We start from the raw sequence: 111,983 nt of genomic DNA, 5'->3' as shown, positions 1-111,983 counted from the left end.
GGAAGCCCGGTCGCGGCTATCAACCCGGAGAGCCGAATTTTGCGGTCATACAGCAATGGAATGCGGCCTCGGTCTACCAGCAATCCATTGCAATCATGGCGGCGCGAATCGACAACTAGGGCGGTCATAGGCTTGACGTCAGAGCACCTGAATTCGGCCACATTGTTGCCACATAGATTTAAGGAAACCCCGATTTTCTTGGTTTCCAAAGCGTAATCAATCTTGGAATATTTCGACTTTTTTCCATTTTGGTCAAAATTTGCGCCATTTCGCCTGTTAATTTGTTGTGAAGATTATGACAGCAAAGGAACATGCTGTGACTGCAAAGCATAGTTACCACGGTGGGCTCCAGTTTGACGGGTCGGCAGATGGCGCGCTTGAGCGTATGTGCGAGGTCGTCTCGACGACGCTGGGTGACTATGGCCATCTGGTCGAGCGCAAGACGCTTCTTAGCGCATCGGAGGCCAGTATCGTCAGCAGCCAATATCTCGTGCGTCTGACATTGGACTCGGAACCAACCCAAGTAGATCACAATCACCATGAGCGGATGGATCGAACCGCTGGTCTCAAAACTATGCCGCGTGCTGCGGTTACGCTGCCGGGAAACCGGCTGACGATCTTGATTTGTCCGGTGTCAAAACTGCTCGATGACAGTGAAATATCCGAGTTGATGCTTGTGGTGATCCTGTACCGAATGGTCGACATCTGCACGACCCGTCGTGTCGAATGGTTGTCGCCCAAAACGGTTCTGACCATCGAACAATTCATGAGTGCCTTTGATTCAATTGCACCGCGCAACGCCCGGAACCGAAAGCAGATATTCGAAGCAGTCAGCGGCCCATTTGCGGGGCTCGATCTGCCCGATCCTGATGCGGAAGATACACAGACCAAACACGCCAAGCCGCGTCCGATCAAGCTAAGTGACGACCAACTGCTCAGTATCGCCTTCCGGACCGAGGCTGATGCTCCCCTGCCCGCCGGCAACATTCACCAGTCCGAGGACGAAACGGAACGCCCAAGCGATATTCTGCGACTGACCAGCTGGGGCATGACTGGTGCTGTGGCAAGCATATCGACACCGATTGCCATATCCCTGGCAGCAGTCAATCTGATCCGGGGTGAGGATTTCCGCCTCAACACTCAGGTTCTGGCTTTTACCACAGCGATTTTTGGTCTGAACGCTACGAATGTTTTTGCCGAGGTCGCCAGCGCGATTGGCATGTAATCAAATTACCCAAGACCCTCCTTGGAGGCCCCGCCGTGAGGCGGGGTTTTCCATTTTAAGGACCTGATCAGCGGCCATTACATAAGTGTGGATCGCGAACACCACTGCGTTTGTCTCAGGTAAACGCAAGAGAGTCTGACGTTCACTACGCAGATATCGGGCCGAATTTTCATCCCGCGGTGTGCGTCGCTGCATGAGACTACGCGGTTGGAACAATTCGGCATCATTGTACCAAAGCGCATTGAACCGCCAGAGTGGCCGGTTGGGCTGAATGCCGTCAAACAATCGTTGAACTCTGCGGGCAATATTGGCGTCGTAGGCATCAACCGGTTCATGGATCCCAATCAACGGGCGCATGAACTTTTCCGACAGCATCCAGCTTGCAGGAAAGCACAGGATCGCGCCAGTCAAAACATGCTCGTCATCGTGTTTCTGCAGAATGCAGAAATCCTCTTGCACCAAATGGCATAGCGTTTCCAACGGGCATTCCCGGTCAACCTCAACCCGTACACCGTCGGGCCGCACAACGTGATCGGAGACATTCGGATAAACTTGCTGAATGACCAGTTCCAGCAACTCCTGCGCGGGTGCCAACGCCTCGGGGCTTTGCGCCAAGACGTCCGGCTTTTGCTGCGCCAACAGCGCGGCGCGTCGTTGCATCTGGGCAGAAAACGCATCGTCGCGATGCAACCAGGCCCTGGGGTCCGCAGGCTTAATGCCAGGCAGCGGGTTTTGGGCGAGTGGATCATAGGGAATGGCTTGCTGTAGTATCACGGTCATAGTCGAGGCATAGCACCCTGCTCTGGCGCTGTCGGTCAAAAAGCGACCAGAAGACGGTCGCAAACCTAGAAGACGCAGCGCATCTGGATTTGCAGGTTGGTCAGGCAAGCAGAAAGGTCCAACCGTGAACACACCATATCGTGACACCCGTAAGATTGACCCGACCCGGGGCGCCACACTCGGGGACGGGACACCGAACGACAATGACAGGATCGAGATCGGACCGACACAGCTTGCCTTTGACGAATGGGCCGCTGCCGGGCTTAGCCTGCCCAATCTAGAACAGATGCGTAAATACCGCTGGAAACGCCTCACTCAGGCCATCGTGCAGCGCGATTGGGGCGGGATCCTGCTGTTTGACCCCCTGAATATCCGCTATGCGACTGACAGCACCAACATGCAGCTCTGGAATACCCATAACCCGTTCCGGGCCGTTTTGGTTTGCGCTGACGGGTATTTGGTGATCTGGGACTACAAGAACTCTCCGTTCTTGTCGAAATTCAACCCGCTGGTGCGCGAGCAGCGCTCGGGCGCCGATCTGTTCTATTTCGACCGGGGCGACAAGATTGACGTTGCCGCAGATGTGTTCTCAAACGAGGTGCGCGCCCTGATCGAAGAACACGGCGGCGGCAACATGCGGCTGGGTGTCGACAAGATCATGCTGCACGGCCTGCGCGCGCTTGAGGCTCAGGGGTTCGAGGTGATGGAGGGCGAAGAGCTTACCGAGAAAACCCGTGCCATCAAAGGCCCAGACGAAATCCTCGCCATGCGCTGCGCCAGCCACGCCTGCGAGACCGCAGTGGCCGAAATGGAGCGCTTCGCACGTGTCAATGTCGGAGACGGGAAGACATCCGAGGATGACATTTGGGCAGTGCTACATGCTGAAAACATCCGGCGCGGTGGTGAATGGATCGAGACCCGCTTGCTTGCCTCGGGCCAGCGCACCAATCCCTGGTTTCAGGAATGCGGCCCGCGCATCACGCGGCAAAATGAAATCATCGCGTTCGATACCGACCTGATCGGGTCTTACGGCATTTGCGTCGACATCTCACGAACCTGGTGGATCGGCGATCAAAAACCGCGCCCCGACATGATCTATGCCATGCAGCACGCGCATGAGCATATCATGACCAATATGGAAATGCTGAAGCCCGGCGTCATGATCCCGGAACTAACTGCGAATGCCCATCGGCTGGATGACAAGTTTCAGGCACAGAAATACGGCTGCCTGATGCATGGAGTTGGATTGTGCGATGAATGGCCCTTGGTAGCCTATCCCGACAAGGCGGTCGAGGGATCCTATGATTATCCACTTGAACCCGGAATGGTGTTGTGCGTCGAAGCGGCAGTTGGCGAGGTTGGCGGCGATTTCTCGATCAAGCTGGAAGATCAGGTGCTGATCACCGAAGACGGCTATGAAAACCTCACGAAGTATCCGTTCGACGCACAGTTGATGGGGTCTGGCTAAGCGCTATCGCCTAGTTTGACCAGTGGGACCGTCTGACATTACCGTGCCAATCCTCAGGCGCTGTGAGAGTTGGCGTGTCCTCAGACGTATTCGTCAGCGGCCAGCTTTGTCCCAGTGCAAAACCAATTGCGCCAGTCACGAGAATTGCCAACAGAACTCCGGCGTGGAGTGTCGGGCTTAGCGGTGCAGATGTTGTATGTGCCATTTTGACCTCTGCTTTGGATAAGAAGGATGATTGCAAGTTGGGGTCCAAGTATAAATAAGTAAAATGAATGTTTATCCGAATTATCATCACATTTTTTGATTGTTCAGATACCAACCCCAACAATGCATTGATGCGACGCGCCAAGGGCTACGTGGTCCCACCCCCTCACCTTCCTGTTACGCCACTGACACAGGGGTTGAGAGAACCGCACACAGCACACAGTATTGTCGAAACCTGGACCACCAAGGATTCATCATGCCCACCGAACGCATTACTTTCGCCGGTCACGACGGCAGCCAATTGGCCGCGCGCCTTGATCTGCCGGACGGGCCGGTACTGGCAACGGCTTTGTTTGCGCATTGCTTTACCTGCTCTAAGGACATACCTGCCGCACGGCGCATTTCGGCGCGTTTGGCGGCGATGGGCATCGCCGTGCTCAGGTTTGATTTTACAGGCCTTGGCCACTCGGATGGAGAGTTTGCGAATACGACATTCACCTCAAATGTCGAAGATCTGATCGCTGCAGCGCACTACCTGTCCGGCCGCAACATGGCCCCCGCCCTGCTTATTGGCCATTCACTTGGCGGCGCTGCGGTACTGCGCGCACGCGCTGGCATACCGTCGATCAAGGCGGTCGTCACATTGGGTGCGCCTGCTGACCCGGGCCACGTATCACACCATTTCGAGGCCGCCCTGCCCGAGATTCAGGCGCAAGGCAGCGCAGAGGTTTCGCTTGGCGGTCGCCCGTTCCGCATTGGCAAAGCTTTTGTCGATGACATTTCAGAGGCCGCGCTTAGCCCTGCCGTTTCAGATTTGAAAGCAGCGCTTCTGATCCTGCACGCACCGCGCGATGACACGGTCAGCATTGACAACGCCAGCACCATCTTTCTGGCTGCGAAGCATCCAAAAAGTTTTGTCACGCTGGACGATGCCGACCATCTGATCACACGCGCCGCTGATGCGGATTACGCGGCGGATGTCATTGCGGCTTGGGTGTCGCGATACGTCAAACTGTGCCCGCCCGCCCCACCACCCGGCGCCCCGGAAGGTGTTGTTCGCGTGACCGAGGCAGACCCGGCAGGGTTCCTGCAAGACATCCAGTCCGGCCCGCGCCACCATGCGGTCGCTGACGAGCCCGCTTCGTACGGAGGAACGGACCGAGGCATGTCCCCTTATGGATTTGTGTCCTCGGGATTGGGCGCCTGTACCTCGATGACCATTCGCATGTATGCGCGGCGCAAGAAATGGCCGCTGACAGGTATCACCGTCGATGTCTGCCACGACAAGGTACACGCCCAGGACGCCGGACTGGCCAGCGATGGCAAGGTCGATCAGTTCCGCCGCAAGATACGGCTACAAGGGCCGCTGGATGCCGCGCAACGTGCTAAGCTATTGGAGATCGCAGATAAATGTCCCGTGCACCGAACCCTTGAAGGCTCGGCCCATATCACGACTGAGCTGCTGGACTGAAAACCACCTTTGTCAGCTTATGATAATGATTGAAGGGGGCTTTTGCCCCCTTTTTCTAACGGCGCCTCGGTGAGGGTCGGTGAATTGGTGGCCGTGCCGTCGGAGGACGCGCCACCGGGGGATGCGGACGCGACGGCGGTTTGGCGATCGGTGGCTTTGGCCGCGGTGGAGGGTTCGGACGAACCGGTCGATCGGGGCGGTCGGGCCGGTCTGGGCGGTTTATGTCAACATCTACATTCACGTTACGGTCGTGGTAGTAATCATTCCACAGCATCGAGTCGTAGAACGGGTCATACCCAACGCCATACCCTACCCCGACGGACACGCCATCGCAGGCGGACAATGTAAACGTTGCAGTACCCAACCCCAGCGCCAGAACAGACCGTTTTAACAGTTTGCGAGTCATCCGAGCCTCCTTACTGCAAAGACCGGAACGACGCGAAAACGGCGTTCAAGGCATCAACATAAGACGGGTCGGCCCCGTCACGCAGGATCGCAACCCCAATCGCAACACGGTCTCGCGGCAGGTCGATCACAGTGGCGGTAAAGTTTACGCCTCGCCCATCCCGATTGCCGGTGCCGCGGATAACATGCGCAGGCCGCCCACCAATCCTTGTATCACTGGTGCTGGTCACCGTCGGGTCCTTGACGAGGAATTTGTCGATATCCTCAAGATAGCGCACCCCGCCCTGAATGCTGGAAACCCGTGATGGTGAGACGAAGCCCATCCAGACATTATCGTCGGTCACCGGTCTGATCCCCATGACGCGCGAAACCGCACGGGCATCGCCCAGATTGGTATCCTCGATTTCACGCGGGCCACCGGTACGCAATGCCCAAAAGTCGGGAACCTCAAAGCGGAACAGGGCGCGCCCTTCATCGGTGTAGGTCACCGGTGTGTCAGCTTGCACAGGCGTTACAGCCAACCAAGTCACGGCACTTGCAGCAAGCGCCAAGCTTAACAAAATACGCATATCTCAATAACCTGATCAGTTTTCTGATGTCAGGTTGCCCATGCAGTTTGACTTTGTCCAGTATCCTGTTCTGAAGACAATAAAAAACCCGCGTCCGGAAAGCTCCGAACGCGGGTGTGTCTTGCGCAAGAGCGCGCTATCAGGTGCGTGCGTCGCCCAGCAGCTTCCACAGGCCAGGGATCAGCAGAGCGGCCAGCGCCAGCTTGATCGCGTCACCCAGCAGGAACGGTGTCAGACCCCATTCCAGGATCGGCTTGTCCCAGCCATACAGCTGACCCAGCCACAGCAGGCCCGGCACGTAGATCAGCACGTTGGCCAGTACCAGCGCCAGCGCCAGCTTGCCGACCGAACGATCCCAGCCGCGCGCGGCCAGTGCGCCCAGCAGAATGGTCGCCATCAGGTAACCGACCAGATAGCCGCCGGTGCCACCCATCATGTAGGTCAGGCCGTATTTTTCGGCCGAGGAACCTGCAAACACGTCAAAGCCCAGAGCACCAACCAGCAGGTAACCCAGCATCGTGATCAGGCCAAGGCGCGCGCCATAAGCGGTGCCGATGGTCAGAACGGCGAATGTGCCCATGGTGATCGGAACCGGCCACATCGGCACTTTGATTTTGGCAGCAACAGCCAGAGCAACGATACCCAGGGCAACCAGAGCCACCTGCTTGACGCGCAGCGCCGTCCCCTCACGCGGGCCAAAAGCATTGGCCAGTACGTTTGCGTTCATCTCATTTCTCCACATTCGGACTTATTTGCACATGCAGCAATGCCCGTTCCGGGCCGTTGCTGCAAGATGATTACGCTATCGCAGCGCGTATTTGGTCTCCATTTCATAGGATTTTCGCGGCCCTGATACGGTCCAGCGGACTGTCCAGCGCGGCCATCCCGAGAAATCATAGTGTGCATCATAGCTGTCCGGCGGGCAATCGTGATGATCCTCGACCCGGGTTTGGCCAAGTTTGAGTGCGTGAAAAAACCGATCATCATCAAAATGGATAGCGATCCGATCACCGGCGTCGCGCCAAAGGTATCGACGCATTCCCGTCATTGCAGGCTGCCCCGGAACACGCAGCGTGACCGTCTCATCATAGACCAACCCTTGGGTATCTTGCCGAAGCTCTGCCTTACCCTCGGCCTGAATGATCTGGCCTGCACGCTCGTCCCGGATGAGGCGGCTCAGGTCCCAAACCCCCTGGAAATCATAAATATTTCTGGGCAGGCTCACTTCAAATAGATTCCGTCAGTTGTATTACCTGAATCATCCACAAACCGGATGGTTTCACCGCTTTGCTCAACATCATAACAAGCCCAGAAATCCGAACGCGGCCAGACCGAGCAATAGCGATCATCACGAACGGCCCATCGTCCCGAACTTGGGCGGCCTGAAAAGTACTGCGTTTGCATATTGCTATCGAAGGTCTGGGTGATCCCCTCGCCATAGTCGAGCTTCTTGCCAGCAAGCGCCATCAGAATCTCATCACCCGTCAGTTGCTGAAACTCGTCGGCGGCCACAAATCCCGGCCAAAGCAATAAAATCAGGGCAAACCGTCTCATCCCAGCACTCGCGCCTTGTTCCTTGGTCAATGCGCGGCTAAACCCCGCGCCAACGCCTCATCCCAATCATAAAAAGGTGCTGCCGCCAATGATTCCCCGCTATTCACGCCCCGATATGGTCGCCATCTGGTCACCCGAGAGCAAGTTCCGCATTTGGTACGAGATCGAGGCGCACGCCTGCGACGCCATGGCCGATCTAGGCGTGATCCCGCGTGAAAACGCCGAGGCCGTGTGGAAAGCCAAGGATGTGGATTTTGATGTCGCCCGTATCGACGAGATCGAAGCCGTCACCAAACACGACGTCATCGCCTTCCTGACCCATCTGGCCGAACATGTGGGCAGCGAGGAAGCCCGTTTCGTGCATCAGGGCATGACCTCCTCGGACGTGCTGGACACTTGCTTCAATGTGCAACTGACCCGCGCCGCCGACCTGCTGATTGCAGACCTCGAAGGTCTGTTGGCTGCCCTGAAACGCCGCGCGATAGAGCATAAAGACACCGTTCGCATCGGTCGCAGCCACGGTATCCATGCCGAACCCACCACGATGGGCCTGACCTTTGCCCGCTTCTATGCCGAGATGGACCGCAACTTGTCCCGGATGCGCGATGCCCGCGCGGAAATCGCCACCGGAGCGATCAGCGGCGCGGTCGGGACGTTTGCGAATATCGACCCGCAGGTTGAAGAGCATGTCTGCGACAAGCTGGGTCTGGTGCCTGAACCGATCAGCACGCAGGTCATTCCCCGCGACCGTCACGCCGCATTCTTCGCCACACTGGGTGTTATCGCCAGCAGCATCGAAAACATCGCTATCGAAATCCGCCATATGCAGCGGACAGAGGTGTTGGAAGGTGCCGAGTTCTTCTCGATGGGACAGAAAGGTTCCTCGGCGATGCCGCACAAGAAGAACCCGGTCCTGACCGAGAACCTGACCGGTCTTGCGCGCATGGTGCGTGCGGCCGTGATCCCGGCGATGGAGAACGTGGCGCTGTGGCACGAGCGCGATATCTCGCATTCCTCGGTCGAACGCATGATCGGGCCGGATGCCACTATCACGCTGGACTTTGCACTCGCGCGATTGACCGGTGTAATCGACAAGATGCTGATCTTCCCCGAGAACATGATCGAGAACATGAACAAGTTCCCCGGTCTTGTCATGAGCCAACGAGTGCTGTTGGCGTTGACCCAAGCAGGTGTAAGCCGCGAGGATGCCTATGCCATGGTTCAGCGCAACGCGCTGAAAGTCTGGGAGCATCGCACCGACTTCAAAGAGGAACTGTTGGCCGACGCCGATGTCACCGCCGCGCTGAGCCCGAAAGAAATCGAAGAGAAATTCGATCTCGGCTACCATACCAAACATGTAGATACGATTTTCGCCCGCGTATTCGGCGAATAATTCAAACTCAAACAGTGCTAAAAACTTGGCCCGGTTTGCTCAATGCAGCCGGGCCTTGTGTCTTTGCCAGATTGGCAAAAATCGGTTAATCTGTTGGCACAGTTTCCGCGAAAGGAAAACTCGATGCTACGAACTGCTCTATGCGCAATTGCTCTTATCTGTGCGGGCACCGCCGGATTTGCCTGTAACGGTAACACCAAGCAAACCCAGTCCTGTGCTGAAGGCACAATTTGGGACAGCGAAAGCCAAAGCTGCATGAAAATCGTCAATAGCTGACATTTTTATTTCCTGCTTGTGAATAAAAGCGATCAGTCAATCGTTAGCTTTTTTGAAGATCAAGCTATGATTGTAACAAGTCTCTTTGACAACGGAGTAGGAAAATGCGTCTTGTACTAGCCTCGGCCATCGCTCTTCAGGCCTTTACCTTCGCGCCCATGGCCATTGCTGCGGGTGGTGGGGACAGCAGCCCGCCCAAGCCCACCAACACCACCAAGAAATGCCTGTTTGGCCGCGTCTATGACGAGGCAGCCGGGCGCTGCGTCAAACCCAACAAGACGAATTTCACCGAAGACCAACTGTATGATGCCGTGCGCGAGTTGGCTTACGACGGGCAGTACGAAAATGCTCAGGGCATTCTGCGTATCATGGATCAAGATGATGATCGGGTGCAGACCTATTGGGGGTTCACCTATCGCAAGATGGGTGAGCTGAAACTGGCTGACGCGTTTTACCAAAAAGCAATTGAATCCAACCCCGACAACATCCTCGCCCGCAGCTACATGGGTCAGGGATTTGTTACCCAGGGCAAGACCGAGTTGGCCATCGCACAATGGCGCGAGATCAAGGCGCGTGGTGGCGAAGGCACATGGGCTGAGACATCGCTGCGCGAAGCGATCAGAACAGGGCTGACATATAGCTACTGAGTTTCAGGGTTTCTTTACCCGACTCTCTATATTCTGCCTGCAACGCGAATGAGGCATTGCAGGCAGATGCAGGACACGAAACTAATGGTGCAGATGACGCCGGGCGCGCAACCCCCGGTCGTTGAACAAGACGATGATGCGCCACGTGTTGTGCCGCGCGCCCTCAGCAACCGAGAGAAAGCCGCAGTTGTGGTTCGGCTGCTGCTGAACGAGGGGGCGGATATCCCGCTGGAAGAGCTTCCCGATTCACTGCAGGAACAACTTACCCACCAACTTGGACAGATGGGGTTGGTTGACCGGGTAACGCTGGCCGCCGTCGCGCAGGAATTTGCCGATGCGCTGGATGGCGTAGGGCTTGCATTTCCCCATGGGCTTGCTGGTGCTCTGGACGCGGTGAACGGCAAGATCGCCCCAGCCACCGCCGCCCGGCTGCGCAAGGTAGCTGGCGTGAGGCAGATCGGTGACCCATGGCAGCGTTTGCGCGAAGTACCCTCAGAAGATCTGGCCGAGATGGCCAAAGCTGAAAGCACCGAAGTCGCCGCCGTTATGCTGTCGAAACTCGAAACCGCCAAGGCTGCCCAGTTGTTGGGCCACCTACCCGGCCCCACAGCGCGACGGATAACTTATGCAGTCTCGAAAACGGCCAACGTGACGCCCGAGGCGGTTGAGCGGATCGGATGGTCCTTGGCCGCTCAGCTGGATCAACGCCCCGAGCCCGCCTTTCGGGATGGGCCGGGTGAGCGTGTGGGCGCGATCCTCAACCAGTCGGCCGCGGCAACGCGTGATGGTTTGCTGACCGCGCTGGACGAAGAAGACGCCGATTTTGCGGATACCGTCCGGCAATCGATCTTCATCTTTTCGCATGTGCCCTCGCGCATCCAACCCCGCGATGTTCCAGCGATTCTGCGCGTTGTGGATCAACCCGTTCTCATCACGGCGTTGGCCGGAGCCAATAGCGACGAAGACCTCGCCACGGTCGAGTTCTTCCTAGCCAACATGTCCTCTCGCATGGCGGAAAACTTACGGGAAGAAATGGCCGAACGTGTCAAGGTCAAACAATCCGACAGTGAAGAAGCGATGTCTCAGATCGTTGCAGCCATCCGCGCGCTTTTGGACGAGGGCGCGATCGTACTGGTCGAGGCTGAGGAGAATGCAGAATAGTCCGGCAAGGCGCGACCACTTGTGATCGCACGATGGGGCCTGTATGTCTCGTCGCGCAGTTCACAACGCTCAGGTGTCTCTCCCCATGCCCGTCGAAAAGTCGGAACTAAGCCGATTTGAGCTTGGAAAATACTACGTCGCCAACCTGTTTCTGACCGGCGTAATCCGCGGCATGCGCCTGCTGCCATATGAGCGCCGCATCGGAGCGATGGGCGCGATTGTGCGCTGGCTTGCCCCCATTGTCGGGTTTCGAACCCGCGTGCGCCGCAACCTGAAACTCACCTGCCCAGATCTGCCCGAGGCCGAGGTCAAGCGCATCTGCCGCGCCGTGCCTGACAATGCCGGGCGCGCGATCATGGAGCATTTTTCAGCCGACGGTTTCATCGAGCGACAAAGCAAGGCCAAAGTATCGGGCTCGGGTGTCGAAGCATTTGATGCCGCCGTGGCGGAAGGGCGTCCAGTGATGATGATCACTGCGCATTTCGGGCACTATCTGGCCGCGCGGGTCGCGCTGCAGGCGCGTAGCGGTAAACCCATCGGCAGCCTCTATCGCCGCATGGCAAATCCATATTTCAACGACATGTATGTCGAGGCATTCTATCAGACCGGGTCGCCCATGTTCGAACAGGGCCGCCGAGGTATGGTCGAAATGGTCCGTTCACTGAAAAGCGGAGGCATCATTGCCATTGTATCCGACCTGCATGCGCATGGTGGTGAGGAGCTGACCTTTTTCGGCAAACCCGCCGTCACCTCGGTGCTGAACGCGGAACTTGCGATCAAATACAAGGCTGTGCTGATCCCCTGCTATGCAGTGCGCCAACCCAACGGGATCGATTTTGAGATCGTCCTACACGACCCGGTCCCGCATACTGATGCCAAAACCATGACCCAGTTCACCAATGACGACCTGGAAGCGATGGTGCGTCAGCACATGGGACAATGGTTCTGGATTCATCGGCGCTGGAAGTCCTGGAGGGGACTGGGGGTCCAGCCAAAGGATATGCCCTGATCACTTAACCCGCGCTGCGGCCACGATCGGACCATGGCCACTGCGCTGGATCAGAACAACGGCAGGCAATTCCGATGACAATGTTGCGGTGAAACTCTGCGGTGTTTGGCCATCCCAGCGACCGGCAATCTGCCAATTCTCGACCACGTTTGCATAATCCAGATCATGTCCGGCCAATTCGCCACGCCGGATCGAGGTGCGACGCATCGGCGAATACTGCACAATCCGAACATCATAGGTTTCGTCGTCTGGTAACTCGATCGGAACGACATTCATGGATACTTCGTTCGCAGTACGCGTGGCACTGACCTCGGCCTCCGGCGGCGCAGCCAGGTGTGCATCGATTAGCCGGTTCAGTTCAATTGACTTGGCCCCAACCACATCCTGCTGCCCATTCACAACCATCTGCGGCGTGTAGATCATCGTCCGCCCGCCTTCACGTGCATAGGCGCGCTGACGATCGGTGTGGTCGGGATTGGCGTATTCATCTTTCCAGCCAATGTAGTCCCAATAATCCACATGCAACGCCAGACCGATTACATCATCCCGCTTGGCCAATTCATGCATGATCCGGTCTGCTGGCGGGCAGGACGAGCACCCCTGCGAGGTGAACAGTTCGACCACCACCGGATCATCCTGCGCCTGAGCCGGGGCAGCAAGAAAGAGTGAAACAAACGCGGTCGCAGCGACTGATCTGAGCATGTTTTCTCTCGATAGAGGATGATTGCCTGAAAGGTTTAAGTCGGAACCGAATAAACTGCCAATCAAGGTTTCTTGAGACCTCAGACACAAGCTTTCGACAAAATGTGTGCAATGGTATACTAAAAACCACCCAAACTGCCCGTTGCACCTTGAAACAACTGGTGTGGTAATGCAGATAACCCTTAGCGAAGCCCGTATTCCAAGTCATTTGAGAGGGAGGCCACAGATGCCCATCAAGGTCGGACAGGACACCGCCAAGACACGCCGCAGCCTGAACGTGAATGGCAAATCCATTTCCTATTATTCGATTCCAGCCGCGCAAGAAGCAGGCTTAGGCGATTTTTCGAATCTGCCTGCCGCGTTGAAAGTGGTTCTGGAAAACATGCTGCGGTTCGAAGATGACGGGTTCTCGGTTTCCGTCGATGACATCAAAGCCTTTGCCGAATGGGGTGCCAACGGTGGCAAGAACCCACGTGAGATTGCCTATCGCCCTGCCCGGGTTCTGATGCAAGACTTTACCGGAGTTCCGGCCGTGGTGGATCTGGCAGCGATGCGCGACGGCATCAAGGGCCTTGGTGGGGACGCGCAAAAGATCAACCCGCTGAACCCGGTCGATCTGGTCATCGACCACTCGGTCATGATTGATGAGTTCGGCAACCCACGCGCGTTTCAGATGAACGTGGACCGCGAATATGAGCGCAACATGGAACGCTATCAGTTCCTGAAATGGGGTCAGAACGCGTTCAACAATTTCCGCGTCGTGCCTCCCGGCACCGGAATCTGCCACCAAGTAAACCTGGAATACCTGGCGCAGACCGTCTGGACAGACACGGACCAAAGCGGCGAAGAAGTCGCTTATCCCGATACACTTGTTGGTACTGACAGCCACACCACCATGGTCAACGGCATGGCCGTTCTGGGTTGGGGCGTTGGCGGAATCGAGGCCGAAGCCGCGATGCTGGGTCAACCGATCTCGATGCTGATCCCCGAGGTTGTGGGTTTTGAACTGACCGGTTCGATGGTCGAAGGCACAACGGGAACTGACCTTGTCCTGAAAGTCGTCGAGATGCTGCGCGAGAAAGGCGTGGTTGGTAAATTCGTTGAGTTCTTCGGCGAAGGTCTGGACCGCTTGCCCTTGGCCGATCGCGCAACCATCGCCAACATGGCCCCCGAATACGGCGCGACCTGTGGTTTCTTCCCGATTGACGGCGAGACCTTGCGCTATATGCGCAATACTGGACGCGACGAAGACCGCATCGCATTGGTCGAGGCCTACGCCAAGGAAAACGGCTTCTGGCGCGATGCCGATTACGCGCCGATCTACACCGACACTCTGTCGCTGGATATGGGCACAATTGTTCCTGCGATCTCGGGCCCGAAACGGCCGCAGGATTATGTCGCACTAACCGACGCCAAGGCCGCATTCACCAAGGAAATGGCCGAGACCTTCAAACGCCCGATGGGCAAACAAATAGAGGTCAAAGGCGAAAACTACGGCATGGAATCGGGCAAAGTCGTGATCGCCTCGATCACCTCCTGCACCAACACGTCGAACCCGTATGTGATGATCGGCGCGGGCCTCGTTGCACGTAAAGCCGCCGCGCTGGGATTGGATCGCAAACCGTGGGTAAAGACCTCATTGGCGCCCGGCTCGCAGGTTGTGTCCGCCTACTTGGAGGCTGCGGGTCTGCAGGAAGATCTGGACAAGATCGGCTTCAACCTTGTTGGTTATGGCTGCACCACCTGCATTGGCAACTCGGGTCCGATCCAAAGGGAAATCAGCGAAGCGATTGCCGAAGGCGATCTTGTTGCCACTTCGGTGCTGTCAGGCAACCGCAACTTTGAAGGCCGCATCTCGCCCGACGTGCGCGCCAACTATCTGGCCTCGCCTCCACTGGTCGTGGTCTACGCGCTGGCCGGTACGCTGGACATCGACCTGACTTCGGAACCAATTGGACAGGATCAGGCCGGCAACGATGTCTACATGAAAGACATCTGGCCGACCCAAAGCGAAATCGCCGAATTGGTTGAGGCAACTGTGACCCGCGAGGCGTTCCAGTCGAAATATGCCGATGTCTTCAAAGGCGACGAGAAATGGCAGGAGGTCGAGGTTCCGCAACAGGAAACCTATGATTGGCCACCGACGTCAACGTACATTCAAAACCCTCCCTATTTCCAAGGCATGGGGCCTGAGCCGGGCACGATCTCGAATATCGATGGTGCAAAGGTTCTGCTGATCCTGGGCGACATGATCACCACCGACCATATCTCGCCCGCCGGTTCGTTTGCGACAACGACACCTGCCGGGAAGTATCTGACCGATCGTCAGGTTCAGCCGCGCGAATTCAACTCGTATGGCTCACGCCGTGGCAACCACGAGATCATGATGCGCGGCACCTTCGCCAATATCCGCGTCAAGAACGAGATGCTGGATGGCGTCGAAGGCGGTTATACAAAAGGCCCGGATGGTGAACAAACCTCGGTCTACGAAGCATCAATGGCCTATCAGGAGCAAGGCACCCCGCTGGTCGTCTTTGGCGGCGAACAGTACGGTGCAGGTTCGTCACGCGACTGGGCGGCCAAGGGCACAGCTCTGCTTGGCGTCAAGGCAGTGATCGCCGAAAGCTTTGAGCGCATCCACCGTTCAAACCTGGTAGGTATGGGCGTCATACCATTCGAATTCACCGATGGTGATACCCGCAAGACACTGGGTCTGAAGGGTGATGAGACCGTTTCGATCCACGGGTTGGATTCGGTTGAGCCCCTGCAGGAAGTGCCCTGCACCATCATTTACGGAGATGGTACCGAAAAGACGATCACCCTGAAGTGCCGCATCGATACCGCGCCCGAGATCGAATACATCGAAAACGGCGGTGTGCTGCAATACGTGCTGCGCAATCTCGCAAAAGCGTCATAAATCAGCAGGTTGATATCCAACCTCAGCCCCCGGCCCTGCGCCGGGGGTTTTGTTTTCTGGCCATTTATTCAAAAATCTGAAACTGTTGGGCAAGACAGTCTTCGGAATTCCATCACCATGAAAAAGCCCAACGCCCTACTGGTTTGCTCGCTTAGCGTCATCGCCGTGATCGGGATCTGGGGCGTCGTCGATATCGAAAGCTTGGTGACTTGGGCCAACAGCATCGTGCAACAAACCTTCCACAGTCGCGGTTGGTTCGTGATGCTCGCGGCCTCAGGCATGTTGATCGGGTGTTTGGTTCTGGCCTTTTCACCCTATGGCAAAATCCGTCTGGGCCGGGATGATGAAGAGCCCGAGTTCTCGACCGCCACCTGGATCTCAATGCTGTTCTCCGCAGGAATGGGCGTTGGACTGCTGTTCTGGGCGGTCGCCGAGCCCCTGACCCATTTCAACTTCATCTCGGGCATGGCACCCGACTATGTCGCCGCGCAGCAGGCCATGCTGGCAACAAACTTCCATTGGGGCCTGCACGCATGGGCGATTTACGGTTCGACCGCGCTGACCATCGCTTATTTCAGCTTTCGGCGCGGGACAGGCATGATGGTCAGTGCACCGATCAAAAGCCTGTTCCCAGGAGAACGCTGGGCCGAGCGGGTCGGGTGGCTGTCGGATTTCATGGCCATTGTTGCAATCTCTATCGGTGTTGGCGGTTCAATGGCCATGGGTGTGTTCCAGGTTGCGGACGGGATTGCGGTTCTGGGTGGGCGGGAAACGGTTGGTGCCCTTCTGATCGGAGTTGTTTTCCTGGCGATGGTCGCAGCCTACATCCCTGCTCTGTTAATCGACCTTGGCCAAGGCATGGCGCGCTTGTCGAATGCGGCAATGCTGATCGCGATCTGCCTTGTGGCCTACACAGTGGTCCTCGGGCCTACAGAGTATCTGTTGAACACTGTGGTTCAAGGGTTCGGCGATTACGTCACCAATGTCATCCCTCGGGGCTTTCAGACCTTCACCTTCTTCGGCGATGACGTCACCAAATGGTTCAGCGACTGGACCCTCACCTATATGGTCTGGTGGATCGCCTGGGGACCTTTTGTTGGTGTGTTCGTCGCGCGTATCTCTCGCGGTCGCACGATCCGGGAATTCGTGATCGGAGTACTCTTTGCGCCCACGCTGTTCTCGATCCTTTGGTTCGGTGCCTTCGGCGGCATCGGTCTGTTCGAGGCGCTCAACGGTGCCGGAGAACTGCTGGCCTATACGCAAACAAACATCGAGCGTGTGACCTTCGCCCTGCTCGACCGTTTGCCCTTATCGCAGATCACAATACTTGCAACCGTAGCAGCGGCGTTTCTGTTCATCGTAACCAGCGTTGTAAGCGCGGCCTTTGTGCTGGGTACATTCTCGTCCCAGGGGGACGAAAACCCGCCCCCGCGCGTGCGGCTGATCTGGGGTGCATTGCTGGGCTTGTTGAGTGTCGCGATGATCCTGTCGGGCTCGGTGGAATCGGTCAAAGTCCTGATCTCACTCGGAGCGCTGCCCTTTGTGTTCATCTCGGTTCTGCTGATGGTCTGCCTGTTCCGAGGGCTACGAGAAGAGGGGCTGAGCCATGCTGATCGGTGATCTGACGGATACGCTTATGAATCTAACCACCTTTGCATTCATCGGCGCGATGATCTGGATTTTGGTCCGTAAGTAACGGCTTGAATCCCGACCATTTTACCGATTTCCTACGATTATGGACAAAGTCGCATTGATAACCGGCGGTGCACGCGGAATTGGGCGTGCAATCGTCGAAGACCTCAGCCGTGATCACCGCGTCGCGTTTACTTGGTTGTCGAGTAAACCCATGCCCGAGCTACTGGGTGGGGATGTTCTGGCCATACGCTCTGATCTATCCGCGCCCGACCAGCCGGCTATCGTGATTTCGCAGGTGATCGAGAGGTTTGGAAGGCTGGATGTGATCGTCAACAATGCCGGCCTTGTGAAATCTACCCCCAAAGAGGAATTTAGGGCCGAGGACCACCGCGCCATTCTGGATTTGAACCTGCTGGCCCCCGCCGCATTGTTGGCTGCTGCGCTACCACATCTGAAACGCGACGCCTCAATCGTCAGTATCTCATCTATGAACGCGGTCTTACCGCCTCGGGATGCGGTGACCTATGGGGCAAGCAAGGCCGCCCTGAATCTATGGACCCATGCCATGGCAAAGGAGCTTGGGCCAAAGGGGATACGCGTTAATGCAGTCGCACCGGGTGCGATCAACATCCCCGAAGCGCCCCGGTCCGAGGAGTTGACCGCGCTGTTTGTCAAAGAAACCGCTTTAGGTCGCGCGGGAAAGCCCGAGGATATCGCCAAAGTCGTCAGGTTTCTGGCGTCCGATGCCGCATCCTTCATCACTGGTGAGGTTCTGGGCGTCACCGGTGGCTATCGCTTATGAGCCACCTGCGGCTTTCTCAAGCGCTGGGCGGATCGCGCTTTCGATCACCCGCTGAGTGACCGGACCAGCCCAGCGCAGGATGATCGTGCCCTCACCGTCGATCACATAGGTTTCGGGCACACCGTAGACGCCCCAGTCCAGCCCCATGCGGCCCTGTTCATCCCGACCGATACCGGCATAGGGATCGCCCAGTTCGGCAAGGAATCCTTCGGCGTTGTCCAGTTGATCTTTGTAGTTGATACCATAGACCGGGATACCCTCGTCAGACAGAGCCTGCAGATTGGGGTGTTCGACGCGGCATGGTGCACACCAACTGGCCCAGTAGTTGACCAGCTTGACCTCGCCATCACGCAGTGTGGCATCATCGAAGCCCGGTTTGCCCGCGAACTCGGTCAGTACAACCGGCGGTGCTGGTTGACCCTCGCGCGCCGAGGGCAAGGCGTTAGGATCGTCGCGGAACATGCCGATGCCCGCGAGTACAGCGAAGGCGCCGAAAATCAGCGGAGGCGCGATCATCAGGGGCGAAATCTTAGCCATTGCGTGACATCCTTTGTTCAACCTTCTCCATCTCGGCCCGTACCTTACGGCCCCGGATCACGCTGAAACCCACCAATGCGATCAGAAGTCCGATTGATACGACGTAGGACCACAAGACGGTATCGGCATATTTTCCAAGATCAGGGATCATCCGCTCACCCTTTCACGCGCTAGTAGCGCCTTGGTCCGGCGGGCGCGAATTTCTGTGCCCGTACGATAGAAGACCAGCGCAATGAACAGCAGTACAAAGCCGATGATGCAAAGCAGCAGTGGATAGAAGTAGATATTGCTTACCTTCTCTTCAGTATCCGTGCCTGTGATCGCCCCGGCGCGCATCACCGAAGCCCCCTGATGCAGCCCCTGATTCCAAAAATTCACGGCATACCGGCTGAGGAACGCAAAGACCGAGCCCACGAGGCAAAGGACCGAGGTCAGGTCCGCCGCTGTATCCGGATCTTCTATCGCTTCCCAAAGCGCGACATAACCTAGATAGAACAGGAACAGGATCAGGAACGATGTCAGGCGCGGGTCCCAGGCCCACCATGTCCCCCACATAGGCTGCCCCCAGATCGCTCCGGTGGCCAATGCGATCAGCGTCATCACGATGCCAATGGGCGCAGCGGCGCGGGCAGCCAGCGCACTGACATGGTGGCGACGCACCAACCAGACCAGCGAAGTTGCCAGCATCATCAGCCAGCAATTGATCGCCATCAACGCGGCAGGTACATGCAGGTAGATGATCTTTACGGTCGAGCCTTGCTTGTAGTCATCCGGGGTGAAGAAAAAGCCCCAGATCAATCCGACGACCAGACAAAGACCTGAGCTGATCCAGAAGAACGGAAGGACCCGTTCGCTGGTCGCGAGGAACTTACGCGGGTTGGCGTATTCCCAAAGGGCATTGGCTTTGGCTGCGATTGTCATGGGCTCTATCTAGTCCGAGTCGGCGTGGTTCTCAATTGACCTCAGTCAAGCTTTGTGGCCATCACCTAAGATTGATGCGCAGTACCGCTGCGCTGGCAAAGGGTAAAAGTGCGACCGTTGCGGCGGTAATCCCTGCCAGCATTAGCAGGGGCGTTTGCGTCTCCATGCCTGTCGCACCGCGTCGGGCGACCTCGGCTCCGAAAATCAAAGTCGGCACGTAGAGCGGCAAAACCAGAAGCGACAGTAGCAGACCGCCCCGTTTTAGACCAACAGTAAGGGCCGCGCCAAAGGTGCCGATAACGCTCATCGCCGGAGTACCGAGGAGCAGTGAGATCACTAGCCACGAAAACCCGGGTACAGGCAGGTTTAGCAACACGCCTAGGAACGGCGCGGCCAGAACCAGCGGCAATCCGGTGGTTAGCCAATGGGCTAGCGCTTTGACGGTAACAACTGATTCCAACGGAAGCGGCGCGGTCGCGAGCAGATCAAGCGAGCCGTCTTCCCAATCCAGCGCCAGAAGGCGATCAAGTGACAGCAGACACGCCAAAAGCGCGCCCAGCCAAAGAACGCCCGGTGCGATGGTCGAAAGCAGCGAAGATTGCGGGCCAACCGAGAATGGCACCAAAACGGTGACGATCAGGAAGAAAGCAAGACCGAGGCCAAAGCCACCCCCCGCACGGAAGGCCAATTTCAGATCACGCAGCAATAAGGCGATCACAAGAAACCTCCGTCGAAATCGTCGATAGGTTTGGGCTTGGCCTTGTTGGGGCCAACGTCCAGAACCTCTCCGTCCAGTCCAAGATCAATATGGGTCGCAATCAGGGCCGAACCACCCTGCCCCAGATGCGCGCGCACCGCATCCGCAAACATCTGCACGGCGTGACGATCCAGCGAGACCGTCGGCTCGTCCAGCATCCAGATCGGGCGGCCAGTAACCAACATACGCGCCAATCCCAGACGCCGTTTCTGCCCCGCCGAAAGGTTGCCCGCATGGCGGTCAGCCAACTCGTTCAGCTCAAACGCATCAAGGGCGTGCTGGATATCACGGGTGCCAAAGACCGACGCCCAGAAGTTGAGGTTTTCGACAACGGTCAGGGTCGGTTTTAACCCGTCGGAATGAGACGCGTATGCGATCTGGTCTTCTGCCCCGACGATTTGCCCTGCCAGCGGCGGTTGCAGGCCCGCAAGCGTACGCAGTAATGTTGTCTTTCCGATCCCATTCGGTCCCCGCAGGATCAGCGCCCTTCCTGCCTCAAGCGAGAAGCTCAGCCCTTCGAGCACGGGAACTCCGCCGCGTGCGATGGCCAGATCGGTTACCTTTAAAGTCATGAAGCCCGCTTAGCGGATTGTGCGTGTGGGCAAAAGGTCGGAATTGCCGCAGAGCGGCCGGTTGGGTCGCAGTGAGGGGCCAGCCCCTCACACTCCCCGGGATATTTTTAGCCAGTGGAAGAACAGATCCTCAGACCGGGATCAGCGCAAGCGCAACGCGGCGACCTTCGGAAAGCAGCACGTTGTAGGTGCGGCAGGCCGCCGGAGAGTTCATGATTTCGACACCCAGACCTGCCTCTTCCAATGTGGTGCGCAAGTCGGCTGGGATGTGGGTCAGTTCTTTGCCCGTACCGATGAACAGAACATCGACATGTTCGGACAAGGCCAGCAGGGTCTGGGCGTCGGAGTAACCCGCCCAAGCCGATGTACCAGTGGGGCCGGTCAGGACTGCCCCATCATGAACTTCCCCGCCTATCCGAAAGAACCCGGGGCCATAGCCATCAACCGGCTGAGCGTTTGTATATGTGATCTCGTTCAGGCGCATGTGCAGGGTTCTAGCCCCAAAACGGCAGGCCGGACAAGGCCGCTGTTGCAATCACCAGATAGGCTGCGGCGCGGTAGAGGTTCTCATACTCGGGTCGGAACATCCAGCCCCCCAGCCAGTTGCCCGCGATGTTGGGAACCGCAAGCGCAAGGCCCAATCCGATGCTCGCGATCGAAAGACGCCCCATCCCGCCAAGATATCCGAGGATCAGCAAATCGAAAGCAAACAGGAACAATAGGATCGTCGCGCGGATGATCTCAACCGGTAAGGGCCGTGACATATAAAACAGGATGACAGCAGGCCCCGGTATCCCGGCTACCCCGCCAAGTAGCCCTGCAGCCCCGCCGATCGCAGCAACCATGCCACGCGATACCGCTCCCCGGTAGCGCAGACCAAAAACCAGAACGGCCAGCATCGACAAGGAAATCAGGCTGACGATATAGCGAAACACTTCGGGATCGGTCCGGGTCAGCAGCCATAAGCCAACCGGTAGAAGTAGCGCGCACCCGACCAAAAGGCGCATCAGATCTGCCTTGTCAACAACCGTCCATGCGCGGCGCAGGTTCGGGATCGGGCCAAATATGTCCATGACCGTCAGCGCGATGATGGCACCGAAGGGGCCAAGATACGGGCTGGCGATGGGCAGGAAGATCAGGGCCGTCCCAAAGCCGGAGAACCCACGCACGATGCCCCCAACAAAGGCGGCGAAAATAATAACGGCCAGACCGGTTGGGGTCTGGCCGAAATACTCAGGCATCAATGTTGGCAAACTGGTTGCCCGCCGTATTCGACGGCTTCGACCAGTCGCGCTTGACCCCCAGCCACAGCAGGATGGTCGAGGCCACGAAGACCGACGAATAGGTCCCGACGATCACGCCCCAGATCATCGCGAAGACAAAGCCTCGGATCACGTCTCCGCCCAGTACATAGAGCGAGATCAGCGCCAGCAGCGTGGTCACAGAGGTCATCACCGTCCGGCTGAGCGTTTCGTTGATCGAGATGTTCAGCACCTCTTTGAGGTTTTTCTTCTTATACTTCCGCAGGTTTTCGCGAACCCGGTCGAAGACGACCACGGTGTCGTTCAGCGAATAGCCGACGATAGTCAGTAGAGCGGCGATGATCGCCAGGTCAAAACGGATTTGTAGTTCCGAGAAGATGCCGATGGTCAGGATCACGTCATGCACCAACGCGGCGACCGCCCCGAGTGCGAACTGCCATTCGAACCTAAGCCAGATATAGACAAGCACTGCGCCAATCGCCAAGGCGACCGCAATGACCGCGGTCTGGATCAACTCACCCGAAACCTTGGGGCCAACCGATTCTACCGAGACGAACTGGATATCCGGCGCGGCAACGGTCAGCGCTTCTTCGACGGCTGTGACGGTTGCGGCCGCCACAGCTTCGGCCCCGTCCTGTGCCTGAATGCGGATCATCGCGACGTTTTCATCCTCGCCAAAGGTGGGATCAAAAATCTCGGTGATAGTCACATCGCCAAGCTCAAGCGGCGCGATGGCGTCGCGATAGGCGCCGACGTCGATCTCTTGCGCGCTTTGGGTCCGGATCGTGGTGCCGCCGCGAAAGTCGATGCCGAAGTTCAGCCCTTGCAGCAGGAATGACGTGAATGCGATCACCATCATCAAACCCGAGATGCCCAGCCAGACCTTCCAACGGCTAAAGAAATCGAACGAGGTGTTTTGGGGTACGAGTTTCAGTCTCATGTCAAACCTCGATCGTTTTCGGACGGCGGCGTTCGAACCACATCACGATCATCAGACGCGTCACAAAGATCGCGGTGAAGACCGAGGTCAGAATACCCAGACCAAGCGTAATGGAGAAGCCGCGCACGGGACCACTGCCCATGGCAAACAGGATGGTTGCGGTAATGAATGTGGTCACGTTTGCGTCCAGAATGGCCGAAAGCGCTTTTTCGTATCCCAGTTCGATGGCACGCGCCGGACCTTTGGCAGATTTCAGTTCCTCGCGGATACGCTCGAAGATCAGCACGTTGGCGTCAACTGCCATGCCCACCGTCAGCACGATACCCGCGATCCCGGGCAAGGTCAGCGTGGCGCCGATCAGTGAGAGCAGGCCAAACAAAAGCCCCACGTTCAGGATCAGCGCAATATTGGCGAAGATGCCGAACAGGCCGTAGCTGAGAGCCATGAATACCAACACGGCGACAAAGGCCACGATTGTCGCGACTTTGCCTGCGTCGATACTGTCCTGACCCAGCTCAGGGCCGATGGTGCGCTCTTCCAGGAAATCCAGACCTGCAGGCAAGGCACCTGCGCGCAGCAGAACGGCCAAATTGGTGCTTTCTTCAACTGTGAAGTTGCCAGTGATGATGCCCGAACCACCTGGGATATGGCTTTGGATTACAGGGGCCGAGATCACCTCGTCATCCAGGACGATAGCAAAGGGTGCGCCAATGTTTTCCAGCGTGTAATCGCCGAATTTGCGCGCGCCAGAGGTGTTGAACCGGAAGCTGACCGCAGGGCGGCCGTTCTGGTCGAAAGATGGCTGCGCGTCGACCAATTCTTCACCGGTCACGACGGGTGCGGCGTCCAGAGTGTAATACACACCATCTTCATCGATCGATGGCACAAGCTTCTCGCCAACTCCCGGAATGGCATCCGGGTCAGTCCCGCGTCCAACGACAGGATTGAACGTCAACTGTGCCGTCGTGCCGATAATCTCTTTGAGCTCCCCGGCGCTGCCGATGCCGGGCACCTGAATCAGGATACGATCAGCGCCCTGACGCTGGATCGTTGGTTCGCGTGTACCAACCTCGTCGATCCGACGGCGGATGATCTCAAGGGACTGGCGCACGGTGCGGTCATCCGAAGCAAGCTTTTCGGCCTCGGACAGTTGGACAACGATAGTGTCCCCCTCGGCGCGAGCCTCTATATCTGTTGCCCCTGCCCCGGTCAGCGTCTGCACCTGTCGGGCCAGACCGCGCACAACCTCTAATGCGCGGGACATGCCCTCGGGTTGGCTGATGCGCACGCGAATCTCGTCAGGCGCCGAATCCTGACGACGGATCGTGCCGACCGTCGCGCGTTCATCACGCAGCGCGTCGCGGATTTCGGGCCACATCGCCTCCATCCGGGATTCGTAGACATCATCAACCTTGACCTCGGCCAGCAAATGCGCGCCGCCGCGCAAGTCGAGCCCGAGATTGACCAGAGACGACGGCAGCCAATTCGGCCATTGCGCGGCCTCGGCCTGCATTTCAGGTGTATCAATGCCAAGCTCAATCGCAGCCTTGGCATCGTTAGATTGTTCGACGCGCGTATAAAACGCATTCGGCAGGGCAAGGAATAGACCGATCACACAGACCGACCAGATCAGAACCCGCTTCCAGGAATCAATTTGCAGCATTACCCTGCCTTTTCAAGGAATTGTCGCGCGAAGTTACTTCGCAGGTTCGGTCTTGTTCAGAACCTGAGCGATGGTCGATTTGACCACGCGAACCTTAACGCCCTCGGCGATCTCGACTTCGATCTCGTTATCGCCTTCCTTGACCTTCGACACCTTGCCGATCAGCCCGCCTTGGGTGACAACCTGATCGCCCCGGCGCACGGCTTCGACCATGGCCTGATGTTCCTTCATCTTTTTCTGCTGCGGACGGATCAGCAGAAAATACATAATCGCGAAGATCAGGATCAACGGGAGAAACTGGGCGATTGCGCCACCTTCCATGGGATATTCCTTTGTTCTGATGATGCAGAGAGCTCTCTGCAAAGTTTGCGGGAACCTATGCTTTGAAACATGGGTTTGCAAGCAAACCTGGCCCCATTTCGACCATCGGGTTCAAAGGTTTGCTGCCGGACGTTGCAGATATGTTCTAGGCAGACCCTTCCAGTCAGATATAGTCCTGTGGCAGGAGGCCTAATGATTCAATCAATCCAGACCCTTGGCGCGTTTGTTCGCCTGATGCTCGTGACAACCTGTATAGGTCTTCTGGCGTCGCCCGTATGGGCACAGAACGCCACTAGCGAAGAGCCTGCGATAGAAGACACTGAATCAGAGATTTTTCAGGCTCCGGTTATCGTTGACGGCGACACCTTGTTTCACCTGCGCGGCTCCAGCGCGCTGCCCGCTCCGGAACGGGCCGCGAGTGTACAGAACAAGATCATCGAAATCGCCGAGGCCTCAGACGCCGAGCAGGTCTCCATAACCTTCGAGGACTCAGAGTTCGGCATTCGAATCTTTGCCGATGGTGTTCAAGTTTCGATCGTGACCGATGCCGATTCCGAGCTTGAGCAGATGGACTTGAACGTTCTCAGTTTGTTGCACGGCGACGCTATTAAACAATCCATTGAAAGCTATCGCGCAAACCGCACCGAACAGGCGCGTGTTTCGGGTGCCATCGAAGCCTTAGCATGGACAGCTGGATTCGCGCTTTTTGTCGTCGTTATCCTGTGGCTGCACCGGCGCATTCGCCGCCGTACGCTGAAACTGGTCAAGCGTTACCTCAAGGATGTCGAAACCGCGACCGCCAAAAGTGTTCAGGCCGAGGCCATCGCCGCGTTGATCCGGTATGCTCTGAATTTTGTCCTGCTGGTGATCTTTTTCCTCGGCTTCTACTACTACCTCTCCTTCGTTCTGCTTGCCTTTGCCGAGACGCGCTATTTCGCGCAACTCCTGCTGACCTACTTGACCGAGCCGGTCCTGCTGATCTTCAAAGGCATCCTCAGCTACATCCCAAACCTGATCATGTTGATACTGATCGCATGGATAACGCTGTATATTATCCGGGGCATGCGTGTGTTCTTTGACGCCGTCGAGGCGGGAACCTTTGACATGGGCGATTTTGAAAGCCACTGGGTGAACCCGACCTTCAACATCGCCCGCGTCGTCGTTATCCTGATCGCTCTGGTCTTTGCTGTCCCTTACATCCCCGGATCAGATTCGGCGGCGTTTCAGGGGCTGACGATTCTGGTTGGTGCCATGCTGTCGCTGGGCGCAAACTCGGTCGTCTCGAACATGCTGGCGGGGCTCTTCGTGATCTATCGCCGCTCGACCTCTATCGGGGATCGGATCCAGATCGGGGACCATATCGGCGATGTGGTACAGATCAAGTTGATGGAGACGCATCTGAAGTCCATCAAGAATGAACTGATCTCGATCCCGAACGCCCAATTGATGAATTCGGACGTGGTGAATTTCTCGAAGAGAACCGACGGTAGCGGGTTGCTGCTGCACACGACCGTAGGCATCGGGTACGAAGAGCCACCCGAGAAAGTTGAGGCAATGCTGATAGAAGCCGCCCATCGCACCAGGGGGATCAAGGCAAAGCCCGAACCCTTTGTTTTATGGACCGCATTGGCCGATTACGCGATAAACTATCAGATCAACGGTTATACCACGCGGGGCAGTATCATCCCGAAAATCCGCTCGGACCTGCATCGCAACATCGTGGCCGTGTTCAATGAGAATAACGTGCAGATCATGACACCTTCGTACATGGCCGACCCGCCCGAGCCGAAAATCCCAACCGAAGAGTGGGATGGCCATCTGGCGCATGAATCCCACGAGGAATCGGATAAGTCGTAACCGGTGCTACACCCTGCCATTCAGATGGTGCATAAGCGGATTCAGTGATTCACGCAGTTAAGGATCTGAACCATGCACGACATCCGCGCCATACGCGAAAACCCAGCCGCCTTCGACGCCGCCCTTGCGCGCCGTGGGGACGCGCCGGTGTCGTCAGACCTGCTGAGGCTGGACGAAAGCCGCCGCGCCAAGATTCTGGCTGCTGAGACAGCTCAGGCCGAGCAGAACAAGGCCTCCAAAGAGGTTGGCGCTGCCAAAGGGCGCGGGGATGAAGCTGAATTCGAACGCCTGCGCGCTCTGGTCGCCGAGAAAAAGGCCGAAGTGGCCCGGATGCAGACCGAGGCCAAGGATCTGGACGCTCTGCTGGCCGACCAGCTGATCCGCATCGCGAACCTGCCCGCCGAGGATGTGCCCGAAGGCGCGGATGAGAACGACAATGTCGAAATCAACCGCTGGGGCACACCACGCGAATTGGATTTCGCGCCGAAAGAGCATTTTGAAATCGCTGCCGTTCAGAATGGCATGGATTTTGAGACGGCTGCCAAACTCTCCGGCTCGCGCTTTGTGCTGCTGTCGGGCGGCGTCGCGCGTATCCACCGCGCTTTGGCGCAGTTCATGCTGGACACCCATATCAACGAGAATGATCTGACCGAGGTCAACGGCCCGGTTCTGGTTCTCTCGGAAATGATGCAGGGCACCGGCCAGTTGCCGAAGTTTGGAGAAGACAGCTATCAGACCCGCGAAGGCTGGTGGTTGATTCCAACCTCCGAAGTGTCGCTGACCAACATCGTCAACGACACGATGATCGAGGAGAGTTACCTGCCTCGCCGCTATACCGCGCATTCGCTGTGCTTCCGGTCCGAGGCTGGTAGTGCGGGCAAGGACACACGCGGGATGCTGCGGCAGCACCAGTTCGAAAAGGTCGAGATGGTCTCGGTCACCCATCCGGACAAGTCGGATGATGAACAGAAACGTATGCTGCGCTGCGCCGAAGGCATTCTCGAAAAGCTGGGCATCCCCTATCGCACCGTGATCTTGTGCACCGGCGACATGGGCTTTGGTGCACGACGCACTTACGACATCGAGGCGTGGCTGCCGGGCCAGAACACTTATCGCGAGATCAGCTCGGTCTCGACATGCGGGGATTTTCAGGCGCGCCGCATGAATGCGCGCTTCCGGCCCGAGGCCGGGGGAAAGCCAGAATATGTCCATACCCTGAATGGTTCGGGCCTGGCCGTGGGGCGCTGCCTGATAGCTGTGTTGGAAAATGGTCAGAACACGGATGGGACGGTCACCCTGCCCGAGGTTCTGGCACCCTATCTGGGCGGCAAGCTAACCCTTCAGACCAACGGCACGCTGACATAAAAAAAACCGGCGCATTCAAGCGCCGGTTCCCGATCAGACAAGGCGGAGAAGTATCACTTCTTCGCCTTTTTCTTATCTTTCTTCTTTCCGGGCTTCTTGTCGGACTTCTTCTTGTCAGACTTCTTATCGTCCTTCTTTTTCTTAACGTCTTTTTTGGGCTTCTTGTTTTTCTTACCCTTCTTGGACTTTTCCTTGACCTTTTCCTTAGCTTTGGAAAACACCGCCTCCATTTCAGACTTCTTCTTGGCCGCCTTTTCAGCCTTGGCCTTGGCTTTCGCCTTTTTCTTTGCCTTGGCCTCGGCAGCGGCCTGCTCTGCCGCCGCGCGCTCCTTTGCCGCCTTACGCTCGGCCTCGGCCTTGATCGCAGCCGCATTGCTTTTGGCTGTCGCGCGCTGCACAGCCGATTTCCGCTCGGCAGGCTTGCGGGTGGCAGCGCGGCGCGCGGGCTTGGGCTTGGCATCAACGACTTCTTTCGCAGCCGCGATCAGCTTAGCTGCGCGAGTGGAACCGACGCGCGGGGTGCCGGACAGATCTTCCGGTTTGGCCTTAGCAATGGCTTCTGCTGTTTTGTAGCCCTTTGCATTCAAGGCCTTTGCCAGCGCTGGCCCTACGCCACGCACCTCAGTAACTGCGGTCATTTCGTTTCCTTTCGTTAACTCCCCCAGATTGTAAACGCACAGCACATACGTTCCTGCGAGAGCGCTAATTCAAGAATTAGATAGAAGGTTACCCGCTTTCGGCCAGGCGATGGCCTGCAGTTCGGCTGGGAAATGGGACAAGTCTTTTGGCGTCTTCATCCCATAGTTTCAGATTCAGCGCCGCCACTGCCTCGGGAAACTTGATCCGTCGCGGTGTGTATTCTGGCGGCAGGTTATAGTGGCACGCGCGCAGCCGGTAAGATGGGATGCGCGCATTGAAATGGTGGATGTCATGCAATGTGATGCAGGCCACCGCATTATCGAACCACCAGCCGAAATCCAGCGCCGAGGACCCCTCCAACGCAGCCAGCTTTGGATCCAGCTCGGGGCGGCGATCCCAGTAGGTGTCTTCGAAATTGTGCTGCAAATACACCAGGAACACCCCAAGCATCCCGCCCAGCAGCGAAAACACCAGCCAGACCAGAATGCCGGTGGCACCGGCGATCAAATACAGCAGTCCCAAAAACACAACAATCGAGAGGTTGTGCAGCACCACGCCCATCACACCGAACCGCACGGTGTTCTTTGGCCAGCGATAGCGGATGAAGTATGTGAATAGCGCGCCAACCGGCACCAGAATGAAGGGATTCCGATACAGTCGGTAAAACAAACGCTTTTTCCAATCCGCCTCGTTCCATTCGCGCAGCGTCATGGTGTGGATTTCACCAGTCTCGCGATGCTCGAGGTTGCCGATTCCGGCGTGATGCAGATTGTGGTTCTGCTTCATCACCTCGAACGGGGCAAATGTGAAGGGCGATAACCCATGGCCAGCCCATTCGTTCTGCTCGCGCGTCTCGAACAACGAATGGTGCCCGCAATCATGCTGCAGGACATAGAGACGCACGGCAGAGAAGGCAAAAACGATCCCGGCCGGGATCATGATGTACCAGCGGTCGACATAGGTGATCGCCAGTGTAAGCGATGCGAAATACACCACGAATGTTCCGAAATAACTGAGCGCGGCAAGCTTGTTGTCCTGCACCGCGTATTGTCTTGTATATTCTCTCAGATCCATCACGCCCGCTCCCCACGGAGGTCCGACCAATCACAAATTCAAAATTAAGTGCGGAGATCCCGCAAACAAGCAGCACGTGCAAAACAAATGCACGTGCTTGAATGCTAACGCGCAGAAACGGGGCTGTCACGCCCCCTCTCTGAAAATGCTGGAAATTAGCGCAGTTACGCCCGTCCCTTGAGATGCTTGGCCAGTGCGCCTGCGTTTTTCTTGCGCCGCCCTTTGTAGGGGTTCTTGTCCCCTTGCCCGCGCAAAGTCAGGCGGATAGGGGTGCCCGGCATATCAAAATCCTCGCGCAGGCCGTTGACCAGATAACGCGAATAGCTGTCAGGCATCTTGTCAGGGTGCGAGCACATGACCACAAACCCGGGCGGGCGGGTCTTGGCCTGCGTCATATACCGCAGCTTGATCCGGCGCCCCTGCGGGGCTGGCGGCGGGTGCTGTTCCAGCATGGCGGTCAGCCAACGGTTCAGCGCTGCGGTCGGCACCCGGCGGTTCCAAACATCATGGGCACGCAGGATCGCGGCGCGCAGACGTTCCAGACCGCGGCCTGTTTTTGCCGACACGGTGATCAAAGGAGCACCACGCAACTGCGGCAGCAGACGTTCGAAGGATTCTTTTAGGTCGCGCAGCTTTTCCTGTTTGTCTTCTTCGATGTCCCATTTGTTGACGGCGACGACCACAGCACGACCCTCACGTTCGGCCAGATCGGCAATGCGCAGGTCCTGTTGCTCGAATGGGATAGCCGCATCCAGCAACACGACGACGACCTCGGCAAACTTGACTGCGCGGAGCCCGTCGGAAACCGAGAGTTTCTCAAGCTTCTCCTGCACCTTGGCCTTCTTCCGCATCCCGGCGGTATCAAAAATCCGCATCGGGGTGCTGTCCCCGTCAGGGTCGGCCCAGTCGATCCGCAAGCTGATCGCGTCGCGCGTGATCCCGGCCTCGGGGCCGGTCAGCAATCGATCCTCACCGATGATCTTGTTGATCAGGGTGGATTTACCGGCATTCGGACGGCCAACTACAGCGACTTGCAGGGGTTTGTCAGCGGTGATCAGCGGGGCTTCGCCTTCCCCGTCTTCGTCCAGCTCGATATCGGTTTGCGGTGTCTCTTCTACGCGCGCCTCTTCAGCCGCGTCAGCCAGTGGCATCAACTGCGCATAGAGGTCCGTCATCCCCTCGCCATGTTCGCCCGACAGACGCACCGGCTCGCCAAGGCCAAGGTTGTATGCTTCAAGCACGCCCGCATCAGCCGCGTTCCCTTCGGCCTTGTTCGCTGCCAGGATCACGTGTTTGGAGCGCTTACGCAGAATCTCGGCGAACATTTCGTCCGTGGGCGTCAAGCCCACCCGCGCGTCAATCATGAACAGGCAGACATCGGCCATGTCCACTGCACGCTCGGTCAGGCGGCGCATCCGACCTTGCAAGCTGTCATCGGTTGCGTCCTCAAGACCCGCCGTGTCGATCACGGTAAAACGCAGATCGCCCAGCCGCCCTTCACCTTCGCGCAGGTCACGCGTCACGCCGGGCTGGTCGTCGACCAAAGCCAGGCGTTTGCCCACAAGGCGATTGAACAGAGTGGATTTGCCCACATTCGGGCGCCCCACGATGGCGAGGGTCAGCGACATGATACTCAACTTTCAAGACTCAAGATGCGCCCTTTAACGCATCTTGTCGTCAACGGAAAGCGTGCAGTTCGCCCTTGGTCGACACAACATACAGCGTCTGGCCCGCCACAACCGGTGCCGTGGTCGCGCCACCCGGCACTTCGACCTGATGCACCAGCGCTCCGTCGACGGGATTGAAGAAGCGCAGATAGCCGTCGTTCGAAGCCACGACAAGGCGTCCACCGGCCATGATCGGGCCGTAATGGGCAAAGATCGGACCCCGGCGGCCCGGCTTATTCTTGACGAAGCCCGGCAGATCGATGGCCCAGACAGTCGAGCCATCGGCTGCATCCAACCGTACCAATTGACTGCGATCACTGATCAGAAAAACACTGTTCCCCGCCGGCCAGACTGTATCAACGGCCCCCTCCGGTGCAGTCCAGTTCCGCTCACCCGAATTCCCGTCGAAGGAAACCGTGCGCCCCGAGTGGTTGCCGATTATGACCGAACTACCCGACACCATGGGCCCGGCGGTCACATCCACGATCTGAGCTGCCGCTCGGCCCCGACGCCCGCCTGCAACGGACGCGTTCCAGCGTAAAATACCGCCCCGGCGGAATGTTGCCGCGACATCACCCGATCCAAAGGCAAAGACTGACAAGTCCGAGGCAATCACGGGCGCAGGTGCACCCAGAACGTTGCCGACGCTCGGCGTGCCTTCGATTTGCCAGATGATCCGCCCATCCTTGGTATTCACCGCCCAACCGGTTTCGTCCCCGGCCACCAGATAGAGTATGCCGCCGCTAACCAAAGGAGCACCGCTGCCAGTTGCATTCAGACGTTTCTGCCACCTTTGCGCCCCGGATTTCGCATCGAGCGCGGTCAGCCTACCGAAACCCGACGAGACATAAAGCACACCGTCGGCATAGGCGAGCCCTCCGCCTGTGGCATCCCCGTCCTTTTCATTCGGCGGGATAAGGTTTGTGCTCCAGACGACCTGCCCTTGGGGCGTAACAGCCGAGACATTTGCCCCGGAATCGAGCGTATATATCAGGCCACCAGCAACAACAGGGTCTGCGGTGATCCGCTGTTTTCGGCTATCGCCGGACCCAATGTTAGCAGACCAAATACGTTGCGGTGTGGCACTCAGCGCTGCGTTGGTAGTGCGGAAGGCGGGTGTACCCGCGCTTTGCGACCAGTTGGCGTTGCGGCTTTGAGCCGGAATACTGATCGGTTTGGCGCCACGGGTTTCAACGGTTTCGTTGTCGATGGAGGCACGAATATCCTCACGCTCACCCGGCAGAATGACTTCGGGTTCCTGACAGGCGCTGAGAACGGTGAGCGCGGCTGCCGCAACGGGCAATCCGAAGCCTGAGAAATAACGTGATAGCATAATCTACAAACTCGCCTGTGATGTTCCGTTTCGCTGCCGGTTAACCCTGCTGGTTCGCCACGGGCTCGGGTTCGCCCCCAAGCGCGACGATCAGTTGAGCCGCGCGCTGTTGCAGATCGACGCTGGCCTCGGCGTCCTGGCGCAACGCCTGCAAACGGTCCAAAGCGGCTTGCGTATTGCCCTCGGCCACATCGATCAGGGCCAATTGTTCTTCGGCGAGCAGACGCAACGGAGCACCAGGTATGGCCAGCGCTTCGAACTGTTGACGACGATCCGCCACTGGCATCGTGTCAGTTTGCAGTAGCAATGCCTTGAAACTTGCAATCGCGCGATAGATTTCGGGCAAATCCCCCTGCGTGGCGATCGCGTTCAGACTGTTCACCGCATCTTGCGCCGATCCGGCCTCGGCCTGAGAGGCGGACAGCAACATGTTCAAAACCGCGTCACCGCCGACAGATGCAGCATCGATCGCCTGCAGGCTTTGTGCCCGCTCGGCCGATCCGTTTTCAGCCAGCGCCGACAGAATCGCATCACCTAGAGCCTCGGCCTGGTTGGTATCACGTGCTTTTCGGTATTCGTTGAACGCAGCGCCCCCGACAATGGCCACGACAGCCAGCACACCGACCCAGCCCCAACGGCGCAAAAGAAGGTACATGCGATCGCGGCGCACCTCTTCGGTGACCTCTTCAATAAAACTGTCGGCGTCGCTCATCCCTGCCCCCAGGCTTAAGTGTCCGGTTTTCTAGCGCCATGTCATACCCCGGCGATCAGGCCAAGCCAAGTGCCCGAATTCATACATTTGCCACCATGTGGGTGACCCTTGCGTAAAAAACTAAACCGAACTATTCAGTTCAGTATGGAAAAGACATGGCCACAGCCCCATTTTAAGGGATAGCGGCTAAAGCCGACCGCGCGAACAGATCTGGAGATTCTACCGCATGCGATTGATTTCATTCGTTAACGCCATTTTGGTTATTGTTGCGTTGTATTTTCTTGTTTTCGAGCGCGACGCGCTGTTTGCGTTTGCAGGTCGCGGAGACGAGCCATCCGAGACCGCGACCGAGGCCTCGGAATCGGTGCAATCACCGGACTCGATCGGCGTTGTCGTGCTGCGCTCGACTGCGCGCGAGATCGGCAGCGCCGTTCAATTACGGGGTCAGACCAAGGCAAACCGCCAGGTCGAGGTCCTTGCCGAAACCATTTCGACAGTCCTGTCCGAGCCCAAGCGCAAAGGAGCTTTTGTCGAAGCAGGAGATCTGCTGTGCGAGCTTGACCCCGGAACCCGGCCCGCGAGCCTGGCCGAAGCCATGGCAGCCAAGCTTGAGGCCGAAAGCCGCGTTCCCGAGGCCGAAGCGCGCCTGGAAGAAGCTCACGCCCGTTTGGCTGAAGCCGAAATCAATCTGAAAGCAGCCCGCAAGCTGTCGGAAACCGGGTTTGGATCAGAAACGCGCCGTATCTCAAGCGAAGCCGAAATGAGCACTGCCGAGGCCGGAATCAAATCCGCCGAGGCCGGTCTGGAAGCTACGCAAGCCGGGATTGAAGCCGCCACCGCAGCAGTAGCAGCCGCCCAGCGCGAGATTGATCGCCTGACCATCAGCGCACCGTTCAAGGGTCTGCTTGAAAGTGATACTGCGGAATTGGGCAGCCTGATGCAGCCCGGCTCGCTCTGCGCAACCGTCATCCAGCTCGACCCGATCAAGCTGGTGGGTTTTGTGCCTGAATCAGAAGTGAATCGGATCATTGTCGGATCGATGGCAACTGCGCAGTTGGTTACGGGGCTGCAGGTCGAGGGGCGCGTGACCTTCCTCAGCCGTTCGGCTGATGAGACCACGCGGACATTCGAGGTCGAGATCACAGTGCCAAACCCGGAACTGCTGATCCGTGACGGCCAAACCGCCAACATTCAGATCGCGGCCGAAGGGGTCAAGGCACATCTGCTGCCCCAATCCGCACTGACCTTGAACAATGAAGGTGAGCTTGGTGTTCGCACCGTGGTAGCCGACAATGTCGTTGATTTTGTTCCGATCCGCCTTCTGCGTGACACCGCTGATGGTGTATGGGTTGGTGGCCTGCCGGAAACTGCTGATATCATCGTGATCGGGCAGGAATTCGTCACACGTGGTGTGACGGTCGCGCCGACATACAGGGAAGTATCGCAATGACGGGTATCGTCAGTTGGGCCGCAAGCCGTGCCAGAATGGTGCTGGCTTTCATCGCGATTTCGCTGGTTATCGGCGGGTATGCTTATGTCGGGCTCCCAAAAGAGGGTGAACCCGACATCGATATCCCGATGCTCTTTGTGTCGGTGCAGTTTCCAGGGATTTCAGCCGAGGACAGCGAAAGCCTGCTGATCAGGCCGATGGAAACCGAGATGGCCGATCTCGACGGGTTGGACACGATGACCGCCACCGCCGCCGAGGGCTACGCAGGCATTCTGCTGGAGTTCGAGTTCGGTTGGGACAAATCCGCCACCATCGCGGATGTTCGCGATGCCATGAACACCGCGCAAGCTGATTTCCCTGATGGGGCTGAGCAATACACGATTACCGAGGTCAACTTCTCCGAGTTTCCCATCGTCATCGTCAACCTGACCGGCCCGGTACCAGAGCGTACAATGGCGCGCGTTGCCAAAGATCTGCAGGACGAACTTGAGGCGTTGGACGCAGTGCTGGAAGCTGGCATTGCCGGAAACCGCGATGAAATGCTTGAGGTCGTGATCGACCCGCTGCGGCTTGAGGCCTACAACGTCACGGCCGCCGAACTGATCAACGTTGTGCAAAACAACAACCAATTGATCGCTGCAGGTGAGGTCGAGACCGAACAGGGCACGTTCTCGGTCAAGATCCCGTCGTCATTTAAGACTGCTCAGGACGTCTATGGCCTGCCCGTAAAGGTCAACGGAGACCGCGTGGTCACCTTAGGCGAACTGGCCGAAATCAACTATACGTTTGAAGACCGCGCGGGCACGGCCCGGTTCAACGGCGAACCCACCGTCGCGCTGCAGGTGGTCAAGCGCAAGGGCTTCAATCTGATCGACACCGTTGCGCTGATCAAAGCCACTGTCGCCGAAGAACAGATCAAGTGGCCAGCCGAGCTGCAGGCCGCTGTTGATGTGGGCACCTCGAACGACCAAAGCCGCATCGTCGATTCAATGGTGCGCCAGCTTGAAGGATCGGTTCTGACCGCCGTCGCGCTCGTGATGATCGTGGTGCTGGCTTCGTTGGGAACACGCGCCGCGTTGTTGGTGGGTTTTGCCATTCCTACCTCGTTTCTGTTGTGCTTCGCCTTCCTCGCGATGATCGGGGTCACCATCTCGAATATGGTGATGTTTGGCCTGATCCTTGCCGTAGGCATGCTGGTCGATGGCGCCATCGTTGTTGTGGAATATGCCGACAAGCGCATTAAAGAAGGCGTTGGTCCGATGCACGCCTATGTCGAGGCGGCGCAACGGATGTTCTGGCCGATTGTTTCGTCGACGGCCACGACCCTGTGTGCATTTCTGCCGATGTTGTTCTGGCCCGGTATTCCGGGTGAGTTCATGAAGATGCTACCCATCACGCTGATCTTCGTTCTGTCGGCCTCGCTGATTGTGGCACTGATCTACCTGCCGGTCGTGGGCGGTGTCTCGGGCCGTATGAGCCGCAGTTTCGAGCGCAGCTCGAACTGGCTGCGGGCCCGCACGCCTTGGTGGCTGCGAGTGCTTCTGGTACCGCCTTCACTGTATATGATCTTCCTCGGCGCAATGCAGGTCTTGAACCCCAGCTATCTGCTGCCCGGCGGTTCACTTTCTGGCGTGCTACTGTTTCTGTTCGGCGCCTTTGCTGGGTCGGTCACGCTGAGTGCTGCCAAGATCGAACGCGCCCCGGATGAACATGTTCATACCGCTAAAGAGCACACGCCCTTCGGTTATGTGATCAAGTTCCTAGTCGGCAATCCGGTCATGCCGGTGGTGTCCATCGCAGTCGTCTTTGCGGCGGTGTTCTGGGTCGCATTCATCATATTCCCGCAAAACTCTCGCGGCGTTGAATTCTTCGTGGAAAGCGAACCGGAACAGGCCACGGCCTATGTCCGGGCGCGCGGCAACCTGTCTCTGGCTGAAAAGGACGAAATGGTTCTTGAGGCCGAGCGCGTAATCAGCGAACACCCGGCGGTGATCAACGTATTTGCCTTTGCGGGCGAAGGCGGGCTCAATCAGAACAATGGCGGTGCAGAAGCCCCCGCCGACACAATTGGTCGCGTACAGTTCGAGCTCATTCCTTGGGAAGATCGCCCAATCAGCTCTGAACAGATTACCGGTTGGTTCTGGGGACCGATTGCAGGTCTACTTGGCTTTGCAAAGGAAGAGGTCGCGGCGGAATATGACGGCAATTTTGTTCTGGACGAACTAACCGCAGAGCTGGCAACCCTTCCTGGCTTTATCGTTGATATTCAGGCGCTGGAACAAGGTCCCGCTTCCGCCAAGCCCGTTCATCTGCGCATCAAAGGCGATAGCTGGGAGGATCTGACGGCCGCGACCTTCACAGCACGAGAAGCCTTTGACACCACACCCGGCCTGATCAAGATCGAGGACACCCTGCCCCTGCCCGGCATCGACTGGCAGATCGACGTGGACGTGGCCAAGGCGGGTCGATTCGGCGCGGACGTCGCAACCGTTGGCGCGATGGTACAGCTTGTGACGCGTGGCATCTTGCTGGGTGAAATGCGACCGGATTCAACCGATGAAGAGGTAGAAATCCGCGTCCGCCTACCTGATCAGGATCGCGTCCTGTCAACGCTGGATACGCTGAAAGTTCGCACACCGGACGGGTTGGTCCCCCTGTCGAACTTCGTCACCCGCAAACCCGTGGCCAAGCTCGCCGAGATCAATCGCGCGGATCAACAGCGCTACTATGACGTTAAAGCGGATGTCGAGCCTGGGCTGAGCAAGATCGTGACCACCGGTCCTGACGGTGCAGAGCTGCGTTTGGCAACCGTGCGCGCGATTGGCGAAGGTGCCACACCAACTGGCACCACGATTACCAGCGCGGACGGAGCAGAGTTCGAACTCGTTCAACTAACGGGTGCCGAGAACGTGGGTGAAGTGCGGTCCGCCATCGAAAGTGGTGACGCTCGGTTTGCCCTGATAAATCCGAACGAACGGATTGCCGTGCTGACCGAGTGGCTGGAAACCGATCCTTTTGGTCGCACCATCACTTGGGAATGGACCGGCGATCAGGAGGATCAGGCTGAAAGCCAGGCGTTCCTGTCCAGCGCATTCCTGGCAGCACTGGGTCTGATGTTCGTGATCCTGCTGGCGCAGTTCAACTCGTTCTACAACTCGGTGCTGGTGCTGCTGGCCGTGGTTCTGTCTACGACCGGCGTGTTGCTGGGCATGATGGTAATGCAACAACCGTTCTCGATCATCATGACCGGGACCGGGATCGTGGCGTTGGCCGGTATCGTGGTGAACAACAACATTGTTCTGATCGACACCTATCAGGAATATAGCGGCTACATGTCTCGCATTGATGCAATTGTCCGCACGGCTGAGGCGCGCATCCGTCCGGTTCTGCTGACTACGCTGACAACAATGGCGGGTCTGACCCCGATGATGTTCGGCCTGTCGCTGGATTTCATCGGCGGAGGGTATTCGATCGACAGCCCCACGGCACTGTGGTGGAAACAGTTGGCCACGGCGGTGGTCTTTGGCTTGGGTACAGCCACGGTGTTGACACTGATCGTGACGCCGTCATTCCTGGCGCTGCGAGTGTGGGTCACAACCTACGCGGTATGGCTGGGTAAGGCGCTGGCACGCGCCACGGCGGGTCGATCCAGCCAAATCGCGCAGGACATGGCAATCGGCCAAAGCGCGCGAGATGTGCAAGCAGCCGAAATGATCTGGACCGATGAACAGGACAAAGCTGTCCCTGATCAGAGCGCTCAGGACGACCGCCCCGATCATCCCCCGACAACACCGCTGAAGGCGGCGGAATAAAAAAAGGCGAGCCTTCGGGCTCGCCTTTTCAATTCTGGCAGACGCGTTACTCGACGAACGCGTATTCGCCCAGATCACACAGGTTCATACCATAGTCTTCAATCGATTCTCCGTCGCTGAAAACACCGCGGATGTCATAGACACACGTGGTCAGCCCGTCCGCGATGAGGACGCCCACTTCGTAATCCGCGCCCAAATATCCACCCTCAAGAAGGTTGCCTTCCCAGCTGCCGGATGAGGCCGGAGACACGTTGAACTCGACCAGATCATAGCTGGTTTCATTGATAATCAAGAATTCCAGATCCTCGGCTGCCGCCGAAGTCGCCATCAACAGTGTTGCAGTCAACGCTGCTGCTGCTCGCATTTTCATGAAGTTTCTTCCTTGTCTGTGTTTCGGCCCGCACAGTGTCGCGGCGGCGGGTCCGCGTCAAACGGAAAACCGTATCGCAGCGGCCGATTTTTATCGAACCGATCCACGCAATCATCAGTTGTAAGGACCGTTGGGCTCACGCCGCTTCACTGTCGGCCTGTTGACGGTTCCACAGCTGGGCATATCGCCCTTCGCGGCGGAGCAGCTCATCATGCGTGCCCTGCTCAATGATCTCACCACGTTCCAGCACGACGATCCGGTCGGCCTCGGCAATGGTGCTAAGGCGGTGTGCGATGGTGATCACCGTCCGCCCCTCACCCGCTCGGGCCAAAGCATCTTTGATGTCCTGCTCGGTATCCGTATCCAAGGCTGACGTCGCTTCGTCCAACAACAGGATCGGCGGGTTTTTTAGCAAGGTTCGGGCGATGCCGACGCGTTGCTTTTCACCGCCTGATAGTTTCAGGCCGCGTTCGCCGACCTTGGTATCGTACCCTTCTGGCAGGCTGACGATGAAATCATGAATCTGCGCGGATTTGGCGGCGGTCTCTACATCCTGCTGGGTCGCGCCTTCACGCCCATAAGCGATATTGTATCGGATCGTGTCATTGAACAGGACCGTATCCTGCGGAACGACACCGATCGAGGCATGCAGGCTTGACTGGCTAACATCGCGCACATCCTGCCCGTCGATTTTCAGCGACCCGCCGGTGACATCGTAAAACCTAAATAGCAGCCGCCCGATTGTGGACTTCCCAGACCCGGTGGCGCCGACAATCGCAACGGTCTGACCGGCTGGTACGGTCAAAGAAACGCCCTTGAGGATTTCGCGATCAGGCTCGTACCCAAAGCGGACATCTTCAAGCGTGACCTCCCCACCATTTACCTTCAGGTTCGGGGCGCAGGGTTTATCCATCACTTCCGCTGGCTGCTCCAACAGATCAAACATCTGCCCCATATCCACCAGTGATTGACGAATTTCGCGGTAAACCGTGCCAAGAAAATTCAGCGGTACGGTTATCTGGATCATGTAAGCATTAACCATCACGAAATCGCCGACGGTCAGCGCCCCCTTCTGCACGCCCATTGCAGCCAGAACCATCACGCCAATCAGGCCACATGTGATCAGGAACGACTGACCAAAATTCAGGAATGCCAGCGAATAGGCCGTCTTCAGCGCGGCCTTCGCGTAACCTTTCATCGAAACATCATACCGTTCGGCTTCGCGGGTTTCGGCATTGAAATACTTGACTGTTTCGAAGTTCAGCAGGCTGTCGATGGCGCGCTGGTTGGCCTCGGTATCCTGATCGTTCATCTCGCGCCGCAGCTTCACGCGCCACTCGGTCACCGCAAAGGTGAACCATATGTAAAGCGCAATCGTCACCGCAACGACGACCAGATACCAGACGTCGAATAACCATAGCAGGATGATCGACACCAGAAGCAATTCCAGGATCAGCGGCCCGATTGAAAACAGCAGAAACCGCAACAGAAACTCTACGCCTTTCACGCCCCGCTCGATTATCCGGCTGAGACCACCCGTGCGCCGGGTCACGTGATAGCGCATCGAGAGCTGGTGAATGTGCTGGAACGTCTCAAGCGCCAGCGCGCGCAGCGCGCGTTGCCCAACCGGCGCAAAGAACGCATCCCGCAATTGCTGGAAGCCAACAGTCATCATGCGGGCCACACCATAGGCAACGGTCAATCCGATTGCACCCAACGCAAGCGGCGGTACACCTTCGCCCGCCAAACCATCCACGGCACCTTTGTACAGGATGGGAGTATACACAGCGATGAGTTTGGCCAGCACCAGCATCGCCATCGCCAAAATGACCCGCCGTTTCACCCATGGCTCGTCCTCGGGCCAAAGATAGGGCGAAACCTTGCGGATGGTTCGCCAGCCCGAACGATGCTCGTCCGTGTCGGTTTTGATCGCGGATGGTTGTCTCATCACGTACCTTAACTGCGGTCAGAGAATTGCCCTGGCCCGGGTTGGGCCAGTGGTCATGTTTATTCAGGAATGGTGAAAATCTGCCCTGGATAGATCAGGTCAGGATCACGGATCGAATCTTTGTTAGCCTCGAAAAGTTTGACATACAGCACACCGTCACCAAACCGGTCGCGCGAGATCGCCCAAAGCGTATCACCCTTTTGAACCGTGACCGAGCGGATCGCCGGAGCGTCGGTTGAGGCCTCACCCGGATTGGTGGTTTCGGTCGCGCGCAGGACCTCGACGGGTTCGCGTTTGAACGGCGTCTCAAGCCTGCTGACCACAGTGCCATCAGGGGCAACCTCATCCACTCTCAGAGTGTAAACTCCGGGGTCAATGCCCTCGACCTCGCCGCGCCATTGCCCGTCAGTCGCTGGTGCAATGTCGGCCACAAGCTGGTTGTCCAGATACAAGCGTACGGCCGATCCATCCTGTGCCCGCCCGGTCAATTCCACATCACCCGCGTCCGAATAGCCAATCGTGTCCAGGGCAATCTGCTCTGGCGGCGTATCCTGAACAGTGGGTGCTTGCAAAAGTTCAACCCCTTCTTCGCCCGAGCGCAGGATCGCAACCTGCTGGTCAGGCGCGTCGCCTGATTCCGGCTGAGTTTCAGTCGCGGGCGCGGTCTCATTCACAGGTGGCGTTGCGGCACCTGCAACTTCTGGTTCATTCTCTTCGGTTTCAGCTTGGTTGGCTGCTTGCTGATCGGTTGTTTCCGTATCCGTCGTCTGTGCCTCGGCAACCTCTTCGACCGGCTCATCGGCAGCGGGCTCTGACACGGTCGGCAGGACCGGTTCGGGCAGCGCCGCGATCAAATAATCATCTGAACGGCTGGTGTCTTCGCCTTTCCGGGTCTCAAGAACAAGCCCGCGAGCGTCGACTGCAAACGGGATCGATACAAACTCGGCGAACTGGCCGCTGTCATCGACGGTAAAGCTGTGAACAGTCTCACCGTCCAGCAAAACACTGACCTCGGACCCCGGCTCGGCATTGCCGGATAGTACCGCGTTTCCATCGGTTTCAACGAATATCTGATCCAGAACCGGCGCGGCCAAAACCGGAACATCCGCTTCTTCGCTATCCGGAGTTTGATCGGAAATCTCGGGCGGTGTGTATTCAGCAACAGATTCGCTGGCTTCCGCCGCCTGGCTTTCGGGCTGCGCCTCCGCTGGCTGGGTTTCCGGCTCGGCGACCTCCGCAATCGGCTCGGATGTTTCGGTTGCTTCCTGCTCAGCCTGCTGTTCCGGCTCGCCGAACAGACCGGACAGGTACAACCCGCCCGCGACGAGCACCACAACGATCCCGGCAACCAGCCCCCATATGAAGGTACCAGAACCTCCGCTTCCCGATTTGGCGTTCATTCTTTTCCTTTCACTCCGCCCAGGAAATGCCCAGTTTGGCGCGCATTTCATGGAGCGGTTGAGCCAACCTATCAATCCCGCTATCAGGGGTCAAAACCCCTAACACAAGAGCAGAAAGCCCTACCTATGTCCCAGAAATCCGTCTGTGTGTATTGCGGGTCACGCAATGGTGTGAATCCTGCCTACTCCGCCGCTGCCCACAGCTTTGGAACCTTGTTGGCCAACGAAGGCTGGCGGCTGGTCTACGGGGCCGGAGATGTGGGTCTTATGGGCGAGGTCGCGCGTGCAGCACAATCGTCCGGCGGCGATACATTTGGGGTGATCCCGGTGCACTTGCTTCAGCGCGAGGTCGGCAAGACCGACCTTACCCGGTTCATCGTGACCGAGACGATGCACGAGCGTAAAAAAGTGATGATCATGAACGCGGATGCCGTAGTTGTCCTGCCCGGCGGCCCCGGATCATTGGACGAACTTTTCGAAGCACTGACATGGCGGCAACTGGGGCTTCATGACAAACCCATTCTGGTGATGAATGTTGACGCGTACTGGGACACGCTGCACACGCTGCTGAATCAACTGATCGGTCAGGGGTTTGCAGATGGTTCTCTGGCAGAATTCATCACCTGGGTCGACACACCGGATGCGACCATGTCCGCGCTTCGCAAATTACTGAACTAAGAAAAACTGGCAATCGGGCGGCGCAAACCGCCCGAGTCTCAGTATTCGTTTAGGCAGGTTTCGCCAACCGAGTCTTCAGTATCCGTTCGACCTTGTGCAACGGGTGGTTTGTGAGTGTTTTGTCGACTTCGGCCACAACCTTTGCCAGCACTTCACTGTGCAGCCGACGGCGCAACAGGCCCAGAACATGCGGACTGGCAACCAACACCAATCGTTTATAGGCCCCTTTCAGCCCCTTGCGATTCAGAAGGTTCGCCACATCCTGAACGAACAGAGATTTTGCGTGGGACTTCCATGTCTCCTCTTCAACTGCAGATTTCTGGTTCGGTCCCGTATCGGGTCGCCGCCCTGCCCTGTCACTTGGCTTGGTCGGTGCTGCGTCCTGTTCTTCGACCGACACGACGACCAAGTTGGGGTCCTGTGCGTCCGTGATATTCTCCATCACCAGCGCTTTTTCCCCATCGGCGATGATAACCCATGTTCCCTGTTCAAGTGCAGCCATTCGTGATCTCCTGTATCGCTTAGGTTGGCCTTCGCCTGTCCCTTAGACACACCTGTTTAACGATGCGGCGTTGGTGTTTCGCTCGCATTTTGATAGGTTTTTGGTTGATTGGCGGTACTCTCCCTCCGCCTACTTTACGTAGGTGCTGAAAGGCCGTGCACAATAGGTGGAATAATGAAAGTTGACGTACCGGCAGGTTTTTACCGGCCACCCATCAATTCATAACAAAAAGCCCGCCAGCATCACTGCCAGCGGGCCATTCATTAAGTTCTACCAAGTGGAAATCACATCCGCGAGGCGACGTTTTCCCAATTTACAAGATTGTCGAGGAAGTTCGACAGATACGCCGGACGCTTGTTGCGGAAATCGATGTAATACGAGTGCTCCCACACATCACAGCCAAGCAGTGCGGTTTGACCGAAGCACAGCGGGTTCACGCCGTTTTCAGTTTTCGTCACTGCCAACGAACCGTCGGCATTCTTGACCAGCCACGCCCAGCCGGAACCGAACTGACCGGCACCGGCAGCGCTGAACTGCGACTTGAATTCGTCAACCGAACCGAAGCTTTCGGTCAGAGCCTTCTCCAGCTCACCGGGCATCGCGTTGCCACCGGGGCCCATCATCTCCCAGAACTGGTTGTGGTTCCACAGCTGGCTGATGTTGTTGAAGATACCGTTCTGCGCGACGGCATTTGCGTCGTATGTGCCAACGATGATCTCTTCCAGTGACTTGCCGTCCCACTCGGTGCTGGCGATCAGCTTGTTGCCGTTGTCGACATAGGCCTTGTGGTGCAGGTCATGGTGATATTCCAGCGTTTCCGCGGACATACCCTTGGCTGCCAGCGCGTCATGTGCATAAGGAAGATCAGGAAGTTCAAAAGCCATCTCGGCCCCCTGTTGAAAATGAATGTTGCGGTTCCAAAGGTTAAATGCTTTGACAGCCGCCGCAGGTCAAGGGCCGCAACACAAAAACCCGGAGGTCCGCGATGCTGACACAGGCGCGCAAAATGTTCTATCGCGCCCGCGGATACTATGCGGGCAACTTGAACGGTGAACCCTTTCGCCTGGACCCCTATCACTCGAAATTCTGGCGCAAGGTATCAGCCGGGGAGTGGGAACCTGAGACATTTTCGGTGCTGGACCACTATCTGTCGCCCGAAAAGGACTATCTTGATATCGGTGCATGGATCGGCCCCACGGTCCTCTATGCCGCGCGCCGCGCTCGCCATGTGTGGTGTTTTGAGCCTGACCCAGTGGCTTACCGCCATTTGGTCTGGAACCTAGAGCTGAACGACATCCGAAACGTATCAGCCTTCAGCATCGCCTTGTCAGATGGGTTTGGAGTGACACGAATGGCTTCAGCGCACGGAGAGGCAGGCGATTCAACGTCATCATTGCTCCACGAAGGAAGCCATGGCACCGACGCACTTACCATCGGTTGGGATCAATTTTCTGAATCCGTCGACCTGACTGATGTCTCTTTGGTCAAAATGGATATCGAAGGCGCTGAATTTTCGGTCCTGCCTTCTATGCTGCCTTGGTTAGAAAAAGATAACCCTGCGCTGTTTCTCTCAACGCACGCACCTTATCTGAGCGCAGACAACCGCAGCGCGGCCATGAAAAAACTATCAGAAGACCTGGCTTTCTATCGCCAATGCCACGACCCACACACAGGCGAAACCGGCAAGTCAGCCCTCACGGGCCAGCGTGCACTCACTCAGTTCCCGACATTCCTGTTCAGCACGACCCCCTGAGACCCGAACCAGAGATCCGGCCTTCATCTAAACAGAAATACCCTGGGAGTGAGGCCGCAGGCCGAGGGGGCAAAGCCCCCACACCCACATATCATCAGGCGATCAGGGCTTAATAAACCCCGACCTCGCTGCCGGGCTGCGCCGCAACCTTCAGCAATTTGAACGCATAGTCCGCCGCAGAGCGGAAGCAGACGATGCGGAAAGTTTCAGCGTCGTCCATCCAGAAGGCACCTGCCACCTGCGCCAAACGCGAACGGCGGATCTGGCCGGGTTGGAATGCCTCGGCCGACAGCTCGACCGGAGCGAGCTTGCCCAATACCTCGCGCGCATTCGCGCCCGAAACACGGAACACAGCGCGCGCGTCGGAGACGTTGACCGCCAGCGCGTGCGTACCGCTTAGCGCGTTGGTCATCGCGGCCAGTTTGGCCTCGACCTCGGCATAAGGCACAAGCACCAGCAATTCGTCGGTGGACATCCAGCAAACACCGGTGTCGCCATTCACAAACGCTTCACGCTGAAGGGGCACTTTCTGCCCGGTGGCGTCTTTGACAGCCTTAGCCAGTACCTTATCCGACAGATCACCGCGCAGTGTGATCATGCCCTGCAGGCCACATTCCTCGATCTTGGCGATGCCATCATATGAGGCGTGGTTCAGTGCGCTGATGGGTTCAGACATTCTGCTTCTCCCCGTCCTTGTCATAGAAGATCGGGTCCACGATCTTGGCCTTGTAGGTTTTGCCGTCAGTGCCCGGGAACTCGACCACTTCGCCCATCCGGTCGGGGCCGTGTTTGATCAGGCCCATGGCGATGCCTTTGCCCAGATTGGCCGAGTAGTAGGTCGAAGTTACGCGACCGATCATGTTGCGCTGACCGTTCGCATTCACGCCCTCGCCCACCGCATAGGCACCGTCCGGCAGAACCGATCCATCCACAGTCTCAAGACCAACCAGTTTCCAACGCTCAGGATCGGCCATATGGGTCCGCGAATGGGCGCGTTTTCCGAGGTAATCCTCTTTCTTTTTGGACAGCGCCCAGTGCAGCCCCAGATCCTGCGGGATCACGGTGCCGTCGGTCTCATCGCCGATCATGATAAAGCCTTTCTCGGCACGCAGAATATGCAGACATTCGGTGCCGTATGGCATCACTCCGAACTCCTGCCCTGCCTCGATCAGAGCGTCCCAGAACGCCTGACCTTGGCTTGCAGGGACCGCGATCTCATAGGACAGCTCACCCGAGAACGAGATACGGTAGGCCCGCGCGTCGAACGCGCCGATCTTGCCATCGCGCCATTCCATGAAGGGCAGCGCCTCTTTCGACAGATCCATGCCGCCCAGCTTCTCAAGTACCTTGCGGGCGTTCGGACCTACCACGGCGACCTGCGCATATTGCTCGGTGACGTTCGCGACGTAGACTTTCCAGTCCCACCACTCGGTCTGCAGCCATTCTTCCATGTGGCCATGGATACGCTCGGCCCCGCCGGTGGTGGTGTGGCACAGCCACGTGTCCTCATCGATGCGGGCAACAACGCCGTCGTCGATCAGGAAGCCATTCTCGGAACACATCAGGCCATAGCGGCATTTGCCGACCTTCAGCGTGGACATCATGTTGGTGTACATCATGTCCAGGAACTTGCCTGCGTCGGGGCCTTTGACGATCAGCTTGCCGAGGGTCGAAGCGTCCAACAGCCCGAGGTTTTCGCGGGTGTTTTTAACCTCGCGATTCACCGCATCATGCACGGATTCTCCGGGTCGCACATAGGCATAGGTTCGACGCCAATGGCCGACCGGCTCCCAATCGGCCCCGTTCTTATCGTGCCAGTTATGCATCGGCGTTTGACGGATCGGCTGGAACACCTCACCACGCGCTTCACCACCAATCGAAGCCATCGAGATTGGAGTATATGGCGGGCGGAAGGTGGTGGTACCGACCTTCGGGATCTCTGAATCCAGCGCATCAGCAAGGATTGCCAGACCGTTGATATTACTCAACTTACCCTGATCCGTTGCCATGCCCAGCGTGGTGTAACGCTTGGTGTGCTCGACACTTTCATAGCCCTCGCGCGCAGCCAGTTGCACGTCCGAGACCTTGACGTCGTTCTGGAAGTCCAGCCACGATTTCATGCGCAGATCAATCTCGGCATTAGAAGGCATGAGCCAGACAGCGGCCATTGGGGCCTCGGCCGTAGTCTCACCAACTGGCGCTTTGGTGCGCTTCGCGGAGAACCCGGCCGCCTTCGCTGCCGCTTTGCCGGCAGTATCTGCATCCTTCAGGACATCCCCCAGGGCCAGCGGGCCGTTCGAAGCCCCTGCCGCCAGAACAAAACCTTCACCGTCTGCCCCCAGCGGAGGACGTGAAGGATCGGGGCGGAAATGCGCGTTCGCCTCGTCCCAGATCAGCTTACCGCCGCAATGCGACCACATATGCACGACCGGAGACCAGCCACCTGACATGGCAATCGCATCGCATTCGACCTCTTCCCGGGCGCCTCCGATCCCCTCTTGATTGCAGATCGCAACTTTCTTGACCCGCTTGCCGCCTTTGACCTTTGCGATCGCCTTGCCCGGATCGACGCGGATACCCAGCTGACGCGCCTCTTCGGCCAGAGGTCCGGCGGTGTCGCGCGCATCAACCACGCGCAGGACATCGACACCGGCCTGTTTCAAGGTAATTGCAGTCCGGTAGGCGTCATCATTGTTGGTGGCGACAATCACACGCTCGCCCGGCGTCACGCCCCAGTTGACCACATAGTCGCGCATGGCAGAGGCCAGCATAACGCCAGGCACATCATTGCCTGCGAATGACAGCGGACGCTCGATGGCACCGGTCGCGGTCACGACCTGCTTCGCACGAATGCGCCACAGGCGGTGACGCGGCCCCTGAACACCCGGTTTGTGGTCTGTCAGACGCTCATAACCCAGTACATAACCATGGTCATAGACCCCCGCACCCATGCAGCGGTTGCGCATGGTGACGTTGCCCATTGTTTCGAGATCGGAAACCAATTGTTCCACGAACTTATCCACAGGCTCGCCATTGATGGTTCCGCCATCAACCGGAGCGCGACCACCCCAGTGCGCAGTCTGCTCGATCAGCATCACCTTGGCACCGGTTTGGGCTGCCACCTTGGCGGCCTGCAAACCCGCGACACCACCGCCAATCACCAAGACATCGGTGAAGGCGTAAAAGTGCTCGTATGTGTCCGCGTCACGGTTGTCCTTGTCGGGCGCTTTGCCCAAACCCGCCGACTGGCGAATAAACGGCTCGTAAACATGTTTCCAGAACGGTTTCGGATGGATGAACATCTTGTAATAGAATCCGGCTGGCAGAAACCGCGACAGATGCGTATTGATCGCGCCGATGTCGAACTCGAGGTTCGGCCAGTGGTTCTGTGATGCGGATGTCAGACCATTGAACAGCTCTGTCGTGGTGGCGCGCTGGTTCGGCTCGAACCGGTTGCCCTCACCCAGACCGACCAGAGCGTTTGGCTCTTCCGCGCCACTGGCGACCACGCCGCGCGGGCGGTGATACTTGAACGACCGGCCCATCATCATCTGATCATTGGCCAGCAAGGCAGACGCGAGCGTATCGCCCTCGTAGCCCTGCATCGAGGTGCCGTTGAAGGTGAAGTTGACCTTTTTGGACCGATCAATCAAACGGCCATGTTTTGCGAGACGGGTGCTCATGATGCGGACCTTTCGCAGGCGGTATTTTGGATGGCTGTACGGATCATTTGTACTCTCTCCACGTCCAGCCGGTACGCTTGGCGGTGATGGCATCCTTGATCTCTTGCGGCGGCTCGGTTGTCTGCGCCGAATAGGTGCCAAAGACCTCAAGCGTGTTCGTACAGCGCGCGGCGTGGAACCACTTGCCGCACCCATTGGCATGGCGCCAGCGTTCGAAATGAACGCCTTTGGGGTTTTCGCGCATGAACAGGTAGTCGTGGAACTCATCATCTGACGAGCCCGGGCCATAACGCTTCAAATGCGCCTCGCCACCTGCAGCCAGTTCAGTTTCTTCGGCTTCGACGCCGCAATAAGGGCATTTCAAGATCAGCATGTGATCATCCTCTTGGCAGCAGGCGAGACGTATCTGCCTGCAAATTCTGCGTGACGGGCGTGCGAGATTTTTCGACGAAAAATCTTCATCAGTGCGCCACCCCGGCCGCGACGCTTTCGTCGATGAAGCGGCCCTCTTTGAAACGATCCAGCGAGAAGGCTTCGGTCAGTGGTGAATGCCCCGTGGCCATCAGCTGTGCCATGCCCCAGCCCGATCCCGGAATGGCCTTGAAGCCGCCGGTGCCCCAGCCTGCGTTGATAAAGCAGCCATTAAGCGGTGTTTTCGACAGGATGGGTGAACGGTCGCCGGTCATATCCACAATACCGCCCCACTGGCGCAGCATTTTCAGGCGCGAGATCATCGGGAAAGTTTCGACCAATGCGCGTACCGTTTCCTCGATATGATGGAAGCTACCGCGCTGGGTATAGTTGTTGAACCCGTCCGTGCCACCACCAATCACCATCTCGCCCTTGTCGGACTGAGACATATAGCCGTGTACGGTGTTCGCCATCACAACGACATCCATGCAGGGTTTGATCGGCTCGGACACCAGCGCCTGCAGCGCGACGGCCTCAAGCGGCAGACGGAAGCCCGCCATCTCAGCCAACTGGCCGGAATGCCCCGCAACCACGATGCCCAGCTTGTCACAATCGATGGCCCCTTTTGTGGTATCGACCCCGACAACACGACCGTTTTCAGACCGGACACCTGTAACTTCGCATCTCTGGATAATGTCCATACCCATGGCCGAACATGCGCGGGCATAGCCCCATGCCACCGCATCATGGCGCGCGGTCCCACCACGTTCCTGCCAAAGCCCGCCCAGAACCGGATAGCGCGGACCTTCCAGATTAATGATCGGCACCAGTTCTTTCACACGCTCGGGCCCAATCCATTCGGTCTGAACACCCTGCAGCGCATTCGCATGCGCAGTACGCTGATAGCCGCGAATCTCGTGCTGGGTCTGCGCCAGCATGATTACGCCACGCGGACTGAACATGATGTTATAGTTCAGTTCCTGGCTCAGATCTTCGTAGAGACCGCGCGCCTTTTCGTAAATCGCCGCTGACGGGTCCTGCAGATAGTTCGATCGGATGATGGTCGTGTTCCGACCGGTGTTGCCACCGCCCAACCAGCCTTTTTCTATTACGGCGACGTTCTGGATGCCGTAGTTCTTGCCAAGATAGTAGGCTGTTGCCAAACCGTGACCGCCGGCCCCGACGATAATGACGTCATAGCGCTTCTTAGGCTCCGGCGAACGCCATGCGCGCTCCCATCCGGTGTGATAGCGCAGCGCTTCGCGCGCTACAGCAAAGGCTGAGTAGTGTTTCATGTGCGAATCCGTCCGGTCTTCGATGATTGGGCGCAGGTATGCCGTGCCCGTACATTTTAACCCTGCCGCGCAACGCCGCAATAATGCACTATTGCGACATGAGCGCCCTTCGCGGCTATTTGTCCCTTTTTTCCATGCGCCGACAGGTCTAAGTCAGGGCAACCATTTTGGAGGGACCATGCCGTTCTGGGTTCTCATCTTTTTGATCGCGCTGCTGATCGCGATTTTCCTGAGTTACACGATGCTGCGCGGTCGTCGCGGCACCGGCCCGACAGCTGCTTATGATCTGCGAGTCTATCGTGAACAGCTAGCAGGCGTCGACAAAGACTTGGCGCGCGGCGTGATCGCGAAAGCTGATGCCGAGCGTGTACGCACGGAAATCTCGCGCCGTATCCTGGCCGCAGACGCGCAGATGCGCAATGAAGACAAAGGCACCGGGCCATCACGCTTGGTTACCATAATAGCGTTCCTCGCCATGGCCGCCGTTCTGGTTGGTGGCGGGTTGGCGATGTATCGTCAGTTGGGTGCCGCCGGTTTCCCTGACATGCCCCTTTCAGTTCGTCTGGAAATGGCAGAAGACCTGCGCGAAAATCGACCCAGCCAGGCTGAGGCCGAGGGCATTGCCACACCGCTCCAGACGCCTCCGCTGGACGAAAGCTATGCAACTTTGCTGAACCGGCTGCGCGAAACTGTGGCCGAACGCCCCGATGATCTGCAAGGCCATACCCTGCTGGCACAGCATGAAACCAACGCGGGGAACTTCAAAGCAGGGTATGAGGCACAAACCCGTGTGATCGAACTGTCGGGTGACAATGCCTCGGCTCAGGCCTATTCGGATCAGGCAGAGATGATGATTTTGGCCGCTGGCGGCTACGTCTCACCAGAAGCGGAAGCCGCCTTGCGACAGGCGCTTGAGCGCAATCAGCGCTTGGGTCCTGCCCGGTATTATTGGGGGCAGATGCTGGCACAGACCGGGCGGCCTGATATGGCTTATCGCGTTTGGGTCGAAACCCTGAATGACGCCCCGGCCGGCGCGCCATGGGCGAATGCCATCCGGTCACAGATCGATGAATTGGCATTCCGCGCAGGCGTGTTCAATACACCCGACTTTTCTGCTGCATCCGGCCCCAGCCAAGACGATGTAAATGCCGCTGCCGAGATGTCGCCAGAAGAACGACAAGAAATGATCCGCGGTATGGTCGATGGCCTTTCGGACCGCCTTGCGACCGAGGGCGGGACACCCGAGGAGTGGGCACGCCTGATTGCCGCCTTGGGCGTGCTGGGCGAAGGCCAACGCGCCATCAAAATCAGGAACGAAGCCAAGGAAGTATTTGCGGGTAACGCCGAAGCGTTGGAGATGATCGACGCTGCCGCGCTGCAGGCCGGAATCGCTCAATGATCCACGACGCGTTCGAAGACTTCGCAGCATCCCTGCCCCCAATGTCAGCCCTGATGGGGCTGGATCTGGGAGAAAAGACCATCGGCGTTTCCGTCTCGGACCGGATGCGCGGCGTGGCCACCCCGCTTGAGACGGTGCGACGCAAGAAATTCACACTGGATTCCGCGCGTTTGATCGAGATTGTGACCGAACGTGAGATCGGCGGAATCATCCTCGGACTGCCGCGCAACATGGATGGCAGCGAAGGGCCGCGCTGCCAGTCAACCCGCGCCTTCGCACGAAACATGACCCGTTTGACCGATCTGCCCATCGGTTTCTGGGACGAACGACTAAGTACCGTTGCGGCAGAAAAAGCACTGCTTGAGGCGGATACGACACGAAAACGTCGCGGACAGGTTATTGATCACGTCGCAGCAGGTTATATTCTGCAAGGCGCGCTGGACAGACTGCGCTTTCTTTGACGGATCGGAAAACGCCCATGACGAATATGGTTTGGAAACGGGACGAGGTCGAAAGCCCTTGCATCCAAATCTGCGTCGTTCATCCGACCGAACGTATCTGCACCGGCTGCTACCGCACCATTGAGGAGATCACGCGCTGGTCAAAGATGGACAGCACCGAACGGGCCGAAATCATGCAGGATCTGCCGGAACGCAAACCCCGTCTGGCAAAGCGCCGTGGTGGCCGTGTCGCCCGGCTGCAAGGGTCCTGATCCGCAAGCCTAGTATTTTGGCGACCGCGCAGGCTTAAGATCACTCAGAGATTCGTGATCCCGCAACTCAGAACCGAACAGTTCAACCAGCTCGTTCTGGTTTGTCGTCTTTGCAGGTCGCGGGCGCAACTCAGCTTCCAACTCGTGGCTTTCAGCCTGTTCGGGGGTGTCCTTCGAAAGAATGCGCTTTAGTACTGAGCGAAAAATCATTGCTCTTCCAATATGTAATAAACGACGCGCCACTGCGGGACCGTTCCGAACACCGAGGGGGAAGAGTCCGGAAGCTGTGTTTGAGTGAGTGGTGGCCCACAGCGACGCGAAACAGCTTGTTGCCTCTCCCTCTAAATTCGGGACAGGTAAGGACTTTTTAAGTTATTTGACCAACCAGTCAATAATAGCGCTAACTTAAAGTTGCATTCCGTAACGTCAACGCAAAAAAGAACAATGCCTATGATTGCAAGACATTGTTTCTGAAACATTTTTAGAGCATTTAGCCAGTCGCAAGCCAGGTTATTGCATTCTCGTATTCCTCCGCCGGGAAATACTGAGTCCGCGTTCCCAGAACATGACTGGCCATGCGTTGCGCCATTTTTTGCCATGTCTTGTCACCGACAATCGCTGCACGATCCAGCATCCCAATGTGACCAGCCGCCAGTCTGAAATGGGCTGCCATTGCAGTCAGACCCTGCCAACCATCGAACTCGCGCAGATCGATCAACAGGCGAAACCCGTCACGTTCGCGCAATAGCGCATCAAGATCGGTTTGAGCCTGACCGTATTCCTGTGAATCCAGTTTGCCCATCAGGCTGATCTGCACGCAAGGTCCGCCCAGATCCGTCACGTGGATCGCCCCGAGAGATTCGCGCATCCAGCGACGCGCTTCCTCCACCTCATCCATTCCAAAAACGTGCACCGGGCAAGGCAGGATCGGGGCAGCCAGGCGGACGCTTGTTTGCACCCATCCCTGGTCCGCCACAACGCCAATCCGGTCGAATCCGCGCCAATGGCTGAGCCCCAACTTGGTATCAGACCATGCGGCACCCAGATCATATCCCTTGAACTCGGACCCAACGATCGCCAGCAGACGTATGGCGTCGTGCTCTTCCAATGCGGCCTCAATAGCGGGAACAAGCGTGCTCGCGTAATCTGCGCTAGTGACCTCGCCCGAAAGCTCGACCTCAATAAGGGCACCATCTGCATTCGTGTGAACCGTAATCATCGAACCAACTCTCCAAAGCCAAACAATGGCAGGAGGTTACGGGGATTCGAGCCATTGCGCTACACCACCAGGCAACTGAGGGCGGAAATAGGCGATCATCCGTCCATCCGGTCCAGCGCTGGCATTCGGACCCCATGGTGCAACACCATGCAGACAGTGGCGGTGCAACAGATAGGCTTCGCCTGGGCGTGCTGGTAGTTCGAGGCGCGGACAGGTCTCGAATACTTCGCGGCGCGCAGCCTGATAGACATCTGTGATATCGGCCTCGCCCAATTCATGCCGCGGCACCTTCTTCATCGCGGACCGAAAAGCATCGCCGAGGATTTTGTGGCTTCCCTCCCACAGCACCATTGGTGCTGCGTCCACACTGGCCTCGGTAAGTGGGATACCCAATATCCAGGCATGAGGTTCATCCACCCGCCGTCGTCGATCAGGGCCAGCTGGCTTGAGCCCGTCCACATGCGCCGCATCTCGCCGCGCACGATACCGCGCCGCAGCCTCGCTTTCGCCACGCCGGGGTTGAGGGTAGCCCGGATATATTACCGACACCTGCCCTTTGTGCAGATCAATCGATCCAAACTGCTGATGTGCCAGTTCGATGGCCGCGCCCGCCAGTGCAGGCGAACCCGCGACCCTGCCCTGCGCATCATTGTCCAGTGCATCAACGCCAATGAACCACGTGCCATCGCAATCGTGCCAAGCTGCATGAGCCGGATCGCTGACGGACGCACGCGCAGTGGGAAGAGCGTGCGCCACCCAATCCGCCAACGCTCCATCATAAGGAAACTTTACCCAACCTAGCTCGTAAAACGTCGCTACCACCCCAACGCCTTTCTCAGCATATTCAGAGCAACCAGTGTAAGGAATACCGCGAAGACCCGCCTGAGCGGCTTCGGATCCATCGCATGCGCCAGCTTAACGCCCCACGGGGCGGTGATCATAGTCATCGCAACGACGATACCGAAAGCCACCAGATTGACCGCGCCAATGGTCAGCGGCGGGCGATGCTCCGGAGCGATGTTGAGAAATAAGAAACCCAGCACCGACGGTACAGCGATGATCACGCCAAAGCCCGCTGCGGTCGCAACCGCCCGGTGGATCGGAGTGTTATAAAGGCTCATGAGCGGAACACCGAAACTGCCCCCGCCAATTCCCATCAGTACCGACAGAAACCCGACCGAAGGCGAAAGCACAGCGCGGCGCAATCCCTTGGGCATTGCATCCCCCAACCGCCACTCGGATTTTCCCAAACCAAGATAGACGCCGATGACCATGCCAAGCATGCCGAACAGCGCCTGCAAAAACTCTGTCCTCAGAGCTGAAGCCACTAGAACACCGATCACCGCACCCACCGCTATGCCTGGCCCCCAGCCGCGCAGGATGCCCCAATCCACCGCGCCTTTCTTGTTATGGCTAAGAACCGATCGGATCGACGTTACAATGATCGTCGCCAGCGAAGTTGCTAGGCATAGCTGCATCAGCTGAGGCCCGCCATATCCAAGTGTCTGAAACGCATAGAAAAACGCGGGCACCAGAACGATTCCACCACCAACGCCCAAAAGCCCAGCCAACACCCCGGCCAAAGCGCCGATCACAAGCAAAAGGCCCAGCATCTGGGCCAGCAACATCGTCTCGGGCATCATTCCCCCATAGCGGCTCGAAGCCGTCTTAGCCTACCTGTTCCACCTGCGATAGCGCAGCGACAGAGTCCAGAGCCTGCAGGATCACTTCTGGGCCGGCATTCTCGCGCACAGCACCTTCGGAGAGCATCCGCCGCCATCCCCGCGCACCGGGACGCCCCGCGAACAGGCCCAGCATGTGCCGCGTGATCTGGTGCAATCGACCACCGTCGACAAGATGCGCCTCGACATAGGGCAGCATATTTTGCACCACTTCAATGGGATCCGCGACACTGCCCGTTCCAAAGATCAACGGGTCCGCAGCCGCCAGAATATCTGTCGGTTGGTGATAGGCGGCACGACCGATCATGACACCATCAAGCCCAGCCTCCAGATGCTGTTGCGCCTGAGCAAGCGACGTAATGCCACCATTGATCGAGATGTGCATGTCCGAAAAATCAGCCTTCATCCGGTGCACAAGACCATAGTCCAACGGTGGAATATCCCTGTTTTCCTTCGGGCTTAACCCCTGCAACCAAGCTTTGCGCGCATGGATCGTGACACGTTGGCATCCGGCCTCGCGAATTTGGTCGAGGAAAGCAGGTAGCACTTCTGAAGGTTCCTGTTCGTCAACACCGATACGGCATTTCACCGTGACTTCGACCTTCACTGCCTCGCGCATCGCCGCAACGCATTCCGCGACCTTTTCGGGTGCGCGCATCAATATCGCACCAAATGTCCCTGATTGCACCCGGTCAGACGGACACCCACAGTTCAAGTTGATCTCGTCATATCCGGCTTCAGCGCCCAGCATGGCCGCCTGCGCCAATTCCTGCGGGTCAGAACCCCCTAGCTGCAACGCAACCGGGTGCTCCTGAGGATTAAAGTCCAGCAGATGCAGCGCGCCGCCGCGCACCAAAGCAGGCGCTGTGACCATTTCAGTATAAAGCAAGGTCTCAGAACTCAGCAAACGATGCAGAAACCGGCAATTCTTGTCGGTCCAATCCATCATCGGCGCGACAGACAGTCTCGCACTTCTACGGATGTCTACAGGTTTCTTATCCGGCATATCTTGCTCATGTCATCGGAACGCAGCTTTCGCCAAGTACCGGGTATACAGAAAGACCTGCAACCGGCAAACCGTTCTTGGGTTTTGGGAGATGGTACCGCCTCCCTGGCTTGAACAGGGGACCTCTGGATCCACAATCCAGCGCTCTAACCAACTGAGCTAAGGCGGCACTTGTGAGGGGCGATTTAGCGAAGGCGTACGGGGATTGCAAGGGGATTAAAGCTGAATTCGCCAGCTTTGTTCGACCAGATCGACACCGAAGGAATGCACCGGCTTGCTGTCGACAAGCTCCCACCCAAACGCACGATACAGCCCGCAAGCGGCGGCGTGACTCTCATGGGTCCACAGCACCATCTGGCGATATCCTGCGTCGCGGGCGAAACCCATGCAGGCAGTCAGTAGCCGCTTGCCCAGCCCCTGTCCACGAGCCTCGGGCAGCAGCAGAAACAACCGCAGCTTGGCGGTTTGATCATCCAGCCTGACACAGAAAATACTACCCAAACGATCCCCGTCGCACTCGGCGATCCAGCCTTGTTCGCAAGTTGGATCGTGATCCGCGATGAATTCCGTCAGAATGCGGGCAACCAGCGGGCCGAAACTGTCATCAAAACCTTCGTCGCGGGAATAAAGCACTCCATGCTGTTCTACCAGCCACGGCGCATCCTCGGCGCGGAAAGGTCTGAGCGTTGCCGTCTCCATGCCCTATCTGAACCCATAGTCGGCTTGATTCTCAACCCATCGCGCGTTAGCACCAAAGCGCATTTCCCGGAGGCGAACATGAGCATCAATACCGAACGCGATATCGAAGCGAACCTGCAGATCGGCCCCACCGATCATGGTATGGTGCGGCTGTTCATTGAAGGTGCCGGTATTGAGATTCCAATGGATTTCGACCCCGAAGAGGCCGAAGAAATCGCCGAGGAAATCCGCGCCGCAGCCCAAGCCGCGCGCGCCATCAAAAGCTAAACCCTAGGGTCGCGCAAGGCCTGCAACCGACGTGCAGAATCCATCGCGAATTTCTGAACCATCTTTTTGCGCCGCGCCGGAGCCAACTTGGCTTCTGGCCCCATTCGGATGATTTCAGCATCATAGGCATCAGCGATGATCAAGCCTGTTTCCGCAGGCAGAAGCTCGGTCGGGAAATCCGTATCAACCGCCCAAAAGAATCGGTCACACCAGTCAAGATAGCCCTGCCATTTAGAATCCGACTGATAATCGGCGCGGCTGGATTTACACTCGACCACCCATATCTCGCCCTTTGGGCCCAACCCCATCACATCGACCCGCAGCCCTCGGGTAGGGACAAATTCTTCAATCGAAACATAGCCGTGGGTCAACAAGTGACGCGAAACACCACGGGCCAGCTTTTGTCCGGGCTGCATAATTAGTGTCATTTCGAGAATGTGAACAATTCATGAACAAAAATCAAGCAGCTTGACATGGTACCATTTGGTATCGCAATAATGTGAAACCAAATGGTATCCAATAAAAGGTGCCCGATGAATACACAGACCCAAAACGCATTTCGCGCCCTGGCGGACCCGACCCGCCGCGACATCGTTCAGATGCTGGCAGCACAGGATATGACGATCGCTCAACTAACCGAACGTTTCGACATGACCCGCGCGGCCGTCAAAAAGCATCTGACCGTTTTGTCCGACGGAGGATTGATCACGGTCGAAGCTCGTGGACGCGAACGCATCAATCGCCTTGAACCCAAAGGAATGGCTCCGGTTCTGGACTGGCTCAGCTACTTCGACCGGTTCTGGGATGATCGCCTCGCAAATCTGAAGAAAGCTATCGAAGGGAATAAGAAATGACAGACGCAGTTTTGCAGAAAACAATCTTTCTCCGCGCTACGCCAGAAATCGTTTGGGACTATTTGACTGATCCCGACCGGTTGGCCGAGTGGTTTCACAAACCCGAACGTCCCCTGGCCGCTGGACAAAAGCTTGAGATGTTCGGGACGACCAGTGGCGACCTTCTGATTTGGGGTGAAGTGCGTGAAGCGAGACGTCCAGAGTATCTTGAATATACATTCACCATTAAACCGATGGGCGGCGCCGAAAGTGTGGTCAAGTGGACGCTGGAACCCGTCGCCGGCGGTACACGCCTTGGACTGCTGCACGAGGGCTTACCTCAAGGGGCTGACGCCTTTGGCCTGATCCTTTCGCTGGATGACGGATGGGATGAACATTTCGGCAAGATGCGCACCGCATTGCACGAAACTGTTGATGCTTAACCCCTTGTGCGAACCTGCTTCAGGCCCTACTTAGGCCCGTGGCGGGTTCTGCCCTTCTTGTGACAGGTAGCATTCTGGTGGCCTTAAGCAATTCCGAGGGGGCTGGCTCTGTTCAGGTCCTGGCCTGATTACCTGGCGCCCACCTGTACATACAGGTCCTCGGGAATCAAACCGCACGGTTGACTGGTGGTCCCGCCACATATTTACCTAATAAATCAGCGCCCTGCGCGCACTTCCTGTTTGATCGGCGCAGGCTTCAAACCATGAGCAATCGGTGTTCCACCACGTGGTTTGTTCGGCTTCTCAGCCATGCTCATGATAGCATAGGCGAACTGCACACCCGCAAAGACGATCCCGTTCATGAACCAGATCATGGCCAACGCGATCAGACCAATTTCCGAACTGGTGATTAGATGCCGTAGATTGGCCACGTTGAGCGCCAGCAGCACCCCGACAAAGACGGCCGAGATCACAAAGCCCCAGATGACTTGCGTAATGTAGAGACGGACCAGTTTGGGCATGGCGAACCTCCTTGCGCTGTGATGGTGAGTCTAGCGCATGCAGGGTCGCGGTAAAGGCGTCAGAACGCCTCGGGCTGGGCTTCGCGCGCCATGTGATCCAGCACAGCGTTCACGAATTTGGGCTCTTTGCCTTCCGGGAAGAACGCACGTGCGACATCGACGAATTCGGTGATCACGACCTTTGGCGGCGTGTCGCTCTGGGTCAACTCAGCCCCGGCCGCGCGAAACACAGCGCGCAGGGTCGGATCGATGCGCGCAATAGGCCATTTGGCGACCAATGCACGATCGGTCATCTGGTCGATGGTGGCCTGATAGTTCACGGCGTCATCCACCAACTTGCGGAAGACACTAATATCGCCATCCAGCATCTCATCCCCCTCGTAGACCGCGCCAAACCGATGATCCAGAAACTCATTCACAACCTGTTCAGTCGTCTGGCCCGACTGCTCCATCTGGAACAGTGCCTGCACGGCATAAAGCCGGGCGGCGGATTTCATAAGGCGTTTCTGGTTGGCCGGTTTCGGCGCGTCTGTCTGGGTCATGCTGTCGTGGGTCCGTTGCTGTCGCCCGCCACAAGGATGGACTCGGACGGTGGCTTGAAGCCCACGCCCTTTTTGGAAGAGCCCCACTTACGGCTGAGCGCGATCAGATGCAAGGCCGCAGCCGCCGCTCCACCGCCTTTATTCATCTTTTCGGGGTTTGCACGTATCTCGGCCTGTTCGTCGTTTTCGACAGTCAGGATGCCATTTCCGATCAGCAGGCCCTGCAGGCCCATCAACTGGATTGCACGGCTAGAGTCGTTGCAGACGGTTTCATAATGCGTCGTCTCGCCCCGAATGACACAGCCCAACGCGACATAGCCGTCGTAGTTACACTGGCGGTCGGCCATGGCGATAGTGGTTGGGATTTCCAGCGCACCGGGCACTTCGACCACGTCGCAGGTTCCGCCTGCGGCCTCGATCTCGGCCTTGGCACCAGCGACCATGTTGTCAGCGATGGCACGGTAGAACGGAGCTACCACCAGCAGCAGTTTCACCGGCTTGTCGAAGCTGGGAGTCGGCAGAATGCCATGTTTGTCTTTTTCAGCCATTATCAGTCTTCCTTGAGGATCGAGCGGGTGCCGACGATTGACAGTCCAAACGCGTCGAGCCCCAGATATACGGTTTCAGGCGAGTCTGTCAGCAACACCAGTTCCTGAATACCCATCTTGGACAGGATCTGCGCACCCAGACCGGTTTGCTTGATCGTGCGCGGGCCTTCGTCGTCTGCGGCATACAGCGAATTTCGCGGCTGACGGAAAAGGCAAACGACGCCGCGCCCCTCTTCGGCGATCTTTTCCATCGCGCGGGGCAGCTCTCGTGAAGATTTCGGGCCAAGACCCAGAATATCGGGCGCTTCATGCAGGGCGTGGGTCCGGGTCAGGACCGGCTCGGGCGTTGTGATGTCGCCCTTGATCATGACAACGTGTTCGATACCGTGGGTCTGGTCGGTGAAAATCCGCATCTCCCATTCGCCACCGTATTCGGAATTCACTGTCTCGCGCGAAGTTTCAACCACCAGATTGTCGTTACGCGAGCGATAGGCGATCAGATCACTGATCGTGCCGATCTTCATGTCATGCTCTTTGGCGAAGGCGACCAGATCAGGTAGGCGCGCCATTGTGCCATCGGGCTTCATGATCTCGCAGATCACGCCCGAGGGGTTCAGCCCGGCAAGACGCGAGATATCAACGGCGGCCTCGGTATGCCCCGCCCGCACCAATACCCCGCCCCTTTTGGCGCGCAAGGGGAAGACATGGCCTGGGGTCGCTATGTGAGCCATAGTGTTTTGCTCGTTGATCGCGGTCGCCACCGTTAGTGCGCGATCAGCGGCCGATATTCCCGTCGAAACTCCCTCGCGGGCTTCTATAGACACGGTGAAGGCTGTCTCATGACGCGACGAGTTGTTCACCGCCATCATCGGCAGCCCCAGACTATCGATTCGTTCAGCCGTCATCGGCAGGCAGACCAACCCGCGCCCATGGGTCGCCATGAAATTGATCGCCTCCGCGTCAGCGAACTCGGCCGCGATCACCAGATCACCCTCATTCTCGCGGTCCTCGTGATCCACAAGAATGTACATCCGGCCCTTACGGGCCTCTTCGATGATCTCTTCAATCGGACTGATCGCCTCGCGCAATTGGGCCTCTACCGGTCCGGGGGTTTCAAAACTCATAGGGCAGCCTTTCGCACAACGGGTTTGAATGGCGGGATAGACCAGAGTGGACGCAAAGACCAGCCTGTAAGCACTGCGAGATAGATTGATATGCCCAGCGCTATAGGGCCAGCGATGAAATCTGGTGCCAACTCAGTTTACCAATCCTATGCGCCAGTTTTGACTTAGGCCTTTTCTGCGCATTGTTGCCAATAGCTGAACCTTTAGGCCGGTTGCGTGAACTTTGTCCACAAATTGCCCCAATTGGGCCCTTGGATCGCCTGATATCCTGGGCACCAGTCATTGTATAATGTCCTAGCTAGACGAGAATTTGAGCCCAGTGTCTAAGACCGCTGATCTGCCCGCTGCGAATTTCGTGCGTGTAAACGCCCTTCGGCGAAACAGGCTGCTGCTATCACTCATTGCACTGCAGATGGTCTATGCCATTGCCGTTAGCATCTATGTAGGACGGTCATATTGGGATTTTTCGACCTCTTCCCTGATTGTCATCTCAGTTCGTCTGCTTGGTTTCATGTTCGCAAATTTCGTTCTTTGGCGACTTGGCGTTGCCATGTTCGTTGTGCGACCCAAAAAGCCAATTCAATGGATGTTGCAAGATCTGCAATCCAAGATGGCAGATGTTGAAAAAGCGACCGATGCGGTTATCTGCTTTCTCAGCATCGTCGCTCTTATCCTGACCTATACCTTCCTGAAGAACGAAATACATGCTGTGAATCCGACACTCTGGGATGAGCAATTTGTACAATGGGACCGGTTTCTGCACGGCGGCGTCGATCCGTGGACTTTGCTATGGCCCATTTTGGGATCACCAATCGTAACCACTGCGATAAATGGCGCCTATCACATCTGGTTTCCCATGATTTACATTGCGGTTTGCGTCGCCTGTCTGGACCGCAGTGACCCGAACCGCAGCACCGTTTTTCTGGTTGCGTTTGCATTGTGCTGGTTTGTAGGCGGCAACGTGATTGCAACCATCTTTGCCTCGGTTGGTCCCGTTTACTACGAACCCTTCAATCTTGGCTCTGACTTCGTTCCGCAGATAGAGCTGTTACGCAATTCACACGAAATCAGCCCGGTCTGGGCGCTGAATGTGCATGAAATGCTGTTGGATGGTTATCGGAATAATGGGCTAGCAGGCGGAATCTCGGCGATGCCCAGCATGCATGTTGCCTCTACCGTGCTGCTGGCGTTCTACGGCTTCACCTATTCGCGTTGGCTCGGCTGGGCGCTGTCGGTGTTTGTCTTCATCATCTTATTAGGCTCGGTTCACCTCGCCTGGCACTACGCCATCGACGGGTATGTCTCAATCCTGCTGGCTTCATGCTTCTGGTGGCTGTCCAAGAGGCTGACGGCCAAATTTGGACCTTCCACCTGAAGGTCAGGACATCTCGGCCAGTCGCGCGACGTATCGGGCCAGGGTATCGATCTCAAGGTTCACGCGATCACCAACCGAGACGTCACCCCATGTGGTGACCTCTTTGGTGTGAGGGATGAAGTTGATACCAAAGTCACACCCGTCCACATCATTAACCGTCAGCGATGTGCCGTTCAGTGCAACGGACCCTTTCGGAGCGATAAACCGGGCCAGATTGGCAGGCGCCCGCAATGTCACCCGCGTGCTGTCACCCTCGTCTATCACAGAGACCACCTCTGCCACGCCATCCACGTGGCCCGAGACGATGTGCCCTCCCAATTCATCCCCGACTTTCAAGGCACGTTCCAGGTTGACGCGTTTGCCCACCTGCCAACTGTCCAGATTGGTTTTCGAAACCGTCTCAGCGCTGATCTGCACATCATACCAATCATCGCCCAACGCGATGACGGTTAGGCAGACGCCATCGCTTGCGATGGAAGCGCCAATATCAATGCCCGCCGTTTCATAGCTTGTCTTGATCCGTGCCCGCAGGTCTCCCTGCTGGTCCAGTTCGGTAACGGTGCCAATATCGGTGACGATCCCTGTGAACATGTCATTAACCCTCTGAACCTAGCTTCAATAGCCGAGGTAAAGGCACGCAGCTCTACCGGCAAGCCCTGCCTTGCCGTGAAAACGACAAAGAGGCATAATTTTATACAAACGCACCAAAAGTCACCACACGAGCAGACCGCATGATCCCTTTGGCCAACAGCCCTAACCGGCGTGTGTTCCTGTTTCTACAAGGACCGCATGGTCCGTTCTTTAACGCGCTTGGTCGGATGCTGCGGGCTGCGGGTGCTCAGGTCTGGCGGGTCGGATTCAACGCGGGCGATCAGGCTTTCTGGGGCGACAAATCCAGTTACATTCCATATCGCGGCGCGCCAGATGATTGGCCGGAGACCTTAAGCGAATTGCTCACCCACTATGATGTGACCGATATCGTGCTCTATGGCGACACCCGGCCCGTGCATGCGCGCGCAGTTGAGATTGCCAAAGCACGCGGGACCACTGTTCATGTGTTTGAAGAAGGCTACCTGCGTCCTTGGTGGGTGACCTATGAACGAAACGGGTCGAACGGAAACTCACGCCTGATGGAACTGGATGTGGCGCAGATGCAGACGGCGCTGGAACAGTCCGAAGGGCATGCGCCCCCACCGCCTTCCCATTGGGGGGATATGCGCCAGCACATCTTTTACGGTGCGCTCTATCACTGGTTCGTGCTGTTTCTGAATCGCAGATACCGGAATTTCCGACCCCATCGAGAGCTGCCGGTTTCGAAAGAGTTTCGTTTGTACTTCAAACGTCTGAGTCTGATGCCCATTCACAGGCTACAGCGGGGTTGGGCCACAGCACAGGTCAGGTGGAGCGGTTTTCCATACCATCTTGTGTTGCTTCAATTGGGCCATGACAGTTCGGTGCAATACCACTCGGATTTTTCCGGTATGTCCGAGTTTCTCGAACAAGTGATCGCCGGATTCGCCAAAGGCGCCCCTGCGCATCACCACCTTGTCATCAAGGAACATCCGCTTGAGAACCACCGTGAGCCGCTGCGGCTGTGGGCGCGCCAGCTTGCAGCACAGCACGGCATCACAAACCGAATTCACTATGTGCCCGGTGGTAAGCTGGCCAGGTTGCTAGACGATGCAAAATCCGCCGTGACGGTGAATTCCACGGCAGGCCAGCAGGTTCTGTGGCGTGGCATTCCTTTGCGGATTTTTGGGCAGTCGGTTTATGACAAGCCCGAATTCGTATCTCGGCAATCGATTGAGGCATTCTTTGCCCAGCCAGATGCCCCGGGCGGCAAGGCCTATCGGGCCTATCGCCAATTTCTTCTGGAAACCTGCCAAGTCCCCGGGGGGTTCTATTCTCGCCGAGGGCGTCGTCAATTGCTGCGGCGAGCGGCTGATATGATGCTATCGGCTCAGGACCCCTATCAAGGGTTGCTCTCCGATAAAGAGGCCACAACGCCACAGTTGCGCGTTGTTGAATGATCGCGGGCAACCTGCTGCTGGATGTTTCGAAGCGATGCGGGTAACCTTCCCAAAACAAAGACGATTGAGGTAAATCGGCAGTGCAGCGCTTTCCTACCCGATGGATCCGGGGGGTTTCCCTTGTGGCGACCCTTGGCCTGCTGGCAGCATGCCAGCTTCCCAAATCCGGACCGAACAAAAACGAAATTCTAGCCGGGTCGGTCGAAAACGGGGGTAACGCCTTTGTAGTTGAGGTCGACGACCGTGTTGCGCGGGCCACATCGGTGATTCCGCAATACGGGTTTTCGAAATCTTTCCGCAGCGCGCAAAGCGTCGCATCCGATACCGTACGCCCCGGCGATATTCTGAGTCTCAGCATCTGGGAAAATGTCGAGGATGGGTTGCTAAGTTCCGCAGCCGGTGGCGCAACCGTTCTGGATCAGGTGCAGGTCGACAGCGAAGGTTACATATTTGTCCCTTATGCCGGGCGGCTGCGTGCGGCGGGCAATACGCCCGAGCAGCTCCGCACGTTGATTTCCTCGAAGCTGGAAGAACAGACTCCGGATCCGCAGGTCCAAGTGTCGCGCACTCCGGGCGATGGGTCGACCGTTTCTCTGACCGGAACTATCGGCGCGCCGGGAATCTATCCGATTGAGCGACCAACTGGCTCGTTGTCGACCATGCTCGCGCAAGCAGGCGGGGTGGCAGTTGCATCCGATATCGCATTGGTCACTGTGATCAGGGGCAAGCAAAGAGGAACCATCTGGTACGACGATCTGTTCCGCAACCCGGAAACCGATATCGCCCTGCGCGGCGGCGATCGCATTCTGGTCGAACAGGACAGCCGCTCATACATCGCGCTGGGCTCGACCGGTGGACAGTCCCGCGTGGCCTTTGAAAGTCAGGACTTATCTGCCCTTGAGGCGCTGGCTCAGGTCGGAGGCCTACAGCCGCTATCTTCAGACCCGACCGGTATTTTTGTTCTGCGTGAGGAACGGCAGGATGTGGCGCGCAATGTCATGGGACGTCCCGAGCTACAGGGTGATCAGCGCATGATCTATTTGCTGAACCTGACCGCGCCCAATGGCCTGTTCATCGCCCGCGATTTCGTGATCCGAGACGATGACACGATATACGTCACCGAGGCCCCATATGCACAGTGGAGCAAATCTGTCTCGCTGATTGCTGGAGGTCTGACGCCATTTGCGAATGTGGCGACGCTTACGGGTAACTGATGAATGCTCTCTGAATCGGAGAACACGGCCGGGGGCGAACGCTCCCGGCTTTTTGTTTACAACGGTGGGTTCCTGTCACAGTCGCGGCTGCGTCGTATATTGTCTCTGGCCGGGTATGACATCCGGCTTGGTCTGCCACAGCCAGACGATCTGGTCGGGGTCTGGGGCAACAGCCCGACAGCCCATCGGGGCATGGGTATCGCGCAGAAACGCGATGTGCCCGTCCTGAGGGTCGAAGACGCGTTCCTGCGGTCTCTGCACCCTGGACGAAGCGGTGAGGCACCCATGGGTCTGTTGTTGGATCGATCGGGTCTGCATTTTGATCCGAGTGTGCCTTCGGATCTGGAAACTCTGTTAGCCACGCATCCGCTGGATGACACCGCCCTGCTGGATCGCGCGCGAGGCGCAATCGCGCGCATCCGAGAGCTGCATCTGAGCAAATACTCGGCCTTTGACCTTGATCTGACGCCTCCCGATCCTGGCTACGTTCTAGTGATCGACCAGACGCAGGGAGATGCTGCCGTCACCGCAAGCAACGGCGACTATGCACGGTTCCGCGAGATGCTGGTAATCGCGCAAGAGGAAAACCCCGGCGCACGCATCCTCATCAAAAGCCACCCCGAAACCACGGCAGGCCACCGCAAGGGATACTTTTCCGATCAGGATCTGAGTCACAGAATATCGATCCTCGACAGCCCGATAAGTCCATGGTCGCTGCTTGAAGGGGCCATCGGGGTTTACACGCTGTCCTCGCAGATGGGATTTGAGGCGATATTGGCCGGGCACAAACCTCGCGTGTTCGGGCAACCATTCTACGCTGGGTGGGGGCTGACGCAAGATGATGCACCCCTGCTCCGTCGCCAACGGAATCTTACGCGGGCGCAGCTTTTTGCAGCTGCGATGATCTTGTATCCGCGTTGGTATGATCCCTACAATGATCGCCTGTGCGAATTGGAATGCGTGCTCGATACGCTTGAGGCGCAAACCCGGGCCTGGCGGCAGGACCACAAAGGCTGGACCGCCTCCGGGATGCGGGTATGGAAACGCCGCCACCTGCAACGCATTTTCGGCCAGCACCATAAGGTGCGTTTCGTGGCCGAGCAGCCAGAGAACACCAAACAACCCCATATGGTCTGGGCCAGCCGGGCCGGTGAGACGCTGAATGCAACCCGGATTGAGGATGGCTTTTTACGATCCCGCGGGTTGGGCGCGGAGCTGGTTCCACCGCTGTCGCTGGTGACCGATGATATCGGCATCTACTACGATCCAACGCATCCCAGCCGCCTGGAAGAATGGATCACCACGCGCGAAACCTTGCGCCCTGATCAGAGGCTCCGCGCCGAGCGGCTGACAGCCCGGCTGCTGACCGAGGGCCTAAGCAAGTACAACATCGGCCACCCCGCCCCGGACCTACCGACGGGGCATCGTATTCTGGTGCCAGGTCAGGTAGAAGATGACGCCTCGATCCGGCTGGGAACAAGCAATATCCGCACCAATCTCGATCTGCTGCGCGCGGCGCGCGAGGCCAATCCCGACGCTGTGTTGATCTATAAACCTCATCCGGATGTCGAAGCTGGTCTGCGCGACGGCAAGATCGAAACTGATCTGGCCGATGTCATTGTAGAAGGCACCGATCCTGCCACCCTGCTTGGACAGGTGGATGAAGTCTGGACTATGACCTCTCTGCTGGGGTTCGAGGCTTTGCTGCGCGGCGTCCGGGTCACCACACTCGGCGCACCGTTCTACGCCGGTTGGGGGCTGACAACGGATCTGGGGGCAGTGCCTGCGCGACGTGGCGTGCGGCCTTCGTTGATGGGATTGGTGCACGCAACGCTGATCGACTACCCGCGCTATCTCGATCCGGTGACGGGACAGACCTGCCCCGTCGAAATCGCGGTCGAACGGCTTGCGCAGGGTACGCCATCCCCTACCGGACCCGTAAATCGCATCTTGGCCAAATTTCAGGGCGCACTGGCGACGCATGCGCATTGGTGGCGCTGAAGGCTAGTGCGTCACGCGCGCCCAGCGATGTAGGATATCGCCGCCAACGACCTGTGTTTCGATCAGATCAAATCGGGGGGCAGTATCCAGAGTATCAAGCCTCAGTGCCCCGATCGCGGACAGACCTTCGGCCCCGATGGTCAGCCCCGCTGTAAAACCGACCAACTCATCGACCAGATCGCCCTTTAGCAAAGATGCAGCCAATGCTGATCCGCCTTCGCAAAAGACACGCGTCAATCCGGCCTGCCCAAGCTGCTGCAACAGATCAGCCGCATCCACGTGATGACCATCCAGCGCACAAGGGATCAGACGGGCACCCAACCCCTCCCACGCACGCGCACGCTCGGGGTCTGGATGGGGGCCGTGACAGAGCCAGACAGGGATATCGGACGCGGTTCGCGCAAGTTGCCCCATCAAGGGCAAATCCAGATGGCGCGAGACCACCACGCGCACCGGCTGATGCTGCACGCCCAGATCACGAACCGTCAGCGACGGGTCATCGGCGCGCGCTGTCCCTGCCCCAACCATCACCGCATCGTGGCGCGCACGCATCGCATGCACCGCGCGGCGAGCATTTGGACCTGTGATCCACTGACTGTGCCCGGTTTCCGTAGCAATCCGTCCATCAAAGCTGCTGGCCAGTTTCAAAGTCACAAACGGGCGGCCCTGCTCGGTTTTCAGGAAAAACCCTGCGTGGTCGCGTGCTGCCTGTTCCGCCAGAACACCGGTGGTGACCTCAATCCCGGCCTCGCGCAACATGGCAAACCCTTGCCCTGCGACCCGAGGATCGCTGTCTTCGATCGCCGAGACCACACGGGTAACACCGGCCGCAATCAGCGCTTCGGCACAGGGCGGCGTCTTTCCGTAGTGTGAACAGGGTTCAAGCGAGACATAGGCGGTGGCACCTCGCGCGGCCTTACCCGCCTGCGTCAGAGCCATAGGTTCTGCATGCGGACGACCCCCGGGCTGCGTCCAGCCGCGACCAACGATGCGTTCATCGCGCACGACGACACACCCGACGGACGGATTCGGCCAGCAGGTGCCTTGGCCGCGCCGCCCCAATGATAGGGCCAGCGCCATATATCGCTTATCTGTATCGCTCACTCATCCGTCGAAGGTTGCGGCGGGCGCAACTCGTGGACAAACTCCTCGAAATCATCGGCCGCCTGGAAATTCTTGTACACACTCGCAAAGCGAACATATGCGACCGTATCAATCCGGGCCAGCGCTTCCATTACAATTTCACCGATTTTATTCGAAGGGATATCGGTTTCCCCCATGCTTTCAAGACGGCGCACGATACCGGAGATCATCTGATCAATCCGATCGGGATCAATGGGCCGCTTCTGCATCGAAATACGGATCGAGCGTTCCAGCTTGTCGCGGTCGAAGTCTTCGCGCTTACCGTTGGTTTTGATGACGACCAGATCACGCAGTTGCACGCGTTCATAGGTGGTGAACCGTCCGCCGCAGGCCGGGCAGAACCGCCGTCTGCGGATCGCGACGTGATCCTCTGCCGGGCGTGAATCTTTGACCTGAGTATCGATATTTCCGCAAAACGGGCAGCGCATCCGCCGTCTCCTCGTCCCTAGCTGGCCACTTTTTGTAAGCGCTGCGGCTTACTTATCCACAACTATAGGACAGCCTCTAGAGTTTGGGTAGTCGGAAATTTCCACCCCAATATAAAGCGTCACCCAAAATGCGCAGCGACCTTTCTTTCATGCGGCGCGTTGCGGTGTTCAAACAGATATATCCCCTGCCATGTGCCCAGCGCAGGTACCCCATCTGACACCGGTATCGACAGCGATACAGGCATCATCGCGGCCTTGATATGGGCTGGCATGTCGTCCGGCCCCTCATAGGTGTGGCGCAGATAAGCCATCGACGGATGATCCGATTGCGGCACCAACCGATCAAAGAATGCGCGCAGGTCAGTCTGCACCTCGGGGTCGGCGTTTTCCTGAATAAGCAGCGAACAAGAAGTGTGGCGTACAAAGAGCGTCAGCAAACCGTCCGAAACCGGCCTCAGCCAACTGCGCACAGGGGCGGTAATCTCATAGAGCCCCACGCCCTGTGTCTGGATCGAGAATTCTGTCTGCATCGCAGGTCAATTGATAAACGGACGGACGCCGCACCGCGCATTTGCGCCCTGTACCGACATGCTGTCACCCGGCTGGAACCCGGCTGTGACCGAAAAGCTGCCTTTCTGCGGGACATTGGCGGGTTGTTTCAGTGTGAACTGTACCGCCGTCCGGCGTCCCGTTGTCACGCTGGGGCCGTAGCCGCGCAGAACGTAGATTTGTTGCTGCCACCCAGCACCCAATTTCCGGCGGGCAAAATCAGCAGCGGCGCACCAATATCCATCAGTATCCTGACGTGTCCTTGGAATGACCTCGAAGTCTGTGCCGCTCATCGGTTCTGTTCGATAACCGTTCGGCGCTGCATCGACAACGCCCGCAGAGCTGGTCATAAGCAGTGCTGCAAATGCGCAAAGTATTGTCTGTTTCATTGTGACCATCTTCCTGTTTCCATGTGAAATATAGACTAGTGCGTCGCCATCGTCAGCACAGCGAACTAACGATCATGTCAGCTTGACCCACGTGGTTCGTGAACAGGCTCTAACCATCCCTCATAGCGGATCAAGCGCCCCAATCCCGGTGCTGTCGCCGAAATGTCAAAGCGAAACCTCAATTGTGCGTCCTCAGCCTCGGTCGATCCGGAAGGTGGCAAAAGAAACCCCGGACACGGAATGCCAAATAAAGCGAGGCGGCGGATCTCAATGGTCAGCCCCATATCAGTTCGCACCGGCTGCAACCATATTGTCAGCCCGCCGATCTGTTCCCGCACCATGCCACACAGCGGATCAAAAGTGATCCGTGAACGCGTTTTGTGGCCTGCGAAATCCCGTTCCCATTGCCAATATGCGCCGGACTTTCGGATCGTAAGGGTGACCGGCAAATCTTCGCCCGCAGGTGGAAATCGTCCGATGCGAAGTGCCAGAGCGACCAAAACGCCTCGGCCACGCTGAATGCTGCATCGACCAGAGTAGCGACCTTCCCCGCTGTGCAAATCCCTGACCAATCCAGGCACAGCTTCATCTATACCCAGCGCCTGCAGGAATGGATCACGATCAGAATCCATCTTGGGCAAACCGCGATCTGAGAGAAGGATCAGGAACCAGGCACTCATCCCGCCGCCCAAATAGCGCATATCTGTTACGGGCAATCATCCGGTACAGCGGGTTCTTCAGAAACCTCGGCAGGTATCGACACAAGGACAATACCCGCCACGGAACATATAATGCATGCATCGCAGCGGCAAATGCGTCGAGATTTTGGTGCACCTTTCCTTTGACGATCACCAAATTGGTTTCAAATTCGTCTGTCGGCAGGTTCAGGAGAGTATAAAGCTGCTGCCCAAGCGGTGACTGCGCAGTTGCAAATAGAAATTTCTGATCTCGATCATGGCGCAACATGAAGTGAAAAAACCCTGAACACAGCACGCATTCACCGTCGAAGACGATCAAATCTGTATCGATGGAAAGATCATCAGCCACGAGAGATCAAGAAATAACAAAAGGTTCCCCGTGATGCTGTCACGTCGAATGCGCCGCAGCAATGCGACATGACTGACCAGAAGAATGAGAGGGGCGTGCCGGGGAACCCGTTGAAACGGCTTGGTGGACCGCTCGCTCAGGCTCTGACCTTTTCCCCAAAAGGCGCTGACCCGACAACACCGGTCATGTAGCTATTGGCCAAGGCTACGGACATGGCCATTTCTGCCATATCTTTGTGAGTTGCGGTCAATTCCTGGGTATCAGCACCGAGGCTGGCGCATTGCCACGGTTTGCCGCTAGGGTAACGGTATTACAGTAACGCGTTTTTTGGGCTGGGTGATGGACGTCGACATTTCACGCATTCAATTGCTGACACGGACCCTTGAGGATCACGCAAGCGCGACCGTGGTGGAACAGGTCCTGAGTGACTGCGCATTGACCCGCAGCGATATTGAACCGCCTGCCAAAAGGTACAGCGCCCACAAAGAAGCGCTGTTTGTCCGACACGCCTGCGATGCACTTGGCGATATCACCTTTGGCGCACGGGCGGGTCTGGAATTCAGTTCTTCTTCCAGCATTACGGCCTATATTAGCAAGTACTCTCGTGATCTGAAGCAGGTGATCGAGAATACGGCGCGGTTTCATGGCATTATCGACCCGGCCCTGGCCTTCAATCTGCGCCTTTCAGGTAACGCTGCCTCGCTTGAGGCCGATTGGAAAGACCCGAGCTTTTCCCGCTATCATCGGCGGACCGAGTTCCTGCTGTTTGGCGCGATCGCCCGGATGCGGGCGTTGACTCAGTTGAATCTGAATCCGATTGAGATACGGTTTCAGCACACAGTTGGGCAACACCAAGCCACCTACCAGAAAATCGGAGGTTTCCCAGTTACCTTCGGGGCCGAACGCTTGGAAATCATCCTGTCGCTGCCCTCGCTGGAAACACCGATCCCAACTTACGACCCTAGCCTGCGCGCGCATTTGGTTGAATTTGGCGAACGCCTGCTGGCCGAAAGACAGTCGCCAAGACAGAAAACCCGAGCACAGATCGAAGGGTTGATCACAGATGCGATGCCGGGGGGAATCGTACAGGTGGACGACGCCGCCTCCCAGCTCGGCCTAAGCCCTCGAACACTGGCTCGCCGCCTAGCTGATGAAGGCACCTCATATCGTGAGATTGTTGAAGATTTACGATGTGACCTGGCGCAGACCTTTATCAAGAACGGTATGCATCTGTCCGAAATCTCGTATTCGCTCGGTTATTCCGATCAGGCTGCGTTTTCCACCGCCTTCAAACGTTGGACGGGTCAGGCCCCGACTGCTTTTCGCAAACGTGTCTCTCATCCGCTTTCATGAAGCTACAACGTGGCCGGGGGTCATCAGCCCAATCACCTCGCCCCGGCCTGTCCATGAGTGGACAGCGGCGATATAAAGATGGCATCGCCGGACTCCTTGCGAATTCCCGCCAATTTGATTTGAAGTTCAGTCATTGTGAGCGGGCGAAAGAAAAAAGCGCCTCGGGATGAGGCGCCTTTCGATTTACTGATCCAGGAAGGACCGCAATTTACGCGACCTACTCGGGTGTTTCAGCTTACGCAGCGCCTTCGCCTCGATCTGGCGGATACGTTCGCGCGTCACGCTGAACTGCTGACCGACCTCTTCCAGCGTGTGGTCGGTGTTCATGCCGATGCCAAAGCGCATCCGCAGAACCCGCTCTTCACGCGGGGTGAGAGAGGCCAGAACCCGTGTGGTGGTTTCCTTGAGGTTTTCCTGAATGGCGCTGTCCAGTGGCAGCACGGCATTCTTGTCTTCGATGAAATCACCAAGCTGGCTGTCTTCCTCGTCGCCGATGGGCGTCTCGAGGCTGATCGGCTCTTTGGCGATTTTCATCACCTTGCGCACTTTCTCAAGCGGCATTTGCAGCTTTTCGGCCAGTTCTTCCGGCGTTGGCTCGCGGCCGATTTCGTGCAGCATCTGACGACCTGTCCGGACCAGCTTGTTGATCGTTTCGATCATATGCACCGGGATACGGATCGTGCGCGCCTGATCCGCGATCGAACGCGTGATCGCCTGACGGATCCACCAGGTCGCATAGGTCGAGAACTTATAGCCCCGGCGGTATTCGAACTTGTCCACCGCCTTCATCAGGCCGATGTTACCTTCCTGAATAAGATCAAGGAATTGCAGGCCGCGGTTCGTGTACTTTTTGGCAATCGAGATCACCAGACGCAGGTTGGCCTCGACCATTTCCTTCTTGGCTTGCCGCGCCTCTTTCTCACCCTTTTGAACCTGCTGCACGATGCGGCGGAATTCAGGGATATCGAGACCAACATATTGGCCAACCTGAGCCATGTCGTTGCGCAGTTCCTCAACCTTTTCGGTCGAGCGTTCGATGAACATCTGCCAACCCCGACCCGGTTTCTCGGCCATTTCGGCCAACCAGTTCGGATCCAGCTCGCGCCCACGATAAGCATCGATGAACTCGCGACGGTTGATGCGAGCCTGGTCAGCCAGTTTCACCATCGAGCTGTCCAGTGACATAATCCGGCGATTGATGCCATAGAGCTGGTCGATCAGAGCTTCGATCCGGTTGTTGTGCAGGTGAAGACCATTCACCAGTTCAACAATCTCAGCGCGCAGCTTCTGATAGGTTTCTTCGTCCTTCGCGCTGAAAGTGCCATCCTCATTCAGCGTCGCAGAAATCCGGCTGTCCTGCATTTCGGACAGCATTGCGAAGTCGGTCGAGATGCGTTCCAGCGTGGTCAGAACCTGATCCTTCAGCGCTGCTTCCATCGCGGCCAGTGACATGTTGGCCTGATCGTCGTCATCATCGTCATCATCGTTGGCGATCGGGTTGCCGTCAGCGTCAAGCTCCGGCCCCTCATCCTTGGCAGGCTTGGCCGCCTGCACCGATGAGGTATCGACAACCGGCTCTTCAACCTCGCCGTCTTCATCCATCTGGTTGCCGAAAGTGGTTTCCAGATCGATGACGTCCCGCAGCAGAATATCTTCGGACAAAAGTTCATCATGCCAGATGGTGATCGCTTGGAAGGTCAGCGGGCTTTCGCACAGACCAGCGATCATGGTGTTCCGACCGGCTTCGATCCGCTTGGCGATAGCAATCTCGCCCTCGCGGCTCAGCAGTTCGACTGAACCCATCTCACGCAGATACATGCGTACGGGGTCATCGGTGCGATCCAGCTTTTCGGTTGCAGCACCAGCCAGCGCAACCTCGCGCGGACCTTCGGTGGTGACCAGTTCGGTCGAGCCTTTGTTTTCTTCTTCTTCGGCTTCTTCATCTTCGATGATGTTGATGCCCATCTCGGACAGCATCGACATAACATCTTCGATCTGTTCCGAGCTGACCTGATCAGGCGGCAGAACCTGATTGAGCTGGTCGTAGGTGATGTAACCTTTCTCGCGAGCCTCGGCGATCATCTTCTTGACCTGGGCCTGGCTCATGTCCAGCGAGATTTCCTGTTCCTGCTCGTCGGATTTGCGGTCTTCGTTCGTATCCTTGGCGGCCATTCAATGCTCCTGCAGGGATGGGTGATTCGTTTGAACCGAATCATTAGCGCGTAGAAGTGATTCGGCCACCCGTTTACCCGTTTTTCTTTTCCAGTGCCTTACGAAAACACCACTTCATCGATGTTTCCGTTCGAATTTGATGCCAGACGTGATGGCCTCAAACGCGTCTTTCTCATCGCGGTTGATTCGCGCACCATTGTCGGCGATGTCGAAAACGGCCCTGTCTTCGTTCTGGCTGCGGCTTGTACGGTTGCGCTCTTCGGCGGCTTGCGCCAGCCGATATGTCAGCGCCTCATCGGCCAGATCAGACAATTCCTCTGCCGCTTCGGCAATCTCAGCATCCAACCCCCGGAGCGCTTTGATCTTTGCGAGTTCCTCGGCCAGCGTCATCTCGGCCTTTTCAACGTCGCCCGGTTTGTACACACAGGGGATCACTGCGACATGGCGAAGGGCCAGCAGGTTTTCAAGGGGTTCCGGCCCCAAAGTTTGCATGATGTGGTCTTGCAGGTTATCGGGATTGTCAATCGCATGACGCAGGATTGCCCCCCGCAAGGCCGCATGATCAGGGTCGTGGCAATCCATTTCTTCCAGCTGAGCTTCGAATTGCACAACAACCTGCGGATTCAGGATGGCAATCGCGAGAATTGCCGCTTCGCGCAGTTGAATATCCGCATTCTCAGCCGAGGCCAGAAATGACGCCCGTGCGCCTGGCGTGGCAGGCTGTGCCTGCGGCTGCCATTTTCCGCGCGGTTGCCACGGACGATTTTGCGATTGTCGCTGTGGGCGAAACAATTGCCAGCGCAGGTCCTTAATTTCCTGCCCGTAGTGCGATCGGATCGAGGGGTCGCGGATCAGCTTAATCTTCTCTCGCAGGGATTTATCCAGCGCCGCTTTGCGTTCGGGGCTGTCAAAGACCTTGCCTTCCGTCTCGCGTTGCCAGAGCAGTTTGACCATCGGGATTGCAGCATCCAGCACACCCTGCACCGCTCCCGAACCTTCGGCGCGCAGCAAATCGTCGGGGTCCTTGCCTTCGGGCATCAGTGCAAAGCGCAAGGATTTGCCCGCTTCCAGCAACGGCAGTGCCAAATCGACCGCTCGCATCGCCGCGCGCAGCCCTGCCGTATCGCCGTCCAGAGCGATGATCGGCTCGTCAGAGATGCGCCAAAGTAGTTGCAACTGATGCTCGGTAATCGCAGTCCCCAATGGCGCAACCGACGCGCCAAACCCGGCCTCAGCCAAAGCGATCACGTCCATATAGCCCTCGGCCACAACCAAAGGCTGCCCCTTGCCTGCCGCCTGTCGTGCGGGGCCATGGTTGTAGAGGCTGCGGCCTTTGTCGAACAGATCGGTCTCGGGCGAGTTCAGGTATTTGGCGTTGTCATTGGGATCCATCGCCCGGCCACCAAACGCAATGCACCGCCCGCGTGGGTCGCGGATCGGGTACATGATGCGGTTGCGGAACGTATCATAGGGTTTCTTACCTTTGTTCGACGGCTTGGCCAGCCCGGCCCCAAGGATCAGGTCCTCTGAGACACTCTTACCGGTTAGATGATCCCACAGAGCCTGCCAGCCCTCGGGTGCGAAACCGATTTCCCAACGGTCCAGCGCCTTCGCGTCAAGACCGCGACGTGTCAAATAATCACGTGCCGCCGCCCCTGCCCCAGTCTTGAGTTGCAAACGAAAGAACTGCACAGCCTGTTCCATCACCTCGGCCAGCTGTGAACGGCGGTCCTGCTTTTCCTGCGCCTTGGGATCACGCGCGGGCATCGGCATCCCGGCCTCGCGCGCCAGAATTTCCACGGCTTCTATGAAAGAGACATTCTCGGTCTCTTTCACAAAACTGATCGCGTCCCCTTTGGCGTGGCAGCCAAAGCAGTAATAGAATCCCTTTTGGTCATCGACGTGGAACGAGGCGGTCTTTTCGTGATGAAATGGGCAAGGCGCCCACATATCCCCCTTGCCCTGATTGGATTTGCGCTGGTCCCACATGACCTTACGCCCAACAACTTGAGACAGGCTGAGGCGCGTGCGCAGTTCATCCAGAAATCCGGGGGGCAAAGACATGGGTCAAACCTGCCAGAAATGAAAACGCGCGCCAAGGGGATGGCGCGCGGTTGTCCACAGAGAAATGATCTGACTGTGGATTATTGTTGTAAACACAACTCCAGCCACGCGGCTCCGAGATCCTTCTTACGCACGTCGCGCATCTTCTGCTCATATACCCAAGGCGTGATCAGCGGAACAGCGGCATTGTAGTTCTCGGGCCAGGTAGGACCACTGTCGGCCACCGCCTGCGCCACATCGCGTTCCTTGACCCGGTCAAGTCGTGCTTTCTGTATCGCGGCAACAACGTCAGCCTGATACTTGCAGCTCTGTTCCTTGGTTTCCTGTGCAACCACTGGCGTGGCCAGCACGGCCGCAACGATAGCGATACGCAACATGGGGATCTCCGAAGATTCGTTTCTTTCAGCGCAGCTTACCCGCGCGCGGCGATGCCTTCCATCGCCCTTTTCAAATCGTGAACCAGTGTCTCAGCCATGGATCGGAAGACCATGATCTGAAACGTGTTCTCCCCAACGCGCGTGATCGAAGCGATCATGTGGAACAGCAGGGTCCGGGCGGAGTGGCCGCGCTTGAAGTTCGCCTTACGCAGATCAATAGGCACTACGCGCGCCAGTACGTCTTCGACATCAGCACCCTCTAACCGGACCACAGCCCAGGCATCTGATTGGTCCACAATGGCAGCATTCTCGGTCAGGGTCGCATCAGGAGACGGCCCGATCAGCATCGCATGCGCGGGGCCGAACCAGATCGCCCGCGCGCCAGCCCTACCCGTTGCGCGATTGGCCGATGGATAGGCCATCCCGTGCGCTGCTTTCAAAGCTTCGGATAGCGCCTTTTGCTTACCCTTGAAAGGTGAGATCGAATGGATCGCGCCCGCATCCTCTTCGCTGAGCGTTACAGAGCCGAAGGTCAAAGGCAGCAACCCGTCGCAGGGTGTTTTGGCGGTCAGATTATCCACAGACGCGCCCTCCTTCGGGGTCAAAGAAAACCGGGTTCACCACTTCACACAGGGTTGTCACGCCGCGCAGATGATCGACCATTTTCACGATTTCTCCATACCTCTCAGGCCCGTCCGCCAGGAAGCCCAAGCCCAACATCGTTTCCAGCGTCGGGGAATAACACACGGAGGTCAGATAGCCCTGATCATTGATGCGCACCGGCTCGGCCTCTTCCCGGTAAAGATGCGCACCCGCCAGCAATTCCTTGCTTTCGCCAATGGGTTTGAGCCCGACCAACCGCTCGCGCCCCGGCTCTTCAAGCCCTGGACGTTGCGACATGGTTTTGCCGATGCAATCCTTCTTCTGCGACACCATCCGACCCATGCCGATATCATAGGCAGTTGTCCGTCCGTGGATCTCGGAATGCGTAATAAAGCCCTTTTCGATGCGAAGAACGTTCAGCGCTTCCATCCCATAAAGACCACCGCCCAGTGTCTCAGCCCGCTCGGTCAAAATATCGAACAGGGTCGCGCCATAGCGCGCAGGCACAGCGATTTCATATGCATGCTCGCCCGAGAACGAGATCCGGAACAAACGCCCCTGCACACCCAGCACCGAGATCGATCCGCAAGCCATGAAGGGCCAGCTTTCTTCATCAAGAGGTGTGTCCAGCAGATCGTTCAACAATTCACGCGATTTTGGTCCGGCCACGGCAAACTGTGCCCACTGTTCAGTGACCGAGATGCACGAGACATCCAGATCAGGGCGCAGTCCCTGATGAACGAACTCCAGATGCTTCATTACATCGCCAGCACCTGCTGTGGTGGTGGTCATCAGGTAATGCGTCTCTCCCAGCCGCGCGGTGGTGCCATCATCCATGACGAATCCATCCTCACGCAACATCAGGCCATATCGCGTTCGGCCAACTTTGAGGGTCGAGAACATGTTCGAATAAACGAAGTCCAGAAACGCCCCCGCATCCGGCCCCTGTATGTCAATCTTGCCAAGCGTCGAGACATCGCACACCCCGACGGCCTGACGCACCATATTGACCTCACGGTCACAGGATTGCCGCCACGTGGTTTCTTCATCCTTTGGGAAATAGCTGGGGCGATACCACAGCCCGGCCTCAACCAACGGAGCTTTCCGCGCTACGGTCGCTTTGTGCGAAGTGATAAAGCGTTGCGGTTTGAAACCCTTGCCTTCAGCCCCAGCGCCCAGCGCGGCAATGGCGATAGGAGAATACGGAGGGCGGAACGTCGTGGTTCCGGTTTCGGGTATCGCGCGCCCGGTGACGTCCGCTAGAATGGCCAACGCCGCCACGTTCGAATTCTTGCCCTGATCCGTCGCCATACCTTGCGTCGTATAGCGCTTCATGTGCTCGACTGACCGGAAATTCTCAGTCGCGGCCTGTTTGACGTCTTTCACTGTAACATCGTTCTGGAAATCCAGCCACGCGCGCCCTTTGCCGGGCACGGCCCAAAGCTGCGTGATCTCGTATGGCGTATCCTCGGCCTGCGGTGGCACAGTCTTCGAGGCCTTGTAGCCAAGATCGCCAAGCACGCCTTTGGCTGCCTCAATCCCTTCACGAAGGCAGGCTGTAGTTGAGAAAGATCCGTTGCACGCACCCGCTGTCACCATGCCCGGCACGGCCCCCGGCGTTGGCACAAAGGCCTCGATCTCACGCTTCCAGATCGGGCGGCTATTCATGTGACACGTTAGATGAACCGAAGGATTCCAGCCCCCTGTCATGGCAAGGCAATCCGTGTGTATCCGTTCTTCTCCACTGGCGCGGCGCACTGTAATCGCCTCCAGCCCCTTACGGCCCGAACTGTTACAAACTTGCGCCCCGCGTAGAACCTCGTAATCGTCAGACAAGGGCGCGTCATGGCGGCTATCGATCACAGCCGCCACATGGACACCAGCATCCAACAAATCACGAGCAGTGCGATGGATATCGTCAGTATTTCCGAAGATCGTCACATTGCGGCCCGGGCTGACACCCCATCGGTTTAGATACGCCCGCACCGCGCCAGCGGTCATGATCCCCGGGCGATCATTGTTACGGAATGCGACCGGGCGCTCCAGCGCGCCTGCCGCCAGAACTGACCGCTTGGCCACGATCCGCCAATAGGTTTCCAACGGCGCCCCGTTGGGGCGGTGATCCGTATGGTGAAAAACGCGTTCCAACGCCGCAAAGGTACCTTGGTCATAGGCGCCTGCGATAGTGGTCCGGGTCATGATGCGGACATTGTCCATCGCGGCTAACTCGGCCAGCACTTCGTCAACCCAATCGGGACCCGGTTTTCCGTCGACCTCATAGGTCTCGGCCAGCAGACGCCCACCCACGCGACTGTTTTCGTCGGCCAGAATGACGTCCGCGCCGGCACGACCAGCGACCAGTGCGGCCATCAGCCCCGCAGGCCCTGCCCCGATAATCAGCAGATCGCAAAAGGCATAAGCGCTTTCGTACTTGTCGGCATTGTCTTCGCCCGACAGTGCTCCCAATCCGGCGGCACGTCGAATGATCGGCTCGTATAGCTTTTCCCAGAAGCTTTTCGGCCACATGAAGGTTTTGTAGTAAAAACCCGCGCCCAAAAACGGGGAAGCCAGATCGTTGATCCCCATCAAATCGACACTCAGGCTGGGCCAGCGATTCTGGCTGCGCGCTTCAAGTCCCGGATAGATCTCTTGCATCGTGGCGCGAATATTTGGTTCTTGTCCTGCGCCTGCCCCCACGGTCATCAGCGCATTCGGCTCTTCGCTGCCTGCGCTCAGCACACCCCTAGGCCGGTGGTACTTGAACGAACGCCCCATCAGTCGTACGCCATTCGCCAAAAGCGCTGAGGTCAGGGTGTCGCCCGCATAGCCGCTATAGCTGGCACCATCGAAAACAAACGGAATCGACTGCGTACGATCGATAAGACCCTTTCCATCGATTCTCATGCCCGCTCCTCCGATGCCGGCTGCGCGTCGATCATCTCATGCGTGACCGTGTTTCGTGTGACCACGATCCATGCACCGCACCCGCCTTCGTGATACCAAAGCTCTCTTGTCGGCCCTGCCGGGTTTTCCCGTTGGTAGACAAAATCATCCCAAGCCGCCTCACCGGCATCCGGGGCCGGTCGGTCCAGATCCACTGCCGCCCCGCGATAGTAGAATTCGCGCCGATCCCGCTCGCCGCAATATGGACAGGTGATCCTCATAGCCGCGCGCCCTTCTTGATCTTTTCAATAATACCCAAATCCAACATCGCGCCCCTCAATGCAGATTGTGCTGAGAGCCCTTGCCCTCTTCATCGATAATCCCGCGCCCGGTGCGGAAACGATCCAGTCGGAAGCCGGTGGCATTCTCGTGATACCGATCCGTCGCAATCAGATGCGCAAACACATTCCCCGAACCCGGAACCGCCTTGAACCCGCCATAGTTCCAGCCGGCATTCAGATAGAGCCCGTCGATATCCGTCCGGTCGATGATCGGAGAGCCATCGGGCGACATATCCATGATCCCGCCCCAGGATCGCAGCACCCGCGCCTTGCCGATCATCGGCATCAGCGCCATCCCGGCCTCCATCACGCTTTCGACGGTGGGCAAATTACCTCGCGCCGCATAGGAGGCGTAAAAATCCAGATCACCGCCAAAGACCAGACCGCCCTTATCTGACTGGCTGATATAGAAATGCCCCATGCCAAACGTCACCACATGATCGATGCAGGGCTTCAGACCTTCGGTCACGAAGGCCTGCAAGACATGGCTTTCAATCGGCAGCCTCATTCCAGCCATCGCCGCCACCTGACCTGAACGCCCGGCAGCAACCATCGCCACCTTCTTGGCCCGGATCGGCCCACGCGAGGTCTGAACACCGCGCACCACGCCGTTCTCGATATCAATACCGGTCACTTCGCAGTTCTGGATCAGATCCACGCCGCGCTGGTCTGCTCCGCGCGCATAGCCCCAGGCCACTGCATCGTGTCGCGCTGTACCTCCGCGCGGGTGGTAGAGACCGCCATACAGAGGGAACCTAAGGTCATCGAAATTCAGATAGGGCACCATCCGCCTCAATTCATCGCGATTGAGCAGGATAGCATCGTCACCCTGACTGATCATCATGTTGCCCCGGCGCGCAGCGGCATCACGCTGCCCGTCCGAATGGAACAGGTTGATGATCCCGCGTTGCGAATGCATGACATTGTAGTTCAGATCCTGCTCAAGACCTTCCCACAGCTTCAATGAGTGCGAGTAGAACTCGGAATTGCCCCGCAAAAAGTAATTCGCGCGCACAATGGTGGTGTTGCGCCCGACATTGCCCCCACCGATATAGCCCTTTTCCAGAACAGCGATATTGGTCAGACCATGTTCCTTGGCCAGATAATAGGCCGTGCTCAACCCATGACCTCCGCCGCCGACAATGACGATGTCATATTCGGATTTCGGTTCAGGCTCGCGCCAGTGCGGCGTCCAGCCTTTGTTGCCGGTCAGGCCCTCTTTCAGGACACGTAAGCCGGAGAAACGCATTCAGACCTCCCTACAGGTGTGTCGGCATCAAACCAACTTCACCCAGCAGTAACAACGCCGGAATCCGGTTCCACTCCTGTTTTCGACGAAAACTTGTCGCTGGGCGACCAATCCACACACTCTGACGACTTCGGCCGAAATGAAAAGTGGCCAACCCATTGGTTGGCCACTCAAGAAGTTTCTGCTCTTTGCGCGCTCAGAGGCCCTTGGCGCGATAGCTTTTTGAGACGCGGTCGATCGCAACGATATAGGCCGCCGTGCGCAGATCGTCGACATCCGCGCGATCATGCCAGACTTCGCTCATCGACTGATAGGCAATGCGCATCGTGTCATCGAGACCAGAACGCACCAGCTCCAACTCGCCAGCGCCCTTTAGGTACTTGGCCTTGAAATCCGGAGACATCGACCATGCGTCACCCAGATACCGATCTAGCCGCTGCAATTCGCTGACGATCAACTCATGCCGAGCTTCTTCCTGACGCCGCTGCATCCGGCCAAAACGGATGTGGCTGAGGTTCTTGACCCATTCGAAATAGGACACGGTCACACCGCCGGCGTTTGCATACATGTCAGGGATGATCACCGTACCTTTCTTGCGCAGGATCTCATCCGCACCCGCCGTGACAGGCCCGTTGGCGGCCTCGATGATCAGTGGTGCCTTAATACGTTCGGCGTTGGATAGGTTTATTACCCCCTCCAGCGCCGCCGGAATCAGGATGTCACACTCGGCTTCAAGTACCGCGCCGCCCTCGGCGGAATGCGTGGCGTCGGGATAGTCCTTCACGCCGCCATGCTTGACGATCCACTGCCGCACGGCTTCTACGTCGATGCCATCGGGATTGTACAGTGCGCCATCCCATTCGATGATGCCGACCACACGCGACCCGTCTTCCTCGCTGAGGAACTTGGCTGCGTGATAGCCCACGTTACCCAATCCCTGCACGACGACGCGCTTTCCGTCCAGCGTGCCTGACAAGTTCGCCTTCTTGACGTCTTCCGGGTTTCGGAAGAATTCGCGCAACGCGTATTGGATGCCGCGCCCGGTTGCTTCGACCCTGCCCGCGATGCCCCCCGCGTTCAGCGGTTTACCTGTCACACAGGCTCGCGCGTTGATATCGGTCGTATTCATCCGCGCATATTGGTCAGCCATCCACGCCATTTCGCGCTCGCCTGTTCCCATATCGGGCGCAGGCACGTTCTGTGAGGGGTTGATCAGATCGCGCTTTGCCAGCTCATAGGCAAAACGACGCGTGATCTGTTCCATCTCATGTTCTTCATACTGGCGAGGATCAATGCAAAGGCCCCCTTTCGAGCCACCAAAGGGCGCTTCGACCAGTGCACACTTGTAAGTCATGAGCGCAGCCAGCGCTTCGACCTCATCCTGGTTCACCGCCAAGGCATAGCGAATGCCACCCTTTACCGGCTCCATATGTTCCGAATGAACCGAACGATATCCGGTAAAGGTGTGGATCTGCCCCCGCAGACGCACCCCGAACCGAACGGTGTAGGTGGCATTACAAACCCGTATCTTCTCTTCTAGCCCGGGCGGCAAATCCATCAGAGACGCCGCTCTGTTGAACATCAAATCAACACTCTCACGAAAGCTGGGTTCTTTAATGCCGGTCATAAAATCCTCCGTGCCGGTAGACGAGATACGTCATGACTTTTTGTCGCACTGCTTGCTAAATACCGCAATCAGTAACTGCACGTATTTTCATCAGTTTGTGAACTTTACTTTTTAGCTCCATTGGTGAGTCGGGCGTTAACGAAAGCCGCGCGATTGTCCAAAGTAGCGAAACAAAACCGTCAATAACACCGGGAATAAAGCTGAATCTCTTTAAAAACGAGCAACATAGTGTCCACTGCGCCCAAATCTCGCCACGATCCGTGGATAAATTATTAGAGTTGCGAAGTGCTGGCATCAGTGTGCCTGATCGACCGAGGAACCAATTATGCGCAAGTTTGATTTGAAAGCTCAATTCAACCGTCTCTGCCACGAAAACAGATGCTCGCGGCACTTGCGTCACTTTGTTTCTTCGACAGAAGGCACGATGACAATACTCGCAATGTTCCTAGTCATGATGGTTTTTACCGTGGCCGGGTTTGCCGTCGACGTCATGCGGTATGATCGCGAAAGGGTTAGGCTACAATACGCACTGGACCGCGCGGTCCTTGCCGCAGCTGACCTGGACCAAGAGCTTTGCCCACGTGTCGTAGTGAATGATTACATCCGCAAAGAAGGCTTCGATACGGATATCATCAAAGATATCAAGGTCGAGCCTGAGACATGTACTACGAACGACGACGGAACGGTGTCTCAGGTTGCCGAACTTGAAGGAAAACGGAAAGTCGAAGCCAGCGCCGATATGAGTATCGAAACACATTTCATGAAATGGAGTGGTGTCGACTCTATTGATACAACCGCCACCAGCATCGCCGAAGAATCGATTGGTAATGTCGAAATCTCTTTGGTCTTGGACGTGTCGGGTTCGATGCGTGGTACGAAGCTTACCAACCTCAAAAGTGCCGCTGAGGACTTTATTGATGAAATGATCCTGAAGTCGGAAGACGGCAGATTGTCAATCTCAATCGTGCCCTACTCGGAACAGGTCTCGGTGCCCGACTATCTAATGGATGCGATTAACACGATCGGAGCTAACGAAAGAGCCAATTGCATCGACTTCCAGCCTTCGGATTTCACAACGACCGACTTCAACTACTACGACATCGTGGATGACGGCGGCAACATTATCAGACCTGGGGACTATGTCCCACAGACTCTTCATTTCAAGGATAATGGTTCTAGCGACAAAAGGTTCAGCGATACGCTGGTAAGCAGCAATACCTGTCGCCTTGAATCCGACACCGACCGTCGAGAGATGACCGTAATCCAGAACGACCCGGACATTTTGAAGGGTCAGATCCAGAACCTTGTGGCAAGCGGCTGGACTTCAATCGACGTAGGTCTGAAGTGGGGTCTGACCTTGCTTGATGACAGTGTTCAACCGCTTATCGCTCAGATTGCAGACAGTTCTGAAATTCCGAACTCATTTGCGATCCGACCGGCTCCGAACAAGACCTCTGACACTCTTAAGGTTCTAGTGTTGATGACGGATGGTGAAAACACTTATCAACACAAAGTGAATCCGCCTTACAATGACGGCCTCTCGGACATCTATTGGAATGAAGATGCCGAAGTGTATTCTATCTACGATGAAGAGTATGACCGCTGGGCTTGGCCTAATGTCGCCACAACTGTACGGGACAGTTCGTACAGGCGCTGGACCCGCGACAAATACCAAGATCATGCCTATGGCGATGAGACTTATATACGCTACCGCTGTACGGATTACTACAACGGCACCTGCTATTCGATGGACAGATCGCAAACACGCGAAGACTCCGAAGGACTTTCAACAGATTCCGATCCGGTAGAACTGGAATGGCCTGACGTCTGGGCGCACACGGAAAAGTATGCAATTCGGGATATGTTGCGTCACGCTTATGGCTGGGATCGCGGCGACGAATTTGCATCAGACTCTACAACCGAAATTGGTCCATCGACCAAAAATCCAAACGTTGTGGATCTTTGCAATAAAGCCGAAGAAGAAAAGGTCATCATTTTCTCCATCGCCTTTGAAGCCCCGTCCGGCGTTAAGCAAATGTTGAAAGACTGCGCGGTCAAAGATGCGCGGTACTATGAGGCGACTGGTACACAAATCGAGCGGGTTTTTGACTCGATCAGCACCTCCATTCAGAATCTGAGGCTGACCCAATGATTACGACACTGCGGAAGCGGCTGCGTAGATTTTACAATAATGAGGATGGAAACTCGACTATCGAGTTTATGTTCTGGTTTCCTTTCTTCCTCTATGTCGCTTATTCCGGCATGGATCTGGGACTGCAATCCTTTCATCACGCCGATCTTGAACGGTCTCTGGATATAACAGTCCGAGAGGTTAGGCTCAATCGCTTGCCAGAGGGTGAAACCGAATGGGATCATGAGCTTCTCAAAGAAATGATCTGTGACGAGGCAATGATCACAAATTGCTTGGAAGACTTGGCGCTTGAGATGACTCCTATTGATCCACGCGTCGGCAATCCCCTGGACAACCCTTCTTATTTGAACCCTTATTGTGTCGACACGCCAGCGACTGTCAGGCCACCCGAGAATGTCCTTTTTGAATCGGGCACTTCAAACGAGCTGATGATCATCCGCGCTTGTCTTGAAGTCTCACCTGTCTGGGGTTTCACGATGATTGGCGGCCTTGCGAAACAGGACCCCGACGGTCAATGGGAATTGCATGCGACGACAGTGTTCGTACATGAACCATTCGGTGGGTCATCAAGCTCCCCAGACGAAGATTCGTCTGAAACTGTGGATGTAGCCGATGCCTCGAACTAAAAAATCAATTCAGGACTTTGCCAACGCGTTGCTCGTTCGCTTTCTGAAACGAGAAGAAGGTTCGATTACAGTCGAGGCGGTCCTGATCGTACCGCTGGTGTTTTGGTCGATTTTCGCGTCTTACACCTATTATGACAGCTATCGTCAAAGCGCCCGTAACATCAAAGGGGCGTATGCAATAGCTGACATTATTTCTCGCGAAGACAGCGACATGAATGTGAAATACGTTGACACCTTGTACAACCTTCTAGAGTCGATGGTCTATACGAGATCTCCGGTGTCTATGCGCGCTTCTTACATTGAGTATGATGCTGATGCCGATGCCCACAACGTAGTTTGGTCTTGTACACGGGGTGAGAAGTACATTCAGTTGACAAACACGGAGATCGTAAAGATCAAGCACCGAATTCCGGTCATGCCTGACAACGGATCCATGATTATCGTCGAAACCAATAATACTTACAGAGCTCCATTCCGGTTTGCGCTCGATTTTGCTGACTTTGAGATGGACAACTTTGTGTTTACGCACCCGCGTGTTTTTGACCAGGTCGTCAATACCCCTTGCACGGTGAGCTAATCCCTTTCCGCTAGAATCCCCGACAGCATTTCCGACATGTATTTGGTCTCGGCGGCGGCTGTCATGCCGCCTATGCCAATCCTTCGTCCGACACGCCACCAAAGACCGGGCGCCCACTGGTTTGAGCTTCGTGCATGAGTGATTACCAAGAAGCCATTTGATGGCTTAAATGCGAACACGCCCCGGTCTACGCCTTCGACATCCTCGATATTGCAGATCACCTGCCCCGAGCCTGTGCGCAATTGGGATTGGGTCAGCTCGATCCTGTCTTCGGTCGCGTACCACATGCGACGGGCTAACCAGAACGCAGCTGCCCCGGAAACCAGTAAGAAGACCTGCCAGCCTAACTCAGGCGGCGATGCCAACGCGACGTAAATGACCAACGCCCCGACCGTGACCAGCATCCCTACCCCAGTCCAGCGCCGCGGTGCCGAGGCCGCGACCGTGGCCAGCACTTCTTCTTGCATGTTGTTCTCCTGATTGTCCGCCCGCTTTAACCGCTTTGATAAGCAAAGGACAGCGCCGCGTCACCTGTCTGAGCATCTTCGCACAGCTTCAGTGTTCCAGCGCAAATTGACTACCTCAGGCCGACGCATAAGTTCCGGTCAAAGGATCAGGAGGCTTTCATGTCACTCAGACCAACTTTGGAATTCCGCAAGGCGGTCCCGACGATGGAAGGCGCGGGCGTCAAACTGCACCGGGCGTTCGGGTTTCAGGACCCGTCGGAACTGGACCCGTTTCTGCTGTTCGATGATTTCCGGAATGACAACCCATTGGACTATATGGCCGGTTTTCCGTGGCATCCGCATCGGGGCATCGAAACGATCACTTATGTCCTGTCCGGCACAGTCGAACACAGCGACTCGCTGGGCAATAGCGGCACGCTGGGTGCCGGAGATGTCCAGTGGATGACCGCCGGGTCGGGTATCCTACATCAGGAAATGCCCAAGGGGTCGGCCAGCGGTCAGATGCATGGGTTCCAGCTGTGGGGCAATCTGCCATCAGATCAGAAAATGGCCGCCCCGCGCTATCAGGACGTTCAAAGCACTGATATTCCAGAAATCATCGATGATGATGGGACAAAGGTCCGTGTGATTGTCGGTACATTCTGGGGATGTACGGGCCCAGTGGACGGTATCGCTGCCGATCCGCAATACCTGGATATCAGCATACCGGCAGGGGTGAAAAAAACCATTCCGATCGACACATACCGCCGGGCCTTCGCCTATATCTTTGAAGGCAGCGCTGCCTTTGCGGATGCGTCTCGGCCAACTGGAATTCTTCTAGAGAAAGAGGTCGCCGGGCAAGAGGTCAACATCCGCGACATGTCAGGAGACAGGACGTTGGTTCGGTTCGGGACCGGAGACGAAATCACGGTTCAGGCCGGGCCCGAGGGTGTACGGTTTCTTTTGATCTCGGGCGCTCCGATCGATGAACCCGTGGCGTGGCATGGCCCGATCGTGATGAATACGCAGGCAGAATTACAGCAAGCGTTTCGGGAGTTGCGGAACGGAACGTTCATCCGGCCAGCGCACTAGGCACGAGTCAGGCGGTGACTGCCTTGCGGACCATGTCCCAGTATATCTGCTCGACCTCATCCAGAGACAGGCGGCCACCGCTGCGATACCAAGTGATCACACCATTCAGCATGGCAATCACCGCTAATGTGGCGATCTTGGTATCGGTGACCGAAAATTGACCCGATTGCTGCCCGTTACGCAGAATATGCTCTAACGAGTCCTCGTAACGGCGGCGCAGGGCCTCGATTTCGGCAAAGTTTTCGGGGTTCAGATTGCGCAGCTCCATGTAAGCGATGAACACCTCGTCGGGACGCTGCAGGTGAAAACGGATGTGGAACCCGACAAACTGACGCAAAGCATCTTGTGGATTATCAAACCGGTCGAGAGCGTCATAGGCGGCCATCAGATCCTGCATGTGATCGCGCATCAGCCGAAACAGCAGGCTCTGCTTGTCGGGCGTGTAATTATAGAGTGCCCCAGCCTGCACCCCCACCTCCCCTGCGATCTGCCGCATTGAAACCGCAGCATAGCCATGACGGGCAAACAGCCCCAGTGCGGCCTCGCGAATGCGGGGGCCGGTGATATCGGAATGAGAACCTTGTGTACGCGCCATGCTCCGATCGTATCTGAACAGACGTTCAGATAGAACCCCGCTTGAACCATTCCGACAAAACGTGCATCACGGGATACACGCTGCGACCCGAAGGACTGCGATGAAGCTTTTGTTGCCCATTCTCTTTGTGCTGGCCACCGCCGGCTGCGCAAATATCCCTGAGTTGGAAGGCAGCGAAACCGCCGCATTGCGCAAGGCACCCTACCCCAAGCTTATTGCTTTAGATCCCGCCCTCGGTCCTCCGACCGATCCAATCAGCGAAGCGGAAGAGGTAGAAGAAGACCTGACAGCACGCAGCGAAGCGTTGGCGGAAAAGGCCGAAGCGCTGCAGAATGCCGAGATTAACTAGGATTTCGGCCACGCCACTAGCTCCAAAAGATTAGACGGATTGCACCCCTGCCTCGAACCCGCTAAGGCAGCCCGCAAAGGACACTTCGCCATCGCGGGCGGTATTGCGAGCAGAAAGGACCCAAGGGAATGACACAGGCGCTGAGGCTTGGAATTGCCGGATTGGGAACCGTTGGCGTGGGTGTGGTCAAAATTGTGCGTCGTCATGCCGATTTGTTGCACGCCCGCACCGGGCGTCGCATCGAGATCACCGCAGTTTCGGCCCGTGATGCCAGCAAGGACCGTGGCGTAAACCTCTCGGATTATGCATGGGAAACCGATCCCGTTGCATTGGCCAAACGCGAAGACATCGATGTTTTTGTCGAACTGATGGGCGGCGAGAACGGCCCCGCGAAAGCTTCGGTCGAGGCGGCGCTGAACAGTGGCAAGGATGTCGTCACCGCAAACAAGGCACTGCTGGCGATTCATGGGCAGGAACTGGCGGAATTGGCCGAAGCCGCAGGTCGTGTCATTCGCTTCGAAGCGGCTGTCGCGGGTGGTATCCCGGTAATCAAATCTCTGACCGAAGGACTGGCGGGTAACGAGATCACACGTGTCATGGGCGTCATGAACGGTACCTGCAACTATATTCTGACCCGGATGCAATCGCAGGAGTTGGGCTATAACGCCCTGTTCGAGGAATGCGCGCAGCTTGGCTATCTTGAAGCTGATCCCAATCTGGATGTTGGCGGCATCGACGCGGCGCACAAACTGGCGCTGCTGTCTTCGATTGCCTTTGGCACCAAGCCGAATTTCGATGGGATCGAGATCGAGGGCATTCAGCATATTAGCCTCGATGACATCCATCAGGCCCACGACATGGGGTATCGCATCAAGCTGTTGGGTGTGGCACAGCGAACGGCGCGCGGACTGGAACAGCGGATGCAACCCTGTCTAGTGCCAAGTAATTCTCCGCTAGGTCAGTTGGAAGGCGGAACAAACATGGTTGTGCTGGATGGGGACGCAGTTGAACAAATCGTTCTGCGTGGCCCCGGTGCCGGTGAAGGTCCCACTGCCAGCGCAGTGATGGGCGACGTTTGCGATCTGGCGCGAGGCTTGCATATACCGACATTTGGCCGCCCCGCGACGACCCTGCAAGACGCAGCCTCCGCCGTTACTGGCCTCCCTGCACCCTACTATCTGCGGCTCGGCCTTCTGGACAAGCCCGGCGCGCTGGCAAAGGTCGCGGCGATTCTGGGCGATGCTGGCGTCTCGATCGACCGGATGCGGCAGTATGGGCACACAGAAAGCACAGCGCCCGTGCTGATCGTGACCCACAAAACCACGCGGGCGACGCTGGACCATGCACTGGATGGCCTGCGCGCCACCGATGTGGTGGCCGGAGAACCCGTCGCCCTGCGTATCGAACAAGTCTGACCCCTTGCGGCCTATGCTGCGCGCAGGCTATGCCGGATAAAACGCCTTAGCTGACCAAAGGATATGCGAAGATGAACGCTGCCAAGATCGATTTCAACGACCGCCTGCTGTCTCTGGGCCTTGCACGGGTGGCAGAACAGGCCGCGCTGGCGTCCGCCTCTCTGGTTGGCCGGGGTGATGAGAAAGCTGCCGATCAGGCTGCCGTCAACGCTATGCGTGAACAACTGAACCTTCTGGACATTGAGGGTGTCGTTGTCATTGGTGAGGGCGAGCGTGATGAAGCGCCAATGCTCTATATCGGCGAAGAGGTTGGCACTGGTAACGGCCCGGGCGTAGACATTGCGCTGGACCCGCTTGAAGGCACAACCCTGACCGCCAAGGATATGCCCAACGCGCTGACCGTCATTGCCATGGGCCCGCGCGGCTCAATGCTACACGCTCCGGACGTATACATGGACAAACTGGCCATTGGTCCGGGCTTTCCCGAAGGTGTCGTAAGCTTGGACATGAGCCCGCGCGAGCGAGTTGAAGCGCTGGCCAAGGCCAAAGGCTGTGAGCCTGCGGATATTACCGTATGCATATTGGAGCGTCCCCGCCACGAAGCGATGATTGCTGAAGTCCGCGATACCGGTGCGTCGATCCGCCTGATCACAGATGGCGACGTCGCAGGTGTGATGCATTGCGCCGAAAGCGAAGTGACCGGCATCGACATGTATATGGGTCAAGGTGGTGCGCCCGAGGGTGTGCTTGCCGCAGCCGCGCTGAAATGCATGGGCGGTCAGATCTTTGGCCGCCTGTTGTTCCGTAATGACGACGAACGTGGCCGGGCGGCCAAGGCGGGCATCATAGATCTGGACCGTGTTTATGCGCGCGACGAGATGGTAACGGCGGATGTCATCTTTGCCGCTACTGGGGTCACCGGAGGCTCACTGCTGCCGCGCATCAAGCGGGAACCGGGTTGGGTTGAAACAACGACGCTGCTCATGCGATCAAAAACGGGCTCGGTGCGGCGGATGTCCTACCGCACGCCGATGTGGCCACACAACGAAGCATAGCGGCTTGCGCCAGCGCCTTCAGCAAGAGTATTCATAAAAGACCAAGAGGCCGGATCCGCAGGGGTCCGGCCTTAGTGCATGAGGTGAGATGTGGCATTTCTGGGCGTAGAGCAATCTCTGACGGGGCGACGCTGGATCGGACCGGGGATTGAGGTCGAGCGGTCAGCAGAAATGATGGCGCAGCAGACAGATCTGCCTCGCGCCGTCTGTCAGGTTTTGGCACGGCGTGGTGTTCCGGTGATGGAGGCCGCCGGTTTCCTGGAACCCAAGTTGAAGGAACTGCTGCCCGACCCGCGATCAATGAAAGATATGGAAGTCGCTGCGGCCCGGTTTCTACAGGCTGTGCGCAAGCGCCAAAAGATCGCAGTGTTTGCTGACTATGATGTGGACGGGGGCAGTTCGGCTGCGTTGTTGTTGGTGTGGCTGCGCCAGATGGGGCTTGCCGCGACGCTTTATGTGCCCGACCGGATTGATGAAGGCTATGGGCCAAATGTGCCTGCAATGCAGGAACTTGCGGCTAGCCATGACCTGATCATCTGCGTGGATTGCGGAACGCTGAGCCACGAACCTATCGCGGCGGCGAAGGGTGCGGATGTGATCGTTTTGGATCACCATTTGGGTGCAGAAACCCTGCCGGATTGCGTCGCCGTGGTGAACCCGAACCGACAGGACGAAAGCGGCGATCTGGGCTATCTCTGCGCTGCTGCGGTGGTGTTCCTGATGCTGGTCGAGGCGGGTCGTCAGTTGCGTGAGGCCGGGGCCAAGGGGCCGGATCTGATGGCAATGCTCGATCTGGTGGCGCTGGCCACGGTGGCGGACGTTGCGCCGTTGATCGACGCCAACCGGGCGCTGGTTCGACAGGGCCTGAAAGTGATGACCCAAAGGCAAAGGCCCGGCTTGGTCGCGTTGTCAGACGTGGCGCGCATGGATACCGCGCCCAACAGCTATCATCTGGGGTTTCTGCTGGGGCCGCGCGTCAATGCTGGCGGTCGCATTGGTCAGGCTGATCTTGGCGCGCGGCTGCTGAGCACGGACTCGATCACTGAGGCCGAAGCCTTATCCGAGCGGCTGGATGCCCTGAATTCGGAACGGCGCGAGATCGAAAACGCGGTCCGCGCGGCGGCTTTGGCGCAAGCCGAGGACCGTGGGTTGGATGCGCCGCTGGTCTGGGCCGCAGGCGACGGTTGGCATCCCGGGGTGGTAGGTATCGTTGCTTCGCGGCTGAAAGAGTCGGCAAACCGGCCCGCTATCGTGATCGGGTTCGACGGGGATGAGGGCAAAGGTTCAGGCAGGTCGATCTCGGGCGTTGATCTGGGCGCGTCGATCCAGCGACTGGCTGCCGAAGGGCTGCTGGTCAAGGGTGGTGGCCACAAGATGGCGGCCGGTCTCACGGTGATGCGTGATCAGTTGGAGCCTGCAATGTCGCGCCTGTCCGAGCTTCTGGCCAAACAGGGTGCAGGCCAAGGCGGTCCCGCCGACTTGAAACTGGACGGGGCGCTGATGCCCGGGGCCGCGACAGTCGATCTGATCGAACAGGTAGAGAAAGCGGGTCCTTTCGGGGCCGGTGCCCCTGCCCCGCGCTATGCTCTGCCTGATCTGCAAGTGCGCTTTGCTAAACGCGTGGGCGAAACACATTTGAAGCTGTCACTTTCGGATGGAATGTCTGGCGGACTGGATGCCATCGCCTTTGGCGCATTCGACGGCCCGTTGGGGGATCGCCTGTCTAATCACGGCGGTGCGCGGTTCCATTTCGCGGGTCGGCTTGAGGTGAATACCTGGGGCGGACGACAGAGCGTGCAGCTGCGGCTGGAAGACGCGGCAGAAGCTGTCTGAAAACCGTTTCAACGCCGCTCAGGAACGGCCAAAAAAGTTTCACAGCCTTGCGTTTTTCGTCTTGCGGGGGGGGAAGGTAAACCGTAAAAGGCCCTCCACAAGCCAGCGTGGCCCGTTCGTCTATCGGTTAGGACGCCAGGTTTTCAACCTGGAAAGAGGGGTTCGATTCCCCTACGGGCTACCACTTGTGCTTGTCTGGTCTAAATGGCCCGTTCGTCTATCGGTTAGGACGCCAGGTTTTCAACCTGGAAAGAGGGGTTCGATTCCCCTACGGGCTACCATTTTCTTCAATGCTAAAATCGTTCCCGGCGACGTATTCTTACAGCATCGTGTTTAGCACGAAATCTGCGCGCCCCGTTTTGAAGACGCGAAATGCGGTTGAAGGCACGCCTGTCAATGGCTGCCCCGGACCGAGTTCACCAGCATTTGGTATTTGCCATTCCATCACCAAGCCTGCACAGTTTTGGCCAACAACAGATATGATTTGGATTCCCAATGGATTACCTCAAAGAACGCAAAGACTTCGCGATCGCGATCTGCAAGGAAGCTGGCACAATCGCCTTCAGAAATTTCTCCGACCGGGGCGGTTTGATCGTCGATCAAAAAGGCGCACAGGATTGGGTCAGCGAGGCAGACCGGAATGTCGAAACCTTCATCCGCCAGAGGATCGCCGAGGCTTGGCCCAACGATGGCATATTTGGCGAAGAGCATGGTGAAACACAAGGTTCAAGCGGATTTGACTGGGTGATCGATCCAATCGATGGCACCACGAATTTCGTCAATGGCATTCCGGCCTGGACCATCGTTCTGGCGGGCGTCGCTGAGGAAAATACCGAGATCGGTGTAATCCATGACCCAAATATCAATGAGACCTTCGTAGCCTCGCGCGGAGGCGGGGCAACACTGAATGATGCGCCAATGAGGGTCGCTTCGGGTGTTGCGCTGCATCAAGGAACGGTGGCAGTGGGTTATTCGAACCGGGTGGATAACCGTAACATTGTTCCAATCGTCGCGAACCTGATCGAGCGTGGGGCCATGTTTCACAGAAACGCCAGTGGCGCGCTGTCACTGGCCTATGTCGCAGCGGGCCGGCTGCTTGGCTATGTCGAAGAACATATGAACGCCTGGGATTGTCTGGCTGGTCAATTGATGATTGCGGAAGCAGGCGGCGTGGTCGAAGATCAGGACGCAGGCGCAATGATCCGCAACGGCGGTCGGGTGATCGCTGGTACTCCGGATGTGTTTGATACTTTGCGTGAAATCTCTGAGAACGCATGGCAGGCCTGACAATCTAGTCGATTGAGCGCCATCCGCTCAGCGGTTTGAGGTCCGTTAGATCGGCTTGCCAATAATGGCCTTGCCCGGGCTGATCATACCTCCGATCAATGGGGTGGCCCGACAAGGAGCACCACAGAAGGGTCCCGACGGCCCCATGGGTAACGATGGCGAGGTCACTGCCATCATGCGTTTCGATAATTGAAGTTACTGCTTGGTTTATCCGCCGCTGGGCGGCAACGGCAGTTTCCCAGCCGCGAAAACTGGTGTTGGGGTGGGCAAAAAATGCGTCAGCGGCAGCTTCGAACCGGTCACGCGGCAGAAAACCGGTGGCGCTTCGATCATTCTCGCCAAGTGCGGCATCTTGTTTTGTCGGCAGGTTTCGTGGCGCGGCAAGGATGTCGGCAGTCTCGCGGGCCTTTTGCTCGGTGCTAGCCCATAGGTGAGTGACATGTGCAAAAATCTCGCTGGCTGCAAAGGCCGCAGCCCGATGGCGACCTATCGCGCTAAGCCCCCAGTCCTGAATAGGGATGTTCGGGTCGATGATGACCTCAGGGTGCGTGATGATCAGAAGATTGGGCATCTATTCGGGCAAAAGGACCGGACCTTTCTCGGCGAAGGCCATCCGTACTTCTGTACCCGGCTCAAGCGGAGCATCGACATCGTCATGAACCGCAAAGACCTGCCCGAACGCTCCGGTCAGAGTGTACTCCATGCGGACGCCCACATAGGTGGCCTTTGAGACGGTCGCCGCAACCCCCTGCGCGGCACCGATCACAAGCCGGGAGGGTCGGATGGCAACGGTCGCAGACCCTTTAGGCAAGCCGCGGGAAGGCAAGGTATGGCGATAGCCTTCGATCTCAATGGTGGCCATGTCGCCGTCGACAGAGATGATCTGGCAAGCCAACAGGTTGGCCTCGCCAATAAAATCCGCAACGAAGCGATCGTTCGGTGCATCATAAAGCTGACGTGGCGTGCCAATCTGGGCGATCGCGGCATTCCGCATCACGACGATTTCGTCCGATACTGCCAGAGCCTCTTCCTGATCGTGTGTCACGTAGACGACGGTCAGGCCAAGGTCTTGCTGAATGGCCCGAATGTCCTCGCGCACCTGACGGCGCAACTTCGCATCAAGGTTGGATAGCGGTTCATCGAACAGCAACACCTGCGGTTCCAACACCAAGGCCCGCGCTACAGCGACGCGCTGCTGCTGTCCGCCAGACAGTTCTGACGGCAGACGGCTGTCAAAACCCTTCAGGCCAACCAGCTCTAAACCGTCCAGCGCACGGCGGCGGGCCTCGTGTTTGGCAAAGCCCGAGAACGTGAGGCCATACATCACGTTCTCAAGTACGCTCATATGGGGAAACAATGCGTAGGACTGGAACACCATCGACACGTCCCGGTCCGTTGCGGGCAGTTTGGTCACGTCCCGGTCACCAATCATGATCCTGCCCGAGGTTGCCATCTCAAGCCCTGCGATCATCCTTAGTGTCGTTGTCTTGCCGCAGCCTGACGGGCCCAGCAGCGTGACCAGCTTTCCGGCTTCGACATGCAGGTTGATGTTGTCGACGGCAACGACGTCCTTGCCGAACATCTTGGTGACGGACTCGAACCGAACCGGCGCGGCTTTGGACTGCAGGCTCATGTCAAACTCTCCTAAACATTGGTCCGCGACTGCGTCATTCGCCGCCCGATCTTGGTTCGACCCACGATCAGCTGCATCAGGGCAACCACTGACAGCATCACAAAGATCAGAGTGGTGGAATAGGCGATGGCGAGACCATAGTCGTTATTCTCGACCCGCCCGATGATATAGCTGGTCGCCATGTCATATTCCGCGCTGACCAGAAAGATCACCGCCGAAATCGCAGTCATGGCCCGCACGAAACTATAGACAAGCGCCGCCAGAATTGCCGGGCGCAACAGGGGCAGGATGATCCGGCGGAATGTCTGCCAGGAATTAGCGCCCAGTGTCAGCGAGGACTCGTCCAGGCTGCGATCCAGTTGAGACATGCTGGCGATACCGGCTCGGACACCGACCGGCATGTTGCGGAAGATGAAGCTGACAACAAGGATGACACCCGTGCCCGTGATCTCGATCGGCGGTACGTTGAAGGCGAGAATGTAGCTGACGCCAATCACGGTGCCGGGGATGGCAAAGGATAGCATGGTGCCGAACTCAAAGGCGTCTTTGCCCGCAAAGCTTTGGCGGGTCAGAAGATAAGCCGTCACCAAGCCCACGGCGGCGGTCAGCGGTGCGGCGATTGCGGCGATGGTAATCGTCGTCCAGAAACTATCCCACGCAGCGCCCGTCCAGCGAATGCCTTCAGCTTCAAAGCGAACCGAAAAGGCGGTGACGTAGTGCTTGAACGTAAGGGAATTATTGACTCCCCACAGCTCGACCACGCTGCCGTAAACGATCATGGCATAAACGACGATGGTAAATACGGCCCAGCCAAGGGCAACCGTCAGCACCGGGATGGAAAGGCCGGTTGGCATCAATGGATGTACGCCAGCGTCACCTTTGCCCGTGACTGTGGTGTAGCTTTTCTTACCCAGCCAGGCACGCTGCGCGTAAAAGGCAGAAAGCGTGAAGAACAACAACACCATGGCCAGAACCGCAGCGCGGCCTTGATCGTATTGCGCGCCCACAATCGCAAAGAAAATCTCGGTCGACAACACATCGAAATTGCCGCCCAGAACCAGTGGGTTGCCGAAATCGGCCATGCTTTCGATGAAGCCTAGAAGGAAGGCATTGGCAAGGCCCGGGCGCATCAGCGGCAGGGACACAGTTTTGAACGTCTGCCATCTATTCGCGCGCAATGTCTGGGCTGCTTCTTCCATCGAAGGAGACACCCCTTCAACGACGCCAATCAGCACAAGGAAGGCGATGGGTGTAAATGCCAAAGTCTGAGCAATCAGAACACCCGGCATGCCATACAGCCAGCGCGTGGGTTGTGTGCCGAATAGCTCAGCAAAGAACTGCGTGACCGAGCCCGAAAGGCCAAACAGCAAGATCAGCGCCAGGCCGATGACAAAGGGTGGCGTGATGATCGGCAGAACCGTCAGAGCGCGCAATGCGCGCTTGTAGCGAAAGCCCGAGCGGGTCACGACAAGCGCAAAGCACAGGCCAAGCGCCGTGGTGATGAAGCCAACCAAAATTGCAAGAAATAGTGAGTTCCATGCTGCCCCGCATCGCGCACCCCAGAAGCATCCCAGCCCCCAAAGCCGGTCGTCAAAGAACTTCGAGAAGAACACCGCGATGGAGTACGCGCCCTCTTCCGTCACAAAGGCAGCGAACAGCATCTTGGCGATGGGAAAGAACACAAACGCTGTAACGATGGTGATTACACCACCGATGGCGCTGACGACGAAGACGTCTCCGTTAATCGCCCCGCGCGCAGCAATACCTTGGGTCAGTAGGAACAGAAAACTCGACGCGCAGATCATCGCGCCATAGCCCATGCCGAATTGCCGATCCCCGAGTTCTCCGAATACGGACTCCAGCCAATCGAAATTGTAGCCTCGGATTCCGATGCTGAATCCTTGTGCGATCAGCCAGCCGAACCCAAGTGTTCCCGACAGGATCAGAATACGCGCATAGAGCGGATCTGATTTGGCGCGTCTCAACACCAGAAGTGGCAGCAGGAGCGCAATAAGAAGCGGCGCAAGCCAAAGCTTTTCGCCCTGCCCGATCAGAAAGGCAGCAGGGGCATAGTCTTCTTCGAACGGGTAGCCATCCAGAAGCCACTCGAACGACCAAAGGCCGCCATCGACCATATACCAGGGCAGCAGGCAGAATCCGACCCACCCGGCGATGACCCAGAAGATCAGAACCGGATGGGTCGTTTTTGTCGTGTCGTCAGTCATTTACTGCGGCAGCACCGAAACCTCTTCGTCCCATTTCTGCAATAGGCGCTTCCGCTCATCCGACGAGCCGTATTTCTTGAAATCATAGTCGATCAGCTTGATCTGGCTCATGTCCGGAGCGCTTTCGGACGTTTCAGCACCCTTGTTCGACGGCACCTGAAATGCATTGACCTGAAGGGCAAGGTTTTGTGCCTCGGGCGATAACGCCCAGTCATAAAACTTCTTGGCCTCTTCTTCGTTGCGTGCGCCTTCGATGATCGACATCGAACCGATCTCGTACCCTGTTCCCTCACATGGCGCGACGACCTTGATGGGGAAACCCGAAACAGCTTGTTTTACCGCGTCATGCATAAACACAATCCCGATCGTGTTCTCGCCTCGACCAGCAGCCTTGATCGGAGCCGAGCCCGACTTGGTGTATTGGTTGATGTTCGAATGCAGCCCCTTCATGAACTCAAATCCTTCGTCCTCGCCGAAGATTTGCACCATCGAGGCCAGAGTCGTGTAGGCCGTACCTGATGAGTTCGGGTTCGCCATCTGAACGTGGCCCTTGTACTCGGGCTTCAGAAGGTCCTTCCAGCACGCAGGTTCAGGCAGGTTGTTCGCGGCGACAAGATCGGCATTGTAGCCATAGCCTAGCGCACCGGAATAGATGCCGATGGTCCGGTTACCGGCACTTTCAGCCTGAGAAATCGCCCAATCATGAAGCTGATCGCGCATCGGCGACATGTATTCCATCGTCAGGCCCTCTTCTGCGGCCTGTAGATGTGGATCACCGGTACCACCCCACCAGACATCACCCTTGGGGTTGGAGCTTTCTGCACGGATCTGAGCAAATGTCTCACCTGAGGATTTACGGGTCATGTTGACGTCGATGCCGGTCGCGTCCTCAAAACTGCGCGCCATAAGCTGGCACCAATCCTCTTGCGCAGAACAATAAAGTGTCAACTTGTCAGCCTGTGCCGCTGACATCGATGCGGCAAGGGCAATAAGCGATCCCAACGTTGTGGATGTAAATTTCTTCATTGATTTCTCTCCCTTTAAGTTCACTGCGTCCGGATTTCCCGGCTCTTATATGCCCTTCCTCATGCGGCCTTTCGCAATTTCTCGATAACAGCCAACGTCTCTTGATTATCTGACAGGCTCTTTAATAAACGCGCCAGTTCTTTCTCTTCGACAAGCTTTGCGGCCTTGGCAGGTGAGAACCAGTGGCGCTTGCGTTCGTCGCGTTCCTTCCAACGGCGTTTGAGCCGTTCCACAATCAACGGATAAAGCGTTACGCGGCAAGGCACGCTGCTTTTACCCTCGTATCGCTTGTCATAGTGAAAGCACCCGATCGATTTCTTGGAGATAAAGCCAACCGCTCCGGCCTCTTCCAAAGCTTCGATTTCAGCGGCATGCCAAGGCTTCTTACCATCCATCATCCAACCTTTGGGGATGACCCACCGCCCCCGGTCACGCGAAGTGACCATGAGAACCCGCAGCTTGTCGGATTTGTCCCATCGCACCGGAAGCGCACCGATCTGATCTGTGAATTCGGTCTTGCTCATGCGCGCGCTCTTGGCTCTGGCACTACACAAAGGGCAATGGCAACACATAAGTGCTGTTGAACAAGGTGGCTACATCCAGAACGCCGGTGCACTTCGATTGCTACGCCTCGAAATAGAAACAGTTCTTTGAAGTCTCACAATGAATCGTGGGCTTTGCAACAGAAATTGTTGCAAAACGACTGAAACGCCACAAAAGTGAGATTGAAACCGAGTCGGATTGCCAGATGCCCAAAGCGGAAACGCGCGATAAGAAAACCAACAAGGGCCAGAGTCGGTTCAAGAAATCCGACCGCCGCCGTGAGATATTGTTGGAGTTGAAGCTTCGCCCGCACGTCCGGATCAGCGAATTGGCGCAGCGTTTCAATGTTTCGGCGGAAACGGTGCGCAGGGATTTTGATGCCCTAGCTGATGATGGGCTGATCTCGCGGGCGCATGGCGGTGCCTCTGCCCCGATACAAGGACGTTATCCAAGTCTGGATGAGCGCACCCACGCCCGCCTTGATGAGCGTGAAAAGATCGGCAAATGCGCAGCTGACCTGATTCAGGAAGGCGAGACGGTGATGATCGATTCCGGCTCAACCACCATCGAGATGGCCCGTATGTTGGCGTATCGGGGCATTCACTGCACGGCAATTACGAATTCGATACCGGTGGCCATGACCCTTGGTCACGCACCCGTTGAAGTCATTCTATGCCCAGGCGAATATCTGACCGCCGAGTCCGCCACGATCGGGACAGATACACTGGATTTTCTGTCTCGTTTCAACGTCGATCGCTGCATGATTGGCGCGTCCGGCCTGTCAGAAGAAGGGCCGTCAGAGACCGTGCGCGGTTTCGCAACCGTCAAACGGATGATGCTGGCACGCGCCGCGACGCGACATCTTCTGATTGGGTCCGAGAAATTCGACCGCAAAGGTTTGACCCGTGTGGGCGACCTTGACGGGCTGAATTCAATCGTAACTGATACCAAACCAACAGGGGATTTGCTTGGTGCGATCAACGACGCCGGGGTGAAGATTCTTGTCGCTGAGCAGTCCTTACAAAGAACGACAAACCGTGGACAGAAAAGCCACGCATGACTGGGAGGAAGAAATGAAATTTGATATCAAACTACTGATCGGAGCTTCCGCAATCGCGCTCTTGTCACTGTCGGGCACGGCTTCGGCGCAAGACTGCCCGCGCGGTGATCTGGATGCGCGGTTCTGCGATGCCGATGGCGATCTGATCGCGGATATCCCCGCTGATCCTGCCGATCAGATTGATCCTGATACTCTGATCTTTGCCTACACCCCGGTTGAAGACCCTGCCGTATACAAAACTGCTTGGTCGGACTTTCTTGATCATCTGAAAGCGGAAACTGGCAAAGACGTTGTTTTCTTTCCAGTTCAGAACAACGCGGCCCAGATTGAGGCCATGCGTTCGGGGCGTCTGCATATTGCGGGCTTCAATACCGGTTCAAACCCGTTGGCCGTGAACTGTGCTGGTTTCCGACCCTTCACGATCATGGCGTCGAAAGACGGAAACTTCGGATACGAGATGGAGATCATCACCTATCCCGGTTCAGGCATCGAAAAGGTTGAGGATATCAAGGGCAAGCAATTGGCCTTTACTTCTCCTACTTCGAACTCGGGCTTCAAAGCGCCGTCAGCGATCCTGAAAAGCGACTTTGATCTGCTACCCGAACGCGATTTTGAGCCGGTTTATTCGGGCAAGCACGACAACTCGATCTTGGGTGTCGCCAATAAGGACTATCTGGCTGCCTCGATCGCTAATTCGGTCAAATCGCGGATGATCTCGCGCGATGTGATCAACGAAGACGACGTAATCACGATCTACAAGTCGCAGACCTTCCCGACGACAGGCTTTGGAACCGTGTACAACCTGACGCCGGAGCTACAGGAGAAAATCCGCAATGCCTTCTTCAGCTTCGACTGGGAGGGAACGACGCTTGAGGCTGAGTTCTCGAAATCGAATGAAGGTCAGTTCCTTGAGATGACCTATCAGGAGTTCTGGGACGTCATCCGCAAGATCGACGCGGCCAACGGCGTTTCCTACGCCTGCCAGTAGTCGATACTACATCCAACGGGCCCTGCGGGGCCCGTTACCACCCGAACCGGGGGCATAAATGCTGCGGCTTCAAAAGCTTACAAAAACTTATAAAACCGGCGATCAGGCCCTGAAGGCGATCGATCTAGATGTGCCAAAGGGCCAGGTTCTGGCGCTGATCGGGCCTTCTGGTGCTGGCAAATCCACCATGATCCGCTGCATTAACCGTTTGGTTGAACCCACAAGTGGCGAGGTTCTGCTGGACGACGTGGACCTGGTCAAACTCGGCTCGGGCGCGCTGCGGAAAGCACGTCGTGAAATGGGGATGATCTTTCAGGAATACGCACTGGTTGAACGCCTGACCGTCATGGAAAATGTACTGTCGGGACGGCTGGGATATGTTGGGTTTTGGCGGAGCTTCCTGCGACGTTACCCCCAGTCTGACGTGGATGAAGCATTTCGCCTGCTGGATCGCGTGGGTCTGTTGCATATGGCCGACAAACGAGCGGACGAACTGTCAGGTGGTCAGCGTCAGCGGGTTGGAATATGCCGGGCGCTAATCCAAAATCCCAAGCTTCTGCTGGTCGATGAACCGACCGCCTCACTGGACCCAAAAACCAGCCGTCAGATCATGCGCTTGATTACCGAGCTGTGTCAGGAACGCGGATTAGCCGCGATAATCAACATTCATGACGTGGCCCTTGCGCAAATGTTCGTACCGCGCGTCGTTGGCCTACGCTTTGGTGAAATCGTATTTGACGGCCTCCCCTCTGGGCTTACGCCTGACAAGTTGACCGAAATCTATGGCGAAGAAGACTGGGAAGCGACCATAGAGAAAGTTGAAGACGACGAAGAGATCGAGGCCGCGGAATGAGCCATCCCGAACTTGATGACCTGCTGGGCAAAGGCTGGCGGAAACCGGCCTTCGTCAAAAACGCCTTACTGCGCTGGACCTTGATCGTTGGATTCGTCGCCTATCTGATTGCGGCATTTATGACCATCGAGGTGGATTGGGGCCGGGTTTATGAAGGCTTGGATCGCGGTTGGGCTTTTGTCCTTGCTTTCACAAGCCCGGATTTCATATCGCGCTGGAGCGATATCTGGAGCGGTCTTCTTGAGAGCATCGTGATGACGGTTGCAGCGTCGGTGGTGGGCATCCTGATATCGATCCCGATCGGACTGGGCGCTGCACGCAATATTGCGCCTCTCCCGGTCTATGTGATCTGCCGAGGCATTGTTGCGATCAGCCGCGCCCTGCAAGAGATCATCGTCGCCATTCTTCTGGTTGCCATCTTTGGGTTCGGACCTTTGGCCGGCTTCCTGACACTGTCCTTCGCCACTATCGGTTTCCTGTCCAAGCTCTTGGCTGAAGACATCGAGGCCATGGACAAAGTGCAGGCCGAGGCGATCAAAGCCTCGGGCGCGCGATGGATGCAATGGATCAACTACGGCGTGCAGCCACAGGTCATGCCGCGACTGGTCGGGCTGTCGATGTACAGGATCGATATCAACTTTCGCGAAAGTGCAATTCTTGGGCTTGTGGGGGCCGGTGGCATTGGGGCAACGCTGAATACGGCGTTTGACCGTTATGAGTATGACACTGCGGCAGCCATTCTGATCCTGATCATCGGGATCGTCATGGCGCTCGAATACCTCTCGGGTATCATCCGCGCGAGGGTCCAGTAATGCCAGTGCTTGAACATGAAGGTACGCAAATCTGGCGCAGACGCACGACCGGTCAAAGCCTTGTGCGTTGGTTTTGCTGGCTGTTGGGTGTGGCGGTCTTTGTCTACTGCTGGCAGATCATCTCGGCCTCGACGACATGGTTCTTTGTGTGGGACGCACCCCGGATCGCGAACGATATCTGGACCCGCGCGACACCACCAAAGTGGGACTACATCACGCAGTTAGGCCGCCCGATCTGGGACACGCTGAACATCGCCACACTTGGTACGATCATTGCGCTGTTCCTTGCTGTACCGGTCGCCTTTCTGGCCGCCCGCAACACCACGCCGTCGGCCGTGTTCATCCGCCCCATCGCGTTACTGATCATCGTCTCAACCCGCTCGATCAACTCGCTAATCTGGGCGCTTTTGTTAATCGCAATCATTGGACCCGGAGTATTCGCAGGTGTTATCGCCATAGCCATTCGTTCGATCGGCTTCTGCGCCAAGCTTCTCTATGAAGCCATCGAGGAAATTGATCACACCCAAGTCGAAGCCATCACCGCCACCGGCGCATCCCGCTGGCAAGTCATGGCCTATGGAATCGTCCCGCAAATATTGCCCGCCTTTGCCGGGATCGCCGTATTCCGCTGGGACATCAATATTCGCGAGTCTACGGTTCTTGGCCTTGTGGGCGCAGGCGGCATCGGGCTGCAATTGTCGGCGTCGCTGAACGTTCTGGCATGGCCGCAGGTCAGCCTTATCCTGATCGTCATTCTGATTGCCGTCATGATCAGCGAATGGGTGTCTGCCAAAGTACGAGGGGCAATTATTTGAGCCGCTTCACGACCCAAGAGGCTTTCGACGCCTACGAGGCCGTTCGGCATCGGCTTCCGGCTGCTGAACCAGCTATTCAATCCTATCAGCATGCGAACACTTTGATGGATATTGCTGAAGGCTTCGATGTATTCCTTCTGGATGCGTTCGGTGTCCTCAATATCGGCGAGACTGCGATTCCCGGTACAGCCGCACGGATTGATCAGCTCAAAGCCATGGGTAAACGTGTTCTGGTCGTCTCGAATGCAGCTGGTCACCCTCATGCGGCGCTGGTCGAGAAATACGCCCGGCTGGGATATGATTTTGCGCCAGAGGATATCATCACAAGCCGCGCAACACTGCTGGCTGAGCTAGGCGGTCAACGCGCGCTGCATTGGGGTTTGATGGCAACACCCAGCACCGGCCTTCGCGATCTGGAAGATTTGAACCTGACTTATCTCGATGACGATCCCGAGCCCTATGACTCGGTTGAGGGGTTTCTGATGATCGGCTCAGCCGTCTGGACCGAGGCACGTCAAGTCCATCTGGAAGCAGCCCTGCTAAAACGCCCGCGTCCTGTATTGGTTGGAAATCCGGACATAGTCGCACCACGCGAGCACGGATTTTCAAACGAACCCGGTCTGTTCGCGCACCGTCTTGCCGATCGAACCGGCGTTGTACCCGAATTCTTCGGCAAACCATTTGAGAATATTTTTGACTTGGCTTTCAAGCGACTTGGCCGGGTCGATAAAACTCGCGTGCTTATGGTTGGTGACAGCTTGCATACCGACATATTGGGGGCCCATGCTGCCGGAATCACCTCAGCCCTGATTTCGGGGTACGGTTTTTTCGCAGGGCATGACGTCGATGACGCAATCACACAGGCGCAGATCATGCCGGATTTCGTTGTGAACCGACCATAATCTGATCACGCCTGCTTAGTTCCGCTTCAAATCCAAGCGCCCGCCCGTGCTTTTCAATACTCGCCATGTAATCAATTCGCGAAGGCATCACAGGTCGTTGTTGGCTCATCGCTTCCCAAATACTGAACCCTGCGCCCTTCATCGAAGGTTGGACTGCCCAACGCACATGCGATCTCTAAGCTCAACCTGTCCCAAACCCGAACATCACCGGCTTCGCTGGTTGTCGCAAAAGAATGTCCGTCAGGTGCCAGCGCGATACGCCAGGTCGGGCCTGCATGGATCTTTTCGACAGGCATGAGCCGACGGTGCGTCGCGGTATCCCACCAATGCAGTTCCCCAGATCGGTCGATTGCCACCAAGGTTGCCTCATCCGCCAAAAAGGCAACATCCGTCGCCCCTCCTTTATGGCCACCATAAGCGGCAAGCTCTTCGCCGGTTTCAACATCCCAGACCTTGACCACCTCATCGCTGGAAGCAGTTGCAGCCTGTGTGCCATCACGACTGAAAGCAACACTCCAAAGCGTGTTGTCATCAGCTTCAATCACTCTGATCAACTGACCGTCGCCAATCGACCAAATATAGACCTTACCATCCACCGAGGCCGCTGCCAGCATGCCGCCATCTTCAGAGACGGCGACACGATTTGCCTGAATGTCAGCTGGCGCAAAGCTCTTGACCAAATCAGCCTCTGAGATATCGATTTGCAGCACTCCATCTCCTGTCGCCACAAAGACCTCGGGACCTGACCCCGGCATGATCGACCAGACGGGAGCCTGCCCCAGATCGAGTTGATTTTTCAGCCGCATCGCAGCCGTGTCCCAGATTTTCAAGCCGCCTTCGCGATCACCAGTCACCATGGTTTTGCCATCCAGCGAGAAAGAGATCGCCCACACCTGGCTTTCATGCCCCTTCAGCTGCATGGGTTTCATGGAAGCCCCCATCTTCCAGACCCAGATGTTCCCCTCACTGTCACCGATGGCTATAGACTTTGCATCCGGTGTATAGGCGATGCCCAGCGCCTTTGCCCCGTTCTGCAAAACAAGCGTGTCTTTGCCGCCGGGGTCGATCCCAATCCGCCAGAGACGTACCTGCTGATCCCGGCCCAAAGTCGCCAGCAACGGGGCATTTTGGGCAACTTCAAGGTCCACAACCCTCTGACTGTGCGCCTGCACCACGTCGCCAACACGTTCCATGTTTGAATTTTCCAATCGCAGCGTTCCGTCTGATCCTGCCCCTACCAGCAGATTGTCCGGCGCGGTAAATGCTGCTGCTACGATGTCGGTACTATCTGAAAAACGATCAACAATTGGAAAACCATCCGGAAAACCAATCGTCGTGACCTTCCCGTTCGTATGGGATATCGCGAATGTTCTCCCGTCGCGGCTGAAGGACAGGTGATCGGGGTCAGGCCCCAGCGGACCGCCCGGTATCGGCGGAAATGCAGGCGTAGCCTTTGCGTCGACCCAGCCGAATATGCCACCATCGACATTTCCGGCAACAAGTCCTTCTGAAACGGGCGAAAACGCGACCTTTTTGAAGCCCAGCGGCATTTTCGCCAATGGCTCTCCAATTTGCATTCCATTGGAAACGTTCCAGAGGCGAACGGTCCCGTCACCGGTCGCCGACGCGATACGCTTGCCGGTGGAATCAAAGGCCACGCCGAATGCGACGTCATTGCCAGAGAACAGTGTCGTGATCGGGCCGTATTTGGCCGAACCAACATTCCAAAGGCGGACATCCCCATCCGTTGCCGCTGAAACCAGCAACTCACCATCGGGAGAGAATGCAACATCCCTTATCCCGCCGGAATGCCCCACCAGTTCAGCAATAACCGCTCCGACGGATTCAGCCCTATGAACCACGATGCGCCCATCACGCAATCCAACCGCAACACGCGTACCAGATGCATCAATAGCCATCGTCTGCGCGTCACCAACCGTAAACGGGCTGCCCAATGGGACAAGCCCACCCTCACCCAGATTTTGCCGAGCCATCAGCATCGCCGCCCTCGCTTCTGATGTCGAACCAGCAGTTTCGGCTCGGACAATCGCTTCGGCGCTGAGTGACAGGGCAAGCAAGGGATCTGTATCCGATAACCCGTTCGCCGCAGCGCCTAGCGCCCTTGCGAACCTTTCATTGGCTTCAGCTGTTGCGGCAACGGCCATCTGTCTGTTGCTTTCGGCAAGGTTGGACGCGCGGATAGCCAAGAAAGACGAAACCGTTGCGCCAATGGCCAGCAAGGCAAGGGCAGCAACGGCAACTTGATTGATACGTCGACGCCGACGCCGGCGCATCTTGGATGCAGCCTGCGCTTGGTCACGCGCGTCTCGTGCAGCGCCCAGAAATTCCCGCTCTAACGCACCGAGGATATTCTGGTTCTTCACCGACCATTCTTCAGCCGACAACAACCTTGTGCCGCGATAAAGTAAATCGGGCTCGCGATTTTCAACATCCCACTCTGCAGCGTCATGCTGAATACGCTGACGCATGCGCAGATCATCGCGGCTTTCTTCGATCCATGAATTAAGTCGCGGCCATGTACGCAGCAGCGCCTCATGCGCAATCTGAACATTTTTGTCATCCAGCGTCAGCAACCGCGCATCTGTCAAAGCTTCAACGACCCGCCGCGTTGTGTCCGGGTCCGAGTCGCGCTCGATCTCATCGATCGGCAACAACCGCCGTGTGTCCGGAGTCCCCTCGCCGGGCGTAACCAGACGCAAGAATAGCCGCCGGGTTGCCTCTTGCTGAACTTTGTCAAAAACGTCTGTAAAAAGTGTCTCTGCTGTCTGGCTGATTGCCCCTGTGACACCACCGGACTGACGGTAGCCGTCCAGAGACATGACCGCACCTTTACGTCGGCTCCATGTTTCATACAGAGAATGCGCCACCAGCGGGAGCGAACCCGCTTCGCGCCCGGCCTCATCAACGATCGCATCAATAAGGGACCTGTCCATGTGCAAACCAGCTGCATGTGCCGGTTCGCTGATTGCGCGGCGCAGCTCGGGCCGTGTCATCGGCCCGACCAAAAACTGGTTTTCCGAGATTCGATCCGCAAGCCACGGTATCTCTGCACAGGATGCATAAAAGTCCGCACGGATTGTCAGCACGATACGAACGCGGCTATCTGCAGGGTCCGTCATGGCTGACAAAGCTTCGATGAACTTGCTTCTGCGTTCATGTTTGACCAGCGTGAACAATTCTTCGAACTGATCAATGCAGATCAACAACTCTCCTTCATTCGCGGTGGCCAATCGGCGCGCCGCACTCGGATAGGCGATGAAGTCGTTGAGCGAGACCTGAGCCGTAAGGTGAGAATTGTCGCCGATGAGTTGAAAGTACAAATCGGTCATTGGATCGCGCCCGGGGGTAAAAACACAAACGCGCCAGTTTTCGCTACCGGATATCGCGTTGGCAGCGATCGCTGGCAGCAGCCCTGCTCGCAGAACGGATGATTTACCACTGCCGGATGAGCCACCCAGAACCAATATCCGGCTCTGTTGAAGCCGGGTCACAAGTTCCTCAACAAGATCCTCGCGTCCAAAGAAATAGTCGGAATCCTCTGGCTGGAACGCGGCGAGCCCTTTGTAGGGGCATTCCACCCTACTTTCCGATATCTGCGTCACCGCTTCGGATGCGGCCTCTCGCCGGTCACGATCCAACGCATCATTCATTGCACTGCGCCAGGACACCATATCCAGAAAACGCGCCTGCGGGTCCATTGCCATCCCGTGCTCAATGCAATCGCGCCACATTTCCGGCAGGCTGGAAAGATACTCGGTAACGCGATGGAATGGCGGCGGCGCCTTTCCCGTCAGGACATGCCACATCAGCGCGCTGGCCGAATAGATGTCGGTCATCGGCGTCACGGGTTGCCCGTGCTCAGCTTGTTCTGGCGCTTGGTAGAGCGGTGTCCCAGCCATCATGGTCGCGCCGGTCACACCGATCGCTAAATCCTTCGCAATACCGAGATCCGCCAGAAAAACCCTCTCGTCTAGGCCGACCAAAGCATCAGAAACCGTCGTGCTGTTATCGTCTTTGGACCGCTTCACTCGTTGCAGAAGGACATTTGCGGGTTTGACGTCCCGATGCACGACATTCGCGTCGTGAACCGCAGACAAGCCATCTGCCATTGCATCAATCAGTATTTCCACACCTTCGCGTTTGGCCAAAGCAGCGGGGCTTAGACGCTTTAGTCGGTCGGCCAATGTGCCGCGATCCGCGTAGTCCATGACAAAATAGGGCCGCCCGTCCTCCAAACGCCCCACGTCATGCACGGAGACAACGCGCGGAGATCGAATGCGCCGCAACAGACGGGCTTCTTCGAGAAAATGGGTGATGACTTTGTCATTGGTCGCAAGGTTGGCGTGCAGAATCTTGAGGGTTACCGGAACCTCCAACTCGTCATCCCGCGCAAGGACAACCGCCGCGAACCCACCGCTCGCGATTTCACGGTCAACAGCGTAACGGCCGATGAACGCGGGAAAAGTCATGATATTCTTGGCGCTTCAGAGGTGCTCTTGCACATCCACGCAATGATACTTGGTCGCATCCAATATGTTGTGGTCCCTATCGGCAGCAGTAACGCACAGTGTCGTCCCTCCCTCGCGCGCCGATGTCGAGGCCGCCTCCTTCGTCACATAGCTTGGGTAATCATCGTGCCGATGCCACCTGCCTTGAACGGCATTGAATTCGCTTTGGGCATTTCTGCCGACTTGCTCA

The 111,983-nt window shown here is 57.2% G+C and carries 111 protein-coding genes and 3 tRNA genes (2 of these 114 only partly in view); 46 read left to right on the top strand and 68 right to left on the bottom strand.

All coding sequences use genetic code 11. The features are described 5' to 3' along the window. Both ACRZ9U_RS08475 and ACRZ9U_RS08470 read left to right on the top strand, forming a co-directional pair. Positions 1-119, top strand: the 3' end of a protein-coding gene (locus tag ACRZ9U_RS08475; RefSeq protein WP_170396432.1) for a lytic murein transglycosylase. 676 nt of this gene lie to the left of the window's left edge; 119 of the gene's 795 nt are visible here — the last part of the coding sequence; the start codon falls outside the window, past its left edge; the stop codon is at positions 117-119. A gap of 176 nt (positions 120-295) precedes the next feature. Continuing rightward, positions 296-1,225, top strand: coding sequence for a hypothetical protein (locus ACRZ9U_RS08470; RefSeq protein ID WP_480901592.1), 930 nt, complete (start codon positions 296-298; stop codon positions 1,223-1,225). Here ACRZ9U_RS08470 and ACRZ9U_RS08465 read toward each other — a convergent pair whose 3' ends face one another. Further along, positions 1,226-2,005, bottom strand: a complete 780-nt coding sequence (locus ACRZ9U_RS08465) for a heme-dependent oxidative N-demethylase family protein (protein ID WP_170403174.1) — start codon at positions 2,003-2,005, stop codon at positions 1,226-1,228. Positions 2,006-2,129: 124 nt separating this feature from the next. On the opposite strand from ACRZ9U_RS08465, the gene dddP reads away from it, so the two are divergent. Next, a complete protein-coding gene (dddP, locus tag ACRZ9U_RS08460) occupies positions 2,130-3,473 on the top strand; it encodes a dimethylsulfonioproprionate lyase DddP (RefSeq protein ID WP_480901590.1) in 1,344 nt (447 codons plus the stop codon). A gap of 10 nt (positions 3,474-3,483) precedes the next feature. Here dddP and ACRZ9U_RS08455 read toward each other — a convergent pair whose 3' ends face one another. Then, positions 3,484-3,678, bottom strand: a complete 195-nt coding sequence (locus tag ACRZ9U_RS08455; RefSeq protein WP_170396424.1) for a hypothetical protein — start codon at positions 3,676-3,678, stop codon at positions 3,484-3,486. A 255-nt stretch (positions 3,679-3,933) separates the two neighbouring features. Here ACRZ9U_RS08455 and ACRZ9U_RS08450 point away from each other — a divergent pair, with 255 nt between their 5' ends. Then, positions 3,934-5,148, top strand: a complete 1,215-nt coding sequence (locus ACRZ9U_RS08450) for a bifunctional alpha/beta hydrolase/OsmC family protein (protein WP_170403180.1) — start codon at positions 3,934-3,936, stop codon at positions 5,146-5,148. A 55-nt stretch (positions 5,149-5,203) separates the two neighbouring features. Here ACRZ9U_RS08450 and ACRZ9U_RS08445 read toward each other — a convergent pair whose 3' ends face one another. The 5 genes from ACRZ9U_RS08445 to ACRZ9U_RS08425 form a co-directional block, all read right to left on the bottom strand. Then, on the bottom strand, positions 5,204-5,554 hold the full coding sequence (locus ACRZ9U_RS08445; protein ID WP_170403183.1) for a hypothetical protein: 351 nt from the start codon (positions 5,552-5,554) through the stop codon (positions 5,204-5,206). Positions 5,555-5,564: 10 nt separating this feature from the next. Beyond that, a complete protein-coding gene (locus ACRZ9U_RS08440; protein ID WP_170403186.1) occupies positions 5,565-6,122 on the bottom strand; it encodes a hypothetical protein in 558 nt (185 codons plus the stop codon). 139 nt (positions 6,123-6,261) lie between these two features. Beyond that, complete coding sequence (locus ACRZ9U_RS08435) at positions 6,262-6,849, bottom strand: biotin transporter BioY (protein ID WP_170396416.1); 588 nt, start codon at positions 6,847-6,849, stop codon at positions 6,262-6,264. A gap of 75 nt (positions 6,850-6,924) precedes the next feature. After that, positions 6,925-7,347: a DUF6314 family protein gene (locus tag ACRZ9U_RS08430; protein ID WP_170403189.1), complete on the bottom strand. Its 423-nt coding sequence runs from the start codon at positions 7,345-7,347 to the stop codon at positions 6,925-6,927. After that, on the bottom strand, positions 7,344-7,676 hold the full coding sequence (locus ACRZ9U_RS08425) for a hypothetical protein (protein WP_170403192.1): 333 nt from the start codon (positions 7,674-7,676) through the stop codon (positions 7,344-7,346). Before ACRZ9U_RS08425 ends, ACRZ9U_RS08430 begins: the two co-directional genes overlap by 4 nt. An 88-nt stretch (positions 7,677-7,764) precedes the next feature. Here ACRZ9U_RS08425 and purB point away from each other — a divergent pair, with 88 nt between their 5' ends. The 4 genes from purB (at position 7,765) to ACRZ9U_RS08405 (ending at position 12,162) form a co-directional block, all read left to right on the top strand. Continuing rightward, positions 7,765-9,069 carry an adenylosuccinate lyase gene (purB, locus tag ACRZ9U_RS08420; RefSeq protein WP_170403195.1) on the top strand — a complete coding sequence of 435 codons (1,305 nt, stop codon included), beginning with the start codon at positions 7,765-7,767 and terminating at the stop codon, positions 9,067-9,069. Between the two features lie 380 nt (positions 9,070-9,449). Then, on the top strand, positions 9,450-9,992 hold the full coding sequence (locus ACRZ9U_RS08415; RefSeq protein ID WP_170403198.1) for a hypothetical protein: 543 nt from the start codon (positions 9,450-9,452) through the stop codon (positions 9,990-9,992). A gap of 66 nt (positions 9,993-10,058) precedes the next feature. Further along, on the top strand, positions 10,059-11,153 hold the full coding sequence (locus tag ACRZ9U_RS08410) for a flagellar motor switch protein FliG (protein WP_480901587.1): 1,095 nt from the start codon (positions 10,059-10,061) through the stop codon (positions 11,151-11,153). Between the two features lie 85 nt (positions 11,154-11,238). Next, entirely contained in the window at positions 11,239-12,162 is a 924-nt protein-coding gene (locus ACRZ9U_RS08405) for a lysophospholipid acyltransferase family protein (RefSeq protein WP_170396406.1), read from the top strand. Here the strand turns inward: ACRZ9U_RS08405 and ACRZ9U_RS08400 are convergent, their stop codons facing one another. Continuing rightward, positions 12,163-12,864: a DUF1223 domain-containing protein gene (locus ACRZ9U_RS08400; protein WP_170403201.1), complete on the bottom strand. Its 702-nt coding sequence runs from the start codon at positions 12,862-12,864 to the stop codon at positions 12,163-12,165. A gap of 226 nt (positions 12,865-13,090) precedes the next feature. Here ACRZ9U_RS08400 and acnA point away from each other — a divergent pair, with 226 nt between their 5' ends. The 3 genes from acnA to ACRZ9U_RS08385 all read left to right on the top strand — a co-directional run bounded on the left by acnA (position 13,091) and on the right by ACRZ9U_RS08385 (position 18,218). After that, positions 13,091-15,781 (top strand): aconitate hydratase AcnA, encoded by a 2,691-nt coding sequence (gene acnA, locus ACRZ9U_RS08395; RefSeq protein WP_170396402.1) that lies wholly within the window; start codon positions 13,091-13,093, stop codon positions 15,779-15,781. Between the two features lie 117 nt (positions 15,782-15,898). Continuing rightward, the gene (locus ACRZ9U_RS08390) at positions 15,899-17,401 is read left to right on the top strand and encodes a BCCT family transporter (RefSeq protein WP_170403204.1); all 1,503 of its coding nucleotides are present in this window, start codon (positions 15,899-15,901) and stop codon (positions 17,399-17,401) included. Positions 17,402-17,516: 115 nt separating this feature from the next. Beyond that, the gene (locus ACRZ9U_RS08385) at positions 17,517-18,218 is read left to right on the top strand and encodes an SDR family oxidoreductase (RefSeq protein ID WP_170403208.1); all 702 of its coding nucleotides are present in this window, start codon (positions 17,517-17,519) and stop codon (positions 18,216-18,218) included. Here ACRZ9U_RS08385 and ACRZ9U_RS08380 read toward each other — a convergent pair. The 10 genes from ACRZ9U_RS08380 to yajC all read right to left on the bottom strand — a co-directional run bounded on the left by ACRZ9U_RS08380 (position 18,213) and on the right by yajC (position 25,191). Further along, a complete protein-coding gene (locus tag ACRZ9U_RS08380; protein ID WP_170403211.1) occupies positions 18,213-18,755 on the bottom strand; it encodes a DsbE family thiol:disulfide interchange protein in 543 nt (180 codons plus the stop codon). The two genes, ACRZ9U_RS08385 and ACRZ9U_RS08380, sit on opposite strands and share 6 nt — an antisense overlap. Next, positions 18,748-18,906 (bottom strand): heme exporter protein CcmD, encoded by a 159-nt coding sequence (gene ccmD / locus ACRZ9U_RS08375; protein ID WP_010442050.1) that lies wholly within the window; start codon positions 18,904-18,906, stop codon positions 18,748-18,750. The genes ACRZ9U_RS08380 and ccmD overlap by 8 nt, the downstream gene beginning before the upstream one ends. Continuing rightward, positions 18,903-19,676, bottom strand: a complete 774-nt coding sequence (locus ACRZ9U_RS08370) for a heme ABC transporter permease (protein WP_170403215.1) — start codon at positions 19,674-19,676, stop codon at positions 18,903-18,905. The genes ccmD and ACRZ9U_RS08370 overlap by 4 nt, the downstream gene beginning before the upstream one ends. 61 nt (positions 19,677-19,737) lie before the next feature. Continuing rightward, positions 19,738-20,394 (bottom strand): heme exporter protein CcmB, encoded by a 657-nt coding sequence (ccmB, locus tag ACRZ9U_RS08365; RefSeq protein WP_170396393.1) that lies wholly within the window; start codon positions 20,392-20,394, stop codon positions 19,738-19,740. Beyond that, complete coding sequence (ccmA, locus tag ACRZ9U_RS08360; protein ID WP_170403218.1) at positions 20,391-21,005, bottom strand: heme ABC exporter ATP-binding protein CcmA; 615 nt, start codon at positions 21,003-21,005, stop codon at positions 20,391-20,393. Before ccmA ends, ccmB begins: the two co-directional genes overlap by 4 nt. Positions 21,006-21,135: 130 nt before the next feature. Continuing rightward, entirely contained in the window at positions 21,136-21,489 is a 354-nt protein-coding gene (locus ACRZ9U_RS08355) for an Mth938-like domain-containing protein (protein ID WP_170403221.1), read from the bottom strand. 10 nt (positions 21,490-21,499) lie between these two features. Continuing rightward, complete coding sequence (locus ACRZ9U_RS08350) at positions 21,500-22,246, bottom strand: TSUP family transporter (protein WP_170404719.1); 747 nt, start codon at positions 22,244-22,246, stop codon at positions 21,500-21,502. Further along, a complete protein-coding gene (gene secF / locus ACRZ9U_RS08345; RefSeq protein WP_170403224.1) occupies positions 22,239-23,207 on the bottom strand; it encodes a protein translocase subunit SecF in 969 nt (322 codons plus the stop codon). Before secF ends, ACRZ9U_RS08350 begins: the two co-directional genes overlap by 8 nt. Position 23,208: 1 nt before the next feature. After that, positions 23,209-24,870, bottom strand: a complete 1,662-nt coding sequence (secD, locus tag ACRZ9U_RS08340) for a protein translocase subunit SecD (RefSeq protein WP_170403231.1) — start codon at positions 24,868-24,870, stop codon at positions 23,209-23,211. A 33-nt stretch (positions 24,871-24,903) separates the two neighbouring features. Next, on the bottom strand, positions 24,904-25,191 hold the full coding sequence (gene yajC, locus ACRZ9U_RS08335; RefSeq protein ID WP_155151194.1) for a preprotein translocase subunit YajC: 288 nt from the start codon (positions 25,189-25,191) through the stop codon (positions 24,904-24,906). A gap of 192 nt (positions 25,192-25,383) precedes the next feature. On the opposite strand from yajC, the gene ACRZ9U_RS08330 reads away from it, so the two are divergent. After that, positions 25,384-27,048, top strand: coding sequence for a mechanosensitive ion channel domain-containing protein (locus ACRZ9U_RS08330; RefSeq protein ID WP_170403234.1), 1,665 nt, complete (start codon positions 25,384-25,386; stop codon positions 27,046-27,048). 72 nt (positions 27,049-27,120) lie between these two features. Further along, the gene (gene serS / locus ACRZ9U_RS08325) at positions 27,121-28,413 is read left to right on the top strand and encodes a serine--tRNA ligase (RefSeq protein ID WP_170403238.1); all 1,293 of its coding nucleotides are present in this window, start codon (positions 27,121-27,123) and stop codon (positions 28,411-28,413) included. Between the two features lie 53 nt (positions 28,414-28,466). Here serS and ACRZ9U_RS08320 read toward each other — a convergent pair whose 3' ends face one another. The 5 genes from ACRZ9U_RS08320 to ACRZ9U_RS08300 all read right to left on the bottom strand — a co-directional run bounded on the left by ACRZ9U_RS08320 (position 28,467) and on the right by ACRZ9U_RS08300 (position 33,838). Continuing rightward, positions 28,467-29,051, bottom strand: coding sequence for a helix-hairpin-helix domain-containing protein (locus tag ACRZ9U_RS08320; RefSeq protein ID WP_170403241.1), 585 nt, complete (start codon positions 29,049-29,051; stop codon positions 28,467-28,469). Between the two features lie 88 nt (positions 29,052-29,139). Then, entirely contained in the window at positions 29,140-30,126 is a 987-nt protein-coding gene (locus ACRZ9U_RS08315) for a fatty acid desaturase (RefSeq protein ID WP_170403244.1), read from the bottom strand. A gap of 164 nt (positions 30,127-30,290) precedes the next feature. Beyond that, positions 30,291-31,754 carry a ribosome biogenesis GTPase Der gene (gene der, locus ACRZ9U_RS08310; protein WP_170396374.1) on the bottom strand — a complete coding sequence of 488 codons (1,464 nt, stop codon included), beginning with the start codon at positions 31,752-31,754 and terminating at the stop codon, positions 30,291-30,293. A gap of 49 nt (positions 31,755-31,803) precedes the next feature. After that, positions 31,804-33,126, bottom strand: coding sequence for a PQQ-like beta-propeller repeat protein (locus ACRZ9U_RS08305; RefSeq protein WP_170403247.1), 1,323 nt, complete (start codon positions 33,124-33,126; stop codon positions 31,804-31,806). A gap of 40 nt (positions 33,127-33,166) precedes the next feature. Next, positions 33,167-33,838: a hypothetical protein gene (locus tag ACRZ9U_RS08300; RefSeq protein ID WP_170396370.1), complete on the bottom strand. Its 672-nt coding sequence runs from the start codon at positions 33,836-33,838 to the stop codon at positions 33,167-33,169. A 226-nt stretch (positions 33,839-34,064) separates the two neighbouring features. On the opposite strand from ACRZ9U_RS08300, the gene ACRZ9U_RS08295 reads away from it, so the two are divergent. Both ACRZ9U_RS08295 and ACRZ9U_RS08290 read left to right on the top strand, forming a co-directional pair. Then, positions 34,065-35,288, top strand: coding sequence for an efflux RND transporter periplasmic adaptor subunit (locus ACRZ9U_RS08295; protein WP_170403249.1), 1,224 nt, complete (start codon positions 34,065-34,067; stop codon positions 35,286-35,288). Beyond that, a complete protein-coding gene (locus ACRZ9U_RS08290) occupies positions 35,285-39,100 on the top strand; it encodes an efflux RND transporter permease subunit (protein ID WP_170403252.1) in 3,816 nt (1,271 codons plus the stop codon). Before ACRZ9U_RS08295 ends, ACRZ9U_RS08290 begins: the two co-directional genes overlap by 4 nt. Positions 39,101-39,146: 46 nt before the next feature. Here the strand turns inward: ACRZ9U_RS08290 and ACRZ9U_RS08285 are convergent, their stop codons facing one another. From ACRZ9U_RS08285 to ACRZ9U_RS08275, 3 genes are all read right to left on the bottom strand, one after another. Then, entirely contained in the window at positions 39,147-39,470 is a 324-nt protein-coding gene (locus ACRZ9U_RS08285) for a hypothetical protein (RefSeq protein ID WP_170403255.1), read from the bottom strand. Between the two features lie 136 nt (positions 39,471-39,606). Further along, the gene (locus tag ACRZ9U_RS08280; protein WP_170403258.1) at positions 39,607-41,418 is read right to left on the bottom strand and encodes an ABCB family ABC transporter ATP-binding protein/permease; all 1,812 of its coding nucleotides are present in this window, start codon (positions 41,416-41,418) and stop codon (positions 39,607-39,609) included. A 59-nt stretch (positions 41,419-41,477) separates the two neighbouring features. Next, complete coding sequence (locus ACRZ9U_RS08275) at positions 41,478-42,818, bottom strand: LysM peptidoglycan-binding domain-containing protein (RefSeq protein WP_170403261.1); 1,341 nt, start codon at positions 42,816-42,818, stop codon at positions 41,478-41,480. Between the two features lie 126 nt (positions 42,819-42,944). Here ACRZ9U_RS08275 and ACRZ9U_RS08270 point away from each other — a divergent pair, with 126 nt between their 5' ends. Beyond that, positions 42,945-43,496, top strand: a complete 552-nt coding sequence (locus ACRZ9U_RS08270) for an LOG family protein (RefSeq protein WP_480901579.1) — start codon at positions 42,945-42,947, stop codon at positions 43,494-43,496. Between the two features lie 49 nt (positions 43,497-43,545). On the opposite strand, the gene ACRZ9U_RS08265 is transcribed toward ACRZ9U_RS08270, so the two are convergent. Then, positions 43,546-43,998: a baeRF12 domain-containing protein gene (locus ACRZ9U_RS08265; protein ID WP_170396355.1), complete on the bottom strand. Its 453-nt coding sequence runs from the start codon at positions 43,996-43,998 to the stop codon at positions 43,546-43,548. A 284-nt stretch (positions 43,999-44,282) separates the two neighbouring features. Beyond that, positions 44,283-44,882, bottom strand: coding sequence for a superoxide dismutase (locus ACRZ9U_RS08260; protein ID WP_170403267.1), 600 nt, complete (start codon positions 44,880-44,882; stop codon positions 44,283-44,285). A gap of 101 nt (positions 44,883-44,983) precedes the next feature. On the opposite strand from ACRZ9U_RS08260, the gene ACRZ9U_RS08255 reads away from it, so the two are divergent. Beyond that, positions 44,984-45,751, top strand: a complete 768-nt coding sequence (locus ACRZ9U_RS08255) for an FkbM family methyltransferase (RefSeq protein WP_170403271.1) — start codon at positions 44,984-44,986, stop codon at positions 45,749-45,751. Between the two features lie 109 nt (positions 45,752-45,860). Here ACRZ9U_RS08255 and ACRZ9U_RS08250 read toward each other — a convergent pair whose 3' ends face one another. The 4 genes from ACRZ9U_RS08250 to ACRZ9U_RS08235 form a co-directional block, all read right to left on the bottom strand. Next, the gene (locus ACRZ9U_RS08250) at positions 45,861-46,427 is read right to left on the bottom strand and encodes a sarcosine oxidase subunit gamma family protein (protein WP_170403274.1); all 567 of its coding nucleotides are present in this window, start codon (positions 46,425-46,427) and stop codon (positions 45,861-45,863) included. Next, positions 46,420-49,434, bottom strand: coding sequence for a sarcosine oxidase subunit alpha family protein (locus ACRZ9U_RS08245; RefSeq protein ID WP_170403278.1), 3,015 nt, complete (start codon positions 49,432-49,434; stop codon positions 46,420-46,422). The genes ACRZ9U_RS08250 and ACRZ9U_RS08245 overlap by 8 nt, the downstream gene beginning before the upstream one ends. Positions 49,435-49,477: 43 nt before the next feature. Then, complete coding sequence (locus ACRZ9U_RS08240) at positions 49,478-49,807, bottom strand: sarcosine oxidase subunit delta (RefSeq protein ID WP_170403281.1); 330 nt, start codon at positions 49,805-49,807, stop codon at positions 49,478-49,480. An 88-nt stretch (positions 49,808-49,895) separates the two neighbouring features. After that, a complete protein-coding gene (locus ACRZ9U_RS08235; RefSeq protein WP_170396345.1) occupies positions 49,896-51,140 on the bottom strand; it encodes a sarcosine oxidase subunit beta family protein in 1,245 nt (414 codons plus the stop codon). Positions 51,141-51,318: 178 nt separating this feature from the next. On the opposite strand from ACRZ9U_RS08235, the gene ccmI reads away from it, so the two are divergent. From ccmI to ACRZ9U_RS08220, 3 genes are read left to right on the top strand one after another with little or no spacing between them, the layout of a single operon-like run. Then, complete coding sequence (gene ccmI / locus ACRZ9U_RS08230) at positions 51,319-52,539, top strand: c-type cytochrome biogenesis protein CcmI (protein ID WP_170403284.1); 1,221 nt, start codon at positions 51,319-51,321, stop codon at positions 52,537-52,539. Continuing rightward, a complete protein-coding gene (gene ruvX, locus ACRZ9U_RS08225; RefSeq protein ID WP_170403288.1) occupies positions 52,536-53,000 on the top strand; it encodes a Holliday junction resolvase RuvX in 465 nt (154 codons plus the stop codon). Before ccmI ends, ruvX begins: the two co-directional genes overlap by 4 nt. Positions 53,001-53,017: 17 nt before the next feature. Continuing rightward, positions 53,018-53,251 carry a DUF1289 domain-containing protein gene (locus ACRZ9U_RS08220; RefSeq protein WP_170403291.1) on the top strand — a complete coding sequence of 78 codons (234 nt, stop codon included), beginning with the start codon at positions 53,018-53,020 and terminating at the stop codon, positions 53,249-53,251. 9 nt (positions 53,252-53,260) lie between these two features. Here ACRZ9U_RS08220 and ACRZ9U_RS08215 read toward each other — a convergent pair whose 3' ends face one another. The 7 genes from ACRZ9U_RS08215 to ACRZ9U_RS08185 all read right to left on the bottom strand — a co-directional run bounded on the left by ACRZ9U_RS08215 (position 53,261) and on the right by ACRZ9U_RS08185 (position 57,857). Continuing rightward, a complete protein-coding gene (locus ACRZ9U_RS08215; protein WP_170403294.1) occupies positions 53,261-53,461 on the bottom strand; it encodes a hypothetical protein in 201 nt (66 codons plus the stop codon). Positions 53,462-53,741: 280 nt separating this feature from the next. Further along, complete coding sequence (locus tag ACRZ9U_RS08210) at positions 53,742-54,470, bottom strand: SpoIIAA family protein (RefSeq protein ID WP_170403297.1); 729 nt, start codon at positions 54,468-54,470, stop codon at positions 53,742-53,744. 36 nt (positions 54,471-54,506) lie between these two features. After that, positions 54,507-55,292, bottom strand: coding sequence for a hypothetical protein (locus ACRZ9U_RS08205; RefSeq protein ID WP_170403300.1), 786 nt, complete (start codon positions 55,290-55,292; stop codon positions 54,507-54,509). Then, positions 55,286-56,110: a sulfite exporter TauE/SafE family protein gene (locus ACRZ9U_RS08200; protein ID WP_170396331.1), complete on the bottom strand. Its 825-nt coding sequence runs from the start codon at positions 56,108-56,110 to the stop codon at positions 55,286-55,288. The genes ACRZ9U_RS08205 and ACRZ9U_RS08200 overlap by 7 nt, the downstream gene beginning before the upstream one ends. 28 nt (positions 56,111-56,138) lie before the next feature. Then, positions 56,139-57,158, bottom strand: a complete 1,020-nt coding sequence (gene dusA, locus ACRZ9U_RS08195; RefSeq protein ID WP_170403303.1) for a tRNA dihydrouridine(20/20a) synthase DusA — start codon at positions 57,156-57,158, stop codon at positions 56,139-56,141. A gap of 92 nt (positions 57,159-57,250) precedes the next feature. Further along, positions 57,251-57,327: transfer RNA gene (locus tag ACRZ9U_RS08190), tRNA-His, on the bottom strand. A 47-nt stretch (positions 57,328-57,374) separates the two neighbouring features. Further along, entirely contained in the window at positions 57,375-57,857 is a 483-nt protein-coding gene (locus ACRZ9U_RS08185; RefSeq protein ID WP_170403306.1) for a GNAT family N-acetyltransferase, read from the bottom strand. A gap of 78 nt (positions 57,858-57,935) precedes the next feature. On the opposite strand from ACRZ9U_RS08185, the gene ACRZ9U_RS08180 reads away from it, so the two are divergent. Then, positions 57,936-58,124, top strand: a complete 189-nt coding sequence (locus ACRZ9U_RS08180) for a DUF6324 family protein (RefSeq protein ID WP_170396325.1) — start codon at positions 57,936-57,938, stop codon at positions 58,122-58,124. Here ACRZ9U_RS08180 and ACRZ9U_RS08175 read toward each other — a convergent pair. Then, a complete protein-coding gene (locus ACRZ9U_RS08175) occupies positions 58,121-58,552 on the bottom strand; it encodes an MmcB family DNA repair protein (protein WP_170403309.1) in 432 nt (143 codons plus the stop codon). The genes ACRZ9U_RS08180 and ACRZ9U_RS08175 overlap by 4 nt on opposite strands. Before the next feature lie 105 nt (positions 58,553-58,657). Between ACRZ9U_RS08175 and ACRZ9U_RS08170 the strand changes: the two genes are divergently transcribed. Both ACRZ9U_RS08170 and ACRZ9U_RS08165 read left to right on the top strand, forming a co-directional pair. Then, positions 58,658-58,978, top strand: coding sequence for a metalloregulator ArsR/SmtB family transcription factor (locus ACRZ9U_RS08170; protein ID WP_170396321.1), 321 nt, complete (start codon positions 58,658-58,660; stop codon positions 58,976-58,978). Continuing rightward, a complete protein-coding gene (locus tag ACRZ9U_RS08165; protein ID WP_170396319.1) occupies positions 58,975-59,400 on the top strand; it encodes an SRPBCC family protein in 426 nt (141 codons plus the stop codon). Before ACRZ9U_RS08170 ends, ACRZ9U_RS08165 begins: the two co-directional genes overlap by 4 nt. Before the next feature lie 215 nt (positions 59,401-59,615). On the opposite strand, the gene ACRZ9U_RS08160 is transcribed toward ACRZ9U_RS08165, so the two are convergent. The 4 genes from ACRZ9U_RS08160 to ribB are packed head-to-tail and all read right to left on the bottom strand — an operon-like array spanning position 59,616 to position 62,135. Continuing rightward, positions 59,616-59,921, bottom strand: a complete 306-nt coding sequence (locus ACRZ9U_RS08160; RefSeq protein ID WP_170403312.1) for a hypothetical protein — start codon at positions 59,919-59,921, stop codon at positions 59,616-59,618. Between the two features lie 59 nt (positions 59,922-59,980). Then, positions 59,981-60,463 (bottom strand): transcription antitermination factor NusB, encoded by a 483-nt coding sequence (gene nusB, locus ACRZ9U_RS08155; RefSeq protein WP_170396315.1) that lies wholly within the window; start codon positions 60,461-60,463, stop codon positions 59,981-59,983. Continuing rightward, a complete protein-coding gene (locus tag ACRZ9U_RS08150) occupies positions 60,460-61,011 on the bottom strand; it encodes a 6,7-dimethyl-8-ribityllumazine synthase (RefSeq protein ID WP_170403315.1) in 552 nt (183 codons plus the stop codon). Before ACRZ9U_RS08150 ends, nusB begins: the two co-directional genes overlap by 4 nt. Positions 61,012-61,013: 2 nt before the next feature. After that, on the bottom strand, positions 61,014-62,135 hold the full coding sequence (gene ribB / locus ACRZ9U_RS08145) for a 3,4-dihydroxy-2-butanone-4-phosphate synthase (protein ID WP_170403318.1): 1,122 nt from the start codon (positions 62,133-62,135) through the stop codon (positions 61,014-61,016). 319 nt (positions 62,136-62,454) lie between these two features. Here ribB and ACRZ9U_RS08140 point away from each other — a divergent pair, with 319 nt between their 5' ends. Next, positions 62,455-63,510 (top strand): phosphatase PAP2 family protein, encoded by a 1,056-nt coding sequence (locus ACRZ9U_RS08140; protein ID WP_480901572.1) that lies wholly within the window; start codon positions 62,455-62,457, stop codon positions 63,508-63,510. 3 nt (positions 63,511-63,513) lie between these two features. On the opposite strand, the gene ACRZ9U_RS08135 is transcribed toward ACRZ9U_RS08140, so the two are convergent. Beyond that, complete coding sequence (locus ACRZ9U_RS08135) at positions 63,514-64,101, bottom strand: riboflavin synthase (protein ID WP_170396310.1); 588 nt, start codon at positions 64,099-64,101, stop codon at positions 63,514-63,516. 140 nt (positions 64,102-64,241) lie between these two features. Here ACRZ9U_RS08135 and ACRZ9U_RS08130 point away from each other — a divergent pair, with 140 nt between their 5' ends. The 3 genes from ACRZ9U_RS08130 (at position 64,242) to ACRZ9U_RS08120 (ending at position 68,755) form a co-directional block, all read left to right on the top strand. Further along, the gene (locus tag ACRZ9U_RS08130) at positions 64,242-65,540 is read left to right on the top strand and encodes a capsular biosynthesis protein (RefSeq protein WP_170403321.1); all 1,299 of its coding nucleotides are present in this window, start codon (positions 64,242-64,244) and stop codon (positions 65,538-65,540) included. An 80-nt stretch (positions 65,541-65,620) separates the two neighbouring features. Then, complete coding sequence (locus ACRZ9U_RS08125) at positions 65,621-66,754, top strand: polysaccharide biosynthesis/export family protein (RefSeq protein ID WP_170396306.1); 1,134 nt, start codon at positions 65,621-65,623, stop codon at positions 66,752-66,754. A gap of 3 nt (positions 66,755-66,757) precedes the next feature. Continuing rightward, positions 66,758-68,755: a capsular polysaccharide biosynthesis protein gene (locus ACRZ9U_RS08120; RefSeq protein WP_170403324.1), complete on the top strand. Its 1,998-nt coding sequence runs from the start codon at positions 66,758-66,760 to the stop codon at positions 68,753-68,755. A gap of 3 nt (positions 68,756-68,758) precedes the next feature. On the opposite strand, the gene ribD is transcribed toward ACRZ9U_RS08120, so the two are convergent. The 6 genes from ribD to ACRZ9U_RS08090 all read right to left on the bottom strand — a co-directional run bounded on the left by ribD (position 68,759) and on the right by ACRZ9U_RS08090 (position 72,311). Further along, entirely contained in the window at positions 68,759-69,859 is a 1,101-nt protein-coding gene (gene ribD / locus ACRZ9U_RS08115) for a bifunctional diaminohydroxyphosphoribosylaminopyrimidine deaminase/5-amino-6-(5-phosphoribosylamino)uracil reductase RibD (RefSeq protein ID WP_255612049.1), read from the bottom strand. After that, positions 69,856-70,326 (bottom strand): transcriptional regulator NrdR, encoded by a 471-nt coding sequence (gene nrdR / locus ACRZ9U_RS08110; protein WP_039534475.1) that lies wholly within the window; start codon positions 70,324-70,326, stop codon positions 69,856-69,858. Before nrdR ends, ribD begins: the two co-directional genes overlap by 4 nt. Positions 70,327-70,445: 119 nt before the next feature. Then, positions 70,446-70,856 (bottom strand): secondary thiamine-phosphate synthase enzyme YjbQ, encoded by a 411-nt coding sequence (locus tag ACRZ9U_RS08105; protein ID WP_170403327.1) that lies wholly within the window; start codon positions 70,854-70,856, stop codon positions 70,446-70,448. Positions 70,857-70,862: 6 nt separating this feature from the next. After that, complete coding sequence (locus ACRZ9U_RS08100; protein ID WP_255612048.1) at positions 70,863-71,264, bottom strand: hypothetical protein; 402 nt, start codon at positions 71,262-71,264, stop codon at positions 70,863-70,865. A 77-nt stretch (positions 71,265-71,341) separates the two neighbouring features. Further along, positions 71,342-71,944, bottom strand: a complete 603-nt coding sequence (locus ACRZ9U_RS08095; protein WP_480901570.1) for a DUF4166 domain-containing protein — start codon at positions 71,942-71,944, stop codon at positions 71,342-71,344. Then, positions 71,886-72,311 (bottom strand): DCC1-like thiol-disulfide oxidoreductase family protein, encoded by a 426-nt coding sequence (locus tag ACRZ9U_RS08090; protein WP_170403336.1) that lies wholly within the window; start codon positions 72,309-72,311, stop codon positions 71,886-71,888. The genes ACRZ9U_RS08095 and ACRZ9U_RS08090 overlap by 59 nt, the downstream gene beginning before the upstream one ends. 68 nt (positions 72,312-72,379) lie before the next feature. Between ACRZ9U_RS08090 and ACRZ9U_RS08085 the strand changes: the two genes are divergently transcribed. Continuing rightward, positions 72,380-72,502: a hypothetical protein gene (locus ACRZ9U_RS08085; RefSeq protein WP_255612047.1), complete on the top strand. Its 123-nt coding sequence runs from the start codon at positions 72,380-72,382 to the stop codon at positions 72,500-72,502. A 148-nt stretch (positions 72,503-72,650) separates the two neighbouring features. Then, positions 72,651-73,664 carry a helix-turn-helix domain-containing protein gene (locus ACRZ9U_RS08080; protein WP_170396293.1) on the top strand — a complete coding sequence of 338 codons (1,014 nt, stop codon included), beginning with the start codon at positions 72,651-72,653 and terminating at the stop codon, positions 73,662-73,664. A gap of 183 nt (positions 73,665-73,847) precedes the next feature. On the opposite strand, the gene rpoD is transcribed toward ACRZ9U_RS08080, so the two are convergent. From rpoD to ACRZ9U_RS08040, 8 genes are all read right to left on the bottom strand, one after another. Then, a complete protein-coding gene (rpoD, locus tag ACRZ9U_RS08075; protein WP_170396291.1) occupies positions 73,848-75,836 on the bottom strand; it encodes an RNA polymerase sigma factor RpoD in 1,989 nt (662 codons plus the stop codon). A 114-nt stretch (positions 75,837-75,950) separates the two neighbouring features. Next, positions 75,951-77,900, bottom strand: coding sequence for a DNA primase (gene dnaG, locus ACRZ9U_RS08070; RefSeq protein ID WP_170403341.1), 1,950 nt, complete (start codon positions 77,898-77,900; stop codon positions 75,951-75,953). Between the two features lie 80 nt (positions 77,901-77,980). Continuing rightward, positions 77,981-78,277, bottom strand: a complete 297-nt coding sequence (locus ACRZ9U_RS08065) for a hypothetical protein (protein WP_170396287.1) — start codon at positions 78,275-78,277, stop codon at positions 77,981-77,983. A gap of 35 nt (positions 78,278-78,312) precedes the next feature. Beyond that, the gene (locus ACRZ9U_RS08060) at positions 78,313-78,858 is read right to left on the bottom strand and encodes a sarcosine oxidase subunit gamma (RefSeq protein WP_480901567.1); all 546 of its coding nucleotides are present in this window, start codon (positions 78,856-78,858) and stop codon (positions 78,313-78,315) included. Further along, entirely contained in the window at positions 78,851-81,784 is a 2,934-nt protein-coding gene (locus ACRZ9U_RS08055; protein WP_170403347.1) for a sarcosine oxidase subunit alpha family protein, read from the bottom strand. The genes ACRZ9U_RS08060 and ACRZ9U_RS08055 overlap by 8 nt, the downstream gene beginning before the upstream one ends. Further along, a complete protein-coding gene (locus tag ACRZ9U_RS08050; RefSeq protein ID WP_170396281.1) occupies positions 81,781-82,044 on the bottom strand; it encodes a sarcosine oxidase subunit delta in 264 nt (87 codons plus the stop codon). The genes ACRZ9U_RS08055 and ACRZ9U_RS08050 overlap by 4 nt, the downstream gene beginning before the upstream one ends. A gap of 55 nt (positions 82,045-82,099) precedes the next feature. Continuing rightward, positions 82,100-83,353, bottom strand: coding sequence for a sarcosine oxidase subunit beta family protein (locus ACRZ9U_RS08045; RefSeq protein WP_170403350.1), 1,254 nt, complete (start codon positions 83,351-83,353; stop codon positions 82,100-82,102). 196 nt (positions 83,354-83,549) lie between these two features. Continuing rightward, entirely contained in the window at positions 83,550-84,980 is a 1,431-nt protein-coding gene (locus ACRZ9U_RS08040) for a Glu/Leu/Phe/Val family dehydrogenase (protein ID WP_170403353.1), read from the bottom strand. A gap of 424 nt (positions 84,981-85,404) precedes the next feature. Here ACRZ9U_RS08040 and ACRZ9U_RS08035 point away from each other — a divergent pair, with 424 nt between their 5' ends. From ACRZ9U_RS08035 to ACRZ9U_RS08025, 3 genes are all read left to right on the top strand, one after another. Next, positions 85,405-87,132 (top strand): Tad domain-containing protein, encoded by a 1,728-nt coding sequence (locus ACRZ9U_RS08035; RefSeq protein WP_480901564.1) that lies wholly within the window; start codon positions 85,405-85,407, stop codon positions 87,130-87,132. Positions 87,133-87,200: 68 nt separating this feature from the next. Continuing rightward, the gene (locus ACRZ9U_RS08030; protein WP_480885757.1) at positions 87,201-87,758 is read left to right on the top strand and encodes a TadE/TadG family type IV pilus assembly protein; all 558 of its coding nucleotides are present in this window, start codon (positions 87,201-87,203) and stop codon (positions 87,756-87,758) included. Further along, positions 87,745-88,335: a hypothetical protein gene (locus ACRZ9U_RS08025; protein ID WP_170403363.1), complete on the top strand. Its 591-nt coding sequence runs from the start codon at positions 87,745-87,747 to the stop codon at positions 88,333-88,335. The genes ACRZ9U_RS08030 and ACRZ9U_RS08025 overlap by 14 nt, the downstream gene beginning before the upstream one ends. Here ACRZ9U_RS08025 and ACRZ9U_RS08020 read toward each other — a convergent pair. After that, on the bottom strand, positions 88,332-88,802 hold the full coding sequence (locus ACRZ9U_RS08020) for a hypothetical protein (protein ID WP_170403365.1): 471 nt from the start codon (positions 88,800-88,802) through the stop codon (positions 88,332-88,334). The genes ACRZ9U_RS08025 and ACRZ9U_RS08020 overlap by 4 nt on opposite strands. A gap of 159 nt (positions 88,803-88,961) precedes the next feature. Here ACRZ9U_RS08020 and ACRZ9U_RS08015 point away from each other — a divergent pair, with 159 nt between their 5' ends. Further along, positions 88,962-89,873 (top strand): pirin family protein, encoded by a 912-nt coding sequence (locus ACRZ9U_RS08015; RefSeq protein ID WP_480901561.1) that lies wholly within the window; start codon positions 88,962-88,964, stop codon positions 89,871-89,873. 7 nt (positions 89,874-89,880) lie between these two features. On the opposite strand, the gene ACRZ9U_RS08010 is transcribed toward ACRZ9U_RS08015, so the two are convergent. Then, positions 89,881-90,468: a TetR/AcrR family transcriptional regulator gene (locus tag ACRZ9U_RS08010; RefSeq protein WP_170403371.1), complete on the bottom strand. Its 588-nt coding sequence runs from the start codon at positions 90,466-90,468 to the stop codon at positions 89,881-89,883. 100 nt (positions 90,469-90,568) lie between these two features. On the opposite strand from ACRZ9U_RS08010, the gene ACRZ9U_RS08005 reads away from it, so the two are divergent. From ACRZ9U_RS08005 to ACRZ9U_RS07975, 7 genes are all read left to right on the top strand, one after another. Next, positions 90,569-90,817 carry a hypothetical protein gene (locus ACRZ9U_RS08005; RefSeq protein WP_170396262.1) on the top strand — a complete coding sequence of 83 codons (249 nt, stop codon included), beginning with the start codon at positions 90,569-90,571 and terminating at the stop codon, positions 90,815-90,817. Between the two features lie 128 nt (positions 90,818-90,945). Continuing rightward, entirely contained in the window at positions 90,946-92,232 is a 1,287-nt protein-coding gene (locus tag ACRZ9U_RS08000) for a homoserine dehydrogenase (protein WP_170403375.1), read from the top strand. Between the two features lie 71 nt (positions 92,233-92,303). Beyond that, positions 92,304-93,287: a class II fructose-bisphosphatase gene (gene glpX / locus ACRZ9U_RS07995; protein WP_170403378.1), complete on the top strand. Its 984-nt coding sequence runs from the start codon at positions 92,304-92,306 to the stop codon at positions 93,285-93,287. Between the two features lie 90 nt (positions 93,288-93,377). After that, positions 93,378-95,120: a single-stranded-DNA-specific exonuclease RecJ gene (gene recJ / locus ACRZ9U_RS07990; protein WP_170403381.1), complete on the top strand. Its 1,743-nt coding sequence runs from the start codon at positions 93,378-93,380 to the stop codon at positions 95,118-95,120. A 109-nt stretch (positions 95,121-95,229) separates the two neighbouring features. Beyond that, positions 95,230-95,304: transfer RNA gene (locus tag ACRZ9U_RS07985), tRNA-Glu, on the top strand. Between the two features lie 22 nt (positions 95,305-95,326). After that, positions 95,327-95,401, top strand: a tRNA-Glu gene (locus ACRZ9U_RS07980). A gap of 214 nt (positions 95,402-95,615) precedes the next feature. Beyond that, a complete protein-coding gene (locus ACRZ9U_RS07975; protein WP_170403384.1) occupies positions 95,616-96,407 on the top strand; it encodes an inositol monophosphatase family protein in 792 nt (263 codons plus the stop codon). A gap of 4 nt (positions 96,408-96,411) precedes the next feature. Here the strand turns inward: ACRZ9U_RS07975 and ACRZ9U_RS07970 are convergent, their stop codons facing one another. The 5 genes from ACRZ9U_RS07970 to ACRZ9U_RS07950 are packed head-to-tail and all read right to left on the bottom strand — an operon-like array spanning position 96,412 to position 101,815. Beyond that, positions 96,412-96,978 carry a histidine phosphatase family protein gene (locus ACRZ9U_RS07970; RefSeq protein ID WP_170403387.1) on the bottom strand — a complete coding sequence of 189 codons (567 nt, stop codon included), beginning with the start codon at positions 96,976-96,978 and terminating at the stop codon, positions 96,412-96,414. After that, positions 96,979-98,040, bottom strand: coding sequence for an ABC transporter ATP-binding protein (locus ACRZ9U_RS07965; protein WP_170403390.1), 1,062 nt, complete (start codon positions 98,038-98,040; stop codon positions 96,979-96,981). 11 nt (positions 98,041-98,051) lie between these two features. Continuing rightward, positions 98,052-100,265, bottom strand: a complete 2,214-nt coding sequence (locus tag ACRZ9U_RS07960; protein ID WP_170403394.1) for an ABC transporter permease — start codon at positions 100,263-100,265, stop codon at positions 98,052-98,054. Next, positions 100,266-101,291, bottom strand: a complete 1,026-nt coding sequence (locus ACRZ9U_RS07955) for an ABC transporter substrate-binding protein (RefSeq protein ID WP_170403396.1) — start codon at positions 101,289-101,291, stop codon at positions 100,266-100,268. Positions 101,292-101,350: 59 nt separating this feature from the next. Beyond that, positions 101,351-101,815: an NUDIX hydrolase gene (locus ACRZ9U_RS07950; protein WP_170396245.1), complete on the bottom strand. Its 465-nt coding sequence runs from the start codon at positions 101,813-101,815 to the stop codon at positions 101,351-101,353. A 224-nt stretch (positions 101,816-102,039) separates the two neighbouring features. On the opposite strand from ACRZ9U_RS07950, the gene ACRZ9U_RS07945 reads away from it, so the two are divergent. The 6 genes from ACRZ9U_RS07945 to ACRZ9U_RS07920 are packed head-to-tail and all read left to right on the top strand — an operon-like array spanning position 102,040 to position 107,264. Continuing rightward, positions 102,040-102,894, top strand: coding sequence for a DeoR/GlpR family DNA-binding transcription regulator (locus ACRZ9U_RS07945; RefSeq protein WP_170403399.1), 855 nt, complete (start codon positions 102,040-102,042; stop codon positions 102,892-102,894). Positions 102,895-102,907: 13 nt separating this feature from the next. Beyond that, positions 102,908-103,882, top strand: a complete 975-nt coding sequence (phnD, locus tag ACRZ9U_RS07940) for a phosphate/phosphite/phosphonate ABC transporter substrate-binding protein (protein ID WP_170396240.1) — start codon at positions 102,908-102,910, stop codon at positions 103,880-103,882. A 58-nt stretch (positions 103,883-103,940) separates the two neighbouring features. Beyond that, the gene (phnC, locus tag ACRZ9U_RS07935; protein WP_170403402.1) at positions 103,941-104,735 is read left to right on the top strand and encodes a phosphonate ABC transporter ATP-binding protein; all 795 of its coding nucleotides are present in this window, start codon (positions 103,941-103,943) and stop codon (positions 104,733-104,735) included. Then, entirely contained in the window at positions 104,732-105,547 is an 816-nt protein-coding gene (phnE, locus tag ACRZ9U_RS07930; protein ID WP_170403405.1) for a phosphonate ABC transporter, permease protein PhnE, read from the top strand. Before phnC ends, phnE (ACRZ9U_RS07930) begins: the two co-directional genes overlap by 4 nt. Then, the gene (phnE, locus tag ACRZ9U_RS07925) at positions 105,547-106,362 is read left to right on the top strand and encodes a phosphonate ABC transporter, permease protein PhnE (protein WP_170396234.1); all 816 of its coding nucleotides are present in this window, start codon (positions 105,547-105,549) and stop codon (positions 106,360-106,362) included. The genes phnE (ACRZ9U_RS07930) and phnE (ACRZ9U_RS07925) overlap by 1 nt, the downstream gene beginning before the upstream one ends. Beyond that, the gene (locus ACRZ9U_RS07920; RefSeq protein WP_170403409.1) at positions 106,326-107,264 is read left to right on the top strand and encodes an HAD-IIA family hydrolase; all 939 of its coding nucleotides are present in this window, start codon (positions 106,326-106,328) and stop codon (positions 107,262-107,264) included. Before phnE (ACRZ9U_RS07925) ends, ACRZ9U_RS07920 begins: the two co-directional genes overlap by 37 nt. 71 nt (positions 107,265-107,335) lie before the next feature. Here the strand turns inward: ACRZ9U_RS07920 and ACRZ9U_RS07915 are convergent, their stop codons facing one another. Together ACRZ9U_RS07915 and ACRZ9U_RS07910 are read right to left on the bottom strand one after the other, a co-directional pair. After that, positions 107,336-111,754: an nSTAND1 domain-containing NTPase gene (locus tag ACRZ9U_RS07915; protein ID WP_170403413.1), complete on the bottom strand. Its 4,419-nt coding sequence runs from the start codon at positions 111,752-111,754 to the stop codon at positions 107,336-107,338. Positions 111,755-111,769: 15 nt separating this feature from the next. After that, positions 111,770-111,983, bottom strand: the end of a protein-coding gene (locus tag ACRZ9U_RS07910) for a hypothetical protein (RefSeq protein WP_170396227.1). 251 nt of this gene lie beyond the right edge of the window; 214 of the gene's 465 nt are visible here — the last part of the coding sequence; its start codon lies off the right edge, out of view; the stop codon is at positions 111,770-111,772.

Source organism: Ruegeria sp. D7, assembly GCF_056534355.1.
The sequence above is the reverse complement of the archived record's forward strand: the minus strand, read 5'-3'. Positions and strand labels throughout refer to the sequence as shown.

What these genes read in the sequence shown, in the direction of transcription:
- ACRZ9U_RS08240 (WP_170403281.1), bottom strand. Translation starts at nt 49,807, where the DNA reads ATGCTGATCTTGAAATGCCCTTATTGCGGCGTCGAAGCCGAAGAAACT.
- ACRZ9U_RS08050 (WP_170396281.1), bottom strand. Translation starts at nt 82,044, where the DNA reads ATGAGGATCACCTGTCCATATTGCGGCGAGCGGGATCGGCGCGAATTC.
- phnC (WP_170403402.1), top strand. Translation starts at nt 103,941, where the DNA reads ATGCTGCGGCTTCAAAAGCTTACAAAAACTTATAAAACCGGCGATCAG.
- ACRZ9U_RS08330 (WP_170403234.1), top strand. Translation starts at nt 25,384, where the DNA reads ATGATTCAATCAATCCAGACCCTTGGCGCGTTTGTTCGCCTGATGCTC.
- ACRZ9U_RS08030 (WP_480885757.1), top strand. Translation starts at nt 87,201, where the DNA reads ATGTTCTGGTTTCCTTTCTTCCTCTATGTCGCTTATTCCGGCATGGAT.
- acnA (WP_170396402.1), top strand. Translation starts at nt 13,091, where the DNA reads ATGCCCATCAAGGTCGGACAGGACACCGCCAAGACACGCCGCAGCCTG.
- ccmD (WP_010442050.1), bottom strand. Translation starts at nt 18,906, where the DNA reads ATGATCCCTGATCTTGGAAAATATGCCGATACCGTCTTGTGGTCCTAC.
- ACRZ9U_RS08300 (WP_170396370.1), bottom strand. Translation starts at nt 33,838, where the DNA reads ATGAGCGACGCCGACAGTTTTATTGAAGAGGTCACCGAAGAGGTGCGC.
- ccmA (WP_170403218.1), bottom strand. Translation starts at nt 21,005, where the DNA reads ATGACTTTAAAGGTAACCGATCTGGCCATCGCACGCGGCGGAGTTCCC.
- ACRZ9U_RS08305 (WP_170403247.1), bottom strand. Translation starts at nt 33,126, where the DNA reads ATGCTATCACGTTATTTCTCAGGCTTCGGATTGCCCGTTGCGGCAGCC.
- phnD (WP_170396240.1), top strand. Translation starts at nt 102,908, where the DNA reads ATGAAATTTGATATCAAACTACTGATCGGAGCTTCCGCAATCGCGCTC.
- ACRZ9U_RS08405 (WP_170396406.1), top strand. Translation starts at nt 11,239, where the DNA reads ATGCCCGTCGAAAAGTCGGAACTAAGCCGATTTGAGCTTGGAAAATAC.
- ACRZ9U_RS08180 (WP_170396325.1), top strand. Translation starts at nt 57,936, where the DNA reads ATGAGCATCAATACCGAACGCGATATCGAAGCGAACCTGCAGATCGGC.
- ACRZ9U_RS07950 (WP_170396245.1), bottom strand. Translation starts at nt 101,815, where the DNA reads ATGAGCAAGACCGAATTCACAGATCAGATCGGTGCGCTTCCGGTGCGA.
- ACRZ9U_RS08215 (WP_170403294.1), bottom strand. Translation starts at nt 53,461, where the DNA reads ATGATTTTTCGCTCAGTACTAAAGCGCATTCTTTCGAAGGACACCCCC.
- ACRZ9U_RS07920 (WP_170403409.1), top strand. Translation starts at nt 106,326, where the DNA reads ATGGGTGTCTGCCAAAGTACGAGGGGCAATTATTTGAGCCGCTTCACG.
- secF (WP_170403224.1), bottom strand. Translation starts at nt 23,207, where the DNA reads ATGAGACTGAAACTCGTACCCCAAAACACCTCGTTCGATTTCTTTAGC.
- ACRZ9U_RS07970 (WP_170403387.1), bottom strand. Translation starts at nt 96,978, where the DNA reads ATGCCCAATCTTCTGATCATCACGCACCCTGAGGTCATCATCGACCCG.
- ACRZ9U_RS08055 (WP_170403347.1), bottom strand. Translation starts at nt 81,784, where the DNA reads ATGAGAATCGATGGAAAGGGTCTTATCGATCGTACGCAGTCGATTCCG.
- ACRZ9U_RS08315 (WP_170403244.1), bottom strand. Translation starts at nt 30,126, where the DNA reads ATGGATCTGAGAGAATATACAAGACAATACGCGGTGCAGGACAACAAG.
- secD (WP_170403231.1), bottom strand. Translation starts at nt 24,870, where the DNA reads ATGCTGCAAATTGATTCCTGGAAGCGGGTTCTGATCTGGTCGGTCTGT.
- ACRZ9U_RS08390 (WP_170403204.1), top strand. Translation starts at nt 15,899, where the DNA reads ATGAAAAAGCCCAACGCCCTACTGGTTTGCTCGCTTAGCGTCATCGCC.
- ACRZ9U_RS08000 (WP_170403375.1), top strand. Translation starts at nt 90,946, where the DNA reads ATGACACAGGCGCTGAGGCTTGGAATTGCCGGATTGGGAACCGTTGGC.
- ACRZ9U_RS08130 (WP_170403321.1), top strand. Translation starts at nt 64,242, where the DNA reads ATGATCCCTTTGGCCAACAGCCCTAACCGGCGTGTGTTCCTGTTTCTA.
- ACRZ9U_RS08260 (WP_170403267.1), bottom strand. Translation starts at nt 44,882, where the DNA reads ATGGCTTTTGAACTTCCTGATCTTCCTTATGCACATGACGCGCTGGCA.
- yajC (WP_155151194.1), bottom strand. Translation starts at nt 25,191, where the DNA reads ATGGAAGGTGGCGCAATCGCCCAGTTTCTCCCGTTGATCCTGATCTTC.
- ACRZ9U_RS08400 (WP_170403201.1), bottom strand. Translation starts at nt 12,864, where the DNA reads ATGCTCAGATCAGTCGCTGCGACCGCGTTTGTTTCACTCTTTCTTGCT.
- ACRZ9U_RS08175 (WP_170403309.1), bottom strand. Translation starts at nt 58,552, where the DNA reads ATGACACTAATTATGCAGCCCGGACAAAAGCTGGCCCGTGGTGTTTCG.
- ACRZ9U_RS08235 (WP_170396345.1), bottom strand. Translation starts at nt 51,140, where the DNA reads ATGAAACACTACTCAGCCTTTGCTGTAGCGCGCGAAGCGCTGCGCTAT.
- ACRZ9U_RS08020 (WP_170403365.1), bottom strand. Translation starts at nt 88,802, where the DNA reads ATGCAAGAAGAAGTGCTGGCCACGGTCGCGGCCTCGGCACCGCGGCGC.
- ACRZ9U_RS08290 (WP_170403252.1), top strand. Translation starts at nt 35,285, where the DNA reads ATGACGGGTATCGTCAGTTGGGCCGCAAGCCGTGCCAGAATGGTGCTG.
- ACRZ9U_RS08470 (WP_480901592.1), top strand. Translation starts at nt 296, where the DNA reads ATGACAGCAAAGGAACATGCTGTGACTGCAAAGCATAGTTACCACGGT.
- der (WP_170396374.1), bottom strand. Translation starts at nt 31,754, where the DNA reads ATGTCGCTGACCCTCGCCATCGTGGGGCGCCCGAATGTGGGCAAATCC.
- ACRZ9U_RS08450 (WP_170403180.1), top strand. Translation starts at nt 3,934, where the DNA reads ATGCCCACCGAACGCATTACTTTCGCCGGTCACGACGGCAGCCAATTG.
- ACRZ9U_RS08455 (WP_170396424.1), bottom strand. Translation starts at nt 3,678, where the DNA reads ATGGCACATACAACATCTGCACCGCTAAGCCCGACACTCCACGCCGGA.
- ACRZ9U_RS08370 (WP_170403215.1), bottom strand. Translation starts at nt 19,676, where the DNA reads ATGACAATCGCAGCCAAAGCCAATGCCCTTTGGGAATACGCCAACCCG.
- phnE (WP_170396234.1), top strand. Translation starts at nt 105,547, where the DNA reads ATGCCAGTGCTTGAACATGAAGGTACGCAAATCTGGCGCAGACGCACG.
- ACRZ9U_RS08435 (WP_170396416.1), bottom strand. Translation starts at nt 6,849, where the DNA reads ATGAACGCAAACGTACTGGCCAATGCTTTTGGCCCGCGTGAGGGGACG.
- ACRZ9U_RS08245 (WP_170403278.1), bottom strand. Translation starts at nt 49,434, where the DNA reads ATGAGCACCCGTCTCGCAAAACATGGCCGTTTGATTGATCGGTCCAAA.
- ACRZ9U_RS07960 (WP_170403394.1), bottom strand. Translation starts at nt 100,265, where the DNA reads ATGACTGACGACACGACAAAAACGACCCATCCGGTTCTGATCTTCTGG.
- ACRZ9U_RS08265 (WP_170396355.1), bottom strand. Translation starts at nt 43,998, where the DNA reads ATGGCTGCACTTGAACAGGGAACATGGGTTATCATCGCCGATGGGGAA.
- ACRZ9U_RS07945 (WP_170403399.1), top strand. Translation starts at nt 102,040, where the DNA reads ATGCCCAAAGCGGAAACGCGCGATAAGAAAACCAACAAGGGCCAGAGT.
- ACRZ9U_RS08250 (WP_170403274.1), bottom strand. Translation starts at nt 46,427, where the DNA reads ATGTCTGAACCCATCAGCGCACTGAACCACGCCTCATATGATGGCATC.
- ribB (WP_170403318.1), bottom strand. Translation starts at nt 62,135, where the DNA reads ATGAGTTTTGAAACCCCCGGACCGGTAGAGGCCCAATTGCGCGAGGCG.
- ACRZ9U_RS08415 (WP_170403198.1), top strand. Translation starts at nt 9,450, where the DNA reads ATGCGTCTTGTACTAGCCTCGGCCATCGCTCTTCAGGCCTTTACCTTC.
- ACRZ9U_RS08025 (WP_170403363.1), top strand. Translation starts at nt 87,745, where the DNA reads ATGCCTCGAACTAAAAAATCAATTCAGGACTTTGCCAACGCGTTGCTC.
- ACRZ9U_RS08465 (WP_170403174.1), bottom strand. Translation starts at nt 2,005, where the DNA reads ATGACCGTGATACTACAGCAAGCCATTCCCTATGATCCACTCGCCCAA.
- ACRZ9U_RS08270 (WP_480901579.1), top strand. Translation starts at nt 42,945, where the DNA reads ATGTCCCAGAAATCCGTCTGTGTGTATTGCGGGTCACGCAATGGTGTG.
- ACRZ9U_RS08160 (WP_170403312.1), bottom strand. Translation starts at nt 59,921, where the DNA reads ATGCCCAAACTGGTCCGTCTCTACATTACGCAAGTCATCTGGGGCTTT.
- nusB (WP_170396315.1), bottom strand. Translation starts at nt 60,463, where the DNA reads ATGACCCAGACAGACGCGCCGAAACCGGCCAACCAGAAACGCCTTATG.
- ccmI (WP_170403284.1), top strand. Translation starts at nt 51,319, where the DNA reads ATGCCGTTCTGGGTTCTCATCTTTTTGATCGCGCTGCTGATCGCGATT.
- ACRZ9U_RS08100 (WP_255612048.1), bottom strand. Translation starts at nt 71,264, where the DNA reads ATGAAACAGACAATACTTTGCGCATTTGCAGCACTGCTTATGACCAGC.
- ACRZ9U_RS08440 (WP_170403186.1), bottom strand. Translation starts at nt 6,122, where the DNA reads ATGCGTATTTTGTTAAGCTTGGCGCTTGCTGCAAGTGCCGTGACTTGG.
- serS (WP_170403238.1), top strand. Translation starts at nt 27,121, where the DNA reads ATGCACGACATCCGCGCCATACGCGAAAACCCAGCCGCCTTCGACGCC.
- ACRZ9U_RS08185 (WP_170403306.1), bottom strand. Translation starts at nt 57,857, where the DNA reads ATGGAGACGGCAACGCTCAGACCTTTCCGCGCCGAGGATGCGCCGTGG.
- ACRZ9U_RS08285 (WP_170403255.1), bottom strand. Translation starts at nt 39,470, where the DNA reads ATGAAAATGCGAGCAGCAGCAGCGTTGACTGCAACACTGTTGATGGCG.
- ACRZ9U_RS07975 (WP_170403384.1), top strand. Translation starts at nt 95,616, where the DNA reads ATGGATTACCTCAAAGAACGCAAAGACTTCGCGATCGCGATCTGCAAG.
- ACRZ9U_RS08040 (WP_170403353.1), bottom strand. Translation starts at nt 84,980, where the DNA reads ATGACCGGCATTAAAGAACCCAGCTTTCGTGAGAGTGTTGATTTGATG.
- ACRZ9U_RS08255 (WP_170403271.1), top strand. Translation starts at nt 44,984, where the DNA reads ATGCTGACACAGGCGCGCAAAATGTTCTATCGCGCCCGCGGATACTAT.
- dnaG (WP_170403341.1), bottom strand. Translation starts at nt 77,900, where the DNA reads ATGTCTTTGCCCCCCGGATTTCTGGATGAACTGCGCACGCGCCTCAGC.
- ACRZ9U_RS08135 (WP_170396310.1), bottom strand. Translation starts at nt 64,101, where the DNA reads ATGTTCACAGGGATCGTCACCGATATTGGCACCGTTACCGAACTGGAC.
- ACRZ9U_RS08150 (WP_170403315.1), bottom strand. Translation starts at nt 61,011, where the DNA reads ATGGCTGAAAAAGACAAACATGGCATTCTGCCGACTCCCAGCTTCGAC.
- ACRZ9U_RS08065 (WP_170396287.1), bottom strand. Translation starts at nt 78,277, where the DNA reads ATGTTGCGTATCGCTATCGTTGCGGCCGTGCTGGCCACGCCAGTGGTT.
- ACRZ9U_RS08280 (WP_170403258.1), bottom strand. Translation starts at nt 41,418, where the DNA reads ATGAGACAACCATCCGCGATCAAAACCGACACGGACGAGCATCGTTCG.
- ACRZ9U_RS08095 (WP_480901570.1), bottom strand. Translation starts at nt 71,944, where the DNA reads ATGAGTGCCTGGTTCCTGATCCTTCTCTCAGATCGCGGTTTGCCCAAG.
- ACRZ9U_RS08165 (WP_170396319.1), top strand. Translation starts at nt 58,975, where the DNA reads ATGACAGACGCAGTTTTGCAGAAAACAATCTTTCTCCGCGCTACGCCA.
- ACRZ9U_RS08380 (WP_170403211.1), bottom strand. Translation starts at nt 18,755, where the DNA reads ATGGCTAAGATTTCGCCCCTGATGATCGCGCCTCCGCTGATTTTCGGC.
- ACRZ9U_RS08385 (WP_170403208.1), top strand. Translation starts at nt 17,517, where the DNA reads ATGGACAAAGTCGCATTGATAACCGGCGGTGCACGCGGAATTGGGCGT.
- ACRZ9U_RS08045 (WP_170403350.1), bottom strand. Translation starts at nt 83,353, where the DNA reads ATGCGTTTCTCCGGCTTACGTGTCCTGAAAGAGGGCCTGACCGGCAAC.
- dusA (WP_170403303.1), bottom strand. Translation starts at nt 57,158, where the DNA reads ATGCCGGATAAGAAACCTGTAGACATCCGTAGAAGTGCGAGACTGTCT.
- ACRZ9U_RS08015 (WP_480901561.1), top strand. Translation starts at nt 88,962, where the DNA reads ATGTCACTCAGACCAACTTTGGAATTCCGCAAGGCGGTCCCGACGATG.
- ruvX (WP_170403288.1), top strand. Translation starts at nt 52,536, where the DNA reads ATGATCCACGACGCGTTCGAAGACTTCGCAGCATCCCTGCCCCCAATG.
- rpoD (WP_170396291.1), bottom strand. Translation starts at nt 75,836, where the DNA reads ATGGCCGCCAAGGATACGAACGAAGACCGCAAATCCGACGAGCAGGAA.
- glpX (WP_170403378.1), top strand. Translation starts at nt 92,304, where the DNA reads ATGAACGCTGCCAAGATCGATTTCAACGACCGCCTGCTGTCTCTGGGC.
- ACRZ9U_RS07915 (WP_170403413.1), bottom strand. Translation starts at nt 111,754, where the DNA reads ATGACTTTTCCCGCGTTCATCGGCCGTTACGCTGTTGACCGTGAAATC.
- ACRZ9U_RS08445 (WP_170403183.1), bottom strand. Translation starts at nt 5,554, where the DNA reads ATGACTCGCAAACTGTTAAAACGGTCTGTTCTGGCGCTGGGGTTGGGT.
- ACRZ9U_RS07955 (WP_170403396.1), bottom strand. Translation starts at nt 101,291, where the DNA reads ATGAAGAAATTTACATCCACAACGTTGGGATCGCTTATTGCCCTTGCC.
- ACRZ9U_RS08080 (WP_170396293.1), top strand. Translation starts at nt 72,651, where the DNA reads ATGGACGTCGACATTTCACGCATTCAATTGCTGACACGGACCCTTGAG.
- ACRZ9U_RS08350 (WP_170404719.1), bottom strand. Translation starts at nt 22,246, where the DNA reads ATGCCTGAGTATTTCGGCCAGACCCCAACCGGTCTGGCCGTTATTATT.
- purB (WP_170403195.1), top strand. Translation starts at nt 7,765, where the DNA reads ATGATTCCCCGCTATTCACGCCCCGATATGGTCGCCATCTGGTCACCC.
- ACRZ9U_RS08085 (WP_255612047.1), top strand. Translation starts at nt 72,380, where the DNA reads ATGACTGACCAGAAGAATGAGAGGGGCGTGCCGGGGAACCCGTTGAAA.
- ACRZ9U_RS08005 (WP_170396262.1), top strand. Translation starts at nt 90,569, where the DNA reads ATGAAGCTTTTGTTGCCCATTCTCTTTGTGCTGGCCACCGCCGGCTGC.
- ACRZ9U_RS08170 (WP_170396321.1), top strand. Translation starts at nt 58,658, where the DNA reads ATGAATACACAGACCCAAAACGCATTTCGCGCCCTGGCGGACCCGACC.
- ACRZ9U_RS08275 (WP_170403261.1), bottom strand. Translation starts at nt 42,818, where the DNA reads ATGAACGCCAAATCGGGAAGCGGAGGTTCTGGTACCTTCATATGGGGG.
- ACRZ9U_RS08210 (WP_170403297.1), bottom strand. Translation starts at nt 54,470, where the DNA reads ATGATTACGGTTCACACGAATGCAGATGGTGCCCTTATTGAGGTCGAG.
- ACRZ9U_RS08105 (WP_170403327.1), bottom strand. Translation starts at nt 70,856, where the DNA reads ATGCAGACAGAATTCTCGATCCAGACACAGGGCGTGGGGCTCTATGAG.
- ACRZ9U_RS08410 (WP_480901587.1), top strand. Translation starts at nt 10,059, where the DNA reads ATGCAGGACACGAAACTAATGGTGCAGATGACGCCGGGCGCGCAACCC.
- ACRZ9U_RS08425 (WP_170403192.1), bottom strand. Translation starts at nt 7,676, where the DNA reads ATGAGACGGTTTGCCCTGATTTTATTGCTTTGGCCGGGATTTGTGGCC.
- phnE (WP_170403405.1), top strand. Translation starts at nt 104,732, where the DNA reads ATGAGCCATCCCGAACTTGATGACCTGCTGGGCAAAGGCTGGCGGAAA.
- ACRZ9U_RS08295 (WP_170403249.1), top strand. Translation starts at nt 34,065, where the DNA reads ATGCGATTGATTTCATTCGTTAACGCCATTTTGGTTATTGTTGCGTTG.
- ACRZ9U_RS08355 (WP_170403221.1), bottom strand. Translation starts at nt 21,489, where the DNA reads ATGCGCCTGAACGAGATCACATATACAAACGCTCAGCCGGTTGATGGC.
- ACRZ9U_RS08200 (WP_170396331.1), bottom strand. Translation starts at nt 56,110, where the DNA reads ATGCCCGAGACGATGTTGCTGGCCCAGATGCTGGGCCTTTTGCTTGTG.
- ACRZ9U_RS08320 (WP_170403241.1), bottom strand. Translation starts at nt 29,051, where the DNA reads ATGACCGCAGTTACTGAGGTGCGTGGCGTAGGGCCAGCGCTGGCAAAG.
- ACRZ9U_RS08035 (WP_480901564.1), top strand. Translation starts at nt 85,405, where the DNA reads ATGACAATACTCGCAATGTTCCTAGTCATGATGGTTTTTACCGTGGCC.
- nrdR (WP_039534475.1), bottom strand. Translation starts at nt 70,326, where the DNA reads ATGCGCTGCCCGTTTTGCGGAAATATCGATACTCAGGTCAAAGATTCA.
- ACRZ9U_RS08220 (WP_170403291.1), top strand. Translation starts at nt 53,018, where the DNA reads ATGACGAATATGGTTTGGAAACGGGACGAGGTCGAAAGCCCTTGCATC.
- ACRZ9U_RS08010 (WP_170403371.1), bottom strand. Translation starts at nt 90,468, where the DNA reads ATGGCGCGTACACAAGGTTCTCATTCCGATATCACCGGCCCCCGCATT.
- ACRZ9U_RS08120 (WP_170403324.1), top strand. Translation starts at nt 66,758, where the DNA reads ATGCTCTCTGAATCGGAGAACACGGCCGGGGGCGAACGCTCCCGGCTT.
- ACRZ9U_RS07965 (WP_170403390.1), bottom strand. Translation starts at nt 98,040, where the DNA reads ATGAGCCTGCAGTCCAAAGCCGCGCCGGTTCGGTTCGAGTCCGTCACC.